Below are 113,703 nucleotides of genomic sequence, written 5' to 3' on the forward strand. Positions count from 1 at the left end.
CGCTCCGGTCGAACCGCAGCCGCGCGGACCGTCCAGCCACGCTCCCACGGAGCGCCCGCCTCGCGTCGGTGCCGCGAGGCGACCGGGCGGACCCTTCAACGGCGCTCGCCCGGGCCCCTGGCCTCGTCGGCCGAACCCTCGCCTACCTGGTCCTCGTCTTCTACCGGGCCCTCGTCTTCTACCGATCCCTTGTCAGCCCAGCGCCAGCCAGGCCACTCCCGCCAGGATCGCGATCACCACGACCACGCCCACGATGAGGCCGACGCGCGGGCCGGAGGCCGGGGCCGCCTGCGGCTGACGCTGCGGGGCGCCCTCGTCGACGAAGGCGCGGAACATCTGCGTGTTGCCGGAGGGGTCGTAGTTGCCCTCGGGAGCGGGGCCCTGACCGTGCGGAGCATGGGGGTTGTGTGCCATGGGGCAGGACCCTAGCGAACCAGGGGGACCCGGCCCAAGCCCCGTACCTCCGCAGGCCCGATCCGGCACCGATCCCCCGCACGGCTGCCACCTTTGCCGATTCTTTAGCGCCGTTTGACCGATTTAGTTTGCCTGGAGCAACCATCCATCCCTATGGTTGCCCTAAGCAACAAGATGCTTCGGGTCATGGGGTAGCAGTGGACAAGCCGAACCGGTACGAGAACCTCGCCCGACAGGTCAGCGCCATCGGCGCGGTCAAGCGCGGGATGGCCCGCTCGCTGCCGGCCGACTGCCCCAGCGGCTCAGCCATCGTCCTCGCCCTGCTCAAGCACGACGGGGACATGCGGATGAGCCGGATCTCGGAGCGGATGGCCGTCGACATGTCGGTCAGCAGTCGTCACGTCTCCCACGCCGTGGACCGCGGCTGGGTCGAGCGGCTGCCCGACCCGGCCGACAAGCGCTCCCGCATCCTGCACCTCACCGCCGAGGGCAGGGAGAAGCTCGACGAGCTGGACCGCCGGCTGACGGCCACGCTCACGCGCAACCTCGCGGACTGGTCCGACGAGGACGTCGAACTGCTCACCGCCCTGCTCGCCCGCCTCCGCGACTCCTTCGGCGACTGCCGGGCCCACCACGCGTAACAGCAAAGGAAGTTCATGGCCACGACAACACCCGCCCCGCCAACGCAGGCGGGCGGCCACACCTCCGGCGGCGCACCGATGACGCATCGCCAGATCATGGAGGCGCTCTCCGGGCTGCTGCTCGGCATGTTCGTCGCCATCCTGTCCTCGACGATCGTCTCCAACGCCCTCCCCGAGATCATCACCGACCTGGGCGGCGGCCAGTCCGCCTACACCTGGGTCGTCACCGCGGCCCTGCTCTCGATGACCGCGACCACCCCGCTGTGGGGCAAGCTCGCGGACCTCTTCTCCAAGAAGCTGCTCGTCCAGATAGCCCTGGTCATCTACGTCGCGGGCTCGGTCGTCGCCGGCCTCTCGCAGAACACCGGCATGCTCATCGCCTGCCGTGTCGTCCAGGGCATCGGCGTCGGCGGTCTGACCGCCCTCTCGCAGATCATCCTGGCCGCGATGATCGCCCCGCGTGAGCGCGGCCGGTACAGCGGCTACCTCGGCGCCACCTTCGCCGTCGCCACCGTCGGCGGCCCGCTGCTCGGCGGCGTCATCACCGACACCGACTGGCTCGGCTGGCGCTGGTGCTTCTACGTCGGCGTACCCTTCGCGATCATCGCGCTGCTGGTGCTCCAGAAGACCCTGAAGCTCCCCGTCGTGAAGCGCCAGGTCAAGGTCGACTGGGCGGGCGCCCTCGTGATCAGCGCCGCCGTGTCGCTGCTGCTGCTCTGGGTCACCTTCGCGGGTGACAAGTACGACTGGATGTCGTGGCAGACGGCCGCCATGGTCGGCGGCTCGATCGTCCTCGGCGGGCTCTTCGTGCTCGTCGAGTCGAAGGCGAGCGAGCCGATCATCCCGCTGCGGCTGTTCCGCAACCGGACCATCACGCTGGCCTCCCTCGCGTCGCTCTTCGTGGGCGTCGCGATGTTCGCCGGCACGGTCTTCTTCAGCCAGTACTTCCAGCTGGCGCGCAACGAGTCGCCGACGATGTCCGGCGTCCTGACCATCCCGATGATCGCCGGCCTGTTCGTCTCCTCGACCGTCTCCGGCATGGTCATCACCAAGACCGGCCGGTGGAAGGCGTGGCTGGTCGCGGGCGGCGCGCTGGTGACCGGCGGCCTCGGCCTGCTCGGCACGATCCGCTACGACACGGAGTACTGGCACATCGCGGTCTACATGGCCGTCATGGGTCTCGGCCTCGGCATGATGATGCAGAACCTGGTGCTCTGCACGCAGAACCAGGTGAACCCGGCCGACCTCGGCTCGGCCTCCTCCGTCGTCACCTTCTTCCGCTCCCTCGGCGGTGCGGTCGGCGTCTCGGCGCTCGGCGCGGTCATGGCCAACCGGGTCACCCACTACGTCCAGGACGGTCTCGCCGACCTCGGCCCCAAGGCCGCGGGGCTGGCCGGCCAGGGCGGGGGCGGGGGCATCCCCGACATGGACAAGCTGCCGGCCCCGATCCGTACCGTCATGGAGAGCGCGTACGGGCACGGTGTCGCCGACGTCTTCCTCTACTCGGCCCCCTTCGCGCTGCTCGCCTTCCTGGTGACGCTGTTCATCAAGGAGGTGGCGCTGAAGAGCGGCGCCCACGCGGCGAAGAAGACTGCCTCCGAGGCGCCCGTCCCGGCCGGAGCCGCGGCCCCCGCGGCGACGAGCACCGAGGCCCTGGAGAGCGGCGGGGAGAACACGGGCGGCCTGGGGGACACGGAGCGCGTGGACGGCGTGGAAAGCGCGCCGCGCACCGGTCTCACCGTCAGCGGAACCGTCCGTACCGCCGAAGGCGCGAACGTCACCGGCGCGACGGTGACGCTGATCTCGCTCGGCGGGCAGCAGCTCGGCCGCGCGGTCGTCCGCGAGGAGGGCGGCTACGCCTTCGACGCGCCCGGAGCCGGATCGTACGTCCTGATCGCCTCCGCCGACGGCTTCCAGCCGCAGGCCTCCACGGTGGTCGTGAACGACGGCCCGCTCACCCACGACGTGCTCCTGACCGGCACCAGCGGTCTCGCCGGCTCGGTGAGGGCCGCCGAGGACGGGGCGCCGGTGGACGGGGCCCTGGTCGTGATCACGGACGTGCGGGGCGAGGTACTGGCCACCGGCAAGTCCGGCGCGGACGGCGGCTTCGGCTTCGCCGAGCTGGTCCCGGGCGCGGTCACGGTCGCGGTCACCGCGACCGGGTTCCGCCCGCAGGCGATGCCCGTGGAGATCGGCGGCCAGGGCGTGACCCGGCTCGACGTCGCCCTGGCGGCCGGAGCGGTCGTCCACGGCACGGTCCGCGCGGGTCTTGACCACCGCCCGCTGGCGGACGCCCGGGTGACCCTGGTCGACGCGGCCGGGAACGTGGCGGCGTCGGCGACGACGGACGCGGACGGCGCGTACGCCTTCGCGGACCTGGACACCGGCGAGTACACCCTCATCGCGACCGGCTACCCGCCGGTGGCGGGACGGCTGACCGTCAGCGGTGCCGGCGTCGACGGCCACGACATCGAACTCGCCCACCCGGGCGAGTGACCGACCCCCGGCCGCGCTCCGAGCGGAAGCGCGGCCGGGTCCGGGGCGGCAGACAGGGGACGGTCTGCCGCCCCGTCGTACTGCGGAAAGAGTGAGGAACGGATGGGACTGCACGCACAGGTACGGACCCGGGACGGGTGGCCGGTCCAGCACGCGGTGGTGACCGTGACGGACGGTTCGGGCGGACAGGTCCTGCGGGCGGAGGCGGACGGGGACGGCGTCGTACGGTCCGAGCCGCCGCTGGCTCCGGGCGCGTACACCGTGGTGGTGACGGCGGTCGGTTACGCGCCGATCGCGCGCACGGCGCTGGTCGGCGCCTCCGGCCGGGCGGAGGCCGGGACGGTGGTGCTGTCCCGCGCGGGCGGTACGGAACTGCCCGCCCCGGGCGTCTGGACACTGGACGCGGCTCACTCCTCGGTGGGGGCGGTGGCCCAGCACCTCGGGATCTCCAGCGTGCACGGGCGGTTCACCGAGTTCACCGGCCGGATCGAGATCGCGCCGGACGTCCTGGCGTCCCGGGTGGAGGCCGTCATCGCGGCCGGGTCCGTCGACACGGGCAACGGCCTGCGGGACAAGCACCTGCGGTCCCCGGACTTCCTCGACGTGGACCGTTTCCCCGAGATCACGTACCGCAGCACGGCGCTGCGGGCGGCCGGCCCGGACCGGTGGACCGTGGACGGGGCGCTGACCCTGCGGGGCATCACCCGGGAGGTCCCTCTGGACCTGTCCTACCTGGGCACGGGCGCCGACCCGTGGGGTGGCGTGCGGGCGGCGTTCCGTGCGGAGGCGGAACTCCGCCGGGAGGACTTCGCGATGCACTACAACCAGGTGGTGTCGGCGGGCATCGCGGCGATCGGCACGACGCTGCGGGTGACGCTGGACATCCAGGCGGTCCGCGAAGCCTGACCGTACGGCGGGCCCAACGGACACACCGGCGGTACGCGAGGCCCGGTCGGCGGGCGGGCCGGGCCCTTCCCGCCCGGTCAGGCCGGGCGGGCGGCCATGACCTCGATGCCGGCGACGAGGATGTCGAGGGCGTAGGCGAAGTCCCGCTCCCAGATGTCGCTGACGCTGCCGTGGGACGCCCGCTCGTCCAGCAGGTCCCGCATGTCCTCGATCTGCACCGCGAAGTCCGGGTCGTCCCGGAAGGCCGCGACCGACTGCGTGTAGAAGTCGTCGTGCGACATGCCGGCCTCCTCCGCGCGCCGGGCGAACTGGGCCTCGACCGTGCCGTAGCCGTACACGAACTGGAAGACCGCCGACATCGCGCCCGGCTGGCCGTGCAGCGGCAGACCGGTGTCCCGGACGGCCTCCTGGATCTTCCTGCTGACGGCGAGCGAGCGGGGGCCGATGTTGAGGTACGAGCCGACGCACGGCGACACCCACGCGTGGCGGGCGAGCATCCGGCGGTAGGCGAGCGCGAGCGCGCGGATCCGGCCCTGCCAGCCCTGCGCCGCGTCGACGGCGGCCAGGTCGATCTCCTGGTAGACGGCGTCGAGCGCGAACTCGATGATGTCGTCCTTGGTGTCCACGTACCAGTAGAGCGACATCGCCGTGACGCCCAGCTCGGCCGCGAGCTTGCGCATGGACAGCTTGCCGAGCCCCTCCTCGTCCAGCATCCGGATCGAGGCGGCCACGATGCGGTCGCGGTCGAGTCCGGCAGGGCCGCCCCCCGCGCGGGCCGCCCTGCTCTCCAGCCAGACGCTGGAACGCGCCGGGTTCTTGGCCCGGTCGGCCGCTTTCACCATCGCGTTCCTCCTCGATCAGTGGTCCGTGCCCATGCTATGCAGCGGCCGTCCGCTTCTCGGACCGCTCGGCGGACCGCTTCTCGGACCGCTCGGCGCGGGCGAGCAGCGCCGCCGCCAGCAGGCCGCCGGCGAACACCGCGACCGCGCCGACCAGCTGGCTCGTCTGGAGCCCCGAGGCGAACGCGTCGGAGATCTGCCGCCGTTCGGTCTCACTGCCGGCCGCCGCGAGGGCCGCGGGCAGGGAGGTGGCGGTGACGGCGACCAGCGCGGCGAACCGGGCGTTGAGCACGGCTCCGAGGACGGCGACGCCGAGGCCGTTGCCGAACTCGGCGAGCGTGCCGTTGACACCGGCGCCAACGCCCGCCTTCTCCGGCGGGATCGCGCTCATGATGGCGTTGGCCATGGCGGGGTTGGAGACGGCGAGGCCGATGCCCATCAGGACCAGGCCGAGGAGCATGCCCCAGTAGCTGCCGTCGCTGCCGCCGCCGATCAGGGCAATCGAGCCGAGGCCGGCCGCGACGAGGGTCATGCCGACGGCCACGGTGGGCGGTGTGCCGAGCTTCATGACGATCCGCGGGCCGACGCCGGTGAGGTTGAGCGCGACGACGGTCAGGGCCAGGGGGGCCATCCGCAGACCGGCTTCGAGCGGCTCGTAGCCGAGGACGAACTGCAGGTGCTGGGTGAGCAGGAAGAGCGAGCCGCCCATGCCGAACATCACCAGGATGGCGCCGGCGACGGCGCCCACGAACTTCTGGTCGCGGAAGAAGTGCATGTCGAGCATGGGGTACGGGACGCGCAGCTCCCACAGGGCGAAGGCGCCGAGGACGACGACGCCGATCACGGCCGGGACCAGCACCTCGCCGGAGGTCCAGCCGTGCTCGGGGCCGGTGATGATCGCGTACACCGCGGCGGTCATGCCGATGGTGGAGAGCAGCGCGCCCATCAGGTCGGGGCGCTCCCCCTGCGGGTTCTTGGACTCGGGCACCAGCTTGACGACGGCGATCAGGCCGATGAGCGCGACCGGGATGTTGACGAGGAAGATCATTCCCCACCAGAAGTGCTCAAGGATGATGCCGCCGATCAGCGGACCTGCGGCGAAGCCCAGCGAACCGACGGTGGCCCACAGGGCGATGGCCTTGACCCGCTCCGAGTCGTCGAAGATCTGCATGACGACGGCGAGCGTGGTGGTCATGAGCAGCGCGCCGCCGACCCCCATGCCCGCGCGGGCGGCGATCAGCTGGGCGGTGGAGTCGGCCAGCCCGGCGGCGAGCGAGCCGAGGCCGAAGAGCGCGAGTCCCGAGGCGAGGAGCTTCTTGCGGCCGTACCGGTCGGCGGCGTTGCCTGCGGTGAGGAGGAGGCCGGACTGGACGAGCGAGTAGGCGTTGATCATCCACTGGATGTCGCTGGTCGAGGCGTGGAGTTCGGAGGTCAGCGACGGGATGGCGACGCTGAGCACGGTGTTGTCGAGCAGCACGGTGAGCTGGGCGAGGCAGATGACGCCCAGGATCAGCCAGCGCTGCGGATGGCCGCCGGAGGTCTTTCCGGCGGCGGGTCGGTTCGCGGCGGTCGTCGCCGTCATGATTCCCCCTTGTACGGTGTACGGGACTCGGTCTCATACACCGTACAAGGGTTTCTCTTACGCTGTACAGGAGTTTGCGCGGGGGCCGCCTCCCGCGGGTTCGGTGCCGGGCTATTTCTTGCTGGTCAGGTCGTAGAAGGTGGCGCTGTCGACGGTGACCTTCCCGAAGGTGGCCACGACCCAGGTGGCGATCTCGGAGTTGCCGCCCGGGCCGCCGTCCTCGCCGGCGGCGGACCCGCCGACCACGGACCCGCCCCTCACGGACTCTCCGGCCACGGACTCGCCGCTGCCGATGAAGTAGTGGATCTTCCCCTGGGCGACGTACTGCTTGAACTGCGCGAGGGTCGGGGACGGGTCGCTGCCGTTGAAACCGCCGATCGCCATCACCGGCTTCTCGGTCGCCAGTTGGTAGCCGGCGGCGTTCTGGGCGCCGACGGTCGCCGCTACCCAGGTGTAGGAGTCGGCGTCCTCCAGGAGCGCCGCCTTGGCCTTGGCCCCGACGTTCGTGCCGTTGAGCAGGCCGCCCATGCCACCCCCGCCACCGGGGCCGAAGCGCTCCAGGGCGGGACGCCCTGTGCCACCGCCGGCGGGCATGCCCTGGGGCGGGGTACCACCGGGCATCTGGCCCCCTTGGCCCCCTTGGCCACCGGGACCGCCGGGCATCCCGCCCTGACCGGCCTGGCCGCCCTGACCTGCGCCGCTTTGGCCGCCCTGGGGCTGGGCGCCGCCGGGCGCGCCGCCCTCGAACATCCGCATGCCACCCGGCCCCCGGCCGATGGCACCGCCCGCCGGGCCCGCCGTCACGATCGAGCCCTGGTGCCCGCTGCCCAGCGTCGCCAGCGTGTAGGCGAACGGTCCCGCGAGCCCCGCGGCCATCCCGAGCCCCGCGAACGCGAGGCCGATCCGCCGCCGCACCCGGCCGGCGACCAGCAGCCCGACCGCCGCCACGGCGCCCGCCACCAGCACGCCCCAGCGCAGCCACGGCAGCCAGTCGGGCGTACGGCCGAGCAGCGTCCAGCCCCAGACCGCCGTCCCCCCGGCCGTCACCGCGAGCGCCCCGGAAGCGAGGAACGCGGTCCGCTCCTCCCACAGGACGCTCACGCCCATGCCGACGAGCGCGGCGATGTACGGAGCCAGGGCGACCGTGTAGTACTCGTGGAAGATCCCGGCCATGAAGCTGAACACGGCCACGGTCGTCAGGAGCGCGCCGCCCCACACCAGGAACGCGGAACGGGCCGTGTCCGTCCGCGGGGCCCGCCAGGTGACCACCAGACCGGCCAGCAGCAGGAGCAGCGCGGCCGGCAGCAGCCAGGAGACCTGCCCGCCCACCGACTCGTCGAACATCCGGCCGATGCCGGTCTCACCCCAGCCGCCGCCCTGACCGCCACCACGGCCACCGCCGCCCCCGACGCTGCCGGTCTCGTTGCCGTTGATCCGCCCGAGCCCGTTGTAGCCGAAGGTGAGCTCCAGGAAGCTGTTCGTCTGCGAGCCTCCGACGTACGGGCGGGAGGAGGCCGGCCACAGTTCGACGAGGGCCACCCACCACCCGGCGGAGAGGATCATCGCGAGTCCGGCGAGGGCCAGCTGCCCGAACCGGCGGCCGAGCCCGGCCGGCGCGCACACCGCGTACACGAGCGCCAGCGGCGGCAGGATCAGGAACGCCTGCAGGGTCTTGGCGAGGAAGGCGAGGCCGAAGGCCACCCCGGCCCACACCAGCCACGGGGCGGCGCCCTTCTCCAGGGCCCGCAGGACGCAGTAGACGGCGACCGTCATGAGCAGCGCGAGCAGCGCGTCCGGGTTGTTGAAGCGGAACATCAGCGCGGCGACGGGCGTGAGGGCCAGCACCGCGGCCGCGATCAGTCCGGCGCCCGCGCCGAACCGGCGCCGTACCGCCGCGTAGAGGACGGCCACGGTCGCCACCCCCATCAGCACCTCGGGTACCAGGATCTGCCAGGAGCCGAGCCCGAAGAGACGTACGGACAGGGCCATCGGCCACAGCGCGGCCGGCGGCTTGTCGACGGTGATGGCGTTCGCCGCGTCGAGCGACCCGAAGAAGAAGGCCTTCCAGCTCTGGCTGCCGGCCTGGACGGCCGCGGAGTAGAAGGAGTTGGCGTACCCGGAGGAGCCGAGGTTCCAGAGGTAGAGCCCGGCCGTGACGAGCAGCAGGACGAGGAAGGCGGGCCGCACCCAGGGGGCGTCGTCGGCGCGCCCGCGCCAGAGACGGCCGAGCCGGCCGGGTGGCGTGGCCCGGGGGCCGGGGCGGGCGGGGGCTGCGGTCACCTGTGCGGTGGTCATCGGGACGTCCTCGCGGGGGAGTCGGAGGTGGGGGTGGCGGAGGAGGCGGAGGAAGCGGAGGAGGCACTTGAGGCAGGGGTGGCGGGGGTGGCGCTAGAGGCGCTTGAAGCGGGGGTGGCGGAGGTGGTCGCCATGAGGGACGAGGCGGAGGAGGCGGAGAAGTCCCGGGAGCCGGAAGGGGCGACGGGGGTGTCCGTGCGGCGGTCCGGGAAGACCCAGAGCCGGAAGAGCAGGAAGCGCAGGACGGTCGCGGCCAGATTGGCCGTGATCAGGACCGCGAGCTCCGTGGAGTGGGCGGGGTCGCCGGTCGCCGCCGCGAGCGCGGCGAGCGAACCGCTGGTCAGCACCAGTCCGATGCCGAAGACGACGAGCCCCTGGGCCTGGTGCCGGACGGCCCGGTCCCTGCCCCGGACCCCGAAGGTGAGGCGCCGGTTGGCGGCGGTGTTGGCGACCGCGGAGACCAGGAGGGCCGCGGCGTTGGCGAGTTGGGCGCCGACGCCGAGCCGGAACGCCGAGTACAGCGCCAGGTAGAAGAGGGTGGACAGCGCGCCCACGACGCAGAACCCGACGAGCTGGCGGGCCAGACCTCCCGGCACGCCCGCCAGTCGCCGGTCGCGCGGGTCGTCCCCGAAGGGCCGGGCGAGCCGGTCGAGCGGCAGCGAGCCGGTGGCCAGCGCCCGGCCCACGCGCCAGACGCCCTTCAGGTCGTCGGTCGCGGTCCGCACGATGTGGACGGTGGAGTCGGGGTCGTCGACCCAGTCGACGGGCACCTCGTGGATGCGCAGCCCGGCCCGCTCGGCGAGGACCAGCATCTCCGTGTCGAAGAACCAGCCGGTGTCCTCGACCATCGGCAGCAGGCGCTGCGCGACCTCGCCCCGTATCGCCTTGAAGCCGCACTGCGCGTCGGAGAACCGGGCGGCCAGTGAGCCGCGCAGGATGAGGTTGTAGGCCCGCGAGACGAACTCCCGCTTCGGCCCGCGCACCACCCGGGAGGAGCGGGCCAGACGGGAGCCGATCGCCAGGTCGGAGTGCCCGGAGATGAGAGGCGCGACGAGCGGCAGGAGCGCGTTGAGATCCGTGGACAGGTCCACGTCCATGTAGGCGAGGACGGGCGCGTCCGAGTGCGACCAGACGGTACGCAGCGCCCGGCCGCGGCCCTTCTGTTCCAGACGTACGGAACGCACCTCCGGCAGTGCGGCGGCCAGGGCGCCCGCGACGGCCGGGGTGCGGTCGGCGGAGGCGTTGTCGGCGACGGTGATGCGGAAGCCGTAGGGGAAGGTGCGGGAGAGGTGGTCGTGGAGCCGCAGCACGCACGGCTCCAGGTCCTTCTCCTCGTTGTACACGGGAATCACCACGTCGAGGACGGGCCGCCCGGCCGCACCGGCGGGGAGGTGCTCCCTGGCGGGAAGGTGCCCCCTGGCGGGGAGGGTGGGGAGGGTGCCGGACGTGGGCCCCGTTGTCGATCGGGTTCGCATGGGACAGACCCTCGCGAGGGCCGCTGTCACGGCTGTGTGATGAGCCTGTGCCCTGGCTGTGAGTCGTTCCCGGAGGCGCCCCGGGCGTCGTCGTCGCGGGGCAGCCGGACGGTGAAGACGGTCCGGCCGGGGACGCTGTCGACGCTCACCTCGCCACCGTGCGCGAGCGCGACGGCCCGGACGATCGCCAGTCCGAGTCCCGTGCTGCCCGCCTGGCGCGAGCGGGAGGCGTCACCGCGGGCGAAGCGCTCGAAGACGTGCGGCAGGAGCGCGGCGGGGATTCCCGGGCCGTCGTCCTCCACCTCGACCAGGGCCTGACCGGGCAGACCGCGCACGCGCGCGGTGACGGTGGTGCCGGGCGGGGTGTGGGTACGGGCGTTGGCGAGGAGGTTGACGAGGACCTGGTGCAGCCGGGCACCGTCGGCGCGGACGACGACGGCCGCGTCGCGGGATGCCTCGAAGGCCTCGCCCGGCCCGTCCAGTACGAGCCGCCAGTGGTGGTCGGGGCCGGCCGCGCGGGCGTCGCTCAGGGCGTCCACGACCAGGGGGGTCAGCTCGGTGGTCTCGTACGACAGGGGGCGTCCCGCGTCCAGCCGGGCGAGCAGCAGCAGGTCCTCGACCAGGCCGGTCATCCGGGTCGCCTCGGACTCGATCCGGCCGAGGGCGTGCCGGGTGTCGGGACCGCACTCCTCGCGGCCCCGCCGGGTCAGCTCGGCGTAGCCCCGGATCGACGCGAGGGGCGTCCGCAGCTCGTGGCCGGCGTCGGCGACGAACTGCCGCACCCGCGTCTCGCTCCGCTGCCGGGCGTGGAGCGCGGAGTGGACGTGGTCGAGCATGCGGTTGATGGCCGCGCCGACCTGGCCGACCTCGGTCCGCGGGTCGGCCTCCGCGTCCGGCACCCTCTGGTGCAGTGCCACCTCACCGCTGTGGAGGGGCAGTTCGGAGACCTGGGTGGCGGTGGCGGCGACCCGGCGCAGCGGCCGCAGCGCGATCCCGACCATCGCACCGCCCGCGAGGGAGGCGGCGACGAGTCCGGCGCCGGTGACGCTCACCTCGACGAGGATCAGGGTCGAGAGGGCGTCCTCGACGTCGCCGAGAGGGAGCCCCACGAGGAAGTCTCCGCGTTCCCCGGCGGCGTACCGCACCCGGTAGGCGTCGTCCAGGCCGGGCAGCTCGACCGTGTGCGGCTCGCCGTCGCGCGGGACGGCGGCGAGGGCGGCGCGCTGGGCGTCGTCCAGCGTGCGCACCTTGTACGCCGGGCCGTACCCGCCCTGCTCCGGCGGCTCGGAGAGCTCGGCCGTCCCCAGCTCGCCGTCGACGACCGCCGCGCCGAGCGTGCCGAGCGGGGCGCCGGGGCCGACGACGAAGCCGAGCGGGTCGCGCGAGCCGTCGACACCGGGCAGGCCCGGCAGGCTGGTCGGGGGCCCGGCGGCCCGGTTCGCGACGTTCCGCAGCTGGGCGTCGGCCTGGTCGTAGAGGTAGGAGCGGAAGGCGAACGTCGTCACCGTCCCGATCACGGCGGCGACGACGGCGATCAGCGTGACGGCCGAGACCACAAGCCGCGTCCTCAGCGACCACGGCCCGCGGGGTCCTGCCACCGGCGCTACTCCCCCGGCTTGATGAGGTAGCCGGCGCCGCGCCGGGTGTGGATCATCGGGGACCGCCCGGCGTCGATCTTCCGCCGCAGGTAGGAGATGTACAGCTCGACGACGTTCGCCTGTCCGCCGAAGTCGTACGACCACACGCGGTCGAGGATCTGCGCCTTGCTGAGCACCCGGCGAGGGTTGCGCATGAGATAGCGCAGCAGCTCGAACTCGGTGGCGGTGAGATGGATCGACGCTCCGCCGCGGGTGACCTCGTGGCTGTCCTCGTCGAGGGTGAGGTCGCCGACCGCGAGGAGGGACTCGCTGCGCTCCAGGGCGGTCCCGGAACGCCGGATGAGCCCGCGCAGCCGCGCGACGACCTCCTCCAGGCTGAACGGCTTGGTGACGTAGTCGTCGCCGCCCGCCGTCAGCCCGGCGATCCGGTCCTCGACGGCGTCCTTGGCGGTGAGGAAGAGGACGGGGACGTCGGGCTGTTCGCGCCGCAGTCCGCCGAGGACGGTGAGTCCGTCCATGTCGGGCAGCATGACGTCCAGGACCACCGCGTCGGGCCGGAACTCCCGCGCGACGCGCAGGGCCCCGGCCCCGTCGCCCGCGCTGTGCACCTGCCAGCCCTCGTACCGCAGGGCCATGGAGAGGAGTTCGGCGAGTGACGCCTCGTCGTCCACGACGAGGACACGGACGGCTGAGCCGTCGGGCCGGATCATGTCGGTGCGCCGTCGAGGCGTGGTCGCGGTCATGCTGCCACGCTGGCCGGAGGGGCTGAGAGCACCCTTGCGCTTCCCTGTGAATTCCCTGAGAACGGCGAAACGGCCGGCCGGCCGGCCGCCGAACGTCACGCAGGGGCCACGCAGGGCAGGCCGAAGAGCTTGGTCGCGTTGCCGTGCAGGACCCCGCGCATCCAGTCGTCGCCGAGCCCGAGCCGTTCGAGGCCGTGGAGCTGGTGGGCGTACGGGTAGGGGATGTTCGGGAAGTCGGACCCCAGGAGGATCCGGTCTCCGAGGGCGCGCAGACGCGGCAGCTCCTCGGCGGGGAAGGGCGCCAGCCGTTCGCTGAAGTCGGTGAAGGCCATGGTCGTGTCGAGGTGGACGCCTGCGTACCGCTCGGCGAGGTCGAGGAAGTCGGCGTACTCGGGCATCCCCATGTGCGCGACGATCAGCCGCAGGCGGGGGTGGCGTGCGAGCACCTTCCCGATGGGCCCGGGACCGGTGTACGCGCCGGGGGCGGGCCCGGAGCCGCAGTGGACGACGACCGGCACGCCCGCCTCGGCGAGCAGCCCCCAGCAGGGGTCGAGGAGGGGGTCGCCGGGGTCGAAGCCGCCGACCTGGAGGTGCACCTTGAAGACCCGGGCACCGGACGCCAGGGCCCGGTCCACGTAGCCGGCGGCCTCCGCCTCCGGATAGAAGGTCGCGGTGTGCAGGCAGCCGGGGGTCCGGGCGGCGAAGTCGGCGGCCCAGCCGTTCAGCCACCCGGCCATGCCGGCCTTGTGCGGGTAGAGCATCGACGTGAAGGCGAGTACGCCGAACCCGCGCAGGAGCTCGACGCGGCGGTCCTCCTCCTCGCGGTAGGTGATGGGCCACTCCATGCCGGTCAGCGGGCCCACGGCGTCGAAGTAGGCCCACACCTTGTCGAGGACGTTCTTCGGCATGAAGTGGGTGTGGACGTCGACCAGCCCGGGGAGACCGAGCGCCTCGACGAACCGCCTCGGCACGTCGCCGTCCCGGGGCGGCGCGTCCACGGGAAGGTCCGTCGGCTCGTCCGTGGCGTGCGGCGGAAGGGGGCTCTGGGTCATGCGGATCACCCTGGTCCGGGAGGGCGCGCGTGTCCAGAGGCGGGCGGGCCGGCGGGGGCGACGGGCCGGCGTCCCCGGCCGGGGGCGGCCGTTCCGGGCGCGTCCCGGCCGACGGAGGCCGGTCGTCCTCCCGTGCCTCCGGCCGAAAGCGGTCGGCCCCGACCGAGGCCGGCCTCCCCGGCGCGTACCCGACCGACGGCGGTCGTCCCCGGCGCACACCGGTCTTCCCCCTCTGCGTCAGAAGAGCCCGTCCTGGTCCGGCGGTACGGCCCGGCTTTCGGCCACCGGCACGGAGACGGGGGCGTCGGGGTCGGCCGAGGCGAGCCCCCAGCCGCCCAGGAGGCGGGTGTCGAGGACGAGGCAGCGCTCCGCCGCGTCGAGCAGGTGCAGATCGGGGCCGGCGGCGGCGAGGAGCCGGCCCGCGACGACGCCGCGTTCGGCGAGGGCGGTCACGGTCCCGGAGGGCGGGGGCAGCCCGTCGAGCCGGAACGCCTCCGCGTGGTCGCGCACGTCCAGGGTCGCCGGTTCCAGCGTCTCGGCCCAGCCGGGCACCGCCATGACCTGCCGGTACAGCTCCTCCACCTGCCGGGCGCGCTCAGGGGCGGGCGGCAGGTCGTGCCGTACGTCTCGTTTGCGCGCGTACGGGATCCGGTCCGGCACCTTCAGGGCGTGCCGGAGGACTTCCTCGGTCCGCCGGGCGGCCATGAGAGGGCCGCGTCCGAGCCAGCTGTACGCGACGGCCCCTTGCTCCAGGAGCCGGGCGTCGCCGCGGGCTTCGGCGGTGATCCCGACCTTGGTCATGCCGGGCCCGAACCAGGCGAGGTACACGCGGTAGGGCTGGGGGTCGTCGACGACGGTGTCGGCCGCGACGGAACGCAGCCGGTCGAGCCGGGCGCACTCGGCGCAGAGGCCGCCGGTGCTCCGCGGGGGAACGGCCGCGCCGAGGGGGCAGGGGTTGCCCCGGGGGCCGGGGCACCGTCGGCCGTCGACGGCCCGGAAGGCGATCCGCTGCCCGTACGCGAGCGGGGAGACGCGCCCGCCCGCCCACCGGAGCCCGGGCGCTCCCCCGTTCCACCGCAACCCGGCACACCGCCACACCACGCGCGCGTTCTCCGCCCTGCCGTCGTCCGGATCCACGATCGATCCCCGGCCACCAGTCTGCGCCACGCCGGGCCACTGCCAGAGCTCTCGCCGAGCGTTGCCGGAGCTCACGCCCACCGAGCCCAGGGCCCCGGCGGACGGATCGCCACTCGAGCAGCCGGCCGGTCCTCACTCGGGCAGGACGAAGATCAGGGCGCCGTCGGCCGACGCCCCGGTCTGCCGCACGCACCCCCGCTCGACGAGCAGCTCCACGCCGGCCCGTACGCTCGACGCCGAGGCCGGTGCGCCGGGCGATGTCCTCCAGCCGGTACCGCGCGCCGCCGCGCACGAGCGCGGGGGCGAGATAGGAGGCGACGGCGTGGACGTCGCCGGTGACGGGGAGGCGGTCGGTGTGCCAGGCGTCGAGGAGCTCCTCCGGGGTCATCGGAGGGCGGGTGCGCTGGGCGGGGAAGGGACGGCGTTCGAGGGACTCGGTGAGACGGGAGAGGGCCCGGGCCGTCGCGCGCTGGACGCGGCGGGCCTCGCGCAGCAGTTCGTCGCGCTCCGTGTCGTGCGTCGGGGGACGCCCGGTGTCGTGCTCCGCCTCCCGCTCCGCGTCGTGCGCGGCGAACTCCGCGCCGAGCCGCAGGTTCCGCTCCTCCAGCCGGACGATGATGTCGACGATCTCCTGCGGCATGACGTACCCGGGGTGGGCGGGAGAGGGGTCGAGCGCGTAGCAACCGTCCCGCTGCAGGGCGGCGACGAGGTCGCCGACCCACGCCTTGAAGGGGGCGGCGGAAGGCTCGGCGCAGCCGTTGACCAGCTGGACGAGCCCTTGGAGGTTCACCATGCGCGCGGATCGCCCGAGGCCCTGGGCCGCGCTCTCGCGCGCGGCGTCGGTCCGCCCTTCGGGCCCGGCCGGCACGGCGGACGTGGCCGACGCGGCGGTTCGTACGAGATCGGCGAGCGAAGTGGTGTGCTCCGGGGGGACGGTGGAGCTCAGGGCCCCGCGGGTGTCGGCGTATCCCAGCGCTCCGGCCACGTCCGCCGCCGGGAACCAGTGCGTCCCGTCGGGCATCGTCAGCCGCCGGATACGCGCCCCCGTGGCCGCGTACACGAAGTCGTCGACGTCGATCGCGTCCCGCTGTCCGAGCTGCTCGTCCATCGAGCCTCACCTCCACGACCGAAGCTAGGCCGATGGCATATTCAACTGACATGCAAATGGGCGGATGTTCACCCGAAAGAGGAAGGCCCCCTGGAAACCAGGGGGCCTCGCGCCTCGCGTGCGGAGTGTGGGCTACCGCGCCACGAACTGGGTGAGGATGGCCTGCACCTCGTAGATGTCGACGCCCTTGGTGAAGGTCTTCTGAACGGGCATGGAGTTGCCCGAGATCCAGATCTTCAGCTCGGCGTCGAGGTCGAAGGTGCCGGCGGTCTCGACGGCGAAGTGCGTGATGCTCCGGTACGGGATCGAGTGGTACTCCACCTTCTTGCCCGTGATGCCCTGCTTGTCGACGAGCACGAGCCGCCGGTCGGTGAAGAAGATGGTGTCGCGGATCAGCAGGTACGCGGCGTGGATCTGCTCGCCCTGTCCGAGCAGCCGGGCGTAATCCTGCTGGGCCTGTGCCGGATCGATCGCGTGCGCGTTCCCGAACAGCGCCATGTGGGACCCCCCAAGAAGAACGACAAAAGGATCTTCAGACCTTATCTCGCCCGTGTGGAGGGGCGGCAGGCGCGTGCGGGCGCACGGCGGTGGCACGCGGTCCGAGAAAACTTCGCGCGGGCTGTCACACTCCCGCGGCGCCGGGTGTCAGTGCGGTGACGGACCCACCCGAGGCGCCGGAGCGAACCGCACCGGCGCCCGCCACCCGAGGAGCAGCCCGATGTCCACCACCTACGTCGTCGTCACGATCATCGCCGCCGTCATGGCGGGCTTCTCCGCCGTCTCGGTCCTCCTCCACGCCCAGTGGGTCGTGGAGCCCCTCGCCGACTACGGCGTCCCCCGCTCCTGGTGGACCTGGCTCGGCGCGGCCAAGGCGGCGGGAGCGGCCGGCCTGCTGGCGGGCCTGTTCCTCCCCGCCGTCGGCACGGCCGCGGGCATCGGCCTGGTCCTCTACTTCACCGGCGCCACCCTCACGGTCCTCCGCGCCCGCGCGTACGCCCACATCCCCTTCCCCCTCCTCTACGCGACCCCGGCCGCCGCGGCCCTGGCCCTCGCCTAGGACCCGGGGCGGGCAACGGCCCCGATCGGTCAGTGGCGGTCATGCCCGCCGCTCCGGGGCCCTGAGAGGGGCTATCGGACGGGGCCGGTTGCCGGGGTTGCGGTACGGAGCTGCTGTACAGCGGTCGGGCGAGAAGCCTGTCCCGGCCGGCCCCTCATGAGATCCAGCGTGCCGGGCGGCAGATCCTCCACCGCGAGACCAAGACCGAGAAGTCGGACGACTTCCGCCGCTGCCCGCCGTCTGTCTCAAGGCCCTGCGCATGCGGCGTGCTCGGCAACTCGGGGACCGGAACGCGGCCGGGGAGCTGTACGGGACTCCGATCGAGCCGGGGAACCTGACCCGGATGTTCGCGCTGCGGGCGCGTCGCGCCGGCCTCCGTGTGATCCCGCTTCGGAACACCCGGCACACGTGCAGCTCGCTCCCGGTCGAGCTCAAGGTCCACCCGAAGGTGGCACGGAGGATCCTTCGGCATTCGCAGATCGCCATGACGATGGAGGTCTACGCCGAGGCGAGCGAGGGAGAGGTGTGGTCCGCGATCGGCACGTTGTCCGATGTCATGCGCGGCACCGCCGCCGGTTGACGGCGGCTGGCAACGATCAGCGCGGTTGCGGCACTTCGCTGCTGTACGGCCAGGAAACGCCAGAGGCCCGGACTCTCGTCCGGGCCTCTGGCCTGCTGTGCACTCGGCAGGATTCGAACCTGCAACCTTCTGATCCGTAGTCAGATGCTCTATCCGTTAAGCTACGAGTGCTTGTGCTTCCCGGCTTTTTTCTTGCCGGTCGGCGTTGCGAGAACAACATTACATGACCTGCGCCGTAGCGCGAAATCCATTAGCCCCACCCCGCCTGACCTGCGGAAACGTCATTCCGGGGGTGCGCTCTGCCCGCCGGACGGGTGAGCGGGCCGGGGGTGGACGGGCCGGGGAACGACCGAAGCCCCGGCCGTGTGGGCCGGGGCTTCGGGTGGTGCGGAGGCGGAGGGATTTGAACCCTCGATGGGCTTTAAGACCCAAACCGCATTAGCAGTGCGGCGCCATAGACCGGACTAGGCGACGCCTCCATGCACTTCCGCGCGGGCGCGGATGGTGCGTGCAGATGATGACACAGGCGGGCCGGGTGTCACCAATCGCTTCTCACCGTACTAGCCCTCCGGGGCGGAGGGCAAAGCCCGTCGGCGCATTCGTCGCGCCGCCCGCTTGCGCAACGAACGGGAGTACGGAGCGTTAGAGGAGACGGGGGCCCGACCCGTAGCCCTCAGCCCGCCATCCTGGAGTTCGTATGCTGCGCCGCCTCGTCTTCGCGACCGTCGCCACCGCTGTCGCGACCCTCGCCGGCACCACCCCCGCCACCGCGACCACCGCCCTGCTCGGCGGGCCCCTTCCGCCCCTGCCGTTGCTCTCGGCGCCCGACGCGCTCACCGTCACCATCGCCAAGAGCGGTCACCGCGAGGCCGACGGCACCTTCCGGCTGGAGTGCGGGGCCAAGGCCGGCGGGGACCACCCCGCCGCGCACAAGGCCTGCCGACGGCTCGGGCAGCTCGCCGACAAGGGACAGGACCCGTTCGAGCCGGTCGGGAAGGACCGGTTCTGCACCCAGCAGTACGGCGGGCCCGCCGTCGCCCACGTCGAGGGGACCTGGCAGGGCCGGCGCGTCGACGCCCGCTTCTCGCGGGCCGACGGATGCGAGATCGACCGCTGGGAGAACCTGGAGCCCGTCCTGCCCCGCGTGCGGTGACGGCGGGCGGCGACGACGTCCGATGCGGCGGGCGAGGGCGGCGGGGCGGTGACAGCGCCCGGTACGGACGTTCGGTGCGGGCGTGCGCCGGCCCGTCCCGCGGTGATCGCCCGCCGTGGTGACGTGCGGCGATCGCGTGAGAATGGCGTTCGGATCCTGCCGGGGGCATGAGACCACGCCCCTCGCCCACCGGGCCTGCCTTTAGACTCCTTCAGTGACAGGCCGCGGCCCGAGAGGCAAGATGGGCCCGGCCGGCCGCCAGGCAAGGTGCAGTGGGTCAGGGAGGAAGCGTCGTCGTGAGCAGCAGGCCATCCCGAGGCGCTGCTCGCCTCGCAGCCATACTTGACGCCCTCCCCGACGGCCTCGTGCTCGTCAACTGCAACGGCACGGTCGTCAACGCCAACACCATCGCCCTCGGCATGTTCGAGACCCCCGGCACCGCGCTCGTCGGGCGCGGGCTGCTCGATCTGCTGCCCGGCTTCGACTCCCGGCTGATCCCCGGCTCCATGCGGCGGCCCGAGGGCACCGACGAGCAGGGCCGCACCAAGCCGACCCGGATGATCGCCCGCCGCACCGACGGCAGCGAGTTCGCCGTCGAGGTGACCAGCGCCAGCCTGGAGGACGGGCGCGAGGCCTACGACTCGTACAGCGGCTACACCGGCGACGAGCTGCTCATGCTCGTCGTGCGGGACCTCACCGGCACGCTCGACACCGAGGCCGAACTGGCCCGCTCGCAGCGCCAGACCGAGATGATCCTGCGCGCCGCGGCGGAGGGCGTCGTCGGCACGGACACCGACGGCCGGGTCGTTCTGGTCAATCCCGCCGCCGCGCAGATCCTCGGCTTCCGCGCCAGCGACCTCGGCGGCAAGGAGCTGCACCCGCTGATCCTGCACTCGCGTCCGGACGGCGAGCCGTTCCCGTACGAGGAGTCGCCGCTCGCCGACACGCTCAAGTCGGGCCGCAAGCACCGGGTCCGCAATCAGGTGCTGTGGGCGAAGAACGGCTCGCGGGTGCCGGTCGACCTGACAACCGCGCCGGTCCGGGACGGCGACCAGCTCGTCGGCGCCGTGATGACCTTCACCGACCGCCGGCCGTACGAACAGCTCGTCGAGAAGAGCACCGCCGAAGTCACCGGTCTCACCGAACGCCACGCCGCCGAAGTGGAGCGGCTGAAGGAGCGGCACGCGGCCGAGCTGGCGCAGGAGAAGGAGCGGTACGAGGCGGAGCTGGCGGGCCGGAAGGAACGGCACGAGGCGCTGGCCGCCCGGCACGAGCAGCTGACGGCCGTCCTCGGGGAGTCGCTGCGCGGGCCCTTGGAGGAGCTGCGCACGGAGCTCTCCACGCTCGCCGCCGACGACGCCGGGCAGCTGTGGCCCGAGGCCAACCAGTTGCTGCACCACCTGGCCGCCGGGTACGCGCGGATGACCACCCTCGTCGACAACGTCCTGGGCTACCAGCGGCTGGACGCCGGGGCGGAGGCGCTCGACAAGGGCGTCGTGCTGCTCGACGCGGCCGTGAGCGCCGGTGTCGACGGCGCCGTGGAGCTCATCGGGCCGGGGCGCGTCCAGTTCGCCGTGCACGCGCCGCCGATCGAGGCGGAGGTGGACGCGGGACGCCTCGCGACCGCGCTCGCGCATCTCGTCGCGGACGTGGCAGGGGTCGACTCGACCGGCAAGGCCCGGGTCGTCCCGGGTGCCGGGTACGCCGACTCGACGATCGTGGTGGCGGCCGCGCAGCGCGGCGATGTCGTACGGATCGAGGTCCGCGGGCCGTACGCCGGCGGCGACCCGGTCCACCAGCCCATCGTGCGCGGCATCGTGGCGGCGCACGGCGGTGTGGTGCAGACGCACGAGGTGCCGGGAACGGGCGGCAGCGCGTACGTCCTGGAGGTGCCGATCGGCGCCGGCCGGGGGACGGTCGCCTCTCCGCCGGCCGGGCCGGCGCGGCCGGAGCTCCAGGCGGCCCCGGCGGTGCGGGCGGGTCGGGAAGCGCAGGCGGACCAGGGGTCCGGGGCGGTCCGGACGGGCCAGGGATCGGACGCGGGTCAGGCGGGTCACGGATCGGGTGCGGTCCAGGCGGGTCACGGATCGGACGCGGGTCAGCCGGGTCACGGATCCGATGCCGGCCAGGCGGCCGGCTCCGAGCAGGGGCCCGCGGCGGGACAGCTCGCGCTGCCCGCGCAGGCGTCCGAGACCCACGGCGGCGGCCGGCGGCGAGCCCGACGGGCGTCCACCGACGCCTTCCTCGACAGTCCGGTGGCCCCCGGGGACGGACCCGGGCCGACGGGGCGCCGCCGCGGGCGTACGGAGTCGGCGCAGGCGCCGACCACGCCCCACGCGGGGACCCCGGCCGAGCTGATCCCGGCCCAGAACGCGGGTACGGCCCCGAACTCCGTCCCGAACTCCGCCGTGGGCGCGGCCGACGCGGCCGGGCCCACCGGGCGCCGCCGTGGCAGGCCCGCCGAGGGTTCCGTGGTGACCGCGGCCGAGAGCGCGCAGGGACGAGCCGCGCTCGGGGAGACCGTGCCTCCGCAGGGCGTCCCGGTCGAGGCTTCCGCGCCCGCCCTGGCCCGGGCCCTGCCCGCCGTCGCGAGCCCCGAGGAGGGCGGCGCCTCGGCGCAGCCCACCGGGCGTCGGCGGCGCGCCCTCGCGGCCGCGCAGGAGCGGGCCGCGGCGGCCGAGGCCGGACCGCGTACGCCGTTCGCGCTGCCGCCGGCGGACGCCGACCCGGACACGGACACGCAGCCCGAGCCCGCGGCCCCGGCCCCGGCACACCAGCACCAGCACCAGCACCAGCAGCCCGTTCCGGCCGCAGGGGCCGCGCAAGGACCGTCCATTCCGTCGGCGCCGCTTCCCGTGAGCGACGAGGGGCGACACGAGGCCGTACCTTCCCTGCCGGACGCCGGTCCCACGCCTGCCCCCTCCCACCCTCAGCCGTACCCGCAGCCGCAGCCCGTCGGCGAGCCGACCGGCCGTCGCCGGGCGGCCGACGCCCCGGACCCCTCGGCCGTCACCCCGAGCGCCCCGGGTGCTCCGGGCGCCGCCCAGGAGGCCGCGACCGCCACCGGTTCCGTACCGCTGCCGCCGGCGCAGCCGTTGCCCGCCGAGGCACCGGTCCCGCGCGACCAGGCGCAGGGCGAGCGGGTCCCCAAGGACCGGACACAGGGCGGGCGGGCGTTCAGTGTCCGGACGCTCGGGCAGGGCGTGCCCTTCGCCCAGCAGATCGCGGCCCAGCAGTCGGCCGCGCAGCAGAGCGCGCCGAGCCAGACCACCACCACCGGCACCGGAACCAGCCCTGGAAGCACGCCCGGGGCGGGAACGTACGTGCCCCACGGGACGAACGGGTCCAACGGGTCCAACGGGTCGGGGCGGCGGCGCAAGCTCGCCACGCCGCCGGAGGGCGACCGGCCGTCCGCGGCCGCCGCGTCCGCCCCCGCACCCGCCGCCGATCCGGCGGCCAGGCCGCACCCGCAGCCCGCCACCCCCGCGCACAAGCTCGCTCCCCCCGCCCCCGAAGGGCGCGCGTACGCCATAGGAGCGCCCGCCGAGGGCTCCGCCGAGGGGCCCGAGCCGCTCGACGGCCCCGGGGGCGCGGTCGAGGTCGCGAACCGGCCGCTGCCGCAGCCCGTCGACGACGAGCTGCCCCCCGAGCCGCTGGACAACCCGCGCCGTCTGCTCGTCTGGCCCGCGCCGGACGTCGCCACGCAGCAGGCGCTGAGCGACCGCGGCTACCGCCCGGTGATCGTGCACTCCCGCGAGGAGGTGGACGCCCAGATCGCCGCCTTCCCGGCCGCGCTCTTCGTCGACCCGCTGACCGGCCCGATCACGCGCACCGCCCTGCAGTCGCTGCGCCGGGCCGCCGTCGCCGCCGAGGTGCCGGTCCTGCTCGCGGCCGGGCTCGGCCAGGCCACCCGGGAGGCGGCGTACGGCGCCGACCCGGCCGTGCTCCTGAAGGCGCTGGCGCCCCGCGACAGCGAACAGCACCCGTCGCGTGTCCTGCTCATCGAGGAGCACGAGGAGATCGCCCTGGCGCTCGCCGCGACCCTGGAGCGGCGCGGGATGCAGGTGGCGCGGGCCGCGACCGACACCGAGGCGGTCACGTTGGCCACGCAGACACGGCCGAACCTCGTGGTGATGGACCTGATGCAGGTGCGCCGCCGACGGGCCGGGATCATCGACTGGCTGCGGGCGAACGGGCAGTTGAACCACACCCCGCTCGTCGTCTACACCTCCGCGGGTCTCGACGAGGCGGAGCTGCCGAGGCTGGCGTCCGGCGAGACGGTCCTCTTCCTGGCCGAACGGTCCACGAGCAACGAGGTGCAGGCCCGGATCGTGGACCTGCTGGCGAAGATCGGGACCAACTAGACCCGGCCCGGCCGCGGCCGTACGGAACGCGAAGATCCCGGCCGTACGGAACGCGAAGGGGGAGGGGGCCGGACGCCCCCTCCCCCCGCCTGTTCCCGCGGCCGCGTCAGAGCTGCGTGACGTCCAGCTCGCCCTCCGCGTACTGCTTGCGGATCACCTTCTTGTCGAACTTGCCCACGCTCGTCTTCGGCACGGCCGGCACGATCGCCCAGCGCTCCGGCAGCTGCCACTTGGCGACCGATTCCGACAGGAACGCCTTCAGCGAGGCGTAGTCGGCCGTCGCGCCCTCCTTGAGGACGACGGTGGCCAGCGGGCGCTCGCCCCACTTCTCGTCCGGTACGGCGACGACGGCGGCCTCGGCGACCTCAGGGTGGGCCATGATCGCGTTCTCGAGATCGACGCTGGAGATCCACTCACCGCCGGACTTGATGACGTCCTTGGCGCGGTCGGTGAGCGTGAGGTAGCCGTCGGGGCTGATGACGCCGACGTCTCCGGTCTTCAGCCAGCCGTCCTCGCTGAACTTGTCCGCGGGGCGGATCGCCTCACCGTCGATCCCGCCGAAGTACGCGCCCGCGATCCAGGTGCCCCGGACCTCCAGCTCGCCGGCCGACTCGCCGTCCCACGGCAGGTGTTCGCCGCCGGGGCCGACGAGACGGGCCTCGACGCCCGCGGGGAAGCGGCCCTGGGTGACGCGGTAGGGCCACGCCTCCTCCTCGCTGAGCCCGGCCGGCGGGTGCGCCATGGTGCCGAGCGGGGAGGTCTCGGTCATGCCCCAGGCGTGACAGAGGCGGACGCCGAGCTTGTCGTACGCCTCCATGAGGGAGGGCGGGCAGGCCGCGCCGCCGATGGTGACCTGGCGCATGGAGGACAGGTCGCGCGGGTTGGCGGTGACCTCGGCGAGGAGGCCCTGCCAGATGGTCGGGACGGCGGCGGCGTGGCTCGGCCTCTCGCGCTCGATCATCTCGGCGAGGGGGGCCGGCTGGAGGAAACGGTCCGGCATGAGCATGTTGATGCCGGTCATGAAGGTGGCGTGCGGCAGGCCCCAGGCGTTGACGTGGAACTGCGGGACGACGACGAGGGTGGTGTCCTTCTCGGTCAGGCCCATCGACTCCGCCATGTTCACCTGCATCGAGTGCAGGTAGATGGAGCGGTGGGAGTAGACGACACCCTTGGGGTCGCCGGTGGTGCCGGAGGTGTAGCACATGGCCGCGGCGGAGCGCTCGTCCAGTTCGGGCCAGTCGAAGGTGGTGGCGCGCCCGGCGATCAGCTCGTCGTAGTCGTGCACCCGGGGCGTCACTCCGTCGAGGACGGAACGGTCGCCGGGGCCCGACACCACGATGTGCTCGATGGTCGGCAGGTGGGGGAGCAGCGGGGCGAGGAGGGGCAGCAGGGAGCCGTTCACGATCACCACGCGGTCGGCGGCGTGGTTGACGATCCAGACGAGCTGCTCGGGGGGAAGGCGCAGGTTCAGGGTGTGGAGGACCGCGCCCATGGACGGGATCGCGAAGTACGCCTCGACGTGCTCGGCGTTGTTCCACATCAGGGTGGCGACCCGCTGGTCGCCGGTGACTCCGAGCTCGTCGCGCAGGGCGTTGGCCAGCTGGGTCGCGCGCGCCCCCGTCTCCGCGAAGGTGCGGCGCTGCGGCTCGGGATCACCGGTCCAGGTGGTGATCAGGGACTTCCCGTGGATCGTCATCCCGTGCTTCAGGATGCGGGTCACGGTCAGCTGTACGTCCTGCATGGTGCTCAGCACGGCGTCCTCCCGGTGGGCGCTACGTGGCAGTAAGGGTGTGGAGATTCTGCGCACATACCACGCGGTATGTCACTACCCGGGAGTACGGAAATTGCCAGTGATGACTGGCAGGGGGGTCGGGGAGGGGTCGCCCCCTACCGTACGGGGGACAGCTCCGGGTCCTCGCGGAGCTTGCCGAGAGCCCGCGACACCGCGCTCTTGACCGTGCCGACGGACACTCCGAGCACCTCGGCCGTCTGGGCCTCGCTCAGGTCCTCGTAGTACCGGAGGACGACCATCGCCCGCTGCCGGTCGGGAAGCCGCATCACCGCGCGCCACATGGCGTCGTGCAGGACCTGCCGCTCGGCCGGGTCCGGCTCGGGCAGTCCGGCCGGCTCGGGCAGCTCGTCGCAGGCGAACTCGTCGACCTTGCGCTTGCGCCACTGGGACGTACGCGTGTTCAGCAGCGCGCGGCGGACGTAACCGTCCAGGGCGCGGTGGTCCTCGATCCGCTCCCAGGCGACGAAGGTCTTGGCCAGCGCGGTCTGCAGCAGGTCCTCGGCGTCCGACGGGTTCGCCGTCAGCGAGCGCGCGGTGCGCAGCAGCACGGGGCCACGGGCCCGTACGTACGAGGAGAAGGACGGGTAGCCGGTGGTCACGGCGGCCCCCAGGGCGGCCGTGGAGGCGCCGGCGCAGACGGGGCCAGAAGGTGGCGGAGTCATGACTCCACGCTAGGAGCGGGGAGATGCCCGGGGATCGGCCCCAGGTCCCGACCCGCACTCCGCCTCAGGTTGTAGGGGTGGGGATTGCTGGACCTCCTGAAGGTGGAGCCGGTGCACTGCCCGGGTAAGGGTCGGGGTGCCCGACCGGGGGTGAGGGCGGGCACCTGGGACGGGTGCCGGCGCGAGGGCCGGGGCCGGCCTGGGATCAGGGCCTGGTGCGGGTCAGGGGAGGACGCGGGTCAGGGGAGGGTGCGGGTCAGGGGAGGGGGCGGGTCAGGGGAGGACGTCGGCGACCGGGGCGTCGACCGAGTTGCGGTCGATCACCATGCGGCTCCCGCCGTACGACTCCGTGACATTGCCCGCGTACTGGTGGATCCGCCCGTACTCCCGCCAGGCCGAGGACGGCAGGACGGGCTCCGTGTAGAGCGCCGGGGTGCCGCGCCAGCGGGCGAACCAGAGCACCGCGGGGAGGTCCTTGGTCCCTTCCTTCCGCTCCTTCTCCATGTGGCGGATGCCGGTCTCGACGCTGCTGTAGAACCCGGGCAGATAGCCGAGACGACGGACCTCGCGGTTCCACGCCCGGACGAAGAGGAGCGTGGTGTCGGCGCAGGCCTGGTCGGTGATGCGGTAGGCCTCCATGTCGAGGTAGAGCGGGCTGGACGGTCCGATCCCCAGGGCGCGGGCCGCCTTCACGGCGTCCGCCCCTTCACGCGTGCCCTGGAGCCAGGGCGTGCGGCCGATGGGGACGTCCTTCTTGTGCTCGGCGAAGACGCACGGCGCCTGCGAGCCGACGAAGAGCGGGAGGAGTCGCCACCCGAGGGCGTGGACCGAGGCGACCCAGTCCGGGGTGAGATGCCGCTGGGTGGGACAGCCCCGGCCGCGACCGCCGAAGTAGATGCCGACGGCCCGGTACGGCGAGGCGCGCCACGCCTTCATCACGGCGAGGGAGGGCGCCTCGCAGGTGTCGAAGGCCTTGCCCGCGAACGGGCGGTACGGGGCCCGGGCAGGGGCGCCGGGGGCGGCCGGGGCTCCCGGGGCGGCCGCGGGCGCGGCGGCGGGCGGCGCGGCCACGGGCGGCCCCGGGGGCGCCGTCGCCGGGGCGACGAGTACGGCGGCGGTGAGCGCGGCCGCCAGGGCGGGGGCCGTCGTCCGCGCCCGTAGGGACCGGTGGCGGGGCGGTGCCGAACGGTGGCGGGGCCGCGCCGAGCGGTCGTGAGGCCCCGTCACGTCCTGAGAGCTGTCCATGGGGTGAGTGAAGAGCCACCCGCCCCGCACGGCCACCGCTCGGGCCGTCCCCTCAGCCGTCCGAGCCCAGGATCAACCCGGACGTGGGAACCCCGGTGCCCGCCGTGACCAGCGTCCTGGCGGCGCCGGGCACCTGGTTCACGGACGTGCCGCGTACCTGCCGCACCGCCTCGGCGATGCCGTTCATGCCGTGCAGGTAGGCCTCCCCGAGCTGCCCTCCGTGGGTGTTCAGCGGCAGCGCGTCCGCCGCCACGAAGTCCGCCGCCTCGCCGGGCCGGCAGAACCCGAACTCCTCCAGCTGCATCAGGACGAAGGGCGTGAAGTGGTCGTAGAGGATCCCGACGTCGATGTCGGCCGGTGCGAGCCCCGAGGTCCGCCACAGCTGCCGCGCCACCACCCCCATCTCCGGGAGCCCGGTCAGGTCGTCACGGTGGAAGCTGGTCATCGCCTCCTGACGGCGGCCGGCGCCCTGGGCGGCGGCGAGGACCACGGCGGGAGGACGGCGCAGGTCGCGGGCCCGTTCGGTCGAGGTGACGACGATCGCCTGACCGCCGTCCGTCTCCTGGCAGCAGTCGAGGAGGCGGAGCGGCTCCACGATCCAGCGGGAGGCGGCGTGGTCGGCGAGGGTGATCGGCTTCCCGTGGAAGTAGGCGGCGGGGTTGCGGGCCGCGTGCCGGCGGTCGGTGACGGCGACGTGGCCGAAGGCGTCGGGCGTCAGTCCGTAGGCGTGCAGGTACCGCTGGGCGGTCATGGCGACCCACGAGGCCGGGGTGAGCAGCCCGAAGGGGAGCTGCCAGCCGAGGGCGGCGCCCTCGGCGGAGGGCTCGCGCTGCTGGACGCCGGAGCCGAAGCGGCGGCCGGAGCGTTCGTTGAACGCGCGGTAGCAGACGACGACTTCGGCGACGCCGGTGGCGACGGCGAGGGCGGCCTGCTGGACGGTGGCGCAGGCGGCCCCGCCGCCGTAGTGGACGCGGGAGAAGAAGGACAGCTCGCCGATGCCGGCCGCCTGGGCGACGGTGATCTCGGGGCTGGTGTCCATGGTGAAGGTGACCAGGCCGTCGACGTCGGCCGGTGTGAGCCCGGCGTCGTCGAGGGCCGTGTGCACGGCCTCGACGGCGAGCTTCAGCTCGCTGCGGCCGGAGTTCTTGGAGAACTCCGTCGCCCCGATGCCGGCGACGGCGGCGCGGCCGCCGAGCGCGTCGGCCCTCCGGACGCTCATGCCGGGCCTCCCGGGCCGGGGGACGTGGGTGGAAGCGGGGTCGCGGGCGGGGTCGTTGTCGGGCCCGCGGGCGGACGCGCGGGCGGAGTCGCGGGCGGGCTCGCGCCCGGACGGACGGGCGGGCATTCGGGCGGGCTCGCGTCCGGAGTCGCGTCCCGACGCGCGTACGGGCCTTGGGGCGGGCTCGCGGTCAGGCTGAGGGTCACGGTGCCGGTGACGTGGTGCCCGATGCCGTTGGCGCCCGTCACCCGGACCTGGGCCGTGGTGCCGTCGACCTCCGTGACGGTGCCGGTCAGCGTCATCGTGTCGCCCGGATGGTTGGGCGCGCCCAGCCGTATCGCCACCTTGCGGAGCACCGCGCCGGGCCCGAAGTGGTCGGTGACGTACCGCCCCACCAGGCCGTTGGTCGTCAGGATGTTCATGAAGATGTCCGGAGAGCCCTTCTCCCGCGCGAGCTCGGCGTCGTGGTGCACGTCCTGGTAGTCGCGGGACGCGACGGCTCCGGCGACGATCAGGGTGCGCGTGATCGGGATCTCCAGCGGCGGCAGCTCGTCCCCGGCCTTCACGTCGGTTCTCCGTTCGCGAGGAGGTCGCCGAGTTCGGCGAGGAGTGCGGTGCCGCAGCCGAGGTACGCGTCGAGCTGTCTGCCCCACAGGAAGTGCCGGTGCACGGGATGGTCGAGGTCCGCGCCCGTGCCGCCGTGCAGATGCTGCCCGGCGTGGACGACCCGCTTTCCGGCCTCGGACGCCCACCAGGCGGCCGTCAGCGCCTGTTCCTCCGCCGGCAGACCGTGGTCGTGCCGCCACGCCGCCTCGTAGGCGGTGACCTGGATCGCCTCGGTGTCCATGTGGGCGTCGGCGGCCCGCAGCTGCACCGCCTGGCGGGAGGCGAGCGGGCGCCCGAACTGTTCCCGGACGGAGGTGTGGGCCACGGCCCGGGCCAGCGACCCCGCGCACACCCCGGCCTGGAGCCCGGCGAAGGCGATCCGGGCCGTGGCCAGCACGTCCTCGTACGCCCCCGGGCCGCCGAGCCGCTCGCCGCGAGCACGGTCGAGGACGAGCCGGCCGGCGGCCCAGGGAGCGGTGAGCTCGACGGGCGTGACGACCACCGCCGGCACCTTGGCCGCCCCTGACGCCTCCCGCACCGCCCTCTCCTCGGCGACGGGGACGAGCCAGAGGGTGTGCTCGTCGTCCGGTACGAGGACGTGCGTCGCGTCCCTCAGCCAGGGAACCCAGGTGACCTCGCCGGAAAGGCGCCTGTCGGGGCCGGCGCGGACGGCCCCCGTGGCCGGGAAGGCGCCGGTCGCCACCGACGTACCGTCCTCGAAGCCCGGCAGCAGCCGGGCGCGCTGCGTCTGCGTACCGTGGCAGGCGACGGCGAGGAGCCCGTACACGCAGCTCGCCGTGAACGGCACCTGAGCGGTCGTCCGCCCCTGCTCCTCGGCCAGCAGCACCAGACCCAGCAGCCCGGTCTCCCCGACCGCCTCCGGCAGACCGGCCGCGCAGAGGGCCTTCCACAGCTCCACGTCCGAGTCCGTGCCGGCGGCGGCGAGCCGTTCGTGCGTGGCGAAATCGCCGAAGATCCGCGCCGCCAGCCCGGCGGCGGCGGTCTGCTCCTCCGTCGCGGTGAAGTCCATGTCAGCCCTCGCCCCCCACCGTCGCCCGGAAGACGGGCAACTCCAGTTCCTCGTCCACCCGGAGGAACTCCAGCTGGACCGGCATCCCGATCCGCACCTTGTCGTACGGCACACCGACCACGTTGCTGACCATGCGGACGCCCTCGGCGAGTTCGATCAGGCCGACGGCGTAGGGCGGGTCGAAGGCGGGGAACGGCGGGTGGTGCATCACCACGTACGAGTAGACGGTCCCGGCCCCGCTCGCCTCGAAGGTGTCCCACTCCTGAGAGCCGCAGGCGTTGCAGCCGGGCAGCCAGGGGAAGCGCGGGGTCGCGCACGTCCCACAGCGCTGGACGAGCAGCCGGTGCGCGGCGACGCCCTCCCAGAAGCCGGCGTTGTCCCGGTTGATCACGGGCCGGGGCCGCCTCGCCGCCCTCACCACCCCATCCGCAGCCTGACTCCCGGCTTCCTTCCCGGCTTCCTTCCCGGCCTGCTTCCCCGCTTCCTTCGCGGCTCTCCGGGGGGCGTACTTGAGGATGCGGAAGCGGTGGGTGCCGGCGAGTTCGCCGCGCGTACGGACGTCCATGCGGGTCGTGACGAAGTACCCGGTCCCGAGCTTGGTGGTCTTGCGTTCCGAGACCGACTCGATCACCGCGTCGAAGGTGACGAGGTCCCCCGGACGCAGGGGCCGCAGGTACTCCTGTTCGCAGTCGGTGGCGACGACGGAGCTGTACCCGGCGGTGTCGAGGAGGGTGAGCAGCTCGTCGTAGGCCCCGGATCGGTCGGTGTGGCCGGAGAGGCCGCCCATCGTCCACGCCTGGAGCATGGTGGGCGGGGCGACGGCGTCCGGTCCCGCGTACGCCGGATGGGTGTCGCCCATGGCCTCGCACCAGTGCCGGATCATCGGCTCGTTGACCGGGTCCTTGCCGATCCCCCCGGTGGCGGCGGCGCGGCCTTCGTAGGACCTCAGCCGCTCGTACAGGTCCGGGAGGCCGGCGCGGGCGGCCTCGGGACCGGTCGTCGCGTCAGGGAGGACGCCGCTCGGGCCGGGGGGGCGCGGGAGCCCTCGCGTTTCGGTGGAGTCGGCGCTCATCGACGCCCCTCTCCCCTGCGCGTACGCCCCATGCCCAGCCGCATCGTGGCGACGATCTCGCGCTGCACCTCGCTCACGCCCCCTCCGAAGGTGTTGATCTGCGCGGCGCGGTTCATCCGCTCGAGCTCCCCGCCGTCGACCGCTCCGGGTGATACCGCCCTGACCAGGCCCGCCTCGCCCGCGATCTCCTGGCAGATGCGGTACACCTCGACCGCCGACTCGGTGCCGGCGACCTTCACTCCGGCGGCATCGCCCGGGGCGAGCCTGCCGGCCCCCACGTCGGCGACGAGGCGCCAGTTCAGCAGGCGGGTCGCCGCCAGCCGGGCATGGGCCTCGGCCGCCCGGATCCGGACCCACGGCTCGTCGACGCGGCGCCGCCCGGTCGCCGGGTCCGGGTCACGGGCCCGGCGGAGCGCGGACCGGAAGAAGTCCTCGGCCTGCATGCCGATCGCGGCGAGGGCGACGCGTTCGTGGTTGAGCTGGTTGGTGATCAGGCTCCAGCCGGCATTCTCCTCCCCGACGAGGTTTCCGGCCGGCACGCGGATGCCGTCGTAGTAGGTCGCCGTCGTCGTCAGCCCGCCGACGGTCTCGATCGGCGTCCACGAGAAACCGGGGGCGTCCGTCGGGACGAGGAGGATGGAGATGCCCCGGTGCTTGGGCGCGTCGGGGTCGGTGCGGCAGGCCAGCCAGATCCAGTCGGCGTTCTGGGCGTTCGAGGTGAAGATCTTCTGCCCGTCGATCAGCCAGGAGCCGCCGTCCCGTACCGCCCGGGTCCGCAGGGAGGCCAGGTCGGTACCGGCCTCGGGCTCGCTGTAGCCGATGGCGAAGACGAGTTCGCCGCGCAGGATCGCCGGCAGGAAGGCGGTCTTCTGCTCCTCGGTGCCGTACTTCATCAGGGTCGGCCCGACGGTGTTGAGGGTGACCATGGAGACGGGGGCGCCGGCCCGGTACGCCTCGTCGAAGAAGACGAACTGCTCGTCGGGGCCCCGGCCCTGCCCTCCGTACTCCCGCGGCCAGCCGAGCCCCAGCATGCCGTCGGCGCCCATCCGGCGCAGGAGGGAGCGCTGGGCGGCGGTGTCGGTGGCGGGCGGGGGGCCGTCGGGCATCAGGGTGCGGAAGTACGCGCGGAGTTCGGCACGCAGCCGCAGCTGCCGCTCGGTCGGGGCGAGATGCACGGCGACGGGCCTCCCGGGTCGGCGACGAGTTTTCTGACTGTCCGTCAGATACACGACCCCTGTCAAGGTCACCGGCGGGACGTGCGTACGGGTAAGGGCCGGGGACGCGCTCGGGGACACAGCGGGACGTGCGTACGGGCACGGAAGGGGCGCGCGTACGGGCACGGAAGGGGCGCGCGTACGGGCACCGGCCCGAGCGGCCGTCGCCGCGGGGCCGAGGCGCCGAGAGGCCGAGGCGCCGCCCGCTCCCCGCCCCCGGAAGGGTCGGCGTAGGCCCGGCTGTAGGGCTGGCTACCTCTGGAAGAGCCCGCTCCCCACGTCCGAGGGCACCTTCTCGCGGACGGGGACGCTGTCCGGCCCCGGCAGCCGTGTGCCCGGGACGGGAACCGGCCGGACGCGGTGCAGCAGCACCACACCGTCCTGGCGCAGGACTTCCCGGTAACCGTGGTCCAGGAGGAGCGTGACGCGTTGCCGCTGCTCGGTGATCGTGGCGAAGGGGAAGGTGCGTTCGTCCACCCGCAGGAGCACCCAGTCGGCGCCGCGCGGGGTGGCGTCGACGAGGACCACGTCCGTACGGGCGGAGAGCCGGGGGACGACGGTGTTGTCCGCCTCCACGGTCGCGCCGTCGGGAATGCGCTCGGCCGCCACGGCCAGGGCGCGCTTGTCCGGACGGGGCTGCCAGGAGCCGGGGTTCACCAGGAGGCCGAGCCCGAGGGCGACGGCCGCCGCCGAGGCGAGGACGACCGCCGCACCGGCCGACCACCGTACGAAGGTGTGGCGCCGGGAGCCGCGCCGGTGGAGGCGGGCGAGGGTCTCCAGGGCGGCCGTGAGGAGGATCGGCCACAGGAAGGCGTCGTAGTGGTTGATCACCGGCCAGTGGTTCGGGTTGTCGGACAGCACCCGCTCGGCCAGCAGGGGCACGGCGAGCAGGAAGGTGGGCGAGCCGGCCGGCAGCAGCGCCAGGGTGCCCAGGATCCAGGCCAGCATGGCGATCTTGACGGCGGGGGTGACGGCGACCTGGAGCACCACCCACGGCTCGGTCAGGACGTGGGCCAGTGCGGCACCCGGGTCCGCTCCGAGGCGGCCGTAGGACCAGTAGTAGCCGGGAGGGCTGCCCATGGCAGGCAGGAACCGGACGATCACGAAGGCCGAGATCGCCGGGCCGGCGACCGCCAGCGCGGCCCCCACGGCGCGCCCGGTGCGGTCGCCCGCGCGGTGGGCGCGGACCGCAAGGACGAGGCCGAACGCCCCGGCCACCAGGCCCATGTCCTCCTTGGTCAGGCACAGCGCGACCGCCCACAGCGCCGCGGCGCCGTACCGCCGGGCCAGCCCGCGCTCCAGCATCAGGAGCGTGACCGGCACCGCGAAGGCCACCTCGTGGAAGCCGGTGTACGAGGAGTTCAGGAGCGGCCACCCCAGCGCGTACACCAGCCCCCCGAGATCGGCCGCCCGGCGCACCACCTCGGGTGCCGCCCCGGCGAAGCAGTGGCGGGCGATCCGCCGGACCACCGGCACGCCGACGGCGAACAGGCCGGCCTGGGCGACGATGAGCGTCCGCGGGTCGTCCCACACCCAGTAGAGCGGCGCGAGGAGGGCCAGGAGGGGGGTGAAGTGATCGCCGAGGAGCGAGAAGTCCGGCGGGAACTCGTGGTGCACGTTCTTGATGGGCGACCTGGGCAGTTCGACGTGCGCGTAGGCGCGTACGGCCTGGTCGAATATCCCGAGGTCGAAACCGGTCACCCGCAGGGCCGTCCAGGACTGCAACCCGAGCCCGCAGCACACCAGGAAGCACAGCAGCACCGACGCGACCCCACGCCACCGGCCGCCGTCCCTCGCCCCGGCCGGCTCCCCGACCGCCGCCCGACGGCTCTCCCCGGCCCCCTCACCGCGGCCACGCCCCGCCTCGACCGCCCCCGCCGCCGCACCGCCTCGCGGACCGGGCACCTGGACGGACCCCTGCCACTGCGCCCACCCCGATCGGATCCCCATGCGCGGGACCCTACTGGGCACCCACCCGGCCACCGGGCCAGAGGGGCGGAACGACAGGAGCCTCCGCCCGGTCTCGCCGGTCGGAGGCTCCGCACCACCGCGGTGGGTGTGGGATTTGAACCCACGGTGACATCGCTGCCACGACGGTTTTCAAGACCGTTCCCTTAGGCCGCTCGGGCAACCCACCCCGCGCCGGTTCCCGCACGGGAGCGGCGCGGGGGACAGCCTAGCCGGTCAGTTGTCGCCCGTGCGTTCGCCGAGGGTGACCGTGGTCGTGGTCGTCTTGCCGTCGCGCTCGTAGGTGAGCTTGATCGCGTCGCCCGGCTCGTGGGTCCAGATCTCGCTGATGAGGGTCGGGCCGCTGTCGATCTGGCGGTCGCCGAAGCCGGTGATCACGTCGCCCGCCTTGAGGCCGGCCTTCGCGGCCGGACCGTTGGGGGTGACCGACGGCGTGCCGCCCGCGCCCTGTTCGGCGATGGTCGCGCCCTCGCCCTTGTCGGTCATGTTCACCGTCGCGCCGATCACCGGGTACACCGGCTTGCCCGTCTTGATCAGCTGCTCGGCCACGTTCTTCGCCTGGTTGACCGGGATCGCGAAGCCGAGGCCGATCGAGCCCGCCTGGGACTGGCCGAAGCCGCTGCCCGTCGACTGGATCGCGGAGTTGATGCCGATCACCGCGCCGCTCGCGTCCAGCAGCGGGCCGCCGGAGTTGCCCGGGTTGATCGAGGCGTCGGTCTGCAGGGCGCTCATGTACGAGTTCTTGCCGCTGGAGCCGTCGCCCGAGGCGACCGGGCGGTTCTTGGCGCTGATGATGCCGGTCGTGACCGTGTTCGACAGGCCGAAGGGCGCGCCGATCGCGATCGTGGAGTCGCCGACCGCCACGCTGTCCGAGTTGCCGAGGGGCAGCGGAGTCAGCCCTTCCGGCGCCTCCTTCAGCTTCACGACGGCCACGTCGTAGCCCTCGGCCCGGCCCACGACCTCGGCGTCGTACGTCTTGCCGTTGGAGAAAGTCGCGGAGAGCGTGCCGCCCTCCGCCGCGGAGGCCACCACGTGGTTGTTGGTGAGGATGTGGCCTTCCTTGTCGTAGACGAAGCCGGTGCCCGTGCCGCCCTCGCCCTCCTCCTCGCCCTGGGCGCCGCCGGACTTCGCCTGGATGGTGACGACGCTCGGCAGTGCCTTGTTGGCCACCGCCGCGACCGTGCCCGGGTCGCGCTTGAAGGAGGCCGGGGAGTCGCCCGCCGAGACCGTGGTCGAGCTCGAACCGCCGTCACCGCGCTCGGCGGCCCAGTAGCCGATGCCGCCACCGACGCCGCCGGCCACCAGGGCGGCCGCGAGGACCGCCGCCACGAGGCCGCCGGTCCGCTTGCGCGGGGCCGCCGGGGAGGCCGGGGCGGCGGCGCCCCACGCCGGCACGTTGGGCGGCGGCGGGGGCCAGCCGCCCGCCGCCCCCGAGGAGGCGTGCGCGGGCGCGCCGGCGGGCGCCTGGGTGTACGCCCCCGCGGGCCCGTGCGGCGGCGCCTCGGCCGGGGGTGTCACGGGCAGCGGCGCCGCGGCCGGCTCGGGCCGGGGGGAGGGTCCCGGAGCCGCCTGCGGCGCCGCTGCCTGCTCTGACGCGTCCACCGCCGGCGCGGGCGGTACGGGAGGGGTGGGAGGCGTGGGAGGGGCGGACGGGGCAGTCGGGTCCGCCGGAACCGCCGTGCCCTCGTTCTCGGTACTCACAGCTCTCTCCTCGTTTACTGCGCGGGTGGATGCGGGCTCTGTGTGCGAACAGCTTTTCCCACAGGGCGTCAGGCCACTGTAAGCCGGAGCTGTGCGTCCGCACGTCTTTCTTTATTTACGGACAGAACGGACCCGATCCGATACGGCCGCTCCGCCAATGGCACCATGACGCGGTGACCCACGCACGGCAGCACACCGACCGCGGCCCCGCCCAGGTGGTCGCCCACCGCGGGGCCTCCGAAGACGCCCCGGAACACACCCTCGCCGCATACGTGAAGGCCATCGAGGACGGAGCCGACGCGCTCGAATGCGATGTCCGGCTCACCGCCGACGGCCATCTCGTCTGCGTCCACGACCGGCGTGTCAACCGCACCTCCAACGGCCGCGGCGCCGTCTCCGCCCTCGAGCTCGCCGATCTCGCCGCGCTCGACTTCGGCCTCTGGAAGGGCCGCGAGGAGGCGGGCGAGAGCCCGGACTGGAAGGACTCCGGCCTCACCTCCGTCCTCACCCTGGAGCGCCTCCTGGAGCTGGTCTCCGACGCCGGCCGGCGCGTCGAGCTGGCGATCGAGACCAAGCACCCCACCCGCTGGGCGGGCCAGGTCGAGGAGCGGCTGCTCCAGCTGCTTCAGCGGTTCGGCCTCGCCGAGCCGGCCGTCCCGGAGGAGTCGCCGGTGCGCGTGATGAGCTTCTCGGCCCGCTCGCTGCACCGGATCACGACGGCGTCGCCGAACCTGCCCACCGTCGCCCTGACGCAGTTCGTCACTCCCCGGCTGCGCGACGGGCGTCTGCCGGCGGGCGTGCGGATCGCCGGTCCGTCGATCCGGATCGTCCGCCACCACCCCACGGTGATCATGCGGCTGCAGAAGGCGGGACACCAGGTCCACGTCTGGACCGTGGACGATCCGGAGGACGTGGAGCTCTGCGAGCGGCTCGGCGTGGACGCGATCATCACGAACCGGCCGAAGCAGGTCCTGTCCCAATTGGGACGCCTTTAATCCCTTTCCCCTCCCGTATCGCCTCTTACAGGGAGTGCACCGGCGCGTTCGGACCGTACGCGATCGTCACGAGTGCGTCACCGCACGCGTATCGGCCGGTTTCCGGTCCAGTCCATTGGGGCATCCACACCGTGGCGTGGGGCAAAGGAGGTCTCGGGGGTGGCGTTGGTGGTGGCACAAGAAGTGCCCACGTCGTCGAGCATGGCCGTGCCTCATGGCCCTGCCGGCGTGGGCAAAGCTCGACACCGTATGCGGGAGCAGCTGAGCCGCAGCGGGATGTCGGAATCGGTCGTCGACGATGCGGTCCTGATCCTTTCCGAGCTCCTCAGCAACGCCTGCCGGCACGGCAGGCCGCTGGGGCGGGCGGAGATGGGCGACGGCGACGTGCGCGCCGCCTGGCGCGTCGACGACGCGGGCGGTCTGACGGTCGAGGTGACGGACGGCGGTGGGCCCACACGGCCCGTTCCCTCGACGCCCTCGGTCACCGCACGCGGCGGCCGCGGGCTGAACATCATCAGCGCGCTCGCCCGGGACTGGGGCGTGCGGGACAGCGCGACCGGCGAGGTCACCGTCTGGGTGGTCGTCACGGAAGGCCATCGCCGCGAGGACTTCGCGGCCAGGGTCGGCGGCGGCTCGGGCTTCGACTTCCTGGACTCCTACGACGACCTGGACTGACGGGCGCGCGGCACAGCGGTCGCGGTGGTGGGAAAAGCGGCAGGGAACGCTGAGGCGAAGCGCGCGGAACGCCGAGGGAAAAGGAAAGCGGCGGAAAAGGCGCCGAGGGGCGGCTGAAGGAAAGCAGCCGGCCTGAGGGAGGAAAGCAGCCGGAAAACCGGGAAGCCGGAACGGCTGTCAGCCCTGGCCGGCCCCGCGGCCGCTGCCGAGCGTCTGCCGAACCTCGCGGACTTCGACTTCGCGGACTTCGCCGAAGCATGCCGAACGAAAGGCGAAGCCTGAGGCCCGTGGCACGTCCGTGCGGCTAGGCTCGCCCGACACAGAGCCGTGCACCGGGCACAGCACTGCACCACCGCACCGCCGCTATCGGGAGAAAGCCACACCATGGCCAAGAAGCGCCCCCAGACGAAGGCCGCCAAGGCACAGGTCACGAACGGGGAGATCCCGGTCGTCGGCGCGCGCGAGCCGTGCCCGTGCGGATCGGGCCGCCGCTACAAGGCGTGTCACGGCCGGGCCGCCGCGCACGCCGTGACCGAGCTGGTCCAGCGCCCCTTCGAGGGCCTGCCCGGCGAGTGCGACTGGGTCGCGCTGCGCGAGCTGGTGCCCGCCGCCACCGTCCCCCTCACCCTGAGGGACGGGCTGCCCGAGGGCGTCCCCTCGGTCACCCTGGCCACCGTGCTGCCGATGGCGTGGCCGGCACTGCGTCGCGACGACGGCTCCGTGCTGCTCGCGCTCCAGAACGACTCGTCCTCCGGCGACCTCGCCCGCGACCTCGCCGACACCCTCCAGCGCGCCCTGGAGGCGGAGCCCGGCACGCCGGTCGCCGGCCGCCGTGTCCCGGCCGAGGGCCCGCGTTTGCAGGATCTGCTCGACCCGAAGGGCGATTTCGCGCCGGAGGTGCACACGGGCTTCGAATTCTGGATTCCGGAATCCGCGGACAACACCAACCCCGAGGTCGCCGCCTCCCTGGAGCGCGCCAACGCCGCGGCGATCCCCACCGTCAAGCTGACCGGTGTGGACGCGGCGTACTGGTGCGAGACCCCGGAGAAGAACCACCTCCGCTGGGTCATGCCGCACCCCGAGGAGAAGCTCCTCGACGCGCTCGCCCGCCTGCACGCCGCCGGTACGTCCTCGCTCGGCGACGACACCCGCCTCGTGGGCTCCTTCCGCGCGCACGGCCTGATGGTCCCCGTGTGGGACCTCCCCACGTCGATGGGCGCCGAGGAGTGCGAGAAGCCGGCCGCCGAGTTCGCCGAGCGACTGGCCGCCGCGCTGGCCTCGGACGCCCCGCTCACGCCGGAGGAGCGCCGTGCCCGCGGCGGCCTCACCAACCGTCAGGTCACTCTCAGCTGATGCTCCGGGTGGCGGCGGTCACTGACTGACCGATCAGTCGGTGACCTCCGCCACAACTCCCCGCACGGGCCGGAAAATCACTGTCCGAATAACCGAGATCGAATTTGCGAACCGCAGATCTCTTGTTACCGTTCTGGAAGCCCGGTCGCTGGTGCATCCCCCGTCGCCAGCGATCGGGCCTTCTCATGCCCTCGACCGGCCCCACCACGGCCCGCCGGCCCAACTGCCGCCTCATCCGGCAGGGTTGCTCCCCGAGCGCAGAAGCAGCGGCGTACTGGCCCCTTCTCCCGCTCCTGCGAATTCCGCGATCGCCGAATATGCCGAAGCCGCGCCCCTCGCACGCTCCTTCGGCGTCTCGCACGCCCCCGGTTCGTCCTGCGCCGTGATGGCACAGCGCACTTGTACGGTCCGCCCGCCCGGGCCCATCAGAGTGAGCACGGAGTCGAGCTCGCGGCCGGTGGCGTTGCGGTAGTACGTCCGGGCCCAGGTGTCGGGCCCCTCCGTCAGGACGCAGGTCTGCGCCTCGATCCCGTCGGGAGACCTGAGCTCGGGGCCGCACCGCGAGGCCCGCGCCGGCGGCCGCTCGGAGGCCGGTGCGGAAGCGGGGCCGCCGGCCGGTGCGGGGGCCGCGCCGGCCGGTGCGGAGGAGGCGTCCGGAGCGGAGCCGCCTTCCGACCCGTCGAGGCCGAGGCCGAGCCCGCGCGCACCGTCACCGCTGCCGTCACGGTCGTGCCTCTCGTCACCGCCGCGGCCTCGGTCGTCCGAGAGGAGCCCGCCGCCGGCCGCGGTCCTCTTCACACCCTCGGCGGGCCCCGGGCCGGCCGCCGGCCCCGCCAAGGCGGCCAGGGGCAGCAGCGTGGCGCACGCCACGACGGCACCGAGCCCGATCATGCGGAGATTCATGGGACCACCTGCCCGGCCGGCTGCGACTCGTGAACGGTGCGCCGAAGATATCGGCGGATCGTGGGCGCGCGGCCCGCCGCGCGCCCGATTCCGTACAAGTCGGGCCGCCTCGCACCCGTACGGGTGACGGAGCGGCCCCCGGCGGCCTCCGGTCGCCGCACGGCGGGTCCGGCGCCGCGTCAGTAGGCGAGTCTGCTGCCGCCGCCGGGGGCGCCCGTGCTGGCCTCCACCAGGGCGTCCACCACCGCCTCCACGTCCGGGAGCCACGGCCGGGCGGATCCGGCGAGGGGCGCGCGTTCCCAGCGCACCTGGCCGGTGCCCGCGGCCGACGGCGGGAGCAGGAGGTAGCCGCCCTCGCCGTGAAAACGCAGCGAGCTGGGCACGCTGTCCTTCGCGTAGAGGAGTTCACCGAGCCTTTCGAGGCTGTACGGGGCGACGAGCAGCGACCACCGGGTGGGCGTCGCCACCACGGGGCCGAGCCTCATGCCCATCGCGTCGAGGGCGGTCAGGGCCCGCGCCCCCGCCACGGCCGGCAGGCTGACCGCGCAGGGCGCGCCGCCGCCGGTGGCCAGGAGCAACGGGGCGTCCGGCCGGCGCGTCCACCACCAGCGGATCATGCGCTCGTCGGTGGTGGCCGCGAGCAGGCCGGGGTCGAAGGGGTGTGCGCCGGGCACCACGCACTCGGGGTCGGGGCAGGCGCAGCCCGCCCCTCTCGCCCCGTCGGAGGCGGCCGCGCCGCCTTCCGCCGTCCAGGTCGCCGTTCGCCTCGTCGCCCACGTCGCGGTCCGCGCCGTCGAGCGCGTCGTCGTCCGCGTCGTCGCCTTCAGCCCCACGCCGGGCAGTACGGGCCAGTCCCACTCGAGCGCGCAGGTGAGAGCCGCGTCGAGCTGGGCGGTCCTCTCCTTGCGCCGGAACCGGAGCCTGCGTCGCCTTCCGAGGATCTCGCGCATGCGCGCTCGTTCCTTTCCGTTGAACGCCGAATCCACATCACACCATGTGCAGATCACTTCACTGTGCGTATCAGCGCGTACAAGGTCGGTGGTTCGCCGCCCCGCGTCGATGGGACGGGACGGACCGAGCCGCAGCTCGTCATCCACTCGGGCCACTCGAAACACGTTCCCCGCCACTCGGGGATGGGTGCGGCCTGCGGCGATGAAGACGCCCGGGCTCCGCGTCAGGTTCCGGAGCAGCTCCAACTGCCCCTGACTGTCACCGTTTACGTACCCGTCACGATCAGAATGACGCGCTTTCAAACGACGCCAGTCGACCGCAAAAGGTGCACACCGTGGGCAATTTTCGGCCAACTTCCTCAGTAGTTCAACCCTTCTGCACGACCCCGCAGACACCACAAGTCCCGTGGGGACAATGCTGGACATCGCTCCTCTTGTGCGTGTACATGTGGACGCATGGATAGCGGCGCAGAATGACATGGGGGTTTGCGATGCTATTGCGCGAAACGCACCAGTCGGAAAGCCGACAGCTATGAGCGCCCCTCACCTGCCGAAAGTGGCTGGAATCGATTCAACGGTTCCCTCTCCCACGCACACTGCGCCCCTCCCGGGCGTCCCCGCCGCACCTCTCCCGCCCGGTGCGCTGATCCAGGACCGCCTGGCCTCCTGGGTCTCCGACCTCACCACCCTCCACGAACTCACCGAGCGCCTGGTCAGGACCGGTTCGCTCGACGAGGCCCTCCACGAACTGCTCCGCGCCGGAGCCACGCTCGTCGGCGCCCGCCGCGGCATGGCGGTCCTCGAGCCCGCCGACGGACTCGGCCCGGCGACCACCGTCGGGCTCGGACTCGCCCACGCCGACCTCGGCACCATCGAGACCGTCCCGCGCAGCGCCACCTCCTACGGCCGCATCCTGGAAGGCCTCCCCGATCCGGTGGCCGTCCCCGGCCCGATCGCCGTCCCCGACCTGCTCGGCGAGGCGGAGCTCGACCCCCGCCATCGCGAGGTCGCCGCCCGCCTCGGCTACGCCGCCAGTTACGCCCTGCCGCTGGCGACCGAGGCCGCGGGCAGGCTCGGGGCCGTCGTCTGGCTGTACGACGAACCCGCCGAGCCCGTCGAACGCCAGCGCCACCTCGTCGGCCTCTACGGCCGCTACGCCACCGAACACCTCGCCCGGCTCCTCGAACTCGAGCGCGCCCGCACGCAGGCCGCCACCATCGCCGAGGAGCTCCTCCCCAGCCGCCTCCCCCGCGTCCCCGGCGTCCAGCTCGCCGCCCGTCACCGCACCGGCCCGCGCGGCGGCGGCGACTGGTACGACGCGCTCCCCCTGCCCGAAGGGGCCCTCGGCCTCGCCGTCGGCTCCGTCTCCGGGACCGGCCCGAGCGCGCTCGCCGCGATGGGACGCCTGCGCGCCTCCCTGCGGGCGTACGCGGTGATGGAGGGCGAGGACCCCGTCGCCGTCCTCTCCGACCTGGAACTGCTGCTCCGGCTGACCGAGCCGGCCCGCTCCGCGACCGCGCTCTTCGCCTACGCCGAGCCGGCGCGGCGGAGGATCGTCCTGGCCGGGGCCGGGCACACCCCGCCGCTGGTCATCGGCGAGCACCGCACCGAGTTCGTCGAGACCTCGCTCTCGGCCCCGCTGGGCATGCTCGCCTGCTGGGAGGCGCCGAGCGTGGAACTCGCCCCCGCCCCCGGAGAAACGGTGCTCCTCTACACCGACGGGCTGCTCCGCCGCACCGGCGACCTCATGGACCGGGCCTTCGCCCGGCTGCACGCGGCCGCCGCCTCCGTACCGAAGGCGGACCGCGGCGACCCGGGCGCCATCGCCGATCACGTCCTGCGGAGCATGCTGCCCGACGACCCGCACGCCCCGGACCTGGCGGGCGAGGACGTCGTCCTCCTCGCGGCCCGGTTCGACTAGGGCCGCACCGGAACCCATGGCACCAGGTGACCTCCGTCGGGCACCCGTACCGCCTCCGTCATCGCCGAACCGGCGGGTGACCGGCCGGTACCGGCCGGTACGGGGAAGACCGGGCGGCGGGTGACTCCGGTAACAGGTCCTTCGACCCTGGGCCCCCTTCCGTACGACCGTACGATGGTGGGGGTTCAGTGTCGTACCAAGAGGAGGCAGACCCGTGGCCGAGGAGCTCACCCCGGAAACCCCGGAAGAGACCGAGGAGCCGATCAAGCAGCGCAAGAACGGCCTGTACCAGGGCGTCTCCGACGAGCTGGCCGAGAACATGAAGTCGGGCTGGGCCGACACCGAGCTGCACGACCTGCGGCCGATCCCCCAGGCCGAGCACACCGCCGCCCGCCGCGCCGCGCTGTCCGCGCGCTTCCCCGGCGAGCGCCTGGTGATCCCCGCGGGCAATCTGAAGACGCGCTCCAACGACACCGAGTACAGCTTCCGCGCCTCCACCGAGTACGCCTACCTCACCGGCGACCAGACCCAGGACGGCGTCCTCGTCCTGGAGCCGGCCAAGGCCGGCGGCCACACGGCGACGATCTACCTCCTGCCGCGCTCGGACCGCGAGAACGGCGAGTTCTGGCTCGACGGCCAGGGCGAGCTGTGGGTCGGCCGCCGCCACTCCCTCACCGAGGCCGAGCAGCTCCTCGGGCTTCCGGCCAAGGACGTGCGCGAGCTGCCCGCCGCCCTCGCCGAGGCCACCGGCCCGGTCCGCGTGGTCCGCGGCCACGACGCCGCCATCGAGGCCGCCCTGACCGACAAGGTCACCGCCGAGCGCGACGAGGAGCTGCGCGTCCACCTCTCCGAGGCGCGGCTCGTCAAGGACGCGTTCGAGATCGCCGAGCTGCGCAAGGCCTGCGAGTCGACCGCGCGCGGCTTCGAGGACGTCGTCAAGGTGCTGGACAAGGCCGAGGCGACCAGCGAGCGCTACATCGAGGGCACCTTCTTCCTGCGCGCCCGCGTCGAGGGCAACGACATCGGCTACGGCTCCATCTGCGCCGCCGGCCCGCACGCCACGACCCTGCACTGGGTCCGCAACGACGGCCCGGTCCGCTCCGGCGACCTGTTGCTGCTCGACGCCGGCGTGGAGACCACCGAGCTCTACACCGCCGACGTGACTCGCACGCTGCCCATCAACGGCCGGTACACCGAGCTCCAGCGCAAGATCTACGACGCCGTGTACGAGGCGCAGGAGGCCGGCATCGCCGCGGTGAAGCCCGGCGCGGCCTACCGCGACTTCCACGACGCCGCCCAGCGCGTCCTCGCCGAGAAGCTCGTCGAGTGGGGCCTCGTCGAGGGCCCGGTCGAGCGCGTCCTGGAGCTCGGCCTCCAGCGCCGCTGGACCCTGCACGGCACCGGCCACATGCTCGGCATGGACGTGCACGACTGCGCCGCGGCACGCACCGAGGCCTACGTCGACACGACGCTGGAGCCCGGCATGTGCCTCACCGTCGAGCCGGGCCTCTACTTCCAGGCCGACGACCTGACCGTGCCCGAGGAGTACCGGGGCATCGGCGTCCGCATCGAGGACGACATCCTCGTCACCGAGGACGGCAACCGGAACCTCTCGGACTCGCTGCCGCGCCGGTCCGACGAGGTCGAGGCGTGGATGGCCGGCCTGAAGGGCTGACGCTCCCGCCGCCCGTCGACGGAGAAGCCCCTGCCGATCAGCGTCGGCGGGGGCTTTCCCGTGTGCGCGTACGCGGAGGCGGGCGCAAGCGGGGGCCCGGGCGGGCGTCCCGTGTCCCCCTGCTTACGCGCGGGCCCCTGCATGCGTCCCGTGGTCCCCTGCTTACGCGTCGGCCCCTGCGTGCGTCCCGTGGTCCGTCGGTACGCGGAGGTTCAGGTGAGCGCGAGAGGGGCGTCCGCCCGCCACTTCACGATCTTGTCGAAGCTGACCACGGCCCCGCCCCGAGTCGTGCGGTTGCCGAAGTGGACGTGGTCGGCCAGCTCCTCGATCAGGCGCAGACCCCGGCCGTTCTCCTCGTCCTGGGCCGCGCGCCGGACGAGCGCGGGCTGTCCCGCCGGAAACCCGGGGCCCGAGTCGGCCACTTCGATGTGACAGGTCTCGCCGTCCAGGTACGCGGTGACGCGATACGCCTCCGAGGCGTCCCCGGTGTCCCGGTCGCCGCCGTGCTCGACGGCGTTGGCGCACGCCTCGGTCAGGGCGACCGACAGCTCGAAGGAGATGTCCGGATCGACGCCGGCCGTCTCCATCGTGCCGAGCAGGAGCCGTCTGGCGAGCGGAACGCTCGCAGCCTCGCGCCGCAGATGCAGAGACCACCAGATGCTCATGCTCCAGCCTCCCGGCCGCGGCTCGACATACCGATACGTATTGCCGCCCTCGACCGTCCGTAAGCCCCCCGGGAGCACAACAGCGCTCGTTCGGCGGATGCAAGGGCCTCGCGCGGCGGTGTATGTCGGCCCAAGACGCCCAAGCGTGATCTTCCGGACCTGCCGCATGGCGGTGGGGTGCCTGGTGCGATGATGGGCCCGCCATGTCTGCCCCCACGCTCGCCCCCCAGCTGCTGCGGGCCGCGGTGTTCGCCGCGGTCTGTGTCGTGCTGTCCGGCCTGGGCCACGCCCTCGCCGCCTGCGCGGGGATCGCCCCGTGGAGCGTGGTCGCCGGATTCCTCGGCGTGTTCGCGTTCGTGGTCCTCTTCACGGGCCGCGAGCGCTCCCTGCCCGCGGTCGTCGGGGCCCTATCCCTCGGACAGTTCGGGCTGCACACCCTCTTCACTCTCGGACAGCGTCCCTTCGGCGCCGGTGCCGCGACCGGCAGGGGCCTCGGCCCCGAGGCGAACGACGCCCTGATCCGCATGGCCGCCAAGCTGGTCTGCGGTGCGGGTGCCGCCTCCCTCAGCCCCGCCGACGCGACCCGGATCGTCACCGCCGCCGGTCTCGACCCGGCCGCCGCGGGAGGCCGTACGCACACCGCCGCCCACCTGGCGGACGGCGCCCCGGGGAGCGGGGGCCTGCTGCCGGACCTCCCCATGGCCCTCGGCCACCTGCTCGCCGCGCTCGCCATGGGCTGGCTGCTGCGCCGCGGCGACCTGGCCCTGCGCCGGCTCGGCAGGCTCTCGGCACAGGGAGCGACGGAGCTGGCCCAGGCCGCCCTCGTCCACTCCCTGCGCGCCGCGCTCGTTCTCGTACGGGCGCTGCTCGCCGGCCTTCCGGGCGTTCCGGTGGCCGCACCGCGTCGCCCCGCCCGTACCGCGGTCGACGATCCGGCGCCGGCGGCTGAGGCACTCCAGCACACGGTGATCCGGCGTGGCCCGCCGGCCGCCGCCTGCGTCCTCGCAGCCTGACGTGGACCGTTCGCTCGACCGGAGCGGGTCCGCGGTCGTCCACGTGTGCCCGGCCTCTCGGTCCGTCGGCGCGCCGGGCTCCCACCCGTCCTCCTGAGCTGGAGTGTCTTCTGCCATGAACGTTTCCCGTACCGCTCACGCCTCCCGTACCGCCCGCGTCTCCGGGGCCTCCCGTGTCTCCGGCGCCGCCCGCGTCTCCCGCCTCGCCGTCGCCGGGGGCATCGCCCTCTCCTCCGTCGTGCTGCTCTCCGGCCCCGCCTTCGCGCACATCGGCGTCCAGCCGCAGGGCGAGGCGCAGCAGGGCGGCTACGCCACCGTCAACGTCAAGGTGCCCAACGAGCGCGACAACGCCTCCACCATCAAGGTCGAGGTCAACTTCCCGGCCGACCACCCGCTCGCGTCCGTGATGCCGCAGCCGGTGCCCGGCTGGACGCCCGTCGTCACCAAGGCCAAGCTCGCCAAGCCGCTGGAGCTGCACGGCAAGAAGATCACCGAGGCCGTCACCAAGGTCACCTGGACCGCCGACGGCGCCAAGATCGGCCCCGGACAGTTCCAGCAGTTCCCGCTCTCCCTCGGCCGGCTGCCGGAGGACACCGACCAGCTCGTCATCAAGGCCATCCAGACCTACGACAACAACGAGGTCGTCCGCTGGATCGAGGAGCCGAAGGAGGGCGCGGCCGAGCCGCAGAACCCGGCTCCCCTGCTGAAGCTGTCCGCGGCCACCGGTGACCACCACGGCGGCGGCACCGCCGCCGACGGCAAGACCGACGACGCCAAGACCGAGGACAAGGCCGGTCACGACGAGAAGGCGGGCGACACCGCCCACGCCGAAGCCGCCGGTTCTGGTGACAGCGACACCACCGCCCGTGTGCTCGGCATCGTCGGCATCCTCGTCGGCATCGCGGGCGTCGCCTTCGGCGTGCTCGCCGGTCGCCGCCGCTCCGCCTGACGCCAGGGCCCGATCCTCTTCCCGAGAGAGAGCACATGTCTGTCCAGAAGAACAACGAGCGGAACGACGGGCGGAACGACGAGCAGCCCCGGCCCGGCCGGCGCGCTCCCCTGATCGCCGCCGCCGTCGCGATCGTCGCCGCCCTCGGCGTGACCGCCGCCGTCGGCCTCGCCGGCGGTGACGACACCACGACCGGCGCCGGTACGTCACCGGTCGCCGACGTCTCCTCCGACACCGACACCGACAAGGCGGCGACGGTCCTCGACCGCCCCTTCGCCAAGCCGGACCTCGTCCTCACCGACACCAAGGGCCGGCCGTTCGACCTGCGCGAGCGGACCAAGGGCAAGCCGACCCTGATCTATTTCGGCTACACCCACTGCCCCGACGTCTGCCCGCTGACGATGAGCAACATCGCCGTCGCCAAGAAGCAGCTCCCCAAGGCGGACCAGGACAAGCTCCAGGTCGTCCTCGTCACCACCGACCCCGAGCGGGACACCCCGGCCGAGCTCGGCAAGTGGCTCCCCGCCGCCGGCGACCCCTCCTTCATCGGTCTCACCGGCGACTTCTCCACGATCCAGGCGGGCGCCCGCCAGATCGGCATCGGCATCGACCCGCCGAAGAAGGAGAAGGACGGCACCGTCGTCTCGATGCACGGCGCCCAGGTGATCGCGTTCTCGCCCACCACCGACCAGGGCTACGTCCTCTACGGCGAGGACACCACGGTGGACGACTACGCCAAGGACCTGCCGAAGATCATCAAGGGGGAGAACCCGTGACCCACCGCACCACCCGTACGACCCGCACCGCCCGCGCCACCCGTACGACCCGCACCACCACCCTGCTCGCCGCCGTCGCGCTCGTCCCGGCGCTGGCCCTGACGGGGTGCTCGTCGGAGACCAAGCCCGAACTCGAGGTCACCGGCGCCTTCATGCCGCAGCCCGTGATGGACATGGCCGGCGGCTTCCTCACCATCAAGAACGACAGCGACACGGCGGACAAGCTCACCTCCGTCACCAGCCCCCTCTCCGACGACGTCCAGATCCACGAGACGAAGGACCAGAAGATGCGGGAGGTGCAGTCCTTCGACATCCCCGCCAACGGCGAGCTGAACCTGGAACGCGGCGGCAGCCACATCATGTTCATGGGCATCAAGCAGAAGCCGAAGCAGGGAGACAAGGTCAGCATCGAGCTGCACTTCGAGAAGGCCGACCCCATCACGGTCGACCTCCCCGTCGAGGCCGCCACCCACAGCCCGCAGCAACACTGAGCCAGTCGAGGGACTGACACATGCCAGCCACCGCCCCGCGCCTCGGAACCGCCCTGACCCGGCTGCTGCTCGTCGCGGCCGCGCTCCTGGGCGCGTTGCTCGCCGCCGCCGCGCCCGCGTCCGCGCATGCCGCGCTCACCGGCAGCGACCCGCAGGACGGGGCGGTGGTCGCCACCGCCCCCAAGGAAGTCAACCTCACCTTCTCCGAGCAGGTCGCCATGAGCGACGACTCGATCCGGGTCCTCGATCCGTCGGGCAAGCGCATCGACACCGGCGAGATACGCGACCTGTGCAGCGGATCGATCGTCCGCTACGGAGTGGGCCTCCGCTCCGGCCTGCCGGAAGGCACCTACACCGTCGCCTGGCAGACCGTCTCCGCCGACAGCCATCCCATCGCCGGCGCCTTCACCTTCTCCATCGGCGCCCCGTCCCAGACCTCCGTCGCACTCCCCGACCAGGAGCCGGGCGGCGGCCTGGTCGGCGCGCTCTACGGCATCGCCCGCTACCTCTCGTACGGCGGTTTCACCGTCCTCGTCGGCGGCGGCGCCTTCGTTCTCGCCTGCTGGCCGCGGGGAGCGGGCCTGCGGCCCGTGCAGCGGCTCGTGGTCCGGGGCTGGCTCACCCTGACCGCCGCCACCCTGGTCATGCTGCTCCTCCGCAACCCGTACACCGGGTCGGGGGAGCTCGCCGACGCCTTCGACCTGGGCGGACTCAGGGCCGTCCTGGAGACCAAGACCGGTGCCGCGCTGATCTCCCGGCTGATGCTCCTGGGGGCGGCCGCGCTCTTCGTGGCCGTGCTCTTCGGGGCCTACACCAAGCGGACGGACGAGAAGGAGAAGAAGGACCTCACCTTCGGCCTCGCCATCGGCGGCACGGTCGTCGCGGCGGGGATCGCCGGCACCTGGGCACTCGCCGAACACGCCTCCACCGGCCTCCAGCCGGGGATCGCGATGCCCGTCGACATCCTGCACTTGCTGGCGGTCGCGGCCTGGCTGGGCGGACTGCTGGCGCTGCTCGTCGCGCTGTACCGGACGCCCGACATCGAGCGCACCGCCGTGGAACGCTTCTCGAAGGTCGCCTTCGCGTCGGTGATCGTCCTCGCGGCGACGGGCCTCTACCAGTCCTGGCGCCAGGTCGGCTCCTGGTCGGCCCTGACCGGCACCTCGTACGGCCGGCTGCTCCTGGTGAAGATCGGCCTCGTCGCCGTCCTGGTGGGTATCGCCTGGGTCTCACGCCGCTGGACCCGACGCCTGGGCGCACCGACGACGCCCGGCCGGACGCCGGAAGAGGCCGGTGCGGAAGAGGCCGGTACGGAGGAGCCCTCCGGGCAGGCCGGTGCGGGGGACGCCGGTGCCGGTACGGAAAGGGTGGGCGCGGGAGCCGTCGACACCGAAGAGGCCGGTACGGAGGAGGCCGGTACGGAGGAGGCCGGTGCGGAGGAGGCCGTCGACCCCGAGCGGGCCGCGCAGCTCGCCCGGCAGCGCGCCGCCGTCGCCACCGCCCGCCGCAAGCGGGACCGGGACGCGGACCCCGAGCGCGCCGGGCTGCGACGCTCGGTCCTCACCGAGGCGGCCGTGGCCGTCGTGCTCCTCGCCGTGACGACCGTGCTGACCTCCACCGAGCCCGGACGCACCGAGGAGGAGGCCGGCCGGTCCTCCGCGGCCTCGGGTTCCCTCGCCGTCCCCGACCGCCCCGTCGACATCAGACTGCCCTTCGACACCGGCGGCGTAGACGGCAAGGGGACGGTACGGCTCAGTCTCGACCCCGGCCGGACCGGCGCCAACGCGCTGCACATTTACGTGGACCGGCCCAACGGGCGCCCGCTCGACGTACCCGAAATCAAGGTCGCCTTCACCCTCAAGGAGAAGAACGTCGGCCCGCTGCCCGTCCTGCCCGACCGCGTCCAGACCGGGCACTGGAGCGCCAGCGGCGTCCAGATCCCGATGCCCGGCGACTGGCAGATCCAGGTGACGGTCCGTACCTCCGACATCGACCAGACCACTATCGACAAGAACGTGAAGATCGGCTGAGCCACGTGAGCGACCAGGACAATCTCGAACTCTCCCGGCGCCGGATGCTCGGCACGGTCGGTGCGGCGGGCGCCGCCGGGCTCGCGCTCGGCGCCGCCGGCGGCGCCGGGGTGTACGCGGCCGCCTCCGGTGACGGCTCGGGCTCCGGTACGAGCGCCTCCCCCGCGCTGACCAGTGTCGGAACGACGGCGGTGATGTTTCACGGGAAACATCAAGCGGGGATCACCACTCCGCTCCAGTCCCGGGGCCATCTCGTCGCCTTCGACCTCGCTGCCGGCGCGGGCCGCAAGGAGGCCGCCGCCCTGCTCCGCCGGTGGTCGGCGACGGCCAAGGCGCTGATGGAAGGAAAGCCGTCCACGGACGACACCGGCGTCGCCCTCGACGCGGGACCCTCCTCCCTCACCGTCACCTTCGGCTTCGGCCACTCCTTCTTCGGCCGTACGGGGCTCGACGCCCGCCGCCCCGCGCAGCTCGACCCGCTGCCCGCCTTCTCGGCCGACGCCCTCGACCCGAAGCGTTCGGAGGGCGACCTGTGGGTGCAGATCGGCGCGGACGATGCCCTGGTCGCCTTCCACGCCCTGCGCGCGCTGCAGAAGGACGCGGGTGCGGCGGCGAAGGTGCGCTGGCAGATGAACGGCTTCAACCGCTCGGCGGGCGCCACAGCCCGGCCCATGACCGCCCGCAACCTCATGGGCCAGGTGGACGGCACCGGCAACCCGAAGCCCTCCGAGCCGGACTTCGACCGGCGGATCTTCGTCCCGGCACAGGGTTCGGGCGCGGGCGGCGGGTCCGGGCCGGGCGGCGCGGCCGCTCAGGAGTGGATGGCCGGTGGCTCGTACGCCGTCGTCCGCCGGATCCGGATGCTGCTCGACGACTGGGAGAGGCTGTCCCTGGCCAAGCAGGAGAAGGTCATCGGACGGCGCAAGTCGGACGGCGCCCCGCTGACCGGCGGCACCGAGACCACCGAACTCGACCTGACGAAGTTCGGCCCGGACGGAAAGCCGGTGATCCCGGACAACGCCCACGCCCGGATCTCCGCCCCCGAACAGAACGGCGGAGCGGCCATGCTGCGTCGGCCGTTCTCCTTCCACGACGGCATCGGGCCGGACGGCACGCCCGACGCCGGTCTGCTCTTCATCTGCTGGCAGGCCGACCCGCTGCGCGGCTTCGTGCCCGTCCAGCGCAAGCTGGACCGGGGCGACGCCCTGTCCCCTTTCATCCGGCACGAGGCGAGCGGCCTCTTCGCCGTACCGGGCGGGGCGGCCGAGGGCGAGTACGTGGGGCAGCGCCTCCTGGAGTCGTAGGCGACGCCTGTGCCGCGGCGCCTGTGGCGGGGCGCGGCGGCCGCCTCCGGGGCCCATTAGGGTGACCGTATGTCAGCCACCCGGTATACGTATCTCGGTCCCGAAGGCACCTTCACGGAGGCCGCGCTGCGTACGCTGCCCGAGGCCGCGACCCGAGAGCTCGTTCCGATGGTCTCGGTCCCGGCCGCCCTGGACGCCGTGCGCAACGGACAGGCCGCTGCCGCTCTCGTACCGATCGAGAACTCGGTGGAGGGCGGGGTCACCGCCACCCTGGACGAGCTGGCTTCCGGCGAGCCGCTGATGATCTACCGCGAGGTCGTCCTCCCCATCGCCTTCGCGCTGCTCGTACGGCCGGGAACCCACCTGTCCGAGATCAAGACCGTCACCGGCCACCCCGTCGCCCAGCCGCAGGTGCGGAAGTGGCTGGGCGCTCACCTCCCCGACGCTCTGTGGGAGTCCGCCGCGTCCAACGCGGACGGCGCCCGGCTCGTCCAGGAAGGCCGCTTCGACGCGGCCTTCGCGGGCGAGTTCGCCGCGGCGACCTACGGCCTGGAGCCCCTGGTCACCGAGATCCACGACGCCGAGAACGCCGAGACCCGGTTCGTCCTGGTGGGCCGGCCGGCCCGGCCCGCGGCGCCGACCGGCGCGGACAAGACCTCGGTCGTGCTGTGGCTCGGCGAGGACCATCCCGGTGCCCTCCTCGAACTGCTCCAGGAGTTCGCGGTGCGCGGGGTCAACCTGATGCTGATCCAGTCCCGCCCCACGGGCGCCGGCATCGGCAACTACTGCTTCGCCGTGGACGCCGAGGGCCATATCTCGGACCGCCGCGTCGGCGAGGCGCTCATGGGCCTGAAGCGGATGTGTCCGAAGGTGCGGTTCCTCGGTTCGTACCCGAGGGCGGGCGTCGCGGTGAAGGACGTACGGGTGCTGCGGCCCGGGACGTCGGACGCGGAGTTCATGGCGGCCTCCGATTGGCTGGCGAGGGCCCAGGACGGTCGGGCCTGACTCGATGGTGCCCGAGCGCCTCCCGGGCCGGAGGCGCTCGTCCACAGGTGTGGACCACTAGTCCTACCTGCATACTTTTTACTTACCCACAGAAGTTATCCACAGGCATCGTTCTCGACCTGGGGACAAGTCGACATGACCGAGGGACATGGTCGACAAATCACCCTAGCCACTCCACACCCGTCCACAGCGCTCGATGTCGCCCGTCTCACCCCTATTCCCTTGATCAACTCTTTAGGGCGAGGAATTCCCACCCGAATGAGTGCGCGAGTGGGGTTTGATCGAGCAATTCCAGATCCCGCTTGTCCGTTTCGGGATGATCTCCTCGACGATCCACAGATCTACCGCACAGGCTGTGGATAACTTGCCGGAGGCCCCCGCTCCTGTGGAGAAGTCCGGCAGCACCCAAGGCCGTTCGGTCATGCCCAGCCCGGCGATCCGCCCCTCTTCGGGGGCTCGGACCCCCTTTATCGATGAATACGGAGAGCATTTCCCCACCCTCGCAATTGGGGCAAACCGACACGCACGGCGATATCGGGTGGGGTGCCGCGAGCCCGCACCGGTAGCCTGGTGGGGTGATTGACCTTCGCCTGCTCCGTGAGGACCCCGACCGTGTTCGCGCCTCCCAGCGCGCCCGTGGAGAGGACGTCGAACTCGTCGACGCCCTGCTCTCCGCCGATGAGCGGCGCAGGTCGTCCGGCGTCCGCTTCGACGAGCTCCGTTCCGAGCAGAAGGCGCTCGGCAAGCTGATCCCCAAGGCCACCCCCGAGGAGCGCGCCGCGCTCCTGCAGAAGGCCGACCAGCTCAAGACCGACGTCAAGGCCGCCGAAGCCGAGCAGAACGAGGCCGACGAGACCGCGCGCGCCCTCCTCCTCCGGCTCGGCAACATCGTCCACGAGGACGTGCCGGTCGGCGGCGAGGAGGACTTCGTCGTCCTCGAGACCCACGGCACCATCCGCGACTTCGCGGCCGAGGGCTTCGAGCCCAAGGACCACCTGGAGCTGGGCGAGGCGCTGGGCGCCATCGACGTCGAGCGGGGCGCCAAGGTCTCCGGCTCGCGCTTCTACTACCTGACGGGCGTCGGCGCGCTCCTGGAGCTCGCGCTCGTCAACGCCGCGATCGCGCAGGCGACGGAGGCCGGGTTCATCCCGATGCTGACGCCGGCGCTGGTCCGCCCGCGCGCCATGGAGGGCACCGGCTTCCTCGGCCAGGCCGCGGAGAACGTCTACCACCTGGAGAAGGACGACTACTACCTCGTCGGTACGTCCGAGGTGCCGCTCGCCGCGTACCACATGGACGAGATCATCGACGCGGACAAGCTGCCGCTGCGGTACGCCGGCTTCTCGCCGTGCTTCCGCCGCGAGGCGGGTACGTACGGCAAGGACACCCGGGGCATCTTCCGTGTCCACCAGTTCGACAAGGTCGAGATGTTCTCGTACGTCGCTCCGGAGGACGCCGAGAACGAGCACAAGCGCCTCCTCGACTGGGAGAAGCAGTGGCTGACCAGCCTCGAGCTTCCCTTCCAGGTCATCGACGTGGCCACCGGCGACCTCGGCTCCTCCGCCTCGCGGAAGTTCGACTGCGAGGCGTGGATCCCCACCCAGGGCAAGTACCGCGAGCTGACCTCGGCGTCCAACTGCGACGGCTTCCAGGCGCGGCGGCTCTCCGTCCGGATGCGTGACGAGCGCGACGGCAAGAAGGTCGTCCAGCCGCTGGCGACGCTGAACGGCACGCTGTGCGCCGTCCCGCGCACGATCGTGGCGATCCTGGAGAACCACCAGCTGGCCGACGGCTCGGTGCGCGTACCCGAGGCGCTGCGTCCGTACCTCGGCGGCCGCGAGGTCCTGGAGCCGATCTCCAAGTGAGCCCCTTCCCCTACCGGCTCGTCGCGACGGACCTGGACGGCACGCTGCTGCGTGGCGACGAGTCCGTCTCGGAACGTACGCGCGACGCCCTCGCCGCCGTGGTGGCGGCGGGAGCGGCGCACATCGTGGTCACGGGCCGGTCGGTGCCGTGGACGCGGCACGTCCTCGACGATCTCGGCTACGACGGTCTCGCGGTGTGCGGACAGGGCGCCCAGGTCTATCACGCGGGTGAACACCGGCTGCTGACCTCGCTCACGCTGGACCGGCAGCTCGCCGGTCTGGCGCTGTCGAAGGTCGAGGCGGAGGTGGGCCCGCTGGCGCTCGCCGCGAGCCGCGACGGCCTGGACGGCCAGGTCCTCGTGGGCCCCGGCTACCGCCTCCTGGAAGGCGCGCTTCCGTCGGTGCCGTACGAGGACCCGTCGGAGCTGTGGGCGGCCCCGCTGAACAAGGTGTACATCCAGCACCCGACCCTGTCGGACGACGAGCTGGCGCGGGTCACGCGCGAGACGGTCGGCAGCCTCGTGGACGTCGTCATGGCGGGTGCGGGCATCGTGGAGATCCTCCCGCTCGGCCTGAGCAAGGCGACCGGTCTCTCGCTCGCGGCACGCCGGCTGGGCGTGAAGGCGGCGGAGACCATCGCGTTCGGGGACATGCCGAACGACATCCCGATGTTCGCCTGGGCGGCCCACGGTGTGGCGATGGCGAACGCGCACGCCGAGCTGAAGGCGGTGGCGGACGAGGTGACGTCGTCGAACGAGGACGACGGCATCGCGGTCGTCCTGGAGCGCCTGCTGTCGCGCTGATGCCGAAGCGCCGGCCCCGCGCCCACGTGGCCTGAGCCACGCGCGGGGGCTTCGGGCACGTGCCAGAGGCTGCGGCGACGTGCGGGGGCCTGTTTCCGCACGCGAAAGCCTGAGCCACCCGCGCGGGCTGCGGCCACGCGCGGAGCCTGTTCCCGCAGGGGGCTGTTTCCGCACGCGCGAGCCCGCGCCACGCTCACGGCTTCGTACAACCGCGGGGCGCCGGCTCGGGCCGTGCGAGGGATGCGCGCGTACGCGGAGGATGCGCGGATCGAACGCGCGCGGGGGCGACCCCGACGACGGCTTAGCAAGCCGCTGCCTTACCACTCGGCCAATCCTCCGGAGGGGCGGTCCGCGCGGACGCACCGCGCGCTCGAAGCGACCGCCCCGGCGGAGCGTCCCCCGCGCCCTCAGTGTGCGCGAGGCCGCCGCGTGACGGCCACCGGTTTTCCGCTCGTCAGCGGCCGGCAGGCGAGGCCGACCAGCAGGGAGATCGCGTGCCCCCATGCTGCGCGGGACGGCGTGGTCCCGGATCTCCAGGACGAACTGCCGGCCGAGGAGAGTGCGCGGCGGCGACGGTGAAGAGCCTTCGGAAGGTGCCGAGCCACCGCTCGACGGGGCGCGTGGTCGCGATGATCAGTAGCCAGACATGCGTACCGGGTGACGAACGCACCCACGACGTGATCGGTCGGGATGGTTCGCCACCCGGGAAGGTCTCGCTCGGCACCCGTCCGTACCTACCACGGCGACGTGGGAGATTCCTGAGAACCGGAGCGCCCGCGAGGCCGTGAGACGTCGTCGTCGTCCGGGACTCAGAAGTTGATCATGTGGCCGGCCAGGCCGTGGATCGCTTCCTTGACGGCCTCGCCCAGCGTCGGGTGGGCGTGCACGTTGCGCGCCACCTCGTGGACGGTCAGGTCCCACTGCTGGGCCAGGGTCAGCTCGGGCAGCAGCTCGGTGACGTCGGGACCGATCAGGTGAGCGCCGATGATCTCGCCGTACTTCGCGTCGCTGATGATCTTCACGAAGCCGGTGAAGTCGCCGAGGCCGTGCGCCTTGCCGTTCGCCGTGAAGGGGAACTTCGCGACCTTGACGTCGAAGCCCTTCTCCCGCGCCTGCGCCTCGGTCCAGCCGAAGCTGGCGATCTGCGGCTGGCAGTAGGTGGCGCGCGGGATCATGGGGTAGTCGAGTTCCATGGTCTCGGCGTCCGCGATGGTCTCCGAGGCGATGACGCCCATGGCCTCGGCGGTGTGCGCGAGCATGAGCTTCGCGGTCACGTCTCCGATGGCGTAGATGTGCGGGACGCTGGTGCGGCAGCGGCCGTCGACGTCGATCGCGCCGCGCTCGGTGAGCGCCACGCCGGTCTTCTCCAGGCCGTAGCCGGTGACGTTCGGGGCGAACCCGATGGCCTGCAGGACCTTGTCGGCCTCAAGGACCTTCTGGGCGCCGTCCTTGCCGGTGACGGTGACCCGGACCTGGGGACCGGACTCGTCGATCGTCTCGACGCGGGTGGAGGTCAGGACGTCGATGCCGAGCTTGCGGTACTGCTTGGCCAGTTCCTTGGAGACGTCCTCGTCCTCGAGCGGGGCGATCCGGTCCAGGAACTCGACGACGGTGACCTTCACGCCGTAGTTGTGCAGGACGTACGCGAACTCGATGCCGATCGCACCGGCGCCGGCGATGACGATCGACCGCGGCAGGTCCGCGGCGACGATCTGCTCCTCGTACGTCACCACGCGCTCGCTGCGGGCGGTCCCGGGCAGCAGACGCGGGGTCGCGCCGGTGGCGATGATGCAGTTGTCGAAGGTGATCGTCTGCGTGGTGCCGTCGGACGTGGCCACCTGGAGGGTGTTCGCGTCGAGGAAGGTGCCCCGGCCGTCGAACTCGGTGATCCCGTTCTTCTTCATCAGGAAGTGGACGCCCTTGACCCGGCCGTCCGCGACCGTGCGGCTGCGGCGGAACGCCTCGCCGTAGTCGAAGGAGACGGTGCCGTCGACCTTGATGCCGAAGGTCTTGGCCTCGTGCTGGAAGATGTGGGCGAGCTCGGCGTTGCGCAGCAGGGCCTTGGTCGGGATGCAGCCGACGTTCAGGCAGACACCGCCCCAGTACTTCTCTTCGACGACCGCGACCCGCTTGCCGAGCTGAGCGGCGCGGATGGCGGCGACGTAGCCGCCGGGGCCAGCTCCGAGTACGACGACGTCGAAGCGGTCTGACATGACTGACTCCCGAAGGTGGTGAGGATGTTCGTGTCCGCGTACGAGCCCACAGTAATCCCGGGTGCCGAGCCGGCACACTTGTAGGATGACTGGGCAACCGGGTGAATAGGAGTGGTGATGGCGCTCAGGACGGCGGGCCGGACCTCGCTGGTGGACTCCGTGGTCGAGCAGCTGCGGGCCCAGCTCGCGGAGGGCGAATGGGCCGTGGGCGACCGCATTCCCACCGAACACGAGCTGGCGGCCCAGCTGGCCGTCGGTCGCAACACCGTCCGCGAGGCGGTACGCGTCCTCGTCCACGCCGGCCTCCTGGAGTCCCGTCAGGGCAATGGCACCTTCGTCAGGTCGACCGCCGACCCGGCGGCCGTGCTGCGCGGAATGCGCCACGCGGGTGCGCGGGATGTCCTGGAACTGCGGGTCGCCCTGGAGGCGGAGGCCGCGCGGCTCGCGGCGGGGCGGAGGGACACCCACGACCTGCTGCGGCTCCGGGCGGCCCTGACGACCCTGCGCGAGGAGGGCGACCGCGACGCGGACGCGGACATGGCCTTCCACCAGGCCGTCGTGGAGGCCACGCACAACGCCGCCTTCGTCGAGGTGTACCGCTTCTTCTCCGCCCAGGTGCACGAGGTTCTGGTGGAGGCGCTGGGTGACCGGGAGATGCCGCCCGTCGACATCGACGCGCACGAGGCCCTGGTCGGGGCGATCGAGACGGGGGACCCGGCGGCGGCCGAGGCGGGGGCCCGGGAGCTGCTGCGGGCGCCGATGGAGACGGTCGCCGCGCTTACGGCCACCCGCTGACCGCGGGCCGGTAACCCCCAGGTCCGCCGCATCCGGGCCACCGGCCCGCCCGGCCGCCCGCCTCACCGCCGTACGTACGAAGAAGGAACGCTCGTGTCACGCCCCGAAACACCCCTGCTCGTCGACGCCGAGGCGGACGTCCGGCCTTCCCCCCGGGAGGCCGTCGGCCGCCGGGCGTTGCTCGCGCACCCCGCCCTGCTGATGGTCGGGATCGTGCTCGCCTCGCTCAACATGCGGGCGGCACTGGCGAGCGTGTCACCGCTGGTGGGGGAGATATCGGCGGCCTTCGGGCTCTCCTCCACGGCGAGTTCGCTGGTGACGTCCGTGCCGGTGCTCTTCCTGGGGGCCGGCGCGCTGGTGGCTCCGTGGCTGGGGCGGCGTTTCGGCGCCGAACCGGTCCTGCTCGCCGCGCTGGTCCTGCTCGGCGCCGGCATCCTCGTGCGCGTCCTGCCGTCCGTGTACGCGCTGTACGGCGGCGGTGTCCTGGTCGGCACGGCGATCGCCCTGCTCAACGTGCTGATGCCGGGCCTGATCAAGCGGGACTTCCCGGACCGGGCGGCGTCCATGACCTCGGTCTACACGGGCGCGATGATCGCGGGCGCCACGGTGGTCGCGGCGGCCTCGGTGCCTCTGGAGCGGGCCTTCGGCGGACGGTGGGAGGCCTCGCTCGCCTTCTGGTCGCTCCTCGCGGCCCTCGCGGCGGTGGCCTGGCTGCCCCAGGTCCTGATCGCCCGGGGCCGTACGGGTCACCAGGCCCGGGCGGACGCGCGGCCGGGGGCCGGGGTACGGGCGGACGCGCGGCCGGGGGCCGGGGTACGGGCGGGAGCCGGGCCGGCCGGCGGTCCCGCGGCGCGGGCCGGGAGCGTCTGGCGCTCGGCCCTGGCCTGGCAGGTGACCCTCTTCATGGGCCTGCAGTCCCTGTGGTCGTACGTGCTGATCGCCTGGATGCCGACCATCTTCACCGACCACGGAATGAGCCCGGGGACGGCGGGCGTCGTCTTCGCCTTCAACACCCTGATCCAGGTGGCGGGCGCCTTCGCCGTCCCGCTCCTCGCGGGGCGGATGCGCGGCCAGCGCCCGCTGGTCGTCCTCGTCACGACCCTGGTCGCGGCGGGGTACACGGGACTGCTGGTCGCCCCGGTGCAGGGGGCGTGGCTGTGGTCCGCCGTCCTCGGCGTCGGGCAGGGCGGGGCGGTGGGCCTGGCCCTCACGCTGATCGTGCTGCGGTCGGGGGACGCGGTGACCGCCTCCCGGCTCTCCGGGATGGCCCAGACCGTCGGCTATCTGCTGGCCGCGGCCGGGCCGTTGGCCGCGGGCGTGGTGCACCAGGCGACCGGCTCCTGGACGGTGCCGATCGCGCTGGTGCTGTGCGTCTGCGCGGCCGCCCTGGGCGTCGGGCTGCTGGCGGCGAGGGACCGGAAGGTCTGAGCCCGCCGGCCCCCCGGCCCCCGTGCCCCGTGGGGCCGGCGGTCGTCACCGCGCCGACCGCCTCGTGGGATGCCTACTCCTCGCCCGCCAGCTTCAGCGTCCGCAGCTTCTGGCCCGCGTACCAGGTCGCCAGGACCGTCACGCCGACGAGGAGCGCCACCGCGGCCGGCAGACCGACCTCGGAGGAGACCAGGCCCTCGCCGCTGACCTTCTGGGCCACCGCCAGCGCCCACTGCTGCACGCTGAGCGTCTTCGCCCCGGAGATCAGCGAGCCGAAGAGGGCCTCCCAGACCAGGGCGTAGACCAGGCCGATGACGACCGCGTGCCGGCTGACCGTGCCGAGCAGCAGGAAGAGCGCGCTGTACGCGATGGAGGCGACCAGCGCCGCGACGGTGTACGCCACCGCCACCTGCTGGCCGTTGCCGTTGAGGATCATGCCGGCGAGGAAGGTCGGCACGGCGGAGAAGACCATCGTCACGGCGATCGCGACGATCAGCTTGGTGAAGATGATCGACGGCCGCTTCACCGGCTTGGACAGCAGATAGACGATCGAACCGTCGTCGATCTCCGGGCCGATCGCGCCCGTTCCGGCGATGACACCGATCAGCGGCACCATCGTGGCGAGCGCGAAACCGCCGAGGACATCGGCCGCGACCTGGTCGTCCGCGCCGTTGAACATCCGTACCGCGACGGCGATCAGCAGCAGGAACGCGGGCAGCAGGAAGAGGATCAGCGCCCGTCGGCGGCCGAGGAGGGCCCGGTAGGTGAGCCGGGCGACTGTGGGGTTGTACATCGGTCAGGCTCCTTTCAGGCCGCTACGAGGTAAGAGAAGACCGATTCGAGGGACTCGTCCGAGGGCGAGACCGTCAGCAGCCGGATCCCCTGCGCCCGGGCGACCCGGGGCAGCAGTTCCGTGAAGCGGCCGAAGTCCACCGCCTGGATGCGCAGGGCGCCTTCGGCGAGGTCGACCTCGATGCCGGCCGTGGACGGGTCGGCGATGAGCGCGGCCGCGAGCGCCCGGTCGTCGCTGGACCGTACGAGATAGCGGTGCGGCCGGTCCGTCATCAGCCGGCGGATCTTGCGGAAGTCGCCGGAAGCGGCGTGCCGTCCGGCCACGATCACCTCGATGTGCGAGGCGAGCTGCTCGACCTCCTCCAGGATGTGCGAGGAGAAGAGCACCGTGCGGCCCGCGGAGCCCATCTGGCGCAGCAGGTCCATCAGCTGCATGCGCTGGCGCGGGTCCATGCCGTTGAACGGCTCGTCCAGCAGGAGCACGGACGGGTCGTGGACGAGGGCGGAGGCCATCTTCACGCGCTGTCGCATGCCCTTGCTGTACGTCGCGATCTTGCGGTCCTGCGCGTACTCCATCTCGACCGTGGCGAGTGCCCGATGGGCCTCCTTGGCGCCCAGGCCGTGCAACTCGGCGTTGGCGACGACGAACTCGCGTCCGGTGAGGAAGTCGTACATCGCCTCCCGCTCGGGCACGACGCCGATCTGCCGGTAGACGGACTCGTTGCGCCAGATCGCCGCGCCGTCGAGGGTGACCGTGCCCGTGGAGGGGGCGAGGAAGCCGCCCATCATGTTGATGAGGGTGGACTTCCCGGCTCCGTTGGGGCCGAGCAGGCCGGTGACGCCCGGGCCGATCGTCATAGTGACGTCGTTGACGGCCACGACGTTGCCGAACCAGCGTGAGGCGTGGTCGATGTGAAGAGTGCTCATGGGCGCAGCCCATTCCTTGGAAGGGTGGTGGTGGGCGAGGGGAGTGCGGTCACAGCCCGACCTTTCGGTAGCGGCGCATCAGGACTCCGTACGAGCCGGCGATGAGCGCGAGGACGACCAGCAGGTACACGGCGCCGACTCCGGCGCCCGGGCCCACGCCCTCCCCGCCGGGGAAGGAGGTGTTGGCGCCGAGGAAGGCGCTCTGCACTCCGCCGATGAGCGTGACCGGCGAGAACAGGCCGATCCACTTGATGGCGTCGAGGTTGTCCGTGCCGTAGGCGATGCCCTGGAGCGTGGAGACCGCGCCGTAGGAGATCACCATGGTGGCGATGACGGCGGCGACGCCGAAGCCGCGGCGGGGGGTGAGCGCGGCCATGACCAGGCCGATCCCGCCGAACAGCAGCGAGAGCAGCGCCACGGAGACGAGCCCCTGGCCGAAGCCCGCGGCCTGGTCGGAGAAGTCCAGCTTCGCGAGCAGCGCCCCGACGAAGAGGATCACCAGCGGCGCGGCCGTCAGGACGAAGAGCGCCGAGGCCATCGCCCCGTACTTGGCGAGGACGTAGTCCGTCCGCTCGATCGGGCGCGAAAAGTAGAGCGGCACCGTCCTGAACCGCAGGTCCCGGGAGACGGACTGGGGGGCCTGGGCGGCGAGGTAGATGCAGATCACGAGCTGGAGGTAGATCGCGTAGGCCGTGTAGTCGAGCGGCAGCTTGCTCGCCTTGGTGACGACCGCGACCGCCACGATGATCAGCGCGGGAACGCACATCACGGCGAACAGGATCATCGGCAGCACCTTGGACTTGGCGCTGCGGCCCAGTCCGTACGCCCCGCGCAGCGACTGCGAGAACAGCGCGCGGCGGGCGTACGCCCGGCCGAGGCGCGGCCCGTCGTAGGAGCGGTAGCCGATGTTGTGGATCTGGGTGGTCTCGGGGGTCTGGGCCTGGGTGCTCATCGCGCCGGCACCTCCTCCTGCTTCTCCGGGGAGCCCTGCGGACGGAAGACCTCGGCGATGTGGTGCCGTCGCTGCTCCATGCGGACGAGACCGAGTCCCAGGTCGGCGACGGTGTCGCGGACCAGGTCGTAGGTCTCCTCGCCCGCTGCCTCGACGAGGAGGATGTGCCCGGCGCCGGGCAGCCCGTCCTCGACTCCCTCGTGGAGGGTGACGCCCGCGGCGGCGAGGGCCGCGCGCAGGGCGTGGGTGCCGTCGGGGTGGGTGTCGGAGTCGGTGACCTCGACCGCGAGGGTCGTGGTGGTCTGGGTGAAGTCACTGGTCGAGCTGGAGCGCAGCAGCCGCCCGCCGTCGATGACGACGACGTGGTCGCAGGTGCGCTCCAGCTCGCCCAGGAGGTGCGAGGTGACGAGGACCGAGATGCCGAAGTCGGTCCAGACCCGTCGGATCAGGCCGAGCATCTCGTCACGGCCGACGGGGTCGAGGCCGTTGGTGGGCTCGTCGAGGAGGACCAGCTGCGGGTCGTGGACCAGCGCCTGGGCGAGCTTCACCCGCTGCTTCATACCGGTCGAGTAGCCGCCGATGGGGCGGTACCGCTCCTCGTACAGGCCGACGTGGCGCAGGGTGTCGGCCGTCCGTTCACGGGCGGCGGTGGGGGGCAGCCCCGACATCCGCGCCATGTGGACGACGAACTCCGTGGCCGATACGTCGGGCGGGAGGCAGTCGTGCTCGGGCATGTATCCCACGCGCTCGCGGATCTGGGCGCCGGAGGTGGCGACGTCCATGCCGAGCACGGCGGCCGTGCCCTCCGTGGCGGGGGAGAGACCGAGCAGGATTTTGATCATCGTGGACTTGCCGGCTCCGTTGGCACCCACCAGTCCGGTCACACCGGGCCCGATGTCCAGGGAGAGCCGGTCGAGAGCGGTCACCCGGGGGAACCGCTTGCTGAGGCTTTCGGTAGCGATCACAGTCACGCTTCGACGGTAGTGGCGCACACCACAGGCAGTCGTCAGCCCAACGGCTCGGTCCGTATCCGACTCCAGGCGTACGAACCCGTAAGGGAGCAACGACCAAAGTCGTTCGCGCCTTCCGCCGCGGCGGGTTTTCCACAGGCTGGCGCAGGCCCCTTGACGCAGCCGCCGGGCATTGTCACATTCATCAGTGTCAAGTTACGGCCGCGTAGTGCACGCATACGCTCACACGGGACGGACGTATGGCATGACCTCAGCAGTGACAGGCGAACTGACCGCGGAACTGCGGGGGTTCCGGGAGGTGCAGCGCCTCTCCTACGCCTGCGCGGAAGCCGTCGCGGCCCAGCTCCGGCCGGGGGTGACCGAGCGCGAGGCGGCGCGGATGCAGCGGGACTGGCTGCGTGAGCGGGGGGTGCGGGACTGGTTCCACCGCCCGTTCGCCTGGTTCGGCGACCGCACGGCCTTCGTCGGCTTCAGGATCCCCCTGCAGTTCTTTCCCACCGACCGGCGGCTGGAGGCGGGGATGCCCTTCATCCTCGACATGGCCCCGGTCCACAAGGGCTACACCGCCGACGTCGGCTATTCCGGCTGTCTGGGGCTCAATCCGCTCCACGACAGGCTGCTCGCCGACCTGAAGGCGCACCGCGAGCTGATCCTGAGCGAGGTCCGGGAGCGCCGCACGCTGCGGGAGATCTACGAGGACGTGGACCGGCTCATGGTCCGCCAGGGTTACGCCAACCGGCACCGCGCGTATCCCTTCGGCGTCATCGCCCACAAGGTCGACCGGGTGAGGGAGCGCCGCTGGTCCCCGACGCTCTTCGGCTTCGGCACCCAGTCGCTCCGAGGTCTCGCGAGCGACGCGATCCACGGACACCGGGACGGCTGGTCGCCGCTCTGGTCGCCGTACACGTTCTCCGACCACCCGCCCCGCCCGGGGCTGTGGGCGGTCGAGCCGCACCTCGGTTTCCGGGGGACGGGCGCGAAGTTCGAGGAGATCCTGGTCGTCACCGACTCCCGGGACCCCGAGCAGAGCGCGTTCTGGCTGGACGACGACCTGCCGCACGTGCGGCGCTGGGCTGAGGAGGGGGCGGAGTGAAGGTGAGTCTCGAAGGGGCGCGCGAGCACTGGGTCCGTACGGGCGGGATCGAGCTGTGTGTCGCCGAGCTGGGCGACACGAGCCGGCCGACCGTGCTGCTGGTGCACGGATACCCGGACTCGAAGGAGGTCTGGTCGGAGGTGGCGCACCGGCTCGCCGAGCGCTTCCACGTGGTGCTGTACGACGTCCGGGGGCACGGCCGCTCCACGGCTCCCGCCCCGCTGCGCGGCGGGTTCACGCTGGAGAAGCTGACGGACGACTTCCTGGCCGTCGCCGACGTGGTGAGCCCGGACCGGCCCGTCCACCTGGTCGGGCACGACTGGGGCTCGGTGCAGTCCTGGGAGTTCGTGACCGTCTCGCGCACGGAGGGCCGGATCGCCTCCTTCACCTCAATGTCCGGCCCGTCCCTCGACCACTTCGGCCACTGGATCAAGCGGCGGATGACCCGGCCCACTCCGCGCCGGGTGGGCCAGCTCCTCGGCCAGGGAGCCAAGTCCTGGTACGTCTATCTGCTGCACACGCCCGTGCTGCCGGAGCTGGCCTGGCGCGGACCGCTCGGCAAGCGGTGGCCGGGGCTCCTCCAGCGCGTCGAGAAGGTCCCGACGGGCGACTATCCGACCTCCTCCCTGCCCGACGACGCGGCCCACGGCGCCTGGCTCTACCGCGACAACGTCCGCTCGCGGCTGCGCCGGCCGCGCGCCGACGCGTACGCCCACGCGCCCGTGCAGCTGATCACCCCGACCGGGGACGCGTTCCTCTCCGAGCGGCTCTACGACGACCTGGCGTCCTGGGTGCCGGACCTGACCCGGCGCTCCCTGCCGGCCAAGCACTGGGTGCCCCGCACCCGGCCCGACCAGTTGACCGCCTGGATCACCGAGTTCGTCGAGGCGAACGAGGACCCGGCGGCCAAGGCGCCGAGGAACGCTGCGGCGAGCGGCACGCGGCCGGAGTACGCCGAGCGGTTCGGCGGACAGCTGGTCCTGGTGACCGGCGCGGCCAGCGGCATCGGCCGGGCCACCGCCTTCGCGTTCGCCGAGGCGGGGGCGCGGGTCGTCGCCGTCGACCGGGACGGCGAGGGCGCCGCCCGGACGGCCGAGATGTCCCGGCTGATCGGCGCCCCCGCCGCATGGGCCGAGACCGTGGACGTCGGTGACGAGCAGGCCATGGAGAAGCTCGGCGCCAAGGTGGCGAGTGAGTACGGCATCGTCGACGTCCTGGTCAACAACGCCGGGATCGGTCTGACCGGTTCGTTCTTCGAGACCACCTCCGAGGAGTGGAGGAAGGTCCTCGACGTCAATCTGTGGGGCGTCATCCACGGCTGCCGGGTCTTCGGCGGGCAGATGGCCGAGCGGGGTCAGGGCGGTCACATCGTCAACACCGCGTCTGCCGCCGCCTTCCAGCCCTCGCGCGCCCTTCCCGCGTACAGCACGTCCAAGGCGGCCGTCCTGATGCTGAGCGAGTGTCTGCGGGCCGAGCTGGCGGACCGGGGCATCGGGGTCTCGGCGATCTGCCCCGGCATCGTGAACACCAACATCACCGCGACGGCGCGGTTCGCCGGCGCCGGCGAGGAGGAGCAGCGGCGCCGGCAGAAGAAGGCCCAGCGGCTGTACGGGCTGCGCAACTATCCCCCGGAGAAGGTCGCGGACGCGATCTTGCGCGCGGTGGTGCGCGACCAGGCGGTCGTCCCGGTCACGCCCGAGGCGCGCGGGGCGCACGTCTTGTCCCGTTTCGCCCCCGGGGCCCTGCGGGCGATAGCCCGGCTGGAGCCGCCGTCCTGAGCAGTGGGCGACGGACCGTACCATCCCTCGCAGGAGGGTCCCCGAGGGGATGGGCGGCAGGCGGGAAGACGGTGGGAGCGGTCGTGGCGGAGCAGTCGGCACAAGCGGGGGTAGAGGGCGGGCGGCCGTCCCCGGCCGAGTACCGGATCGAGGACCTGGCCCACCACAGCGGCGCCACGGTCCGGACGATCCGCGCCTATCAGGACCGCGGCCTGCTGCCCCGCCCCGAGCGACGCGGCCGGTCGAACGTCTACGGCGACGCCCATCTCGCCCGGCTGCGGCAGATCGCGGACCTGCTGGACCGCGGCTACACCCTGGCCTCCATCAAGGAGCTGCTGGAGGCCTGGGACGCGGGGCGGGGGCTCGGCGGGGTCCTCGGCCTGGTCGCGGAGGTGGACGGGCCGTGGACGGACGAGGAGGCCGACCGGATCTCCCGCGCGGACCTGGACGCCACGTTCGGCGGCGAGCCGGACGAGGAGGCGGTGCGGGAGGCGATCGAGCTGGGCGTGCTGGAGCGGATCCCGGGTCGCGACGACGAGTTCCTCGTCCCCAGCCCCCAAGAGCTGGCGGTGGCCGCGGAGTTGTTTGCGGCCGGAGTGCCGCTCACCGCTATTTCCGGCCATCTGAGGGAACTTCGGGTGCAGGTCGAGCACATAGCCTCGCGTTTTCTGGAGTTCACGACCGAGCACGTCTTCGCCCGCTATCTGGAGCATCGGCCTCCGACGGACGCGGACGCGGCGGAAGCGGCGACGATGGTGCGTCGGCTGCGGCCCCTCGCCCAGCAGACGGTCGACGCCGAACTGGCGCGCGCCATGCGGATCTTCGCCACGCGCCACCTCCAGCACCACCTGTCGGCCGAGCCCGCACCGGTACGGGACGACGAGCCACGTCAGGTGGCGCTGCCGGCCGGAACGATACGGGCCGTCCAGGGGCTCGTTGGCGCGGAGAACGTGTCCGCCTTCATCGCGGCGGCGGCCGAACGCGAGGTACAGACAAGGGCATTGGACGCCCTTGCCGCAACTAAGCCTGATAACAACTGAATAGGGCAAGTACCCCTATAGCGTCGAGTCGTTGTCCACAGAATTGCCAATTCACCTGTGGATAACTTGAGTTCATTGTGGATCAAACCTTGGGCGTGGAATTCGATGGTGACGTCGGCCACTCTCCGGCATCCTGACGCCATGAACGGACCCCTCGACGAGAGACGCACCGTGAAGGTGTCGAAGTACCTCTCCAAGCACCTCCGCCACCAACCGGAACGAATCGGCCTGGTCCTCGACGCGCACGGCTGGACCGAGATCGACGCCCTCCTGCGGGCCACGGCGGAGCACGGCTTCCCGATCACCCGCGCCGAGCTGGACCACGTCGTCGCGAGCAACGACAAGAAGCGCTTCGCGGTCGAGGGCACCCGGATCCGCGCCAGCCAGGGACACACCGTCGAGGTGGACCTCGACCTCCCGGTCGCCGAACCGCCCGCGTACCTCTTCCACGGTACGGTCGCCGCCCGCCTCGACGCGATCCGGGCCGAGGGCCTGCGCCCGATGGCCCGCCACCACGTCCACCTCTCCCCTGACCGGGAGACGGCGACCCGCGTCGGCGCGCGACGCGGCCGGCCCCTGGTACTGAGCGTGGACGCCGGCGCGATGCACCGGGCCGGTCATGTGTTCCACGTCAGCGCCAACGGCGTCTGGCTCACCGACGCGGTGCCGCCGGAGTTCCTCCGCCTCCCCGAGTAAAGAGTTGCCGAGCCCACCAACGCCCCGGCCCACCGCGCCCTAACGAGACCCACGCCGGCCCACCGCGCCCTGCCGAGGCCCACGCCGGCCCACCCCGGCCCCGAGGAAGCCGCCGGGGGCGCGCCGCTCCTGCGGCATGATCGTCCTATGGGACACCCGCATCTGCCGTCCACCGAGTCCGCCGTCACCGCGATCCGCGAGATCGCCCGGGAGTACGGCCTCGCCCTCAGCGTCACCGACGACATCGGCGCCGACCGGACCTCCCGCCGGACCTCCGCCGACGCCTTCACCGTCCTCGACCCCGACGGTTCCCTGCCCCACGAGGCCTTCGTCGAGCTCGGCGGCTCCCCGTCCGTGACCGTACGGCTCTTTCCCGAGGACGACGCCAGGATCACCGTCGACGACGTGGAGTTCGACGACGTCCCCCGGGACTCCGTCCCCGCCTTCCTCCGCTCCGTCCACGGCGGTCTCGCCTCGGTGAAGGGCAGGTTCTTCCCGCCGGGCTGGTGGCTGGTGGTCCCCCTGCCCGGCGACGAGACGTACAAGGAACTCGTCCCCGCCGGAACGCTCAGCCCCTGGCTCAGCACACGGGTCCGCTGAGCCTCGCCGACCGGGGCGCTCACCCATCCCGGTCACCGAGCGGCCGCCCTCCCGGTCGCCTGGCGCCCACCGGTCCCGGTGGCCGGCGTCCGCGCACCACGCCCGGAGGATCGCCGGGACGGCCGTACGCTCGTGGGTATGACCTTGCGCCTGAGCACCGTGATCCTGCCCGTCCACCGCTGGCACGACGGCGGCCGTGACCGCTGGCTGCGCGCCGAGGAGCTGGGCTTCCACGCCGCCTACACCTATGACCATCTGTCCTGGCGGACCTTCCGCGACGGCCCGTGGTTCGGCGCCCTGCCGACTCTCACGGCCGCCGCGACCGCCACCCGGCGGCTGCGCCTGGGCACGCTGGTGACCTCGCCGAACTTCCGCCACCCGGTGACCCTCGCCAAGGAGCTGATCTCCCTGGACGACATCTCGGACGGCCGCGTCACCCTCGGCATCGGCGCGGGCGGAAACGGCTTCGACGCCACGGCGCTCGGCCAGGAACCGTGGACGCCCCGCGAGCGGGCGGACCGGTTCGGCGAGTTCCTGCCCCTCCTCGACCGCCTCCTCACCGAAGGCGCGGTCACCTCGCGCGGCACCCACTACTCCGCAGAGGAAGCCCGGAACCTCCCCGGCTGCGTCCAGCGTCCCCGGCTCCCCTTCGCGGTCGCGGCGACCGGCCCCCGTGGGCTGAAGCTCGCCGCGCGGCACGGGCAGGCGTGGGTGACCACCGGCGACCCCAAGCTCTTCGAGGAAGGCACCCCCGAGCAGTCGGTCGAAGCCCTGCGCGGCCAGATCGAGAAGCTCGGCAAGGCCTGCGCCGAGATCGGCAGGGACACGGCCGAGCTGGAGAAGGTGCTGCTCACCGGCTTCACCCCGGACCGCGGCCGTCCGCTGGAGTCGCTGGACTCCTTCGTCGACTTCGCCGGACGCCATCAGGAGCTGGGCTTCACCGAGCTGGTGATCCACTGGCCCATCGACGACTCGGACTTCCCCGCCGACCAGCGGGTCTTCGAACGGATCGCCACGGAGGCCGTGGCCCAGCTCGGCTGACGACGGCCGGGAGCCGGTGCCGGGGCGGCGCCTCCGCGGAGCCGGTGCCGGGGGGGCGGCGGAGGTGGGCGCAGGGACGCCGCCCAGCGGGGGGCGCTCAGAAGACGGGCGGCGGAGGCGCGCTCGCGTGACGGGCACAAGGAAGCGGCCGGGCGGGTGCGCGGGCGCCGACCGGCGGCCGGGCAGGTGCCCGGGCGCCGACCACTCAGATGTGCGCCCACCCGCACGCCCGTGCACGGTGTACGGAAGAATGGCTCGGTGACCTCACCTCAGTCTCCGCTTCCCGCCGCCCCGGCCCCCCGGCTCATCGCCACCGACCTCGACGGCACCCTGCTGCGCGACGACAAGTCCGTCTCGGAGCGCACGGTCGCGGCGCTCGCCGCCGCGGAGCGGGCCGGCGTCGAGGTCTTCTTCGTCACCGGCCGCCCGGCCCGCTGGATGGACGTGGTCGCCGACCACGTCCACGGCCACGGCCTCGCGATCTGCGCCAACGGCGCGGCCGTCGTCGACCTGCACGCCGGCGGCACGTTCATCGAGGTGCGGCCCCTGGACCGGTCGATCGCCCTGGAGGTCGTACGGACCCTGCGGGACGCCGCCCCCGGCACCACCTTCGCGGTCGAGCTGACCACCGGCATCCACTACGAGCCGGGGTACCCGCCCTTCTTCCTCGACCCGGGCGCCACCATCGCCACCGCCGAGAAGCTGCTCTTCGAGGAGGAGCCGGGCGCCGCCGCCCCCGTCTTGAAGCTGCTCGCCCAGCACCCCGAGCTCGACCCGGACGGGTTCCTCACCGTGGCCCGTGTCGCGGCCGGAGACATGGCGTCGATCACCCGGTCCAGCCCCACTGCCCTGATCGAGATCAGCGGCCTCGGCGTCTCCAAGGCCTCGACCCTGGCCCTGTGCTGTGCCGAGCGCGGTATCTCGGCGGACGAGGTGGTTGCCTTCGGTGACATGCCCAACGACATCGAGATGCTCAGCTGGGCGGGCCGGTCGTACGCCATGGGCAACGCCCACCCCGACGTGCTCGCCGCCGCCTCCGGCCACACGGTCGCCAACAACGAGGACGGAGTGGCCGTGGTCATCGAGCGGCTCCTCGCGGGCACCCTCGACGACTGACCCGGCCCCACCCCGTCCTCCGACGACCGGCCGCGCCCGTCGGAGAAGGCGGGCAAACGGGCTACGGGGACGAGGCCGGCTGCAGCGGGGCCTGCCAGACGACCGTGGTACCGCCGCCGTCCTCGCCGATCCCGGGGCCGCACCAGCTCGACCCGCCGAGGGACTCGGCGCGCCGCGCCAGGTTGCGCAGCCCGCTGCGACGGCCGCCCTCGGGGAGGCCGATGCCGTCGTCCGCGACCGACAGCCGGACCCCGGCGGTGCCGTCGGGCAGTGCGGCGCCCGCGTCCACGACGACCTCGATGCGGGTCGCGTGGGCGTGCCGGAAGGCGTTGGAGAGCGCTTCGCGGAGAGCCGCGACGAGGTTCTTGCCGGTGAGGTCGCCGACCGTGGAGTCGATCGCGCCGAGGAAGCGGTGCACAGGGGTGAAGCCGAGCGGTACGGCGGCCATGTTGATCTCGCGCAGCACCCGGGTCCGCAGGCCCGACGGGGCCTCGGCCGGCCCCTGCTGCAGCGCGAAGATGGCGGTTCGGATCTCCTGGATCGTCACGTCGAGCTCGTCCACGGCCTTGCCGACCCCGTCGCGCACGGCGGGCACGAGCGACTTGCGCTGGGCGCTCTCCAGCATCATCCCGGTGGCGAACAGCCGCTGGATGACCAGGTCGTGCAGGTCCCGGGCGATCCGGTCGCGGTCCTCGTAGACGGCGAGGCGCTCACGGTCGCGCTGGGCGTCGGCCATCATCAGGGCGAGCGCCGCCTGGGAGGCGAACTGGGTCGCCAGCGTCCGCTCCGCCTCCGTGAACGGCCGCGCGCCCCTGGCGCGCGGTGTCGCCAGCGCGCCGAGCACCCTGCCCCCGCTGTGCAGCGGCAGCAGCATGCTGGGCCCGAACCGGGTGGCCAGCCGGCTGATCATCCGCGGATCGGTGGAGGCGTCGTCCAGGAACACGGCCTCTCCGTCGAGGAGGCGTGCCACCACCGCGCTCTCCGGCGGGATCACCACACCCAGGGACTCCGAGGGCGTGTCGGAGGAGACGGCGACGATCTCCAGGCCGCCGTCCTCGGCGGGCAGCAGCACGATCCCGGCCGCCGCGTCGGCGAGTCGGCGGGCCTGCTCGGCCACGACCGTCAGGGCGTCGTCGGCGTCTCCCCCGGAGAGCAGCGCGGTGGTGACGGCGACCGAGCCGTCGATCCAGCGCTCCCGCTGCCGGGCGGCCTCGTACAGCCGGGCGTTGCCGATGGCGATCCCGGCCTCGGTGGCGAGGACCCGGACCATGTGGACGTCGTAGTCGTGGAACTCGCTGCCGTCGCGTTTCTCGGAGAGGTAAAGGTTCCCGAAGACCTCGCCCTGCACCCGGATGGGGACACCGAGGAAGCTCCTCATCGGAGGGTGGCCGGGCGGGAACCCCGCCGAACGGGGATCGGAGGAGAGATCGGCGAGCCGGATCGTCCGGGGTTCCCGGATCAGGGCGCCGAGGAGCCCGGATTGGCCGTCGGGCCGCCGTCCGATGCGGTGCGCCACCTCCTCGTCCACGCCGTGGGTGACGAAGTCGGACAGCCCGTCGCCCTCCTCGTCGACGACCCCGATGGCGGCGTAGCGGGCGTCGGCGAGCTCGGCGGCCGTCTCGCAGATGCGGTCGAGGGTGGAGTGGAGTTCCAGGCCGGTGCCGACGGAGCGCATCGCCTCCAGGAGCTGGGGCACCCGCGCGGTGAGTTCCGTGGACAGGCCGTGAAGGCCGCGGGTGTCCCGGATCGCGGCTTCGAGGGGGTCGGACGTCCCTGGGTCCGCGGGGCCCACCGGGACCAGGCGCTCCCCGGGGGCGTGAGGGGCCTGGGAATACGGGGCGTCCGGAGGGTCGGGCACGGCGGCGGTCATGACCTTGAGCCTAGTAAGTCCCATTTGGAGAGAAAAGTCGGGCGCCTGGTACGACGATCCGCGCAGGCCGATCCCCGATCCCCTCCGCCCGCCGCCCTCCTCGATCGGGCGGCGCTCCCGCTGTCAGGCTCCGCCCACGACCTCAGCCCCGCCTCCGCCGGCCGCCGCGCACGACCGCTCGGTCAGGCGCCGCCCATGACCGCCGCGCAGATCAGCCGGCGCCCCCGCTCAGCGACAGGTCGCTCTCGCGTTCGCGCTCCAGCATCCGTCGCAGCGGCCCCGCCGTGGCGGCCAGCTCCGCGAACGCGCCGCGCTGCACGGTACGACCCTCGTCCAGGACCACCACCTCGTCGACGGCGTCGAGGCCGCGCAGCCGGTGGGTGATCAGGACGGTGGTGCGGCCCTCGGTGGCCACCAGGAGATCGTCCGTGAGCGCGTCCGCCGTGGCGAGGTCGAGGTGCTCGGCCGGCTCGTCGAGGACGAGGACGGGGAAGTCGGCGAGGAGCGCCCGCGCCAGGGCGAGGCGCTGTCGCTGGCCGCCGGAGAGCTTCGATCCGTGCTCGCCCACCATGGTGTCGAGGCCCTCGGGCAGCCCGTCCACCCACTCCAGGAGCCGGGCCCTGCGCAGCGCGGCCCGCAGCTCGTCGTCGGTCGCGTCGGTACGGGCCAGGCGCAGGTTCTCGCGCAGGGAGCTGTCGAAGGTGTGGGCGTCCTGGGCGCAGAGCCCGACGAGGCGGCGGACGTCGTCGCCGTCGAGCGAGGCCGCGTCGACCCCGCCGAGCCGGTACGTCCCCGCGTCGGCATCCAGGAAGCGCAGCAGCACCTGGGCGAGGGTGGTCTTCCCGGAGCCCGAGGCACCGACGACGGCGACCCGGCGCCCCGCCTCCAGAGTGAGGCCGAAACCGTCCAGGGCGTCCCGTTCCTGCCCGGCGTGACGGGCGCGCAGGTCGGCGATCTCCAGCGGGAAGGGGCTCGACGGCGGCTCGGCGGCGTGCTCCGGCTCGTGTACGGGAAGGGGCGCGTCGAGCACCTCGTACACCCGCTCGGCGCTCCGCTTGACGCGCTGGCGGTACTGGACGGCCAGCGGAAGTCCGGTGACGGCCTCGAACGCGGCGAGTGGGGTCAGGACGACCACCGCGAGGTTGACGCCGTCCAGACGCCCGTCGCGAACGGCCTGGACTCCGACGACCGCGGCGGCGGCGACCGTCAGCCCGCACGCCAGCGTGGAGAGCCCGGCGCCCAGAGCGGTGGCGGCGGACTGCCGGGAGGCGATGGAGGTGAGCGTACGGTCGGCGGACCTGGCCTTGCCGACGCGGTCACGCAACGCCCCCGCGACCGTCAGTTCGGCGCAGCCGCGCAGCAGGTCGACGACGGTGGTGGCGAGGGCGCCGCGCGCGGGGGCGAGCTGCCGCTCCGCGCGTCGGGCGAGGACCCCGCTCAGCAGCGGGACCGCCAGGCCCGCGGCCAGCAGGCCGACGGCGAGGACGGCTCCGGCCTCGGGCAGCAGCCAGCTGGTGAAGCCGACCGAGCCGGCCCCGACGACGAGGGCGGCTCCCACCGGGAGCAGCCAGCGCAGCCAGTAGTCCTGGAGGGCGTCGACGTCCTGGACGAGCCGGGAGAGGAGGTCGCCGCGCCGGGTGCGACGCAGTCCGGCGGGGGCGATGCGCTCCAGGCGCCGGTAGACGGAGACCCGCAGCTCCGCGAGCATCCGCAGCACGGCGTCGTGGGACACGAGCCGCTCGGCGTACCGGAACACGGCCCGGCCGATGCCGAAGGCGCGCGTGGCGGTGACGGCCATCATCAGATAGAGCACGGGGGGCTGCTCGGAGGCGCGGGAGATGAGCCATCCCGACACCGCCATGAGCCCGACGGCCGACCCCAGGGCCAGGCTGCCGAGCAGCAGCGCGAGCGCCATGCGGCCCTTGAGCTCTCCCGCCATGTCACGGACCCGCCGGAGGAGACGGACCCGGCCGGGCCCACCCCGGCCGCCGCCCCGGCCGTCGGTATCGGCGGATCCGATGACGGCCGGTCCGGGGCCGGCCGACACCGGACCGACACCCCGGCCCGCCTCCCCGGCACGGTCCACGGGCTCCGCGGCCACCGCCGACTCGGCTCCGTCCGCTTCTCCGGCCCGAAGCGGTGCCGGGGAGGCGGGGCGGCCGGTGTCCGGCACCCGCTTCGCGGTCGGCGGGGCCAGCGTGACCACCCGGTCCGCGACCGCGAGCAGTGCCGGTCGGTGAACGACCAGGAGCACCGTCCGGCCGGCCGCCAGTCGGCGCACCGCGTCGACCACGGCGGCCTCCGTCTCGCCGTCCAGCGCTGCCGTGGGTTCGTCCAGAAGCAGCAGCGGACGGTCGGCCAGGAACGCCCGGGCCAGCGCGAGGCGCTGCCGCTGCCCCGCGGAGAGGCCCGCCCCGTCCTCGCCCAGGACGGTGTCCATGCCCGCCGGCAGCCCGTCGACGAAGCCGTCCGCGCCCGCGTCCCGCAGGGCCTCCCGGACCGCCTGGTCGGTGGCGTCGGGACGGGCCAGCCGGACGTTCTCCGCGATCGTGCCCGCGAAGAGGTACGGCCGCTGCGGCACCCAGGCGATCCGGGACCGCCACTGCTCCAGGTCCAACGAGCCGAGTTCGGCGCCCCCGACCCGTACGGTTCCTCCCGCCTCGGGTGTCGCGAACCCGAGCACCACGTCGAGCAGCGTGGACTTGCCGATCCCGCTCGGCCCCACCAGGGCGACCGTCTCACCCGGCTCGACGACCAGCGAGGCTCCGTCCAGCGAGGACTCGGCGCGCCCCGCGTGACGGACGGTCACGTTCTCCAGCTCCAGGCGCGGGGACGTCGACGGTACGGCCGCGGTGCCGCTCTCCCGCACCGGGGCTTCGAGGACCTCGAAGATCTCCTCCGCTGCCGCCAGCCCCTCCGCCGCCGCGTGATACTGCGCCCCCACCTGCCGGATCGGAAGGTAGGCCTCGGGCGCGAGGATCAGGATGACCAGCCCCGTGTAGAGGTCGAGATCGCCGTGGACCAGTCGCATGCCGATCCCGACCGCGACGAGCGCCACCGAGAGCGTCGACAGCAGTTCCAGGGCGAAGGACGACAGGAAGGCGATCCGCAGCGTCTTCATCGTGGCCTGCCGGTACTCCGACGTGATGGCGCGGATCGACTCGGCCTGCGCCTTGGCGCGTCCGAAGACCTTGAGCGTCGGCAGCCCGGCCACCACGTCCAGGAAGTGCCCCGAGAGCCGTGACAGCAGCTTCCACTGCCGGTCCATCCTCGCCTGCGTGTACCAGCCGATGAGGATCATGAAGAGAGGGATGAGGGGCAGGGTGACGACGATGACGGCCGCCGACACCCAGTCCTCGGTGACGATCCTCGCCAGCACCGCCACCGGGACCACCACCGCGAGCCCCAGCTGCGGCAGATAGCGGGCGAAGTAGTCGTCAAGGGCGTCCACTCCCCGGGTCGCCAGGGCGGCGAGCGAACCCGCCCGTTGGCCGCTCAGCCACCCCGGCCCCAGCTCGGCCGCCCGCTGGAGCAGCCGGCCCCGCAGCTCGGACTTGACCGCCGCGCCGGCCCGGTGGGCGGCCAGTTCGGTGAGCCAGGAGATCAGCGCCCGTCCGGCCGCCACTCCGGCGAGCAGCAGCAACGGAGTGGTCAGATCGGGGACCGACCGGTCCTCCTGGAAGGCCCCGACCACGACGTCGGCGATCAGCATCGCCTGGGCGACGACCAGCGCCGCTCCGGCGAGACCGAGCACCACCACCGCCGCCAGGAAGAGGCGGGTGGCCCGGGCGTACCGGAGCAGACGCGGATCGATCGGTTTCACGTGAAACATCTCCCACTCATGAGCGGCGTCAGTGAGCGGCGTCGGCGATGTGCTGCGTGCCGATCCGCTTGCGGAACACCCAGTAGGTCCAGCCCTGGTAGAGCATCACCAACGGAGTCGCCACCGCCGCACACCACGTCATGATCTTCAACGTGTACGGGCTCGACGACGCGTTCGTCACCGTAAGGCTCCACGCGGGATCGAGCGAGGACGGCATGACGTTCGGGAAGAGCGTCAGGAAGAGCATCGCCACCGCGGCCGCGATCGTGATGCCGGAGAGCGCGAACGACCAGCCCTCGCGCCCCGCCTTGATGGCACCCACGGCGCCGACCAGCGCCACCACGGCGACGATCATGGCGACCAGGCTCCCGTTGTCTCCCTTGTCGGCCTGCGTCCAGGTCAGGAAACAGAGCGCCAGGACGGCGGTGGCGACTCCCAGCTTCAGGGCGAGCGCACGGGCCCGGACGCGGATGTCCCCGACCGTCTTGAGCGCGGCGAAAACCGCGCCGTGGAAGGTGAAGAGGCCGAGCGTCACCATGCCGCCGAGAAGGGCGTACGGGTTGAGCAGGTCCCCGAAGGTGCCGACGTACTCCTTCTGAGCGTCGATCTTCACTCCGCGCACGATGTTGCCGAAGGCGACGCCCCACAGCACGGCGGGGATCAGGGAGGTCCAGAAGATGGCGTGCTCCCAGTTGCGCTGCCAGTTCTCCTCGGGTCGCTTCACCCGGTACTCGAAGGCGACACCGCGCACGATCAGACAGACCAGGATGATCAGCAGCGGCAGGTAAAACCCGGAGAAGAGCGTCGCGTACCACTCGGGGAACGCGGCGAAGGTCGCGCCGCCCGCGGTCAGCAGCCACACCTCGTTGCCGTCCCAGACGGGGCCAATGGTGTTGATCAGCACCCGCTTCTCGGCGCGGTCACGGGCGAGGAGCTTGGTGAGGACGCCGACGCCGAAGTCGAAGCCTTCGAGGAAGAAGTAGCCGATCCAGAGGACGGCGATGAGTACGAACCAGACGTTGTGGAGTTCCATGCCTCGATCTCCTGAGCCTCAGTACGAGAAGGCCATGGGCCGGTCGGGGTCGCGCTCGTCCCCGCCGATCTTGGTGGGCGGGTTGAGGTCGGACTCCGTGAGTTCGGGCGGTCCGGCCTTGACGTACTTCACGAGCAGCCTGACCTCGATCACGGCGAGCACCGCGTACAGCAGCGTGAAGACGATCATGGAGGTGAGCACCTCGCCCTGCGAGACCCCGGGGGAGACCGCGTCCCTGGTGCGCAGCACCCCGTACACCACCCACGGCTGGCGGCCCATCTCGGTGAAGATCCAGCCCCAGGAGCTGGCGATCAGCGGGAAGGTCATGGTCCAGAGCGCGACGAGCCAGTACCAGTGGGTGAGCCTCGGGCTGAGAGCCTTCCGCTTGAACAGGACCAGGTGCGGTACCTCGTCCTCACCGGTCCGCATCCCCGGCGGGAGCATGAACCTCTTGCGGGTCAGCCAGAGGCCCAGCATGCCGATGGACAGCGAGGCCATGCCGAAGCCGATCATCCAGCGGAAGCCCCAGTACGCCACGGGGATGTTGGGCCGGTAGTCGCCGGGGCCGAACTTCTCCTGCTCGGCCTTGTTGACGTCGTTGATGCCCGGGACGTACGAGGTGAAGTCGTCGTTCGCGAGGAACGACAGCAGGCCGGGGACCTCGATGGCCACCGTGTTGTGGCCCTTCTCGACATCGCCGTACGCGAAGATCGAGAAGGGGGCCGGCGCCTCGCCGTCCCAGAGCGCCTCGGCGGCGGCCATCTTCATCGGCTGCTGCTTGAACATCACCTTGCCGAGCAGGTCACCGCTGATCGCCGTGCCGAGACCGGCGATGATCAGCGTGATCAGTCCGAGCCGTAGTGAGGTCCGCATCACCGGGATGTGCTTCTTGCGCGCCAGATGGAAGGCGGATATGCCGACCATGAACGCGCCGCCGACCAGGAAGGCGGCCGTCATCGTGTGGAAGAACTGGGTGAGGGCGGTGTTCTGGGTGAGTACGAGCCAGAAGTCGGTGAGTTCGGCCCGGCCCCGCTCCTCGTTGATGCGGTAGCCGACCGGGTGCTGCATCCAGGAGTTCGCCGCCAGGATGAAGTACGCGGAGAGGATCGTGCCGATCGACACCATCCACATGCAGCCGAGGTGGATCTTCTTGGGCAGCTTGTCCCATCCGAAGATCCACAGGCCGATGAAGGTCGACTCGAAGAAGAAGGCGATCAGGGCCTCGAAGGCGAGAGGCGCACCGAAGACGTCCCCGACGAAGCGCGAGTAGTCGGACCAGTTCATGCCGAACTGGAACTCCTGCACGATGCCGGTGACGACACCCATCGCGATGTTGATCAGAAAAAGCTTGCCCCAGAACTTCGTGGCCCTGAGGTACTTCTCCTTCCCCGTGCGTACCCAAGCCGTCTGGAGACCGGCGGTGAGCGCGGCGAGGGAGATCGTCAGGGGGACGAAGAGAAAGTGGTAGACGGTGGTGATGCCGAACTGCCATCGCGCCAGAGTCTCTGGCGCCAGAGCGAGGTCCACGTCGTCTTCTCCTTACATCGCCGTGGTCACAGGGGGCGACCTGCCCCTTTAATCCCACCCATCCCGGGATGAACCGTGACACGCTTGTGAACGCGTTCACATTCACAAGCATTATGACTCATACGAAATCCGTATGAGTACCGGGGGGTCCCTACTCGAAGGTCACCCCTTCCCCCAACCTTCAACATATTGTTGAATCGGGGTCATGACCCTTCGTATCCGTCTCTCCTGGCCTGCCGGACACACCACGGCCACCATCGACGAAACCCCCACGAGCAAGGCGCTCGTGGGGGTTCTCCCGATCTCCTCCACCGCCCGGACCTGGGGCGAGGAAGTGTATTTCGACACACCTGTCTCCGCCGCCGTCGAAGCCGGCGCGCGGCAGGTGGTGGAGCCGGGCACGGTCGCGTTCTGGACGGAGGGCGACGCGCTCGCCCTTCCCTACGGGCCCACACCGATATCCCGGGGAGCCGAGTGCCGGCTCGCCTCCCCGTGCAACCTGCTGGGCTCGCTCGACGGCGACCCGCGCGTCCTGGCCACTGTCAGGGACGGCGACCCGATCCGGGTGGAGCTGGTGACCGACCAGCCCTGATGACGGACCGGCCTCAGCCCTCCTTGCGGAAGCCCTCCGCCGCCTTGAGGAACAGGTCGTTCGCCTCGCACTCACCGATCGTGACGCGCACGCCCTCGCCCGCGAACGGCCGCACCACCACTCCGTGCCGCTCGCACTCCGCCGCGAAGTCCACCGTCCGCTCACCGAGCCGCAGCCAGACGAAGTTCGCCTGGGTGTCCGGCACGGTCCAGCCCTGGGCCACGAGCCCGGCGTGGACCCGCTCGCGCTCGCACACCAGCGAGCCGACCCGCCCGATCAGTTCGTCCTCGGCCCGCAGCGAGGCGACCGCCGCGTCCTGGGCGACCTGGCTCACTCCGAACGGCACCGCCGTCTTGCGCAGCGCCGCCGCCACCGGCTCGTGGGCGATCGCGAAACCGACCCGCAGCCCCGCGAGACCGTACGCCTTGGAGAACGTCCGCAGCACTGCCACGTTCGGGCGGTCGCGGTAGAGCTCGATGCCGTCCGGCACGTCGGTGTCGCGGACGAACTCCCGGTACGCCTCGTCGATCACCACGAGGACGTCGGAGGGCACCCGGCCAAGGAAACGCTCCAGCTCGGCCCGGCGCACCGCCGTACCCGTGGGGTTGTTCGGGTTGCAGACGAAGATCAGCCGGGTCCGGTCGGTGATCGCCTCGGCCATCGCGTCGAGATCGTGGACCTCGCCCTCGGTCAGCGGCACCTGCACCGGCGTCGCCCCGCTGATCCGCGTGATGATCGGGTACGCCTCGAAGGACCGCCAGGCGTACATGACCTCGTCACCCGGGCCGGCCGTCGCCTGGATGAGCGACTGCGCGATACCCACCGAGCCCGTGCCGGTGGCCAGGTGCGAGACAGGCACGCCGAAGCGGTCGGCGAGCTCCTGCATCAGGCCGGTGCAGGCCATGTCGGGGTAGCGGTTGAAGTTCGCGGCCGCGGCCAGCGCGCTCTCCATCACCCCGGGCAGCGGCGGGTACGGGTTCTCGTTGGAGGACAGCTTGAAGGCGATCGGGCCACCCGCGGCGGCCGGCTTGCCCGGCTTGTACGTCGGAATGCCGTCCAGCACGGCACGCAGCTTCGGGCCGCCCGCGCCGCTCGTCCCGCCGGCCCCGCCGGTCTCGCTCACTGAGCTCACTGTGGTCCTCCTCGACCGTCCGTACCACCAATACTCCTCACCTTATGAGGATTCCCGTCCGCTGCGAATGGGCTGTGGACAACCTCATCCCCGAGCTGTGGAAAACAGAGGGAGCGCGGGCCCGGGTGGCGCGCGCCGGTGGCGGGCGCCGTGGCGCGCATCCCCCGTAGAGGTGAGTTGAGACCTCTTCGAGACATCGCTCCCGTGGCAGGCTCATGCCCGTCGGCGACCCTAGATCCACCGCACAGCGGTCTAACTACCTTTATTTCCAAGGCAATTGACCTATCTGGATCATGCAGAAACGTGCCTGTCAACGAGTGAATATGCGACCGGCTCACCCACCCGCCCTCGCCCTACTATCGGCTCGCCATGACAGCAGCAGGGAAGCACCAGGTGAGCCGGGCACAGACCCGGGGAAGCCGGCAGGGCAGAGCGGGCATCCGGGACGTAGCCGCCGCCGCCGGGGTCTCCATCACGACTGTCTCCGACGCTCTCAACGGTAAGGGCCGGCTCCCGGACGCCACCCGCCGCCACGTTCGCGAAGTCGCAGACCGGCTGGGCTACCGCCCATCCGCGGCGGCCCGCACGCTCCGTACCGGCAAGTCGGGCCTCATCGGCCTGACCGTGACGACCTACGGGGATGAACCTTTCACCTTCACCGAATTCGCGTACTTCGCGGAGATGGCCAGAGCCGCGACCTCGGCCGCGCTCGCCCGCGGCTATGCCCTGGTCATCCTCCCCGCCACCTCCCGCCATGACGTCTGGTCGAACGTCGCCCTCGACGGGACCGTCGTCATCGATCCCTCCGACCACGACCCCGTCGTCACCGAGCTGGTCCGCCAGGGCCTGCCCGTCGTCTCCGACGGCCGACCCGCCGGCACCCTCCCGGTGACCGCCTGGGTCGACAACGACCACGAAGCCGCCGTCCTCGACCTCCTCGACCACCTCGCCGCCGCGGGCGCCCGCAGGATCGGGCTGCTCACCGGCACCACCACCGACACCTACACCCGCCTGTCCACCACCGCGTACCTCAACTGGTGCGAGCGGGTCGGACAGGATCCCGTCTACGAGGCCTATCCGGCGCACGATCCGTGCGCGGGCGCCGTCGCGGCCGACCGGCTGCTCGCCCGCCCCGATCGCCCCGACGCCGTGTACGGGCTCTTCGACCCCAACGGAACCGACCTCCTGGCGGCCGCGCGCCGTTACGGGCTGCGGGTACCGGACGACCTGCTGCTGGTCTGCTGCAGCGAGTCGACCGTCTATGCCACCACCGAACCGCCCATCACGACCCTCTCGCTCAAGCCGCGCCGGATCGGCACCGCCGTCGTCCAGCTCCTCATCGACGCCATCGAGGGGAACGACGCCGACGGACCGGTCGAGCGGGTGATACCGACCGAACTCATCGTCCGGACCTCCTCCCAGAGGCGTTCACCCCGGACGACCGTCAGTCCGCCACGCTCCCCCTCGAAGGACGAGAAGGACTGAGAAGGGCTCGGAAGGACCGGAGGATCCAGGAGGACCCGAAGGGTCCGGAAGACCCTGGAAGAGCCCGGAAGGGGCCGGAAGGACCACGCGAACGAAGGACCCCAGGGTCGCGTACGCGCCGATGTCCGGCCCAAACCGAGAGCCGGCCCGGCTCGAACCCTGGCCTAGACCTTCTCAATTCGGGCGAAACAACCGGTGAACCCGGAGTGGACCCGGATTCACCACCCCTGGTGCGTCACACAGGAGGACCCTCATTCCTATGATGGGCGCACGACACCGCGGACCACCCCGACCAGGCAGGGTCCGCGATGTGCAGGGCATCGCGACGGTGGTGGAGGGGTCGATGACTCAGGGGGCCGGGCAGGAACCCGTGGTGCGCACGGCGACATTGCGTGACTTCCGCGTACCGCCGTACGCCCGGGTGCCCGTGCAGGGCCATGCCACCGAGCCGCCCGCCGAGGCTCCGGGTCTCCCCGGAGCGCCGGCGGACCGCGGCCCGGGCGCACCCGTCGCGGGCGTTCCCGCGGCGCCGGTGGCGCCCGCGCCACGTGCCGCTTCCGCCGCACCGGGAGCACTGGGAGCACTGGGAGCACCGGGCATGGGAGCGCCGGGAGTCGGCGCGTCCGGCGCCGCGCTCGACCGCACACTCCACCTCGGCCATGTCATGGCCACCCGTACGGAGAGCCCCGCCGCCGCCGTGCCGACCGCCTCCGTCCCGGCCGACCCGGCGGGCCACCCCGGCAACGCCTTCCCGGAGGGCGACCTCCCCGAGGGCTACACCCCGACCGAGCGCGACCTGCCGGTCATCAACCGGGGCGACACGGTCCAGGTCCAGGTCGAGCCGGCCCCGGCCCCCGCGCAGGCACCGGTGACGGGTGACGGCCCCGGCCCGCTCTACGTCGTCGGCGACGTCCACGGCTATCTCGACGAACTCGTCGCGGCCCTGCGTGCCCAGGGCCTCATCGACGAGAACGGCGGCTGGGCCGCGGGCAACGCCCGCCTCTGGTTCCTCGGCGACTTCACCGACCGCGGGCCCGACGGCATCGGCGTCATCGACCTCGTCATGCGCCTGTCGGCCGAGGCCGCCGCCGCCGGCGGCTACTGCAAGGCCCTGATGGGCAATCACGAACTGCTCCTGATCGGTGCCAAGCGCTTCGCCGACACGCCGGTGAACTCCGGCGCCGGCACCGCCACGTTCCAGGCGGCCTGGCTGCTCAACGGCGGGCAGAAGTACGACATGGACCGCCTCCAGGACGTCCATCTGCAGTGGATGTCCCGGCTGGACGCCGTCGTGGAGGAGGACGGGCACCTCCTCCTGCACTCCGACACCACCGCGTACCTCGACTACGGCAGCACCATCGAGGACGTCAACGAGACGGTCCACGAGATCATCAACCGCAACGACGCCGACGAGGTCTGGGACCTGTTCCGCAAGTTCACCAAGCGCTTCGCCTTCCGTGACGACGGCGGCCCCGAGGCGGTGCGGGAGCTGCTCGACACCTACGGCGGCCGCCGCGTCGTCCACGGTCACAGCCCCATCCCGTACCTCCTGGGCCAGGTCGGCACGGAGGACGGCGAGAGCGGCTCGGACCCGGTCGTCGACGGACCGCACGTGTACGCGGACGGTCTGGCGATCGCCATGGACGGCGGCGTGACCATGGCCGGAAAGCTTCTGGTCGTCCAACTCCCCCTGAACGGCTGATGGATAACCCTGCGCATCCGGGGCAGGCGATTTCGGGAAACCCCCTGTCACCCTGTGGCGTAACCGGAATACCATCGGCACATCCGTAGCAGGCTCTCCTCCGTTTCCGCCAACCGCCCGCACGTCCGCGGGCGGTCCGGCCCTACGGAGCATCGGGGGATGCACATGAACGTGGCTCCGCACCTGCTGACCGAGGACCGCTCCGAGTTCGAGCGCGTCCTCGACGACGCACTGCGTCACGCGCACGACCGTCCGGATCTCGCCGAGGTCGGGACCAGACTCACGGCCGCGCAACTGCGCGCGATGGCACTGAGCGCGACGGCCCTGATCACGGCCGCGGCCGCGCCCGAGTACGACCACTTCGTGAAGATACGTGAGCAGGGACGCTCCAGCGGTACGAGTGTCATGGGCGCCGTCCTCGCGGCGGACGGCGACGGGGCGGGCGGCGGTCCCGGCGCGGGCGTCGTCGCGATCGTCACGGTCCTGGCGCCCGTGCTCGCGGGCACCGCGGCGGTGATCTTCCTGCTGGTCGGGGCCGTCCTGAAAGTCCTGGCCCCGGCACTGCAGTTCGCCGACACCCTGCTGACGGCCGGCTGGTTCTTCGGCGCCGTCGCCGCGGCCGGGCTGCTCTGCGCGGCCGCCGGACTGCTCGTCACGGCGCTGCGCAACAGAGCCACCGAGGTGGCGGCGGATTCCGGGGCCGCCGCGGGGGACGAGCTGTCCCTCGCGAGGGATGCCTGGCGTCACGCCCTGCTCGAACGGGGGATCCTGCCGTTCCTGCGAGACGCGCTGGCCGACCCCGGCGCCGCTCGACCCGCCCCCACCCCCAGGCCCCGTCCGGTCTCCCGGATCCCGAAGGTCGGGTACAGCGGCCCGGACTTCTCCAGCCCCGGCGAGGGCGCCTCGGGCAACCGACCGTCGTACAGCAGTCCGGACTTCTCCAGCCCGGACTTCGGGCCCCCCGAGAACGTGCCGGACTGACACGACTCACACCGCCCGAGGACGCGGAGGCCCGACACCGCCCGCGCACGCGTCGCACCGGCCGTGGCCCGCGCACGTACCGGCCTGACCGGCGAGGACGTCCAAGGACGCGGCCCGAGCCGGGTACGGGCCGCACGGCCCCCCGCGGCCATGCGGTCCGTACCCGGGCCCCTACCCGCCCCGGACACGACGGGGCGGAGTCCCGTGGCTACTCCGCCAGCGGGAGGTACACCCGGTTGCCGGACGCGGCGAACTCCGCCGACTTCTCCGCCATGCCGGCCTCGATCTCCCGCGACTTCAGGTCGCCCCCGTGCTCGCGCCGGATGTCCTGCGAGATCTTCATCGAGCAGAACTTCGGACCGCACATGGAACAGAAGTGCGCGGTCTTCGCCGGCTCCGCGGGCAGCGTCTCGTCGTGGAACTCGCGGGCCGTGTCCGGGTCGAGCGCCAGGTTGAACTGGTCCTCCCAGCGGAACTCGAACCGCGCGTCCGACAGCGCGTCGTCCCACTCCTGCGCCCCCGGGTGCCCCTTCGCCAGGTCCGCCGCGTGCGCCGCGATCTTGTACGTGATGACACCGGTCTTCACATCGTCGCGGTTCGGCAGGCCCAGGTGCTCCTTGGGGGTGACGTAGCAGAGCATCGCCGTACCCCACCAGGCGATCATCGCGGCGCCGATACCGGAGGTGATGTGGTCGTAGGCGGGCGCGACGTCCGTGGTCAGGGGGCCGAGGGTGTAGAACGGCGCCTCCTCGCAGATCTCCTGCTGGAGGTCGATGTTCTCCTTGATCTTGTGCATCGGGACGTGGCCCGGGCCCTCGATCATCGTCTGGACGTTGTGCCGCTTGGCGATCGTGTTCAGCTCGCCGAGGGTCCGCAGCTCGGCGAACTGCGCCTCGTCGTTGGCGTCCGCGATCGAGCCGGGACGCAGCCCGTCACCCAGCGAGTAGGTGACGTCGTAGGTCGCCAGGATGTCGCAGAGTTCCTCGAAGTTCGTGTAGAGGAAGTTCTCCTTGTGGTGCGCCAGGCACCAGGCGGCCATGATCGAGCCGCCGCGCGAGACGATGCCGGTCTTGCGGCGGGCGGTGAGCGGCACGTACGGCAGCAGCACGCCGGCGTGGACCGTCATGTAGTCGACGCCCTGCTCGGCCTGCTCGATGACCGTGTCCTTGTAGATCTCCCAGGTCAGCTCCTCGGCCCGGCCGTCGACCTTCTCCAGGGCCTGGTAGAGCGGCACGGTGCCGATCGGCACGGGGGAGTTGCGCAGCACCCACTCGCGGGTGGTGTGGATGTTGCGGCCGGTGGACAGGTCCATGACCGTGTCCGCGCCCCACCTGGTCGCCCATGTCATTTTTTCCACCTCCTCCTCGATGGAGGAGGTGACGGCGGAGTTGCCGATGTTGGCGTTGACCTTCACCAGGAACCGCTTGCCGATGATCATCGGCTCGATCTCCGGGTGGTTCACGTTCGCCGGGAGTACGGCACGACCTGCGGCGATCTCCTCGCGGACGACCTCGGGGGAGACGTTCTCGCGGATGGCGACGTACTCCATCTCCGGGGTGATCTCACCCCGGCGGGCGTACGCGAGCTGCGTCACCGCCTGGCCGTCGCGGCCCCGCCGGGGCAGGCGCGGGCGACCGGGGAAGACCGCGTCGAGGTTCTTGAGTCCCCCTCCGCGCGGCGAGGTGTGCTTGATCCCGTCGTCCTCGGGGCGGGCCGGGCGGCCCGCGTACTCCTCGGTGTCGCCCCGGCCGATGATCCAGTTCTCGCGCAGCGGCGCCAGGCCCCGCCGGACGTCGGTGTCGATGGCGGGGTCGGTGTACGGCCCGGACGTGTCGTACAGCGTCACGTCCGTGCCGTTGGTGAGGTGCACCTGACGGACCGGTACGCGGAGGTCGGGGCGCGATCCCTCGACGTACCCCTTGTGCCAGCCGGGCTTGCGCTCGTCCTGGCTGGTGGCAGGCGTGCGTGCATCCTGAATGGTCATGAGACCGATCTCCCTACGCCGGCATTACCCGGTAACAGGTTCGGCGGTCGGCGCAGCCTCTTCCCGTACGTACGTCATGCGCGCGTACGGTGATCAGCGCCCTCTCAGCCCGGTGCTCCGAGCTCCCGCGTGTGCAAAGGTGCCACCACGCTAGCGTCAACCCGGGCGTGCTGAACAGTGGGCCCCCGCCGTTCTTGCGATGATCGGTCGGTGACTTCCTCGCAGCAGACCCCCGGACCCCCTGGCAACGGCGACGGAAACGGCGGCGCCGGTGATGGGCGGAGCGACGGCCGCGGCAGGCACGGGCACGCGGAACGCGGGCTCGTGGAGCCCGGGCACGACGCTGCCGGACACGCCCATGCGCATGCGCACGCCCATGGACCCGCCGCGCCCGTCTCCCGGCACCTGCGCAAGGTCATCGCCGCCGTCCTGATCCCGTTCGCCACCGCCGTCGTCGTCGGGCTCGCCGTCCTGTGGCCCGGCGGGGCCCCTGCGCACGAGCGCACTGGCGTCGGCTTCGACCGGCAGACCGAGCAGGGCAAGGTCGTCTCGGTCGAGCGCGTCGACTGCAAGGACGTGAACGCCGCTCAGGTGCCGCCGACCGGTGACACCTCCACCCCGCAGGGGCGCGAGGCGGTCAACGCCCAGCAGGGGCAGTGCGCGAAGGCCACGATCGAGGTCACCAGCGGCGCCGACCGGGGACGCACCTTCGTCGAGATCGTGCAGCCGGACGCGCCCCGGCAACTCAGCGAGGGACAGGGCGTGATCGTGGCGTACGCCCCTGACGCCCCGCGTGACCTGCAGTATTCGGTGACCGATGTGGACCGCAAGTTCCCGATGATGCTGCTCGCCGGCATCTTCGCGCTGGCGGTCGTGCTCGTGGGCCGGCTGCGCGGGCTGATGGCCCTGATCGCGCTCGCCGTGAGCTTCATGGTGCTGACCCTCTTCATCCTGCCGGCGATCCTGCAGGGCTCGAACCCGCTGGTGGTGGCCGTGGTCGGCGCGAGCGCGATCATGCTCATCGCGCTCTACATGTGCCACGGTCTCTCGGCCCGCACCTCGGTCGCGGTGCTCGGCACCCTCATCTCCCTGCTGCTGATCGGGCTGCTGGGCTCGCTCTTCATCGGCTGGGCCTCGCTCTCCGGCAACACGGACGACAACACCGGTCTGATCCACGGGCTCTACCCGGACATCGACATGTCGGGTCTGCTGCTCGCCGGCGTCATCATCGGTTCGCTCGGCGTGCTCGACGACGTGACGGTGACCCAGACGTCGGCGGTGTGGGAGCTCCACCAGGCGGATCCGCGCATGGGTCCGCGCGCGCTGTACCGGGCCGGTATCCGGATCGGCCGGGACCACATCGCCTCGGTGGTGAACACGCTGGTGCTCGCGTACGCCGGTGCGGCGCTGCCCCTGCTGCTGCTGTTCTCCATCGCCCAGAGCAGCGTGGGGACCGTGGCCAACAGCGAGTTGGTCGCCGTGGAGATCGTCCGGACGCTGGTGGGATCGATCGGCCTGGTCGCGTCGGTGCCGCTGACCACCGCCCTCGCGGCGCTGGTGGTCTCCGCCGACCGCCCGGGCGTGCCGGGCTCGCCGGGCGCACCTGGCGCGCCGGCGGGGCGACCGGCCAAGGGTGGTCGCCGCCGCCGGGCGAAGTGACCCGGAGAACGGACCGGCCGGGGGCCCGGGGCCGCGACGAACCGATCGCGGGGTGACCGAGCGTGAGGCGGCCGCCTTTCGGAGCGGGGCCCCGGACGCCGCCGTTCCGTCTCAGCCGGCGTTCTCCTCCGCGAGAATCCGGCCGAGTGCCGCCTCGAGGTTGTCCTCGAAGTCACCGAGGGAGCGTTCCTGACCGAGGGGGACGAGCTTGTCCGTGCGGTCGAGGAAGGCGACCAGCGGCGGAGCGCTGGCGCGGAACAGGGCGCGGTCGCCCCCGACCTGGAGCCGGATGCTGACGTCCGACAGCGCCTCGGGACCGGTCGGCGCGATGCGGACATCGCCGTCCCCGCTGGGGCTGTTGATGCCGTCAAGCAGCAGCTCCCGTCCGAATGCCCAGGTCACAGGGGCGTCCCCGGGAAGGTGGAAGGTCATCCGCACCGCATAGGGATCCCGGGTCTCGTAGCGCAGTTCCACCGGGATTCTGAAGGAGAGCTCCTCGGAGACGAGGAAGCTCATCAGGACTTCGGCCTGAACCGACTCTCGCATCATGTACCCCGCAGTAGATGAAGCAGTTGGGTAGAGACAGCTGCTGAAAGTTGTGAGCAAAACGGCCAGGAATGATCCCCCATGGCCCTCTTGACGCCATCGTGCTGCACGCGCTAGCAGATCACAAGGAGTGATTTTTCAGATACTGATAGAGAACGCAAAGGAACTGAAGAGCCTTCCGATCTCGTTGCGTAGTCGATCGACTGCGGGCAGCAACCGTTCTTCCTGGTGGAGGGGGAGAGAAATGGCCATTGCGGCCGCCGTCGAGCCCGCCGTGATGGGGATGGCGGCACAGACCGTGCCGAGCGCATATTCCTGACGCTCCACGAGGGGTTCCATTCGCCCCATACCGCCCAAACGCTCCAAAAGCACCCGGTCGTTACGCACCGTATACGGAGTGATGGTTTCCACCGGGTGGCGCAGAAGGTGGTCTTGACGACTTTTCAGATCGAGTTGGCTGAGCAGGCACTGTCCGATCGCATGAGCGTGTCCGGTCTCCCGGAAGTCGGCCCACTCCGCCACGGCGGGGGCCGTGGGAGTGTCGGCCACGGCGACCAGTTCGATCTCCCCTTCGCGGTAGACGGCGAAGTAGACCGGGACGCCGATCTCGTCGCGCCAGTGCGCGAGAGAGTCTTCGATCTTGGTGCGACGATTCTGCAGAACTCCGCCGCCGGCCAGGCGGCCGGCGGCGTCACCGAAGACGAACACACCCTTCTCGCGGCGCAGATAACCCTCGTGCGTCAGGGTGCGGAGCAGGTGGTACGCGGTGGGAAGCGGGAGCCCCGCCTCGCGCGCGAGCTGTTTGGCGGGCGCCCCGTCCTCGTGGGAGCCGACGGCCTCCAGAAGTCTCAGCGCCCGCTGCACCGAGCCGATCAGGGTAGGAACAGCGGTCTGCGAAGCCGTGGCCAAAGGTCACCCCCAGGCGAGTCGACGGGCACGCTGCACCCGCCCGCGGGGGCCGCCCCCGCGCGCCCGCCGCGGCCCGGGATCCGGCAGGGCCCGCTGGCGGACCCGTCCGGGACAGAGAACTCGCTGGTCACAACTGGAGGCCTACGCCTGTTTTCCCGGGGCGGCAGAGGAATTCCACTCTAATAGCAGCCTTCGGGCACCGTCGCGGTTTCAACCAGGGGGTTCCCTCGGCCGGGCTAATGCCCGAGGGCCGGTTCGAACCCGTGGGTAGCTTGTGCTACCAGTCCTCGCGTGAGGTCGAGGACGACATGAACTTCCGCACCACGTACACCAGTCCGGCGACCAGGGCGACGAAGACCAGCACCTTGAAGAGCAGACCGATGACGACCACCGCGATGCTGGTGATCAGACCGCCGAAGACGAACAGCGCGATGACGGGTATAGCCACCCACTTCACCCACCAGGGCATCCCCGCGAGAATCTCCCGTACGGCCATTGTCCTTACCCCATCTCCGAAAAGTCCGTTCCGCGCACTCTGCACCGGACGCTTCCGATGCTAGGGGCGGCAGGGGTGCTCGCGGGGCTTCCGCAGCCCCCGCTCTCCCCTGATCCGCCCCCTAGGGGAACTCAGCCCTCCGGCGGCGAGAAGACCACCATGACCCTCAGGTCCTCCGTGATGTGGTGGAACTTGTGGGCCACCCCGGCGGGCACGTAGACCACGCTGCCCCGGGCCACCTGCGTCGTCTCCAGCCCGACCGTGATCGAGGCCCGGCCGCTGACGACGAAGTACACCTCGTCCTGCCCGTGCGGCTGCTGCGGGTCGAGCGCGCCCGCGTCCAGTGCGTACAGACCGACCGACATGTTCCGCTCGCGCAGGAACTGGAGGTACGCGCCGTCATGTGCGGCGCGCTCCGCCTCCAGTTCGTCCAGCCGGAATGCCTTCATCGTCCGTCCGCCCCTGCCTTGGCCCGATCATGTCTGCCACGATCAGACACATGAAGAATTTCGTAGTCAAGACGCTCGCCAACGCGGGCGCCCTGGGAGTGGCCATCTGGCTCCTCCAGGACATCACCCTGACCGGTGACAGCACCGGTAAGAAGGCCCTGACGCTCATCCTCGTCGCCCTGGTCTTCGGACTGGTGAACTTCTTGGTCAAGCCGGTCGTGAAGCTGCTCACGCTTCCGCTGTTCATCCTCACGCTCGGCCTGATCACCCTGGTGGTCAACGCCCTGATGCTGCTGCTGACCTCCTGGCTCGCCGATGTGCTCGACCTCAGCTTCCACGTCGAGGGCTTCTGGACCGCCGTCCTCGGCGGACTGATCATCTCCGTCGTCTCCTGGGCGCTCAACGTCGTGCTGCCCGACGGGGACTGAGCGCGGGAGCGATGGCGGACCATGGTGAGGCGGCGAGCGAGGACAGCTCTCCGCCGGAGGCGAGAGGCGGAGGAACAGCCGGCATGAACAGCGGGACGAACGGCGGCGCGAACGGCGACGTGAACGGCGCGGCGCACGGGGTCAGGGACACCGGCGCACGGGACATCGGGACGGGTGACGGAACCCGGGCGGTACGAGCGGGGCTTCCCGATCCCGTGAAGTACGAACCGACCCTGCCGGGCCCGGTCTTCGCGGCGCACTTCCACCTGCCGGGCGATCCGACCGGCCCCTACACCTACGGGCGGGACGAGAACCCGACCTGGACCCATCTGGAGCGCGCCATCGGCGACCTGGAGGCGCCGGGGGAGCCGGACGTCGAGACGCTGGTCTTCGCCTCCGGCATGGCCGCCATCTCCGCCGTGCTGTTCTCCCAGCTCAAGGCCGGCGACACGGTCGTCATGCCGGACGACGGCTACCAGGCGCTTCCCCTCCTGCATGAGCAGCTGAGGGCGTACGGCATCGAGGTCCGCACCGCCCCCACCGGCGGCGACGCCCAGCTCTCCGTCCTGGACGGGGCACGGCTGCTGTGGATCGAGACCCCTTCCAACCCCGGACTCGACGTCTGTGACATCCGTCGTCTGACCCGCGCCGCCCATGAGGCCGGAGCGCTGGTCGCCGTCGACAACACCCTGGCCACCCCCCTCGGACAGCGCCCCCTGGAACTCGGGGCGGACTTCTCCGTCGCCAGCGACACCAAGGGGATGACGGGGCACGGGGACATCCTGCTCGGGCACGTCAGCTGCCGTGATCCTCACCGGGCCGCGGAGGTACGGCGCTGGCGCAAGATCGTGGGAGCCATCCCCGGGCCCATGGAGGCCTGGCTCGCCCACCGCTCTCTGGCCACGCTCCAGCTGCGCCTCGACCGGCAGTGCTCCTCGGCCCTCGCCCTCGCGCAGGCACTGAGCCGTCGCGGTGACGTGAGCGGGCTGCGCTACCCCGGGCTGCCCGACGACCCCTCGCACGCGGTGGCGGCCTCGCAGATGCGGCGCTTCGGCTCCGTGGTGTCCTTCGTCCTGTCCGACCGGGAGCACGCCGACCGGTTCCTCGACGAACTGCGCCTGGTGGACGACGCCACCAGCTTCGGCGGGGTGCGCTCGACCGCCGAACGGCGGGGCAGGTGGGGCGGCGACGCCGTCCCGGAGGGCTTCGTCCGCTTCTCCGTCGGCGCCGAGGACCCGGAGGACCTGATCGCGGACGTCCTGCGCGCTCTCGACCTGGCGGGCAAGGACGCGGTCTGACCCTCCCGGTACGGAACGAGGTGCTCCGAGCCTCCCCCCTCGTGGCTCGGAACACCTCGGTTCCACGCGCGGAGATCCCGCCTGAACAAGGCTAGTTGACTCAGCGTCAGTGTCCAATCACGGGAGCGACAGAGACCTATCGACATATTTATAGTTGGACCGTCCTGAGGCGCCATCAGCCGACGCCTGACCACGACGGCGAGTCGAACGGCCACCGGCCGGGAGAGGGCTGACATGGATCTGGCCCTACTGCGCACATTCGTCACGGTGCACCGGGCCGGCTCCTTCACCCGCGCCGCGGCGCTCCTGGGGCTCTCCCAGCCGGCCGTCACCAGTCAGATCCGCACCCTGGAGCGGCAGCTGGGGCGCCCGCTCTTCCTGCGCCAGGCCCGCGGAGTCACCCCCACCACCATCGGGGACGAGCTCGCCCACCGGGCGGCCCCGCACCTGGACGCCCTCGTGGAGATCGTCGAGGCCGGTCTCGACGAGGAGAACGGGGTCCGGACCCTGCATCTCGCCGGGCCGCCGGAATTCACCTCGACGCGTGCCCTGCCGGCCCTCACGCCACTCGTCTCCCAGGGCCTCGCGGTCCGTGCCTCCTTCCTCGACAACGCCGAGGACGTTCTCGAAGGACTCGCCGCCGGACACCACGACCTGGCCATCGCCACCGCCCGCCCGCGAGGTGGGCTTCTCACCGCCACACCGCTCTGCGACGAGGAGCACGTCCTGGTCGCCGCGCCGCGCTGGGCTGGCCGGCTCTCCCCGGAGACACTGCTGCGGAAGGGCGCGGTGGTCCTGGAGCAGCTGCCGGTGGTGGAGGTCCACGAATCGCTGCCGTTCGTCTCCCGTTACTGGGCCGCCGTCTTCGAGAGCAAGCCGGCGACGACCGCCACCGTCATAGCGCCCGACCTGCGGGCCGTCCTGGAATCCGCTGCCGCCGGCGCCGGGCTGGCGGTGCTGCCCCGCTATCTGTGCGAGGACGCCCTGACGCGTGGTCGGCTGGTGGCGCTGCTCGATCCGCCGGTGCCACCCCTGCGGACCTACTTCCTGGTCGTCCGCACCGGCACCCTCGCCCTGCCCCCGATCGCGCGGGCGCACGAGTGGCTCCTGAGAGCCGCCGGGGGCTGGTGAGTTTCAGGACAGCTGTGGCGGGCCATTTTCTTCCCATGACCGAACGTCCCGTGGTCAAGCGCACCGCACGCGCCATCCTGCTCGACGGAAACGACCTCATCCTCATCAAGCGCACGAAGCCCGGGGTGGACCCCTACTGGGTGACGCCTGGTGGCGGGGTCGAGCCGTCGGACACCACCGTCGTCGAGGCCCTGCACCGCGAGGTGGACGAGGAACTCGGCGCCAAGATCACCGATGTTGTCCCCTGCTTCGTCGACACCGTCGAGCACATCGTCGACGGCGGCGTCTCCGGAGTGAAGGTCCAGCACTTCTTCGTCTGCCGCCTGGAGTCGATGGATCCCTCCCTGCGCCACGGTCCCGAGATCGAGGAGCCGTGCGGCGAATACGAGATCGTCCGGGTGCCGTTCACCCGGGTCGGCATCGCCGCCGTTCACCTCGTACCGCTCTCGCTCCGGCACTATCTCGACGGCAACATCGAGGGGGTCCGGGCGATGCACGCTCCTGACCTGGGCTGACGGGCGCCGCCCGGGACGGCTCCGTCGGACCTGGGCTGACGGGCGCCGTCAGGGACCGCTCCGTCGGACCTGGGTCAGGGTCCAGGGGCGCCGCCTGGGCCCGTCGCCGATCCTGGGTCAGGGGTGCGTCACCGTGACGAGGTCCTCCAGCGCATCGTGCCGGATCCGCTCGGCGGGAATGCCCGCTCCCCTGAGGGCGTGCACCCCGCTGCGGATCATGCCGAGCGGGCCCGAGAGATACGCGTCGTACTCGTTCCACGGCCCGTACCGCCCCACGGCCTCCGGCAGACGGCCCTGGTCCTCGGTCATCGCCCGCACCGACAGCCACGGGAACGTCCGCTGGAGTCGCATCATCGTGTCGATGTCGTAGAGGTCGTGGCCGCTGCGCGCCCCGTAGAAGACCTCTACGGGGCGCCGGTCCCCGTGCTCGGCGACGTCCTCCACCAGCGCCTTGATGGGGGCGATCCCCGTTCCGCCACCCAGGCAGAGCAGGCCGCTGTCGGTGGAGTGGTCGACCGTCATGGACCCGGCGGACGGCCCGAGCCGTAGCGCGTCGCCGGGGCGCGCGTGGTGCACCAGGGCCTGCGAGACCCAGCCGGCCGGCACCGCCTTGACGTGGAGCGAGAGGAGCCCGTCGGGACGAGGAGCCGAGGCCAAGGAGTAGTGCCGCCAGACACGCGGCCACCAGGGAGTCTCCAGAGTCGTGTACTGGCCGGCGAGGAAGGGATACGGCTGGTCGGGCCGCAAGGTGATCACCGCGACGTCGGGGGTCCTGAGATCGTGCGAGACGACCTCGGCACGCCAGCAGGACGGCGCCTGCCGCTCGTCCTCGGCCGCCGCGTCGATCATGATCTGCGAGATCGTGGTGTACGTCCGGACCCACGCGGCCTCGGTCTCCTCGTCCCAGGTCGTGGTGGCGTACTGGATCAGCGCTCCGATGAGAGCCTCGCCGACGGCCGGGTAGTGGGCGGCCTGCGTCCCGTACTTCCGGTGGCCTCGGCCCAGGTTCTGGAGGTAGTCGGTGAGGACGGCCGCGTTGTCCAGGTGCTCGGCCGCCGTCAGCAGGGCCTTGAGAAGGCGATCGCGCTGGGTGTCCATGGCCGGGGGGAACATCGCCCGCAGCTCGGGGTGCCGGACGAAGAGAAGGGCGTAGAAGTACGAGGTCACCTTGTCCGCGACCAGGGCGATCTCGGCCAGCGTGCGACGGACGAGACGGGCGTCGGGAGAGGGCTCCGACGGTATTCGGAGGCGTGTGCCCTCGTCCGTGCCTCTGGTGGTGGTCGCAGCGTCCATCGTGTGCCTCGCCCTCGCCCGGCCGGCTGTTGTCGCCGCAGCATGGCAGCGCCCACCACCGGCGCGGACCGAGAGTGGGATTCCCGGTCATGCACACCGGGAATCCGGTTAGGCTGCGCCCTTTCGCACCAAGGCGTACGCCTCCCGCAGATCGGCTCCCGTGTAGCTGTGCCGGGAGAGGTCGGCCAGATGGCGGTCCGCGTTCACCGCCACCGTCTCGGGCACCACCGCGAAGAGTGCCGCGTCGGACATGGAGTCGCCGTAGGCGACGCAGTCCTCGAGAGGCACACCGAACTCCGCGCACAGCCGGTGGGCGATGTCCACCTTCGCCTGGGCGTTGAGAATCCCCGGGCGGTGGATCGGTCGAGTGAAGGGGACCGTAGGCCAGCGGGAGCCATGGGTGGCGTCGGCCCCCCAGTCCAGCAACCGCTCGACGAAGAAGTCCGGTGAGAGCGAGATGACCGCGCAGCGGTCCCCCTGGGCCCGGATGTCCGCCCAGACCTCACGGATGCCGCTCAGCCAGGGCGCCCCCTCGAAGGCCGCCGTGACCTGTTCCGTCGTGAGCTCGGACCACAGTGCACGAGCCTGCACCGCGAACTCGTCGGGTGTCATCCCGCGCAGCAGGAAATCCTCCTCCAGGGCGGCGATCTCCTTGCTCAGGCCGAGCTGCCGCGAGATTTCCACGGCGGCCGCCGAGCCACGGATCAGGGTGCCGTCGAGATCGAAGAGGTGCAGCCTGCGTCCGTTGCCCGAAGGTGTCGTCATGTACGCCGAGGCTAGTACGTGCGGTTACTCCCGCTGTCAGACGCGGAGTGCACGGGTCGACCGGCACGGTGTTTCACGTGAAACATCTCCAGCGTCCCGCCCGGCGGGCCCTCCTCGTCATCCACGTCGCCGTCTCGGTGAGCTGGCTCGGGCTCAGCGTGGGGTTGTTGACGCTCGGCATCACCGCTTACACGACCGGCGACCCCTCGCTGACCCACGCGGCCTACCGCGCGATGAACGTGTTCGCGAACTGCCTGCTGGCGCCCGTCGCGCTCGGCACGTTGGTCAGCGGCCTGGTGCTGTCCCTGGGCACACCCTGGGGGCTGGCCCGCCACCGCTGGGTCTGGATCAAGTTCTGGATGACCCTGGTGACGGCAGCCGCGACCGTCTTCGCACTGCGGCCCGAGATCGAGCACGCAGCCGCCGCCGGAACCCCCGACGTCAGCCTGGTGGCCGCGCCCACGGTATCGACGGCGGCCTACCTCTTCATGACGGCGATCTCGGTCCTCAAGCCGTTCGGGCCGACCCGACGCGGCCGCCGTCTGCGGGTATCGGCCACTTCTCGTAAAACGGTGGACGAACGATCACCACGTCGGACAGCCTGAGCGTCATGCCCACATCGCTCCCCCCGCTCGATCAGCTCCCCATCCGGCGTCTCACCTCGGGCGACCTCTTCGCCTGCGCCGATCTCTCGGAGGACCGGGGCTGGCCGCGCGAGGAGCACAAGTGGGGCCTGCTGCTCGCCGCCGGGACGGGGTACGGCATCGACGACCCGAGCGGCAAGGGACTCGTCACGGCTTGCGTGGTGACCTCGTACGGCTCGGACCTCTCCGCCATCGGCATGGTGCTGGTCGCCGAGCGTTACGCCCGACAGGGCATAGGGCGCCGGTTGATGCAGCATGTGCTGGCCGAGCTCGGAGACACCCCGGTCACCCTCCACGCCACTCCGAACGGCCGACCGCTCTACGAAGGGCTGGGGTTCGCCGTCACGGGCCGCGCGGAGATGGTCCGCGGCCGCTTCACCCTCAACGAGCCGGCCGCTCCGGTTCCGACCCGTCCGGCCACCGCGGAGGACCTCCAAGCAGTCCTGCGTCTGGATGCCCAGATCTTCGGGCTCGACCGCACCCACATGATCACCCGCCTCCCTGCCTTCGCGGACCACCTCCGGGTCGCCGAGACGGCCGGCGAGATCACCGGTTTCGCCGCAGCCTGGCCCAACATGGACACCCATGTCATCGGTCCTCTGATCGCCCGCGACACCGCTACCGCCCAGTCCCTCATCGTCTCCCTCGCCGCCGCCACGGATCGCCCCCTCCGCACGGACATCGACGTACGCCACGCGTCCCTTCTGCGCTGGGTAAAGGCGAACGGGCTCGAACCGATCGCCTTCAACGCCGTGATGACACGCTCCCTGCCCGAGCTTCCGGGCGACTGGAGCCGACGCTTCGCCCCGCTGACGGTGGCGGCCGGATAGACCGCACTGCTTGCAAACGCGGGCTTTTGCACTCATCGTCTACCCTGAAACAAGCCGCTCAGGGACCGAGGAGAGAGACCATGACCGCGACCGACCCCGCCCTCACCGCCCTCTCCCAGGGCTGGTGCGCCCTCTCCCTGCTCCACGGCAGGATCGAGTCGCACATCGAGAGGGAGCTGGAGGCCAAGCACAGCCTGAGCGTGCGCGAGTACTCCCTCCTCGATGTCCTCAGCCGCCAGCACAGCGGTCCCGGGGGCCATCTCCAGATGAAGCAGGTCGCCGACGCCGTCGTCCTCAGCCAGAGCGCCACCACCCGACTGGTGACCCGCCTGGAGGACCGCGGATTGCTTACCCGGTACCTCTGCGCCACCGACCGGCGAGGCATCTACACGGACGTCACCGAAGCCGGCCTGAAGCTCCTCGAAGAGGCCCGGCCCACGAATGACCGCGCTCTGCGCGAGGCTCTCGACCAGGCGGCCCAGAACCCCGAGCTGGCCCCGCTGGTCCGCGTCGTCGAGGGCCTGAGCGTCCCCGCCTAGCGAGGGCCGAAGCGGAGCCGATCCCGATGCATGGCACGTGCGGGGCGTAGCCTGCGGCCCATGAGCGATCTTGAGATACGGCCCGCCACCGCCGAAGACATCCCCGCCATCGTCGAGATGCTCGCCGACGACCCGCTGGGCGCCGAGCGTGAATCCCCGGATGACCTCACTCCCTACCGCGCGGCCTTCGAGCGCGTGGTCCGAGACCCTCATCAGCGTCTCGTCGTGGCCGTGCGCGACGGGAAGACCATCGGCACGCTCCAGCTCACGATCATCCCGGGGCTCTCCCGTAAAGGGGCGACCCGGTCGATCATCGAGGGCGTTCGCGTCCACTCCGACGAGCGCGGCAGCGGCCTCGGATCGCAGCTCATCGCATGGGCCGTCGAGGAGTCCCGTCGCCAGGAATGCCACCTGGTGCAGCTGACCTCCGATGCCACACGCACAGACGCCCACCGCTTCTACGAGCGGCTCGGCTTCGAGGCCTCTCACCTGGGCTTCAAGATGAACCTCTGAAGCTCGCCGCGCGGGATGCCGAGAGGAGGCATCTCGGTCCTCGGAGGGCCTCAGCGCCCCGTTTCACGTGAAACGTCGCCGGGGCGCTCCTACGCGACGACCTCAGAGGCCTCGTCGGAGCGCTCCTACGCGACGACTTCAGAGGCCGCGCCACCCCGCTTCGTCCACTCCACCGGGCACCGCGTCCCCCTGCTCGTACGGCTCGCGGGTGAAGACGAAGGACGCCAGGTCGAGGTGGCTCACCGAGCCGTCCGCGCGCCGCACGACCCGCAGCGTCTCCCCCGCGTAGTAGCCGTCCAGGCCGATCCATCCGCCCTCGGGCAGCGGGCGGAACCGCGCCCGCCGTCCGGGACCGCGCAGCGGCTCCAGGACCATCCCCCGCTCCGCGCCCAGCCGGAGCCCGTACGCGTACGTCCCCCAGTACCAGGGCCCGGTCAGCTCCAGCAGCTCCCGGTCGACCTCCGCCTCGGGAAGGGGCCGCCACGGCTCGGGGAACCTCGGCTCGGCCTCCGCCACGATCCTGACGAGATCCGCGGCGACAGCCGCCGTCAGCGGGCCTGAGGTGGCATTGGCGAGCGCGACCGCCGCCACTCCGTCCTCCACACTCGCCCAGAGGCAGGCGACGAAGCCCGGCAGTGAGCCGGTGTGCCCGATCAGCGTCCGACCGTCCCTGCGCACCAGTTGCACGCCGAGGCCGTAACCGCCCTCCCAGTCACCGGCCGCGGGCGGTACCGCCGGCGTCCGCATCTCCTCGACGGAAGCGGCACTCAGCACCCGGTCGTCGCCACGCGCGAGGAATCCGGCGAAACGGCAGAGATCCTCGGCCGTCGACCAGAGCTGCCCGGCCGGTGCCATGAGCCCCAGGTCCTCGGACGGCTCCGGGAGCATCACATCCGCCCACGGGTGCACCGCCCACCCGCCTGCGTGCGGAGCGACCGGCTGGGCAGTCGTCCGGCTCAGCCCCAGCGGCTCCAGGATCTCGCCCCGCAGGGCCTCCTCCCAGGACACTCCCCTGACCGCCTCGACCAGCGAACCCAGCAGTGTGTAACCCGGGTTGGAGTAGTGATGGCGTCGCCCGACAGGATGGGCGAAGGGCTGCGCGCCGAGGACGTCGGCCAACTCGGGGCGCACAGTCCCGGGCGTACGCTCCCACCACGGCGCAGGCGTCTCGGCCCCCAGTCCGGCGGTGTGGCCGAGCAGCTGAGCGATCGTCACCGCACCGACCCCGCCGGCCAGTTCCGCTCCCGTGAGGTGCTTCTCAAGCGGATCGTCCAGGTCCAAGAGCCCTTCGTCGCGAAGCCGCATGACCAGGACGGCGGTGAACACCTTGGTGAGGGAGCCGATGCGGTACTGGGTGTCGGCGTCCGGGGCGTGCCCGTCGACACAACTGCGCGATCCGCTCCAGACCATCTCCCCCTCCCTGGCGACCGCCCCGACGAAGGAGGGCGCACGCCCATCGGCCTGGGCGACCGCCACCCGGTGGGCGAGGGCTCGTGCGGTGGTGGGAAGCAGCGCTTCGAAGGATGACGTCATGGGGAGATCCAACGCTCCCCGGCGCACCGAGTCGACCACATTTCCCGTCCGGTGCGCCGCGCCCACCCGGCCGGGAGGCGCACTGCCGGACCGGGCCCGCTCGGGTCCCGGCCGGGTCGGGTCAGGTCTGAGCCATGTCCACGAAGCGGGAGTAGTGGCCCTGGAAGGCGACGGTGATCGTCGCCGTCGGACCGTTACGGTGCTTGCCCACGATGATGTCCGCCTCGCCCGCGCGAGGAGACTCCTTCTCGTACGCGTCCTCACGGTGCAGCAGGATCACCATGTCGGCGTCCTGCTCGATGGAGCCGGACTCACGGAGGTCGGACACCATCGGCTTCTTGTCGGTGCGCTGCTCGGGGCCACGGTTCAGCTGCGAGAGCGCGATGACCGGCAGCTCCAGCTCCTTGGCCAGGAGCTTCAGGTTTCGCGACATGTCCGAGACCTCCTGCTGCCGGCTCTCGGACCGCTTGGACCCGCCTGACTGCATGAGCTGCAGATAGTCGATGACCACGAGCTTGAGGCCGGCCCGCTGCTTGAGTCGGCGGCACTTGGCGCGGATCTCCATCATCGACAGGTTCGGGGAGTCGTCGATGTAGAGCGGAGCCTGCGAGACGTCGGGCATCCGGCGGGCCAGACGCGTCCAGTCCTCGTCGGTCATCGTGCCCGAGCGCATGTGGTGCAGCGCGACGCGCGCCTCTGCCGAGAGCAGACGCATCGCGATCTCGTTCCGCCCCATTTCGAGGGAGAAGATGACGCTGGGCAGGTTGTGCTTGATGGAACAGGCCCGGGCGAAGTCCAGGGCGAGGGTCGACTTACCCATCGCGGGGCGGGCCGCGATGATGATCATCTGTCCGGGGTGCAGACCGTTGGTGAGCTGGTCGAGATCGGTGAAGCCGGTCGGTACGCCGGTCATCTCACCGCTGCGGGAGCCGATCGCCTCGATCTCGTCGAGCGCGCCTTCCATGATGTCGCCGAGCGGCAGGTAGTCCTCGGTGGTGCGCTGCTCGGTGACCGCGTAGATCTCCGCCTGGGCGGAGTTCACGATCTCGTCGACGTCGCCGTCGGCGGCGTAACCCATCTGCGTGATCTTGGTACCGGCCTCGACGAGGCGCCTGAGCACGGCCCGCTCGTGGACGATCTCCGCGTAGTAGGCGGCGTTCGCGGCGGTCGGCACCGACTGGACGAGCGTGTGCAGATACGAGGCACCGCCGACACGGGTGATCTCGCCCCGCTTCGTGAGTTCGGCACCGACCGTGATCGGGTCGGCCGGCTCGCCCTTGGCGTACAGGTCGAGGATCGCGGCGTACACCGTCTCGTGGGCGGGCTTGTAGAAGTCGTGGCCCTTGATGATCTCCACGACGTCGGCGATGGCGTCCTTGGAGAGGAGCATGCCGCCGAGGACGGACTGCTCGGCGTCGAGGTCCTGCGGGGGGACCCGCTCGAAGCCGGAGAGACCGCTGTCCCAGGGACCGCCGTCACTGCCGCGGTCGTGCTGGTCGTCACGGCCCCTTCCCCGCCCGCGGCCCTCGCCGCGGGGACGGGCGACGGGCAGCCGGTCGCTGGGCCCGCTGTCCGTCCAGGGGTCGTCCAAGGGCTCGGGAATGCTCACCAAGCCACCTCCTCCCGTCCGCTCCGGCGGACCTATCCGTGCCACTCTTTCTTACGCCACGGCTCGGACAACCAAGAGGCGTTGACTCCGCTTCAGGCGGGTCGGGCGCCGGACCACGGTAGGCCCGCGGGCAGCGTCAGCCAATCTGGTTATCCACAGGCTCTGTGGATGAAGGACCAGATGCTGTGGAGAACCCCGCAGAACCTGTGCACGGACCGGGGGACAGTCATGTGGACAAACTCATAGCCCACTACCCGGCGCCCGGCTGACCTGCGGCTTTCTCATCCACGGGCTGTGGGGGAGAAAAACTTTTCCCCACGGATCAAGATCAGAACAAACGGCGCACACCTGGAGCCCTCCGGCCCTCATTCGTAAGGACCCAAGAGGCATTGCATCTCTTACCTGTGGAAGATTAGATTGGAGCGCATGACCCAGGCCCCCGCGACGACCAAGGCCGCCCGCCGACGCCACGACCGAGAGATCATCTCGCTGGCCGTGCCGGCCTTCGGCGCGCTTGTCGCCGAGCCCCTCTTCCTCATGGTCGACAGCGCCATTGTCGGCCATTTGGGCACTCCACAGCTCGCCGGTCTCGCCATCGCCGCCGCGCTGCTCTCCACCGCTGTGAGCGTCTTCGTCTTCCTCGCGTACGCCACCACGGCCGCCGTCGCCCGCCGCGTGGGAGCCGGCGACCTCCAGGCGGCGATCCGCCAAGGAATGGACGGCATCTGGCTCGCGCTCCTCCTGGGCGCCGCCGTGGTCGCCGTCGCCCTCCCGACCGCCCCCGGGCTGGTCGACCTCTTCGGCGCCTCCGACACGGCCACGCCCTACGCGGTCACCTACCTCCGCATCTCCAGCCTCGGCATCCCCGCCATGCTGGTCGTCCTGGCCGCCACCGGCATCCTGCGGGGCCTCCAGGACACCCGCACGCCGCTCTACGTGGCCATCGCCGGCTTCGCCACCAACGCTGTCCTGAACGTGGCCCTGGTGTACGGCGCCGGCTTCGGCATCGCAGGGTCCGCCTGGGGAACCGTGATCGCCCAGTGCGGCATGGCCGTCGCCTACCTCGTCGTGGTCGTCCGCGGCGCCCGCCGCCACGGCGCCTCCCTGCGCCCGGACGCCGCCGGCATCCGTGCCAGCGCCCAGGCAGGCGCACCGCTCCTCGTCCGTACGCTCTCCCTGCGTGCGGTGCTGCTGATCGCCACCGCCGTCGCGGCCCGGCTCGGCGACGCGGAGGTGGCCGCCCACCAGATCATCCTGTCCCTGTGGAGCCTCATGGCGTTCGCGCTGGACGCCATCGCCATCGCCGGACAGGCCATCATCGGCCGCTACCTCGGAGCGGACGACGCGGCCGGCGCACGGCAGGTATGTCGCCGCATGGTGCAGTGGGGCGTCGCCTCCGGTGTGGTCCTCGGAGCGCTCATCGTGGTCGCCCGCCCCCTGTTCATCCCGCTCTTCACCGGTGACACCACCGTCCAGGACACCCTGCTCCCGGCCCTCCTGGTGGTCGCGGTCTCCCAGCCGATCGCCGGTGTGGTCTTCGTCCTCGACGGGGTTCTGATGGGTGCCGGGGACGGGCCGTACCTCGCCTGGGCCATGCTGCTCACCCTGGCGGTGTTCGCCCCGGTCGCCCTCCTCATCCCCGCCCTCGGCGGCGGGCTGACCGCGCTCTGGTGGGCGATGACCCTGATGATGACGGTGCGGATGGGGACGCTCTGGGTGCGTTCCCGCTCCGGCCGCTGGCTCGTCACCGGCGCCACCCGCTGAAGGAGACCGGCACCGCCTCGCCTCTGGACCTCGGGCGCACGTACGCGAGTCCGCTGTTTCACGTGAAACAGCGGAAGGGCCGCCCCCTCGGGGAGCGGCCCTTCCGTACTGCTGAGACTGCTGAGAGCAGCGTTACGCGGCGACAACCTCGACGCCGAGCTTCGCGGCAACCTCGGGGTGCAGACGCACGGACACCTGGTGCGAGCCCAGGGTCTTGATCGGCGAGCCGAGCTCGACGCGACGCTTGTCGACGTCGGGGCCACCCGCGGACTTGATCGCCGTGGCGATGTCGGCCGGGGTCACGGAGCCGAAGAGGCGGCCGGCGTCGCCGGAGCGAACGGCCAGACGCACCTTCACGCCCTCGAGGCGGGCCTTGATCTCGTTGGCCTGCTCGATGGTCGCGATCTCGTGGATCTTGCGGGCGCGGCGGATCTGCGCCACGTCCTTCTCGCCACCCTTGGTCCAGCGGATCGCGAAACCACGCGGGACCAGGTAGTTGCGAGCGTAACCGTCCTTGACGTCGACGACATCGCCGGCGGCACCGAGGCCAGAGACCTCGTGGGTGAGGATGATCTTCATTTTTCGGTCACCCTTCCCTTATCGCGCGGTGGACGTGTAGGGCAGCAGCGCCATCTCACGGCTGTTCTTGACGGCCGTGGCGACGTCACGCTGGTGCTGCGTGCAGTTGCCGGTCACGCGGCGGGCACGGATCTTGCCGCGGTCGGAAATGAACTTCCGCAGCATGTTCGTGTCCTTGTAGTCCACGTACGCGGTCTTGTCCTTGCAGAACGCGCAGACCTTCTTCTTAGGCTTGCGCACAGGCGGCTTCGCCATGGTGTTTCTCCTGTGTGATCAAGAAGTGGGGATACGAGCCACTCCCAGGGGCAGTGCCCTAGAAGGGGGGCTCGTCCGAGTAGCCGCCGCCGCTGGAGTTTCCACCCCAGCCGCCTCCGCCGCCCTGCTGCTGCTGGCCGCCGGCCGGCGCGCTGGTCGCCCACGGGTCGCTGGCGGGAGCACCGCCACCACCCTGCGGGCCGCCACCGGAGCTGCCGCCCCAGTCGCCGCCGCCACCCTGCTGACCCCCGCCGTAGCCGCCCTGGCCACCGCGACCGGTGGTCTTGGTGACCTTGGCCGTGGCGTTCTTGAGGCTGGGGCCGACTTCCTCGACGTCCAGCTCGTAGACCGTGCGCTTGACGCCCTCGCGGTCCTCATAGGACCGCTGCTTCAGCCGGCCCTGCACGACGACGCGCATGCCTCGCTGGAGCGACTCGGCGACGTTCTCCGCCGCCTGACGCCAGACCGAGCAGGTGAGGAAGAGGCTGTCGCCGTCCTTCCACTCGTTGGTCTGACGGTCGAAGGTGCGGGGAGTGGACGCGATACGGAACTTCGCGACCGCCGCACCGGACGGGGTGAAGCGCAGCTCGGGGTCGTCGACAAGATTGCCGACGACCGTGATGACGGTCTCGCCTGCCATTGGGTGAACCTCTCGGCGGGATTGCTTCTGGCTGCTTACTGCTACTCGGACCCGAGACCTCTGAGCTAGATGCTCAGTGGGTCTCGGGGCGGAGGACCTTGGTCCGGAGGACCGACTCGTTCAGGTTCATCTGGCGGTCGAGCTCCTTGACGACCGCAGGCTCGGCCTGCAGGTCGATGACCGAGTAGATGCCCTCGGGCTTCTTCTTGATCTCGTAGGCGAGACGACGACGGCCCCAGGTGTCGACCTTCTCGACCTTTCCGTTGCCCTCACGGACGACGGAAAGGAAGTTCTCGATCAGCGGGGAGACAGCGCGCTCCTCGAGATCGGGGTCGAGGATGACCATCACCTCGTAGTGACGCATGTGGAACCCACCTCCTTTGGACTCAGCGGCCACGGTCGTTCCGTGGCAGGAGGGTCGTGATGCGTAAGCAACGGTATCGGCCACCACTGACAGCCCCCTCAGCGAGTGAGGAGTGCCGTCGGGCCCAAGTGGGCATGGGCAGACACCGGTGCAGACCGTACAGAGTACCCGCCGATCGGCTTCCGGTTGAAATCCGGTGGTGAGGGGACGCAATCTGTACACATCGGATGTGGGCGGCGCCACAAAGCGCCGCCTTCCCGCAGGCACGCCAGGAGGTGCCCCATGGCACAGGCAATGCGACCCGAACCCGGCCACTCCCTTCTCGCCACCGACGGCAAGCCGCACCCGCTTCAGGACACCTTGCTGGCGGTGACGCTCGTCCTCGGCGTCCTCGCCTTCGTGACCGCGATGTTCCACAACCTGCACCTGTTGAGCTCCTGGGCGGGTCTGATCGGGATCCTCACGGGCGCGTACGGACAGTTCATCTCCGTCACCACCCGGGAACGGTTCGCGCTGATCGTCGGGCTCGGCGCCTCGGCGGTGGGCTTCTACCTCGGCATGGCCCACGGCGGTCTCTTCGGCGCCGGCGGTTGACCCTCAGCCACGACCCACAGGCCAGCCGGGGCGCTCCTCGGTCGCAGTAGGCTTCGGCGCGAGAGCCGGAGCCCCTGAACCGATGGGGACACACCTGCCGAGGAGCGCCCCGCATGAGCCTGACCCTTCGGACCATCAGCCGTGAGCAGCATCTGGCATTCATCCAGAGCCGCCCCTCGGCGAGCCACTGCCAGGTTCCGGCATGGGCCGATGTGAAGACCGAGTGGCGCTCGGAGAGCCTGGGTTGGTTCGACAAGTCCGGCGAGATCGTCGGGGCGGGCCTGGTGCTCTACCGCCAGCTGCCCAAGATCAAGCGGTACTTGGCGTACCTGCCCGAGGGTCCGGTCATCAACTGGCACGCCCCGAACCTCGAGGACTGGCTGCAGCCGATGCTGGCGCACCTCAAGCAGCAGGGCGCCTTCTCGGTGAAGATGGGCCCGCCCGTGGTCATCCGCCGCTGGGACTCCGCCGCCATCAAGTCCGGCATCCAGGACCCGGACGTGAAGCGTCTGAAGGACGTGGAGGCCACCCACATCGAGCCGCGCGCCTTCGAGGTCGCGGACCGGCTGCGCAAGATGGGCTGGCAGCAGGGTGACGACGGCGGCGCCGGCTTCGGCGACGTGCAGCCCCGGTACGTCTTCCAGGTCCCGCTCGCCAACCGTTCGCTGGACGACGTGCTCAAGGGCTTCAACCAGCTGTGGCGACGGAACATCAAGAAGGCCGAGAAGGCGGGCGTCGAGGTCGTCCAGGGCGGCTACGAGGACCTCGCCGAGTGGCAGCGGCTGTACGAGATCACCGCGGTGCGCGACCACTTCCGGCCGCGCCCCCTCTCGTACTTCCAGCGGATGTGGACCGTCCTCAACAACGAGGACCCCAACCGCATGCGGCTGTACTTCGCGCGCCACAACGGCGTGAACCTGTCCGCCGCCACCATGCTCGTCGTCGGCGGACATGTCTGGTACTCCTACGGCGCCTCCGACAACATCGGCCGCGAGGTCCGCCCGTCGAACGCGATGCAGTGGCGGATGCTGCGCGACGCCTACGCGATGGGCGCCACCGTCTACGACCTGCGCGGCATCTCGGACTCGCTCGACGAGACCGACCACCTCTTCGGCCTGATCCAGTTCAAGGTCGGTACGGGCGGCGAGGCCGTGGAGTACGTCGGCGAGTGGGACTTCCCGCTGAACAAGCTGCTGCACAAGGCGCTCGACATCTACATGTCGCGCCGCTGACGCCCCACCCGGAGGTTGCGTAGTCTCGTACGCAATCGTCGGTGTCGTACATACCTCTGATACACCGCAGCCACCAGAAAGGTTCCGGGCCGGCCATGGCGCTCTCCCTCTACGTCGACACCGCTCGCTGGCGGGCGCACCAGAAGACCGTGATCGACCAGTTCCCCGGACTGATCCCGGTCTGCAAGGGCAACGGCTACGGCTTCGGCCACGAGCGGCTGGCCGACGAGGCCGCGCGCTTCGGCTCGGACATGCTCGCCGTCGGCACCACGTACGAGGCGGCGAAGATCAAGGACTGGTTCGGCGGGGACCTGCTGGTCCTCACGCCGTTCCGCCGCGGCGAGGAGCCGGTGCCGCTGCCCGACCGCGTCGTCCGGTCCGTCTCCTCCGTGGACGGTGTGCACGCCCTGGTGGGCGCGCGGGTGGTCATCGAGTGCATGAGCTCGATGAAGCGCCACGGCGTCCGCGAGGAGGAGCTTCCCCGGCTGCACGCCGCCATCGAGGACGTGCGCCTGGAGGGCTTCGCCCTGCACCTCCCCCTGGACCGCACGGACGGCACGGACGCGGTCGAGGAGGTCATCGGCTGGATGGACCGCCTGCGGGCCGCCCGGCTGCCGCTGCACACCATGTTCGTGAGCCATCTGCGGGCGGAGGAGCAGGCCCGGCTCCAGCAGCAGTTCCCGCAGACCCGGTTCCGTGCGCGGATCGGCACCCGGCTGTGGCTGGGGGACCACGAGGCCACCGAGTACCGCGGCTCCGTCCTCGACGTCACCCGCGTCACCAAGGGCGACCGGTTCGGCTACCGCCAGCAGAAGGCCGCCTCGGACGGCTGGCTGGTGGTCGTGGCGGGCGGCACGTCGCACGGCGTGGGCCTGGAGGCCCCCAAGGCGATGCACGGCGTGATGCCCCGGGCGAAGGGCGTGGCCCGAGCGGGTCTCGCGACCGTCAACCGGAACCTTTCTCCGTTCGTCTGGGCCGGCAAGCAGCGCTGGTTCGCCGAGCCGCCGCACATGCAGGTGTCGATCCTGTTCGTGCCGGCCGACGCCCAGGAGCCGAAGGTCGGCGACGAGCTGGTGGCGCACCTGCGGCACACCACGACCCAGTTCGACCGCCTCGTCGAGCGCTGACGCGCCGCTGCTCCCGAGCAGATCGGACGACCGGTCCCCGGGGGGCCTCCGGGCACGCCCGGAGGCCCCCCGGGCTCATTCCCGGGCCATGCCCCAGTCCACCCGGGGGCCCTCCACGGACGCGGCCGCGTGCCGGGCAGGATGCGCCGCCCTGCCCATGACGAACACGTCCTCGGCGCCGTCCAGGACGCCGCCGGAGGGATCATCGGAGCCGTCCTGCCGGACGACGTCCCGCTCGGGCGCCAGGATGTCGCGGACGACGACGGCGCACAGGTACAGCGTGCCGAGCAGGTGGAGCACGACGGCGAAGTGGTAGCCGTCCGTCGGCAGGCCCTGCTTGTTGCCGCTGGTGGTGAAGGCGAGGTACAGCCAGATGCTCAGGAAGTACATGACCTCACACGCCTGCCAGATCAGGAAGTCGCGCCAGCGCGGTCTGGCCAGGGCGGCGAGCGGGATGAGCCACAGCACGTACTGCGGCGAGTAGACCTTGTTGACCAGGACGAACGCGGCCACGACGAGGAACGCGAGCTGGACGAAGCGGGGGCGTCGGGGCGCGGTGAGCGCCAGGGCGGCGATGCCGCCGCAGGCCAGCAGCATCAGGAGCGCCGCGAGGATGTTGGCCGTCTCGGGCGTGATCGGCTCACCCGTGCGCTGGCTGACCAGCAGCCACAGCGATCCGAAGTCGACGTTCCGTTCCTGGCTGAAGGTGTAGAACTGCTTCCACCCTTCGGGCGCGAGGAGCATCACCGGCAGGTTCACCATGAGCCAGGCACCCGCCGCGCCGAGCAGGGCGGCGCCGTACTCCCGCCATCTTCCGGCCCGCCAGCAGAGCAGCAGCAGGGCGCCGAGGAGGAAGAGGGGGTACAGCTTCGCCGCCGTGGCCAGGCCGATGAAGATGCCGAAGGCGAGGCTCCGTCCGCGTGCCCACATCAGGACCGCGACGGAGGTCAGCGCGACGGCCAGCAGGTCCCAGTTGATGGTCGCCGTGAGGGCGAACGCCGGAGCCAGGGCGACGAGGAGCCCGTCCCAGGGGCGGCGGCGATGGGTCCGGGCGACGCAGACGGCCAGCACGGCCGCGCACACCAGGAGCATGGCCGAGTTGATCATCCAGTAGGTCTGCTCGCGGTGCATCAGGTCGCCGCCGTCCGGCGTCAGCCAGGCCGCGACCTCCATGAACAGCCCGGTCAGGACCGGGTACTCCAGGAACTCTATGTCGCCGCTCAGCCGGTCGAAGTAGGGGACCAGGCCCTCGGAGAACCCCCGCCCGACGAAGAGGTGGGGGATGTCCGAGTAACACGCGTGGGTGTACTGCGAGGTGGAGCCGCGGAACCAGGCCCAGTCGTAACACGGGATCTTCTGCACCATGCCGAGCGCAAACATCCCGATGGCCACCAGCACGATCACCCGGACCGGCGTGAGGGCGCTCGTGCCGAACACGGCGAACCGGCCGGCCGGCCCCCCGATCAGCTCGCTGCCCGCGGCGGCCACCTCGTCCCGTCGGGTGGGGCACACCACCGCCCGGGCCCGCGTCCGGTCCCGCTGCGGAGTCGTCTTCTGGAGGCTCGGCATGGGGGACATCCTGCCGTACGCGTCGGGGGAAACGGCGAGGGCCGCCGCACCTGACGCCGTACGTGAGGTACGGATCGGGTGCGACGGCCCTCAGGACCGCGGAGACGGGAGATCAGCCGCCCAGCCAGCCGTTGGTCCCGCCGTTGGGCCTGCCGCCGCTGGTGCCGTCGCTGGCCGTCGGCGTGGGTGACGTGGGTGTCCCGCCGGTGTCCCCACCACCCTCGGTGGTCCCTGCGTTCTCGTTGCCGTCGGTGCTCCCGCCGTCCTGGCCGCCGTTGGTGTTGCACGGCCAGTCCCACACGTTCTCGCAGCTCTTCTCCGGGTCCGGCGTCTTGCTCGGGGTGGAGGAGGGCGTGGTCGACGGAGTGGGGGACGACTCGGTCGGGGAGGGGGTCGCCGACGGCGTCGGCGTCGGGCTGGTGAGACCGCCGCCGAAGACGGCCTCGGCGGACTCCAGGTCCTCCGGCTCCGGGAACGACTCGGGCTTCGTGCCCTCGAGGGCGTCGGTCATGTAGTCGTGCCAGATCCGCGAGGGGAACGACGAACCGTGGATCTTGGGCTGGGCACCCGTGCCGAACATCGACAGGAATTCACGCCTGGTGTTGGACTCGTCGTCGTCGAAGCGGTACATGTCGATCGCCGTCGACAGCTGCGGGGTGTAACCCACGAACCAGGCGGAGTTGTTGCCGTCGGTGGTACCGGTCTTGCCGGCCACGTCACGGCCCTCGATGGCGGCCTTGCGGCCTGTGCCCTTCGGGTTCTCGACGACGTCCCGCAGCACGTCGGTGACGTTGCTCGCGATGGCCGTGGAGAAGGCGCGCTCGGGCTTCTCCTTGTGCTTGTAGATGACCGCCCCCTTCTTCTTGACCTCGGTGACGGAGAAGACGTCGTTGCGCTCACCGTTGTTCGCGAAGGTCGCGTAGGCGCCGGCCATGCGGATCGCGCTCGGGTCGGAGATGCCGAGGGAGAACGACGGAACGTCGCCCTTCACCAGCGAGCCCTCGCGCAGACCGGCCCTGACGGCCGTCTCGCGGACCTTGTCGATGCCGATGTCCATGCCGAGCTGGACGTAGGGCGAGTTGGCGGAACGGATCATCGCCTCGCGGAGGCTCATCTCCGGGTAGCTCGCGTCGTCGTCATTGACCTGGAGCCACTCCTCGCCCTTCTCGTTGTGCCAGACCGTGCCGTCGTAGTTCTTGATCCGCAGCTTGTTCTTTCCGGAGTAACGGCTCTTGTCGGGGTCGACGATCGTGCGGGTGGAGGAGTCCTGGACCTTGCCCTCGCGCGGGTCCCGTACGCCGTGCTCCATCGCCGCGGCCAGCACGAACGGCTTGAAGGTCGATCCGACCTGGGCACCGGTCTGGTCGGCGTTGTTGGTGAAGTGCTTGGTGGCGTCGGTGCCGCCGTAGAGGGCGACGATCTTGCCCGTCCTGGGGTCCACCGAGGCACCGCCGAACTGGACGTGGGTGTCCGTCTTCGGCCGCTTCTTGGGATCGATGTGCTCGGCGTAGATCTTCTTGATCGACGCTTCGAGCGCGTTGACCTTCTTCTTGTCGAAGGTCGTGTGGATCTCGTAGCCGCCCTCGGCGAGCTTCTTCTCGTCGACGTCCGGGTAGCTGTTGATGAAGTTGGCCTTGGCCGTGCTCACCAGGTAGCCGATCTGGCCGGTGAGCGCCGCGTTCTTCTTCGGCGGCTGCACCTTCGGGAAGGTCGGGTACTTCGCGCGCTCGCCCGGGTCGAGGGAGCCGTCCTTGACCATCTCGTCGAGGATCCAGGACCACCGCTTGGTGGCGCGGTCGAGGTTCGCCTCCGGCGTCGCGGCCGGGTCGATCTCCCGCGAGCCCGCGGGGTCGTAGTAGGTCGCGCCCTTGAGCAGCGAGGCCAGGAAGGCGGACTCGCTGACGTTGAGGTGCCGCGCGTCCTTGTTGAAGTACGTGCGGGCCGCCGCCTGGATGCCGTAGGCACCGCGTCCGTAGTACGCGGTGTTCAGGTAGCCCGCCATGATCTCGGGCTTCTCCATGTCGGTGCCGACCTTTATGGAGATGAAGAGCTCCTTCACCTTCCGGCTCAGGGTCTGCGACTGGTCGGCGAGCAAATTGTTCTTCACGTACTGCTGCGTGATGGTCGAACCGCCCTGGGTCTCTCCGCCCTTGGCCATGTTCCACACCGCTCGCGCGATGCCCATCGGGTCGACACCGGAGTCCTTGCGGAACGTCTTGTTCTCGGCCGAGATGACGGCTTCCTGCATGTGCAGGGGGATCTGGTCCAGGCCGATGATCTGGCGGTTGACCTCACCACCGGTCGCGGCCATCTGGGTGCCGTCGGCCCAGTAGTAGACGTTGTTCTGCGCCTTGGCGGCCAGGTCCTCGTTGGGCACGCCCACGACGGCGTAGCCGATCGCCGCGGCGCCCATCAGGCTACCGAGGAACGTCAGGAAGAGCCCCGTGACGAGCTTCCACGAGGGCACCCAGCGACGCCAGCCGTACTTGCCGTACCGCGGGTAGTCGATCGCCCGCTTCTTGCCCGGGGGACGGCCGTCGCCACGTCCGCGTCCCGGACCGCCGCCCTGTCCGCCGCCCCCGCCACCACGCCGGCCGCCGCCCGGACCGCCCGCGCCGCCGCCGTCGGGGGCACGCCGGCGGCCGCCTCCTCGCTGGGCGGCGCGACGGGCCTCGGCCCGTCCACCGTAGGGTCGCTCCTCTTCGTATCCGTACGAAGGGGAACCCGTACTGACATCCCGCGCCTGGGCCGGCCTACGGCCCGTCGGCTGCTGGGCAGCTCGTCGGGCCGCCGCGCGACCGCCACTCGGCGGTTGCGACTGCGGCATCTTGCGACGGTGCTCGCTCATCGAACGACTACTCCTCGGGCAGGCGCGCACGCCTGGAAGCGGCAGTTGAGTTCCGGTCCCCCCGAAATACGTGCGGACGAGCCCCATGGGAGGCACTTCCGCACCGCAGCCGGTCACCCCGAGCACTGACGCCCCTCGGCATCGCTCGGTTCCCGGTGGTCTGCATGCCGCACAGACTACGCACGGCCAAAACCCACCTAGGGCCGAAGTTCACCCCAAATCAGGCAGATCGCTTGCTGTGAATTGATGATGTGACGCCGGTCACTGGCGTCCCCCTTGTCGCATCCGGACCGCCGTTCTATCGTCATGATGTATCGAGTCGATACATCAGTACGGCATAAACGTTCCGAGGGCGGAGGAGGCGACGGATGAGCAGGCGCTCAGGAATCCTTGAGTTCGCCGTTCTCGGCCTGCTGCGCGAAGCCCCCATGCACGGTTACGAGCTGCGGAAGCGGCTCAACACCTCGCTGGGGATCTTCCGCGCCTTCAGCTACGGGACCCTCTACCCCTGCCTCAAGACGCTGGTCGCAAACGGCTGGTTGATCGAGGAGCCGGGCAGCGCCCCCGAGGACGCTCTCGCCGCTTCACTCGCAGGGCGCCGCGCCAAGATCGTCTACCGGTTGACGGCGGAAGGGAAGGAGCACTTCGAAGAGCTCCTCTCCCACACCGGCCCGGACACCT

94 protein-coding genes, 4 tRNA genes and 3 pseudogenes (1 of these 101 cut by a window edge) are annotated in these 113,703 nt (G+C 71.7%); 48 read left to right on the plus strand and 53 right to left on the minus strand.

All coding sequences use genetic code 11. From position 1 onward, the window contains the following. Positions 1-192: 192 nt before the first annotated feature. On the minus strand, positions 193-414 hold the full coding sequence (locus ACZ68P_RS08050; protein WP_365713472.1) for a hypothetical protein: 222 nt from the start codon (positions 412-414) through the stop codon (positions 193-195). A gap of 197 nt (positions 415-611) precedes the next feature. Here ACZ68P_RS08050 and ACZ68P_RS08055 point away from each other — a divergent pair, with 197 nt between their 5' ends. The 3 genes from ACZ68P_RS08055 to ACZ68P_RS08065 all read left to right on the plus strand — a co-directional run bounded on the left by ACZ68P_RS08055 (position 612) and on the right by ACZ68P_RS08065 (position 4,457). Beyond that, positions 612-1,055 (plus strand): MarR family winged helix-turn-helix transcriptional regulator, encoded by a 444-nt coding sequence (locus ACZ68P_RS08055; protein WP_471004081.1) that lies wholly within the window; start codon positions 612-614, stop codon positions 1,053-1,055. A gap of 78 nt (positions 1,056-1,133) precedes the next feature. Then, complete coding sequence (locus ACZ68P_RS08060; protein WP_471004883.1) at positions 1,134-3,551, plus strand: MFS transporter; 2,418 nt, start codon at positions 1,134-1,136, stop codon at positions 3,549-3,551. Between the two features lie 102 nt (positions 3,552-3,653). Next, complete coding sequence (locus ACZ68P_RS08065) at positions 3,654-4,457, plus strand: YceI family protein (RefSeq protein WP_471004083.1); 804 nt, start codon at positions 3,654-3,656, stop codon at positions 4,455-4,457. A gap of 77 nt (positions 4,458-4,534) precedes the next feature. On the opposite strand, the gene ACZ68P_RS08070 is transcribed toward ACZ68P_RS08065, so the two are convergent. From ACZ68P_RS08070 to ACZ68P_RS08115, 10 genes and pseudogenes are all read right to left on the minus strand, one after another. Further along, positions 4,535-5,299: a TetR/AcrR family transcriptional regulator gene (locus ACZ68P_RS08070; RefSeq protein ID WP_471004085.1), complete on the minus strand. Its 765-nt coding sequence runs from the start codon at positions 5,297-5,299 to the stop codon at positions 4,535-4,537. 34 nt (positions 5,300-5,333) lie between these two features. Next, positions 5,334-6,878: a DHA2 family efflux MFS transporter permease subunit gene (locus ACZ68P_RS08075; RefSeq protein WP_471004087.1), complete on the minus strand. Its 1,545-nt coding sequence runs from the start codon at positions 6,876-6,878 to the stop codon at positions 5,334-5,336. 111 nt (positions 6,879-6,989) lie between these two features. Further along, on the minus strand, positions 6,990-9,173 hold the full coding sequence (locus ACZ68P_RS08080; RefSeq protein ID WP_471004089.1) for an ArnT family glycosyltransferase: 2,184 nt from the start codon (positions 9,171-9,173) through the stop codon (positions 6,990-6,992). Next, complete coding sequence (locus ACZ68P_RS08085; protein ID WP_471004091.1) at positions 9,170-10,648, minus strand: bifunctional glycosyltransferase family 2/GtrA family protein; 1,479 nt, start codon at positions 10,646-10,648, stop codon at positions 9,170-9,172. Before ACZ68P_RS08085 ends, ACZ68P_RS08080 begins: the two co-directional genes overlap by 4 nt. A 26-nt stretch (positions 10,649-10,674) precedes the next feature. Next, the gene (locus tag ACZ68P_RS08090; RefSeq protein ID WP_471004093.1) at positions 10,675-12,246 is read right to left on the minus strand and encodes a sensor histidine kinase; all 1,572 of its coding nucleotides are present in this window, start codon (positions 12,244-12,246) and stop codon (positions 10,675-10,677) included. Positions 12,247-12,251: 5 nt separating this feature from the next. Further along, the gene (locus ACZ68P_RS08095; protein WP_365713456.1) at positions 12,252-12,989 is read right to left on the minus strand and encodes a response regulator transcription factor; all 738 of its coding nucleotides are present in this window, start codon (positions 12,987-12,989) and stop codon (positions 12,252-12,254) included. A gap of 95 nt (positions 12,990-13,084) precedes the next feature. After that, positions 13,085-14,041: an amidohydrolase family protein gene (locus tag ACZ68P_RS08100; RefSeq protein WP_471004097.1), complete on the minus strand. Its 957-nt coding sequence runs from the start codon at positions 14,039-14,041 to the stop codon at positions 13,085-13,087. Between the two features lie 237 nt (positions 14,042-14,278). Continuing rightward, a complete protein-coding gene (locus tag ACZ68P_RS08105; RefSeq protein ID WP_471004099.1) occupies positions 14,279-15,178 on the minus strand; it encodes a DUF2797 domain-containing protein in 900 nt (299 codons plus the stop codon). A 775-nt stretch (positions 15,179-15,953) separates the two neighbouring features. Continuing rightward, positions 15,954-16,286, minus strand: a pseudogene (locus ACZ68P_RS08110) (BRO family protein); the annotation flags it as partial. Between the two features lie 132 nt (positions 16,287-16,418). Continuing rightward, on the minus strand, positions 16,419-16,784 hold the full coding sequence (locus ACZ68P_RS08115; protein ID WP_471004101.1) for a PH domain-containing protein: 366 nt from the start codon (positions 16,782-16,784) through the stop codon (positions 16,419-16,421). Positions 16,785-17,004: 220 nt separating this feature from the next. Here ACZ68P_RS08115 and ACZ68P_RS08120 point away from each other — a divergent pair, with 220 nt between their 5' ends. Both ACZ68P_RS08120 and ACZ68P_RS08125 read left to right on the plus strand, forming a co-directional pair. Next, positions 17,005-17,343 (plus strand): DoxX family protein, encoded by a 339-nt coding sequence (locus ACZ68P_RS08120; RefSeq protein WP_471004103.1) that lies wholly within the window; start codon positions 17,005-17,007, stop codon positions 17,341-17,343. 155 nt (positions 17,344-17,498) lie between these two features. Then, positions 17,499-17,923, plus strand: a pseudogene (locus ACZ68P_RS08125) (site-specific integrase); the annotation flags it as partial. Positions 17,924-18,021: 98 nt separating this feature from the next. Here ACZ68P_RS08125 and ACZ68P_RS08130 read toward each other — a convergent pair. Together ACZ68P_RS08130 and ACZ68P_RS08135 are read right to left on the minus strand one after the other, a co-directional pair. Further along, a tRNA-Arg gene (locus ACZ68P_RS08130) sits at positions 18,022-18,094 on the minus strand. 217 nt (positions 18,095-18,311) lie between these two features. Then, positions 18,312-18,402 (minus strand) — tRNA-Ser (locus ACZ68P_RS08135). 218 nt (positions 18,403-18,620) lie between these two features. Here ACZ68P_RS08135 and ACZ68P_RS08140 point away from each other — a divergent pair. Further along, complete coding sequence (locus ACZ68P_RS08140; protein ID WP_471004105.1) at positions 18,621-19,076, plus strand: SSI family serine proteinase inhibitor; 456 nt, start codon at positions 18,621-18,623, stop codon at positions 19,074-19,076. A 296-nt stretch (positions 19,077-19,372) separates the two neighbouring features. Then, positions 19,373-23,440: a PAS domain-containing protein gene (locus ACZ68P_RS08145; RefSeq protein WP_471004107.1), complete on the plus strand. Its 4,068-nt coding sequence runs from the start codon at positions 19,373-19,375 to the stop codon at positions 23,438-23,440. Between the two features lie 106 nt (positions 23,441-23,546). Here ACZ68P_RS08145 and ACZ68P_RS08150 read toward each other — a convergent pair whose 3' ends face one another. From ACZ68P_RS08150 to ACZ68P_RS08200, 11 genes and pseudogenes are all read right to left on the minus strand, one after another. Continuing rightward, positions 23,547-25,193, minus strand: coding sequence for a long-chain fatty acid--CoA ligase (locus ACZ68P_RS08150; protein WP_471004109.1), 1,647 nt, complete (start codon positions 25,191-25,193; stop codon positions 23,547-23,549). A 134-nt stretch (positions 25,194-25,327) separates the two neighbouring features. Beyond that, positions 25,328-25,894: a SigE family RNA polymerase sigma factor gene (locus ACZ68P_RS08155; RefSeq protein ID WP_471004111.1), complete on the minus strand. Its 567-nt coding sequence runs from the start codon at positions 25,892-25,894 to the stop codon at positions 25,328-25,330. A gap of 273 nt (positions 25,895-26,167) precedes the next feature. Beyond that, the gene (locus tag ACZ68P_RS08160) at positions 26,168-27,139 is read right to left on the minus strand and encodes a DUF1906 domain-containing protein (RefSeq protein ID WP_471004113.1); all 972 of its coding nucleotides are present in this window, start codon (positions 27,137-27,139) and stop codon (positions 26,168-26,170) included. A 52-nt stretch (positions 27,140-27,191) separates the two neighbouring features. Next, entirely contained in the window at positions 27,192-28,358 is a 1,167-nt protein-coding gene (locus ACZ68P_RS08165; protein ID WP_471004115.1) for a lipid-transfer protein, read from the minus strand. Positions 28,359-28,549: 191 nt separating this feature from the next. Next, a pseudogene (locus tag ACZ68P_RS08170) lies at positions 28,550-28,924 on the minus strand (MaoC family dehydratase); the annotation flags it as partial. Next, positions 28,921-29,994, minus strand: coding sequence for an acyl-CoA dehydrogenase family protein (locus ACZ68P_RS08175; protein ID WP_471004116.1), 1,074 nt, complete (start codon positions 29,992-29,994; stop codon positions 28,921-28,923). The gene ACZ68P_RS08175 and the pseudogene ACZ68P_RS08170, both read right to left, overlap by 4 nt. Before the next feature lies 1 nt (position 29,995). After that, complete coding sequence (locus ACZ68P_RS08180) at positions 29,996-31,066, minus strand: bifunctional MaoC family dehydratase N-terminal/OB-fold nucleic acid binding domain-containing protein (RefSeq protein WP_471004118.1); 1,071 nt, start codon at positions 31,064-31,066, stop codon at positions 29,996-29,998. Next, entirely contained in the window at positions 31,063-32,241 is a 1,179-nt protein-coding gene (locus ACZ68P_RS08185; protein WP_471004120.1) for an acyl-CoA dehydrogenase family protein, read from the minus strand. Before ACZ68P_RS08185 ends, ACZ68P_RS08180 begins: the two co-directional genes overlap by 4 nt. Positions 32,242-32,532: 291 nt before the next feature. Then, complete coding sequence (locus ACZ68P_RS08190) at positions 32,533-34,230, minus strand: DUF2079 domain-containing protein (protein ID WP_471004122.1); 1,698 nt, start codon at positions 34,228-34,230, stop codon at positions 32,533-32,535. Positions 34,231-34,330: 100 nt separating this feature from the next. Continuing rightward, positions 34,331-34,417, minus strand: a tRNA-Ser gene (locus ACZ68P_RS08195). Positions 34,418-34,464: 47 nt separating this feature from the next. Continuing rightward, positions 34,465-35,949, minus strand: coding sequence for a S1C family serine protease (locus ACZ68P_RS08200; RefSeq protein ID WP_471004124.1), 1,485 nt, complete (start codon positions 35,947-35,949; stop codon positions 34,465-34,467). Positions 35,950-36,122: 173 nt separating this feature from the next. On the opposite strand from ACZ68P_RS08200, the gene ACZ68P_RS08205 reads away from it, so the two are divergent. From ACZ68P_RS08205 to ACZ68P_RS08215, 3 genes are all read left to right on the plus strand, one after another. After that, positions 36,123-36,944, plus strand: a complete 822-nt coding sequence (locus ACZ68P_RS08205) for a glycerophosphodiester phosphodiesterase (protein WP_471004126.1) — start codon at positions 36,123-36,125, stop codon at positions 36,942-36,944. A 72-nt stretch (positions 36,945-37,016) separates the two neighbouring features. After that, on the plus strand, positions 37,017-37,619 hold the full coding sequence (locus ACZ68P_RS08210) for an ATP-binding protein (protein ID WP_471004128.1): 603 nt from the start codon (positions 37,017-37,019) through the stop codon (positions 37,617-37,619). Positions 37,620-38,003: 384 nt separating this feature from the next. Continuing rightward, positions 38,004-38,972, plus strand: a complete 969-nt coding sequence (locus ACZ68P_RS08215; RefSeq protein WP_471004130.1) for a DUF5926 family protein — start codon at positions 38,004-38,006, stop codon at positions 38,970-38,972. Positions 38,973-39,203: 231 nt separating this feature from the next. On the opposite strand, the gene ACZ68P_RS08220 is transcribed toward ACZ68P_RS08215, so the two are convergent. Together ACZ68P_RS08220 and ACZ68P_RS08225 are read right to left on the minus strand one after the other, a co-directional pair. Then, positions 39,204-39,875 (minus strand): hypothetical protein, encoded by a 672-nt coding sequence (locus ACZ68P_RS08220; RefSeq protein WP_471004131.1) that lies wholly within the window; start codon positions 39,873-39,875, stop codon positions 39,204-39,206. A gap of 179 nt (positions 39,876-40,054) precedes the next feature. Then, a complete protein-coding gene (locus ACZ68P_RS08225) occupies positions 40,055-40,825 on the minus strand; it encodes a bifunctional DNA primase/polymerase (RefSeq protein ID WP_471004133.1) in 771 nt (256 codons plus the stop codon). 415 nt (positions 40,826-41,240) lie between these two features. Between ACZ68P_RS08225 and ACZ68P_RS08230 the strand changes: the two genes are divergently transcribed. Together ACZ68P_RS08230 and ACZ68P_RS08235 are read left to right on the plus strand one after the other, a co-directional pair. Further along, entirely contained in the window at positions 41,241-42,746 is a 1,506-nt protein-coding gene (locus ACZ68P_RS08230) for a PP2C family protein-serine/threonine phosphatase (RefSeq protein WP_471004885.1), read from the plus strand. Between the two features lie 214 nt (positions 42,747-42,960). Then, positions 42,961-44,421 carry an aminopeptidase P family protein gene (locus tag ACZ68P_RS08235; protein WP_471004135.1) on the plus strand — a complete coding sequence of 487 codons (1,461 nt, stop codon included), beginning with the start codon at positions 42,961-42,963 and terminating at the stop codon, positions 44,419-44,421. A 212-nt stretch (positions 44,422-44,633) separates the two neighbouring features. On the opposite strand, the gene ACZ68P_RS08240 is transcribed toward ACZ68P_RS08235, so the two are convergent. Then, positions 44,634-45,086, minus strand: a complete 453-nt coding sequence (locus ACZ68P_RS08240) for an ATP-binding protein (protein ID WP_471004137.1) — start codon at positions 45,084-45,086, stop codon at positions 44,634-44,636. A gap of 203 nt (positions 45,087-45,289) precedes the next feature. Between ACZ68P_RS08240 and ACZ68P_RS08245 the strand changes: the two genes are divergently transcribed. From ACZ68P_RS08245 to ACZ68P_RS08285, 9 genes are all read left to right on the plus strand, one after another. Further along, entirely contained in the window at positions 45,290-46,099 is an 810-nt protein-coding gene (locus ACZ68P_RS08245; RefSeq protein ID WP_471004139.1) for a hypothetical protein, read from the plus strand. A gap of 115 nt (positions 46,100-46,214) precedes the next feature. Further along, entirely contained in the window at positions 46,215-47,048 is an 834-nt protein-coding gene (locus ACZ68P_RS08250) for a YcnI family copper-binding membrane protein (protein ID WP_471004141.1), read from the plus strand. Between the two features lie 35 nt (positions 47,049-47,083). Further along, on the plus strand, positions 47,084-47,824 hold the full coding sequence (locus ACZ68P_RS08255) for an SCO family protein (protein WP_471004143.1): 741 nt from the start codon (positions 47,084-47,086) through the stop codon (positions 47,822-47,824). Continuing rightward, positions 47,821-48,315 carry a copper chaperone PCu(A)C gene (locus tag ACZ68P_RS08260; protein ID WP_471004145.1) on the plus strand — a complete coding sequence of 165 codons (495 nt, stop codon included), beginning with the start codon at positions 47,821-47,823 and terminating at the stop codon, positions 48,313-48,315. The genes ACZ68P_RS08255 and ACZ68P_RS08260 overlap by 4 nt, the downstream gene beginning before the upstream one ends. Positions 48,316-48,335: 20 nt before the next feature. Continuing rightward, positions 48,336-50,345 (plus strand): copper resistance CopC/CopD family protein, encoded by a 2,010-nt coding sequence (locus ACZ68P_RS08265; protein ID WP_471004147.1) that lies wholly within the window; start codon positions 48,336-48,338, stop codon positions 50,343-50,345. A 44-nt stretch (positions 50,346-50,389) separates the two neighbouring features. Further along, positions 50,390-51,649, plus strand: coding sequence for an iron uptake transporter deferrochelatase/peroxidase subunit (efeB, locus tag ACZ68P_RS08270; RefSeq protein WP_471004887.1), 1,260 nt, complete (start codon positions 50,390-50,392; stop codon positions 51,647-51,649). A 69-nt stretch (positions 51,650-51,718) separates the two neighbouring features. Continuing rightward, a complete protein-coding gene (gene pheA / locus ACZ68P_RS08275; RefSeq protein ID WP_471004149.1) occupies positions 51,719-52,654 on the plus strand; it encodes a prephenate dehydratase in 936 nt (311 codons plus the stop codon). Between the two features lie 575 nt (positions 52,655-53,229). Then, entirely contained in the window at positions 53,230-54,519 is a 1,290-nt protein-coding gene (gene serS / locus ACZ68P_RS08280; RefSeq protein WP_471004151.1) for a serine--tRNA ligase, read from the plus strand. Continuing rightward, a complete protein-coding gene (locus ACZ68P_RS08285) occupies positions 54,516-55,322 on the plus strand; it encodes an HAD family hydrolase (RefSeq protein ID WP_471004153.1) in 807 nt (268 codons plus the stop codon). Before serS ends, ACZ68P_RS08285 begins: the two co-directional genes overlap by 4 nt. Before the next feature lie 253 nt (positions 55,323-55,575). On the opposite strand, the gene ACZ68P_RS08290 is transcribed toward ACZ68P_RS08285, so the two are convergent. Together ACZ68P_RS08290 and lpdA are read right to left on the minus strand one after the other, a co-directional pair. Then, positions 55,576-55,660, minus strand: a tRNA-Ser gene (locus tag ACZ68P_RS08290). Between the two features lie 471 nt (positions 55,661-56,131). Further along, a complete protein-coding gene (gene lpdA / locus ACZ68P_RS08295) occupies positions 56,132-57,535 on the minus strand; it encodes a dihydrolipoyl dehydrogenase (protein WP_471004155.1) in 1,404 nt (467 codons plus the stop codon). 117 nt (positions 57,536-57,652) lie between these two features. Here lpdA and ACZ68P_RS08300 point away from each other — a divergent pair, with 117 nt between their 5' ends. Both ACZ68P_RS08300 and ACZ68P_RS08305 read left to right on the plus strand, forming a co-directional pair. Beyond that, positions 57,653-58,330 (plus strand): FadR/GntR family transcriptional regulator, encoded by a 678-nt coding sequence (locus ACZ68P_RS08300; protein WP_471004157.1) that lies wholly within the window; start codon positions 57,653-57,655, stop codon positions 58,328-58,330. A gap of 93 nt (positions 58,331-58,423) precedes the next feature. Beyond that, positions 58,424-59,758 carry a CynX/NimT family MFS transporter gene (locus ACZ68P_RS08305; protein ID WP_471004159.1) on the plus strand — a complete coding sequence of 445 codons (1,335 nt, stop codon included), beginning with the start codon at positions 58,424-58,426 and terminating at the stop codon, positions 59,756-59,758. Positions 59,759-59,831: 73 nt separating this feature from the next. Here the strand turns inward: ACZ68P_RS08305 and ACZ68P_RS08310 are convergent, their stop codons facing one another. The 4 genes from ACZ68P_RS08310 to ACZ68P_RS08325 are packed head-to-tail and all read right to left on the minus strand — an operon-like array spanning position 59,832 to position 63,394. Further along, entirely contained in the window at positions 59,832-60,551 is a 720-nt protein-coding gene (locus ACZ68P_RS08310) for an ABC transporter permease (RefSeq protein ID WP_471004161.1), read from the minus strand. 14 nt (positions 60,552-60,565) lie between these two features. Continuing rightward, a complete protein-coding gene (locus tag ACZ68P_RS08315) occupies positions 60,566-61,477 on the minus strand; it encodes an ABC transporter ATP-binding protein (RefSeq protein ID WP_471004163.1) in 912 nt (303 codons plus the stop codon). A gap of 49 nt (positions 61,478-61,526) precedes the next feature. Further along, complete coding sequence (locus ACZ68P_RS08320) at positions 61,527-62,429, minus strand: ABC transporter permease (protein ID WP_471004165.1); 903 nt, start codon at positions 62,427-62,429, stop codon at positions 61,527-61,529. Then, entirely contained in the window at positions 62,426-63,394 is a 969-nt protein-coding gene (locus ACZ68P_RS08325) for an ABC transporter ATP-binding protein (protein WP_471004889.1), read from the minus strand. Before ACZ68P_RS08325 ends, ACZ68P_RS08320 begins: the two co-directional genes overlap by 4 nt. 250 nt (positions 63,395-63,644) lie before the next feature. On the opposite strand from ACZ68P_RS08325, the gene ACZ68P_RS08330 reads away from it, so the two are divergent. The 7 genes from ACZ68P_RS08330 to ACZ68P_RS08360 all read left to right on the plus strand — a co-directional run bounded on the left by ACZ68P_RS08330 (position 63,645) and on the right by ACZ68P_RS08360 (position 70,764). Then, the gene (locus ACZ68P_RS08330) at positions 63,645-64,493 is read left to right on the plus strand and encodes a M24 family metallopeptidase (RefSeq protein ID WP_471004167.1); all 849 of its coding nucleotides are present in this window, start codon (positions 63,645-63,647) and stop codon (positions 64,491-64,493) included. Between the two features lie 2 nt (positions 64,494-64,495). After that, positions 64,496-66,271: an SDR family oxidoreductase gene (locus tag ACZ68P_RS08335; protein WP_471004891.1), complete on the plus strand. Its 1,776-nt coding sequence runs from the start codon at positions 64,496-64,498 to the stop codon at positions 66,269-66,271. Between the two features lie 83 nt (positions 66,272-66,354). Beyond that, positions 66,355-67,311 carry a MerR family transcriptional regulator gene (locus ACZ68P_RS08340; RefSeq protein WP_471004169.1) on the plus strand — a complete coding sequence of 319 codons (957 nt, stop codon included), beginning with the start codon at positions 66,355-66,357 and terminating at the stop codon, positions 67,309-67,311. Positions 67,312-67,452: 141 nt separating this feature from the next. Continuing rightward, complete coding sequence (locus ACZ68P_RS08345; RefSeq protein WP_471004171.1) at positions 67,453-68,007, plus strand: RNA 2'-phosphotransferase; 555 nt, start codon at positions 67,453-67,455, stop codon at positions 68,005-68,007. A gap of 147 nt (positions 68,008-68,154) precedes the next feature. Next, a complete protein-coding gene (locus tag ACZ68P_RS08350; protein ID WP_471004173.1) occupies positions 68,155-68,607 on the plus strand; it encodes a hypothetical protein in 453 nt (150 codons plus the stop codon). 138 nt (positions 68,608-68,745) lie between these two features. Next, complete coding sequence (locus ACZ68P_RS08355) at positions 68,746-69,648, plus strand: LLM class flavin-dependent oxidoreductase (RefSeq protein WP_471004175.1); 903 nt, start codon at positions 68,746-68,748, stop codon at positions 69,646-69,648. Between the two features lie 258 nt (positions 69,649-69,906). Next, the gene (locus ACZ68P_RS08360) at positions 69,907-70,764 is read left to right on the plus strand and encodes a Cof-type HAD-IIB family hydrolase (RefSeq protein WP_471004177.1); all 858 of its coding nucleotides are present in this window, start codon (positions 69,907-69,909) and stop codon (positions 70,762-70,764) included. A 61-nt stretch (positions 70,765-70,825) separates the two neighbouring features. On the opposite strand, the gene ACZ68P_RS08365 is transcribed toward ACZ68P_RS08360, so the two are convergent. From ACZ68P_RS08365 to ACZ68P_RS08380, 4 genes are all read right to left on the minus strand, one after another. Continuing rightward, on the minus strand, positions 70,826-72,634 hold the full coding sequence (locus ACZ68P_RS08365) for a sensor histidine kinase (RefSeq protein ID WP_471004179.1): 1,809 nt from the start codon (positions 72,632-72,634) through the stop codon (positions 70,826-70,828). Positions 72,635-72,845: 211 nt separating this feature from the next. After that, positions 72,846-76,457, minus strand: coding sequence for a thiol reductant ABC exporter subunit CydD (gene cydD / locus ACZ68P_RS08370; protein ID WP_471004181.1), 3,612 nt, complete (start codon positions 76,455-76,457; stop codon positions 72,846-72,848). A gap of 28 nt (positions 76,458-76,485) precedes the next feature. Next, the gene (gene cydB, locus ACZ68P_RS08375) at positions 76,486-77,490 is read right to left on the minus strand and encodes a cytochrome d ubiquinol oxidase subunit II (protein ID WP_471004183.1); all 1,005 of its coding nucleotides are present in this window, start codon (positions 77,488-77,490) and stop codon (positions 76,486-76,488) included. An 18-nt stretch (positions 77,491-77,508) separates the two neighbouring features. Then, complete coding sequence (locus tag ACZ68P_RS08380) at positions 77,509-79,017, minus strand: cytochrome ubiquinol oxidase subunit I (protein WP_471004185.1); 1,509 nt, start codon at positions 79,015-79,017, stop codon at positions 77,509-77,511. 205 nt (positions 79,018-79,222) lie between these two features. On the opposite strand from ACZ68P_RS08380, the gene ACZ68P_RS08385 reads away from it, so the two are divergent. Then, complete coding sequence (locus tag ACZ68P_RS08385) at positions 79,223-79,609, plus strand: cyclophilin-like fold protein (RefSeq protein ID WP_471004187.1); 387 nt, start codon at positions 79,223-79,225, stop codon at positions 79,607-79,609. Between the two features lie 13 nt (positions 79,610-79,622). On the opposite strand, the gene hisC is transcribed toward ACZ68P_RS08385, so the two are convergent. After that, positions 79,623-80,732 (minus strand): histidinol-phosphate transaminase, encoded by a 1,110-nt coding sequence (hisC, locus tag ACZ68P_RS08390; protein WP_471004893.1) that lies wholly within the window; start codon positions 80,730-80,732, stop codon positions 79,623-79,625. 378 nt (positions 80,733-81,110) lie between these two features. Here hisC and ACZ68P_RS08395 point away from each other — a divergent pair, with 378 nt between their 5' ends. From ACZ68P_RS08395 to ACZ68P_RS08405, 3 genes are all read left to right on the plus strand, one after another. Then, positions 81,111-82,226 (plus strand): LacI family DNA-binding transcriptional regulator, encoded by a 1,116-nt coding sequence (locus ACZ68P_RS08395; RefSeq protein WP_471004189.1) that lies wholly within the window; start codon positions 81,111-81,113, stop codon positions 82,224-82,226. A gap of 343 nt (positions 82,227-82,569) precedes the next feature. Beyond that, positions 82,570-83,928, plus strand: coding sequence for a metallophosphoesterase (locus ACZ68P_RS08400; protein WP_471004191.1), 1,359 nt, complete (start codon positions 82,570-82,572; stop codon positions 83,926-83,928). A 159-nt stretch (positions 83,929-84,087) separates the two neighbouring features. Continuing rightward, positions 84,088-84,909 carry a hypothetical protein gene (locus ACZ68P_RS08405; protein WP_471004193.1) on the plus strand — a complete coding sequence of 274 codons (822 nt, stop codon included), beginning with the start codon at positions 84,088-84,090 and terminating at the stop codon, positions 84,907-84,909. A gap of 208 nt (positions 84,910-85,117) precedes the next feature. Here the strand turns inward: ACZ68P_RS08405 and thiC are convergent, their stop codons facing one another. Then, positions 85,118-86,893 (minus strand): phosphomethylpyrimidine synthase ThiC, encoded by a 1,776-nt coding sequence (thiC, locus tag ACZ68P_RS08410; RefSeq protein ID WP_471004195.1) that lies wholly within the window; start codon positions 86,891-86,893, stop codon positions 85,118-85,120. A 324-nt stretch (positions 86,894-87,217) separates the two neighbouring features. Here thiC and ACZ68P_RS08415 point away from each other — a divergent pair, with 324 nt between their 5' ends. Next, complete coding sequence (locus tag ACZ68P_RS08415; RefSeq protein WP_471004895.1) at positions 87,218-88,552, plus strand: YibE/F family protein; 1,335 nt, start codon at positions 87,218-87,220, stop codon at positions 88,550-88,552. A gap of 111 nt (positions 88,553-88,663) precedes the next feature. Here the strand turns inward: ACZ68P_RS08415 and ACZ68P_RS08420 are convergent, their stop codons facing one another. From ACZ68P_RS08420 to ACZ68P_RS08435, 4 genes are all read right to left on the minus strand, one after another. Continuing rightward, positions 88,664-89,098 carry an SsgA family sporulation/cell division regulator gene (locus ACZ68P_RS08420; protein WP_471004897.1) on the minus strand — a complete coding sequence of 145 codons (435 nt, stop codon included), beginning with the start codon at positions 89,096-89,098 and terminating at the stop codon, positions 88,664-88,666. 138 nt (positions 89,099-89,236) lie between these two features. Then, complete coding sequence (locus tag ACZ68P_RS08425; protein ID WP_365713350.1) at positions 89,237-90,007, minus strand: IclR family transcriptional regulator; 771 nt, start codon at positions 90,005-90,007, stop codon at positions 89,237-89,239. Positions 90,008-90,284: 277 nt separating this feature from the next. Further along, the gene (locus ACZ68P_RS08430) at positions 90,285-90,503 is read right to left on the minus strand and encodes a DUF5326 family protein (protein ID WP_471004197.1); all 219 of its coding nucleotides are present in this window, start codon (positions 90,501-90,503) and stop codon (positions 90,285-90,287) included. Between the two features lie 131 nt (positions 90,504-90,634). Further along, the gene (locus ACZ68P_RS08435) at positions 90,635-90,952 is read right to left on the minus strand and encodes a cupin domain-containing protein (RefSeq protein ID WP_365713346.1); all 318 of its coding nucleotides are present in this window, start codon (positions 90,950-90,952) and stop codon (positions 90,635-90,637) included. Positions 90,953-91,002: 50 nt separating this feature from the next. On the opposite strand from ACZ68P_RS08435, the gene ACZ68P_RS08440 reads away from it, so the two are divergent. The 4 genes from ACZ68P_RS08440 to ACZ68P_RS08455 all read left to right on the plus strand — a co-directional run bounded on the left by ACZ68P_RS08440 (position 91,003) and on the right by ACZ68P_RS08455 (position 94,324). After that, a complete protein-coding gene (locus ACZ68P_RS08440) occupies positions 91,003-91,380 on the plus strand; it encodes a phage holin family protein (RefSeq protein ID WP_365713344.1) in 378 nt (125 codons plus the stop codon). A gap of 83 nt (positions 91,381-91,463) precedes the next feature. Further along, positions 91,464-92,678 (plus strand): cystathionine gamma-lyase, encoded by a 1,215-nt coding sequence (locus ACZ68P_RS08445; protein ID WP_471004199.1) that lies wholly within the window; start codon positions 91,464-91,466, stop codon positions 92,676-92,678. A 234-nt stretch (positions 92,679-92,912) separates the two neighbouring features. Beyond that, positions 92,913-93,809, plus strand: a complete 897-nt coding sequence (locus tag ACZ68P_RS08450) for a LysR family transcriptional regulator (RefSeq protein ID WP_471004201.1) — start codon at positions 92,913-92,915, stop codon at positions 93,807-93,809. A 35-nt stretch (positions 93,810-93,844) separates the two neighbouring features. Next, on the plus strand, positions 93,845-94,324 hold the full coding sequence (locus tag ACZ68P_RS08455) for an NUDIX domain-containing protein (RefSeq protein ID WP_471004203.1): 480 nt from the start codon (positions 93,845-93,847) through the stop codon (positions 94,322-94,324). 117 nt (positions 94,325-94,441) lie between these two features. Here the strand turns inward: ACZ68P_RS08455 and ACZ68P_RS08460 are convergent, their stop codons facing one another. Continuing rightward, positions 94,442-95,617 carry a globin domain-containing protein gene (locus ACZ68P_RS08460; protein WP_471004205.1) on the minus strand — a complete coding sequence of 392 codons (1,176 nt, stop codon included), beginning with the start codon at positions 95,615-95,617 and terminating at the stop codon, positions 94,442-94,444. Between the two features lie 108 nt (positions 95,618-95,725). Further along, positions 95,726-96,382, minus strand: coding sequence for an HAD family hydrolase (locus ACZ68P_RS08465; protein WP_471004206.1), 657 nt, complete (start codon positions 96,380-96,382; stop codon positions 95,726-95,728). Between the two features lie 77 nt (positions 96,383-96,459). Between ACZ68P_RS08465 and ACZ68P_RS08470 the strand changes: the two genes are divergently transcribed. The 4 genes from ACZ68P_RS08470 to ACZ68P_RS08485 all read left to right on the plus strand — a co-directional run bounded on the left by ACZ68P_RS08470 (position 96,460) and on the right by ACZ68P_RS08485 (position 98,908). Continuing rightward, positions 96,460-96,987 (plus strand): DUF2269 domain-containing protein, encoded by a 528-nt coding sequence (locus ACZ68P_RS08470; protein ID WP_471004208.1) that lies wholly within the window; start codon positions 96,460-96,462, stop codon positions 96,985-96,987. A gap of 5 nt (positions 96,988-96,992) precedes the next feature. Further along, positions 96,993-97,856, plus strand: coding sequence for a GNAT family N-acetyltransferase (locus ACZ68P_RS08475; RefSeq protein WP_471004210.1), 864 nt, complete (start codon positions 96,993-96,995; stop codon positions 97,854-97,856). An 80-nt stretch (positions 97,857-97,936) separates the two neighbouring features. Further along, positions 97,937-98,395, plus strand: a complete 459-nt coding sequence (locus ACZ68P_RS08480; RefSeq protein ID WP_471004212.1) for a MarR family winged helix-turn-helix transcriptional regulator — start codon at positions 97,937-97,939, stop codon at positions 98,393-98,395. Positions 98,396-98,455: 60 nt separating this feature from the next. Beyond that, positions 98,456-98,908, plus strand: coding sequence for a GNAT family N-acetyltransferase (locus tag ACZ68P_RS08485; RefSeq protein ID WP_471004214.1), 453 nt, complete (start codon positions 98,456-98,458; stop codon positions 98,906-98,908). A 138-nt stretch (positions 98,909-99,046) separates the two neighbouring features. Here ACZ68P_RS08485 and ACZ68P_RS08490 read toward each other — a convergent pair whose 3' ends face one another. Both ACZ68P_RS08490 and dnaB read right to left on the minus strand, forming a co-directional pair. After that, positions 99,047-100,441: a serine hydrolase domain-containing protein gene (locus ACZ68P_RS08490; protein WP_471004216.1), complete on the minus strand. Its 1,395-nt coding sequence runs from the start codon at positions 100,439-100,441 to the stop codon at positions 99,047-99,049. Between the two features lie 121 nt (positions 100,442-100,562). After that, entirely contained in the window at positions 100,563-102,050 is a 1,488-nt protein-coding gene (gene dnaB, locus ACZ68P_RS08495; RefSeq protein ID WP_365713324.1) for a replicative DNA helicase, read from the minus strand. A gap of 426 nt (positions 102,051-102,476) precedes the next feature. Here dnaB and ACZ68P_RS08500 point away from each other — a divergent pair, with 426 nt between their 5' ends. After that, positions 102,477-103,814 carry an MATE family efflux transporter gene (locus tag ACZ68P_RS08500; RefSeq protein ID WP_471004218.1) on the plus strand — a complete coding sequence of 446 codons (1,338 nt, stop codon included), beginning with the start codon at positions 102,477-102,479 and terminating at the stop codon, positions 103,812-103,814. Positions 103,815-103,946: 132 nt separating this feature from the next. On the opposite strand, the gene rplI is transcribed toward ACZ68P_RS08500, so the two are convergent. The 4 genes from rplI to rpsF all read right to left on the minus strand — a co-directional run bounded on the left by rplI (position 103,947) and on the right by rpsF (position 105,652). After that, positions 103,947-104,393, minus strand: coding sequence for a 50S ribosomal protein L9 (rplI, locus tag ACZ68P_RS08505; RefSeq protein ID WP_158988579.1), 447 nt, complete (start codon positions 104,391-104,393; stop codon positions 103,947-103,949). Between the two features lie 18 nt (positions 104,394-104,411). Further along, positions 104,412-104,648: a 30S ribosomal protein S18 gene (gene rpsR, locus ACZ68P_RS08510; RefSeq protein ID WP_005315025.1), complete on the minus strand. Its 237-nt coding sequence runs from the start codon at positions 104,646-104,648 to the stop codon at positions 104,412-104,414. A 58-nt stretch (positions 104,649-104,706) separates the two neighbouring features. After that, positions 104,707-105,288, minus strand: a complete 582-nt coding sequence (locus ACZ68P_RS08515; RefSeq protein WP_471004220.1) for a single-stranded DNA-binding protein — start codon at positions 105,286-105,288, stop codon at positions 104,707-104,709. Between the two features lie 73 nt (positions 105,289-105,361). Continuing rightward, positions 105,362-105,652: a 30S ribosomal protein S6 gene (rpsF, locus tag ACZ68P_RS08520; protein WP_004950685.1), complete on the minus strand. Its 291-nt coding sequence runs from the start codon at positions 105,650-105,652 to the stop codon at positions 105,362-105,364. A 282-nt stretch (positions 105,653-105,934) separates the two neighbouring features. Here rpsF and ACZ68P_RS08525 point away from each other — a divergent pair, with 282 nt between their 5' ends. The 3 genes from ACZ68P_RS08525 (at position 105,935) to ACZ68P_RS08535 (ending at position 108,605) form a co-directional block, all read left to right on the plus strand. Next, entirely contained in the window at positions 105,935-106,246 is a 312-nt protein-coding gene (locus ACZ68P_RS08525) for a hypothetical protein (protein ID WP_471004222.1), read from the plus strand. A 113-nt stretch (positions 106,247-106,359) separates the two neighbouring features. Next, a complete protein-coding gene (locus tag ACZ68P_RS08530; RefSeq protein ID WP_365713314.1) occupies positions 106,360-107,478 on the plus strand; it encodes a lipid II:glycine glycyltransferase FemX in 1,119 nt (372 codons plus the stop codon). 95 nt (positions 107,479-107,573) lie between these two features. Then, a complete protein-coding gene (locus tag ACZ68P_RS08535; protein ID WP_471004224.1) occupies positions 107,574-108,605 on the plus strand; it encodes an alanine racemase in 1,032 nt (343 codons plus the stop codon). Between the two features lie 75 nt (positions 108,606-108,680). On the opposite strand, the gene ACZ68P_RS08540 is transcribed toward ACZ68P_RS08535, so the two are convergent. Continuing rightward, positions 108,681-110,174, minus strand: coding sequence for a glycosyltransferase family 87 protein (locus tag ACZ68P_RS08540; RefSeq protein WP_471004226.1), 1,494 nt, complete (start codon positions 110,172-110,174; stop codon positions 108,681-108,683). Between the two features lie 112 nt (positions 110,175-110,286). Further along, positions 110,287-113,022 (minus strand): transglycosylase domain-containing protein, encoded by a 2,736-nt coding sequence (locus ACZ68P_RS08545; protein WP_471004228.1) that lies wholly within the window; start codon positions 113,020-113,022, stop codon positions 110,287-110,289. 368 nt (positions 113,023-113,390) lie between these two features. On the opposite strand from ACZ68P_RS08545, the gene ACZ68P_RS08550 reads away from it, so the two are divergent. After that, positions 113,391-113,703 carry the 5' portion of a PadR family transcriptional regulator gene (locus ACZ68P_RS08550; protein ID WP_356887272.1) on the plus strand. The gene runs 377 nt beyond the window's last position, so 313 of the gene's 690 nt are visible here — the first part of the coding sequence; it begins with the start codon at positions 113,391-113,393; its stop codon lies beyond the right edge, outside the window.

Source organism: Streptomyces sp. NPDC036822, assembly GCF_055609145.1.

Excerpts from the sequence above, each read along its gene's own strand:
- ACZ68P_RS08050 (WP_365713472.1), bottom strand. The coding sequence starts at position 414 with ATGGCACACAACCCCCATGCTCCGCACGGTCAGGGCCCCGCTCCCGAG.
- ACZ68P_RS08060 (WP_471004883.1), top strand. The coding sequence starts at position 1,134 with ATGACGCATCGCCAGATCATGGAGGCGCTCTCCGGGCTGCTGCTCGGC.
- ACZ68P_RS08065 (WP_471004083.1), top strand. The coding sequence starts at position 3,654 with ATGGGACTGCACGCACAGGTACGGACCCGGGACGGGTGGCCGGTCCAG.
- ACZ68P_RS08070 (WP_471004085.1), bottom strand. The coding sequence starts at position 5,299 with ATGGTGAAAGCGGCCGACCGGGCCAAGAACCCGGCGCGTTCCAGCGTC.
- ACZ68P_RS08075 (WP_471004087.1), bottom strand. The coding sequence starts at position 6,878 with ATGACGGCGACGACCGCCGCGAACCGACCCGCCGCCGGAAAGACCTCC.
- ACZ68P_RS08080 (WP_471004089.1), bottom strand. The coding sequence starts at position 9,173 with ATGACCACCGCACAGGTGACCGCAGCCCCCGCCCGCCCCGGCCCCCGG.
- ACZ68P_RS08085 (WP_471004091.1), bottom strand. The coding sequence starts at position 10,648 with ATGCGAACCCGATCGACAACGGGGCCCACGTCCGGCACCCTCCCCACC.
- ACZ68P_RS08095 (WP_365713456.1), bottom strand. The coding sequence starts at position 12,989 with ATGACCGCGACCACGCCTCGACGGCGCACCGACATGATCCGGCCCGAC.
- ACZ68P_RS08100 (WP_471004097.1), bottom strand. The coding sequence starts at position 14,041 with ATGACCCAGAGCCCCCTTCCGCCGCACGCCACGGACGAGCCGACGGAC.
- ACZ68P_RS08115 (WP_471004101.1), bottom strand. The coding sequence starts at position 16,784 with ATGGCGCTGTTCGGGAACGCGCACGCGATCGATCCGGCACAGGCCCAG.
- ACZ68P_RS08120 (WP_471004103.1), top strand. The coding sequence starts at position 17,005 with ATGTCCACCACCTACGTCGTCGTCACGATCATCGCCGCCGTCATGGCG.
- ACZ68P_RS08140 (WP_471004105.1), top strand. The coding sequence starts at position 18,621 with ATGCTGCGCCGCCTCGTCTTCGCGACCGTCGCCACCGCTGTCGCGACC.
- ACZ68P_RS08155 (WP_471004111.1), bottom strand. The coding sequence starts at position 25,894 with ATGACTCCGCCACCTTCTGGCCCCGTCTGCGCCGGCGCCTCCACGGCC.
- ACZ68P_RS08160 (WP_471004113.1), bottom strand. The coding sequence starts at position 27,139 with ATGGACAGCTCTCAGGACGTGACGGGGCCTCACGACCGCTCGGCGCGG.
- ACZ68P_RS08165 (WP_471004115.1), bottom strand. The coding sequence starts at position 28,358 with ATGAGCGTCCGGAGGGCCGACGCGCTCGGCGGCCGCGCCGCCGTCGCC.
- ACZ68P_RS08175 (WP_471004116.1), bottom strand. The coding sequence starts at position 29,994 with ATGGACTTCACCGCGACGGAGGAGCAGACCGCCGCCGCCGGGCTGGCG.
- ACZ68P_RS08180 (WP_471004118.1), bottom strand. The coding sequence starts at position 31,066 with ATGAGCGCCGACTCCACCGAAACGCGAGGGCTCCCGCGCCCCCCCGGC.
- ACZ68P_RS08190 (WP_471004122.1), bottom strand. The coding sequence starts at position 34,230 with ATGGGGATCCGATCGGGGTGGGCGCAGTGGCAGGGGTCCGTCCAGGTG.
- ACZ68P_RS08215 (WP_471004130.1), top strand. The coding sequence starts at position 38,004 with ATGGCCAAGAAGCGCCCCCAGACGAAGGCCGCCAAGGCACAGGTCACG.
- ACZ68P_RS08220 (WP_471004131.1), bottom strand. The coding sequence starts at position 39,875 with ATGAATCTCCGCATGATCGGGCTCGGTGCCGTCGTGGCGTGCGCCACG.
- ACZ68P_RS08225 (WP_471004133.1), bottom strand. The coding sequence starts at position 40,825 with ATGCGCGAGATCCTCGGAAGGCGACGCAGGCTCCGGTTCCGGCGCAAG.
- ACZ68P_RS08230 (WP_471004885.1), top strand. The coding sequence starts at position 41,241 with ATGCTGGACATCGCTCCTCTTGTGCGTGTACATGTGGACGCATGGATA.
- ACZ68P_RS08240 (WP_471004137.1), bottom strand. The coding sequence starts at position 45,086 with ATGAGCATCTGGTGGTCTCTGCATCTGCGGCGCGAGGCTGCGAGCGTT.
- ACZ68P_RS08245 (WP_471004139.1), top strand. The coding sequence starts at position 45,290 with ATGTCTGCCCCCACGCTCGCCCCCCAGCTGCTGCGGGCCGCGGTGTTC.
- ACZ68P_RS08250 (WP_471004141.1), top strand. The coding sequence starts at position 46,215 with ATGAACGTTTCCCGTACCGCTCACGCCTCCCGTACCGCCCGCGTCTCC.
- ACZ68P_RS08255 (WP_471004143.1), top strand. The coding sequence starts at position 47,084 with ATGTCTGTCCAGAAGAACAACGAGCGGAACGACGGGCGGAACGACGAG.
- ACZ68P_RS08265 (WP_471004147.1), top strand. The coding sequence starts at position 48,336 with ATGCCAGCCACCGCCCCGCGCCTCGGAACCGCCCTGACCCGGCTGCTG.
- efeB (WP_471004887.1), top strand. The coding sequence starts at position 50,390 with ATGCTCGGCACGGTCGGTGCGGCGGGCGCCGCCGGGCTCGCGCTCGGC.
- pheA (WP_471004149.1), top strand. The coding sequence starts at position 51,719 with ATGTCAGCCACCCGGTATACGTATCTCGGTCCCGAAGGCACCTTCACG.
- lpdA (WP_471004155.1), bottom strand. The coding sequence starts at position 57,535 with ATGTCAGACCGCTTCGACGTCGTCGTACTCGGAGCTGGCCCCGGCGGC.
- ACZ68P_RS08300 (WP_471004157.1), top strand. The coding sequence starts at position 57,653 with ATGGCGCTCAGGACGGCGGGCCGGACCTCGCTGGTGGACTCCGTGGTC.
- ACZ68P_RS08310 (WP_471004161.1), bottom strand. The coding sequence starts at position 60,551 with ATGTACAACCCCACAGTCGCCCGGCTCACCTACCGGGCCCTCCTCGGC.
- ACZ68P_RS08315 (WP_471004163.1), bottom strand. The coding sequence starts at position 61,477 with ATGAGCACTCTTCACATCGACCACGCCTCACGCTGGTTCGGCAACGTC.
- ACZ68P_RS08320 (WP_471004165.1), bottom strand. The coding sequence starts at position 62,429 with ATGAGCACCCAGGCCCAGACCCCCGAGACCACCCAGATCCACAACATC.
- ACZ68P_RS08330 (WP_471004167.1), top strand. The coding sequence starts at position 63,645 with ATGACCTCAGCAGTGACAGGCGAACTGACCGCGGAACTGCGGGGGTTC.
- ACZ68P_RS08345 (WP_471004171.1), top strand. The coding sequence starts at position 67,453 with ATGAACGGACCCCTCGACGAGAGACGCACCGTGAAGGTGTCGAAGTAC.
- ACZ68P_RS08350 (WP_471004173.1), top strand. The coding sequence starts at position 68,155 with ATGGGACACCCGCATCTGCCGTCCACCGAGTCCGCCGTCACCGCGATC.
- ACZ68P_RS08355 (WP_471004175.1), top strand. The coding sequence starts at position 68,746 with ATGACCTTGCGCCTGAGCACCGTGATCCTGCCCGTCCACCGCTGGCAC.
- ACZ68P_RS08365 (WP_471004179.1), bottom strand. The coding sequence starts at position 72,634 with ATGACCGCCGCCGTGCCCGACCCTCCGGACGCCCCGTATTCCCAGGCC.
- cydB (WP_471004183.1), bottom strand. The coding sequence starts at position 77,490 with ATGGAACTCCACAACGTCTGGTTCGTACTCATCGCCGTCCTCTGGATC.
- ACZ68P_RS08385 (WP_471004187.1), top strand. The coding sequence starts at position 79,223 with ATGACCCTTCGTATCCGTCTCTCCTGGCCTGCCGGACACACCACGGCC.
- ACZ68P_RS08395 (WP_471004189.1), top strand. The coding sequence starts at position 81,111 with ATGACAGCAGCAGGGAAGCACCAGGTGAGCCGGGCACAGACCCGGGGA.
- ACZ68P_RS08400 (WP_471004191.1), top strand. The coding sequence starts at position 82,570 with ATGACTCAGGGGGCCGGGCAGGAACCCGTGGTGCGCACGGCGACATTG.
- ACZ68P_RS08405 (WP_471004193.1), top strand. The coding sequence starts at position 84,088 with ATGCACATGAACGTGGCTCCGCACCTGCTGACCGAGGACCGCTCCGAG.
- thiC (WP_471004195.1), bottom strand. The coding sequence starts at position 86,893 with ATGACCATTCAGGATGCACGCACGCCTGCCACCAGCCAGGACGAGCGC.
- ACZ68P_RS08420 (WP_471004897.1), bottom strand. The coding sequence starts at position 89,098 with ATGCGAGAGTCGGTTCAGGCCGAAGTCCTGATGAGCTTCCTCGTCTCC.
- ACZ68P_RS08430 (WP_471004197.1), bottom strand. The coding sequence starts at position 90,503 with ATGGCCGTACGGGAGATTCTCGCGGGGATGCCCTGGTGGGTGAAGTGG.
- ACZ68P_RS08435 (WP_365713346.1), bottom strand. The coding sequence starts at position 90,952 with ATGAAGGCATTCCGGCTGGACGAACTGGAGGCGGAGCGCGCCGCACAT.
- ACZ68P_RS08440 (WP_365713344.1), top strand. The coding sequence starts at position 91,003 with ATGAAGAATTTCGTAGTCAAGACGCTCGCCAACGCGGGCGCCCTGGGA.
- ACZ68P_RS08445 (WP_471004199.1), top strand. The coding sequence starts at position 91,464 with ATGAACAGCGGGACGAACGGCGGCGCGAACGGCGACGTGAACGGCGCG.
- ACZ68P_RS08450 (WP_471004201.1), top strand. The coding sequence starts at position 92,913 with ATGGATCTGGCCCTACTGCGCACATTCGTCACGGTGCACCGGGCCGGC.
- ACZ68P_RS08455 (WP_471004203.1), top strand. The coding sequence starts at position 93,845 with ATGACCGAACGTCCCGTGGTCAAGCGCACCGCACGCGCCATCCTGCTC.
- ACZ68P_RS08460 (WP_471004205.1), bottom strand. The coding sequence starts at position 95,617 with ATGGACGCTGCGACCACCACCAGAGGCACGGACGAGGGCACACGCCTC.
- ACZ68P_RS08465 (WP_471004206.1), bottom strand. The coding sequence starts at position 96,382 with ATGACGACACCTTCGGGCAACGGACGCAGGCTGCACCTCTTCGATCTC.
- ACZ68P_RS08475 (WP_471004210.1), top strand. The coding sequence starts at position 96,993 with ATGCCCACATCGCTCCCCCCGCTCGATCAGCTCCCCATCCGGCGTCTC.
- ACZ68P_RS08480 (WP_471004212.1), top strand. The coding sequence starts at position 97,937 with ATGACCGCGACCGACCCCGCCCTCACCGCCCTCTCCCAGGGCTGGTGC.
- ACZ68P_RS08485 (WP_471004214.1), top strand. The coding sequence starts at position 98,456 with ATGAGCGATCTTGAGATACGGCCCGCCACCGCCGAAGACATCCCCGCC.
- ACZ68P_RS08490 (WP_471004216.1), bottom strand. The coding sequence starts at position 100,441 with ATGACGTCATCCTTCGAAGCGCTGCTTCCCACCACCGCACGAGCCCTC.
- ACZ68P_RS08500 (WP_471004218.1), top strand. The coding sequence starts at position 102,477 with ATGACCCAGGCCCCCGCGACGACCAAGGCCGCCCGCCGACGCCACGAC.
- rplI (WP_158988579.1), bottom strand. The coding sequence starts at position 104,393 with ATGAAGATCATCCTCACCCACGAGGTCTCTGGCCTCGGTGCCGCCGGC.
- rpsR (WP_005315025.1), bottom strand. The coding sequence starts at position 104,648 with ATGGCGAAGCCGCCTGTGCGCAAGCCTAAGAAGAAGGTCTGCGCGTTC.
- ACZ68P_RS08515 (WP_471004220.1), bottom strand. The coding sequence starts at position 105,288 with ATGGCAGGCGAGACCGTCATCACGGTCGTCGGCAATCTTGTCGACGAC.
- rpsF (WP_004950685.1), bottom strand. The coding sequence starts at position 105,652 with ATGCGTCACTACGAGGTGATGGTCATCCTCGACCCCGATCTCGAGGAG.
- ACZ68P_RS08525 (WP_471004222.1), top strand. The coding sequence starts at position 105,935 with ATGGCACAGGCAATGCGACCCGAACCCGGCCACTCCCTTCTCGCCACC.
- ACZ68P_RS08530 (WP_365713314.1), top strand. The coding sequence starts at position 106,360 with ATGAGCCTGACCCTTCGGACCATCAGCCGTGAGCAGCATCTGGCATTC.
- ACZ68P_RS08535 (WP_471004224.1), top strand. The coding sequence starts at position 107,574 with ATGGCGCTCTCCCTCTACGTCGACACCGCTCGCTGGCGGGCGCACCAG.
- ACZ68P_RS08540 (WP_471004226.1), bottom strand. The coding sequence starts at position 110,174 with ATGCCGAGCCTCCAGAAGACGACTCCGCAGCGGGACCGGACGCGGGCC.
- ACZ68P_RS08545 (WP_471004228.1), bottom strand. The coding sequence starts at position 113,022 with ATGAGCGAGCACCGTCGCAAGATGCCGCAGTCGCAACCGCCGAGTGGC.